This window comes from Metapseudomonas otitidis (assembly GCF_900111835.1).
Lineage (GTDB): Bacteria > Pseudomonadota > Gammaproteobacteria > Pseudomonadales > Pseudomonadaceae > Metapseudomonas > Metapseudomonas otitidis.
On the sequence record NZ_FOJP01000015.1, the window covers coordinates 1 to 110,286 of the forward strand.

The 110,286-nt window shown below is 66.6% G+C and carries 114 protein-coding genes and 2 tRNA genes (1 of these 116 only partly in view); 38 read left to right on the forward strand and 78 right to left on the reverse strand.

Translation table 11 applies throughout. The features are described from left to right. A partial coding sequence (locus BM198_RS19570) for an indolepyruvate ferredoxin oxidoreductase family protein (RefSeq protein ID WP_139233669.1) occupies nt 1-1,810 on the reverse strand: 1,810 nt, incomplete at its 3' end. A gap of 198 nt (nt 1,811-2,008) precedes the next feature. Here BM198_RS19570 and BM198_RS19575 point away from each other — a divergent pair. From BM198_RS19575 to BM198_RS19590, 4 genes are all read left to right on the forward strand, one after another. Continuing rightward, a complete protein-coding gene (locus BM198_RS19575; RefSeq protein WP_044411602.1) occupies nt 2,009-2,476 on the forward strand; it encodes an Lrp/AsnC family transcriptional regulator in 468 nt (155 codons plus the stop codon). Between the two features lie 204 nt (nt 2,477-2,680). Then, nucleotides 2,681-2,920 carry a hypothetical protein gene (locus BM198_RS19580; protein WP_074971828.1) on the forward strand — a complete coding sequence of 80 codons (240 nt, stop codon included), beginning with the start codon at nt 2,681-2,683 and terminating at the stop codon, nt 2,918-2,920. Nucleotides 2,921-2,930: 10 nt separating this feature from the next. After that, nucleotides 2,931-3,110 carry a hypothetical protein gene (locus tag BM198_RS19585; RefSeq protein ID WP_074971829.1) on the forward strand — a complete coding sequence of 60 codons (180 nt, stop codon included), beginning with the start codon at nt 2,931-2,933 and terminating at the stop codon, nt 3,108-3,110. Between the two features lie 16 nt (nt 3,111-3,126). Then, nucleotides 3,127-3,312: a PA3371 family protein gene (locus tag BM198_RS19590; RefSeq protein WP_074971830.1), complete on the forward strand. Its 186-nt coding sequence runs from the start codon at nt 3,127-3,129 to the stop codon at nt 3,310-3,312. Here the strand turns inward: BM198_RS19590 and phnN are convergent. Then, nucleotides 3,309-3,869 carry a phosphonate metabolism protein/1,5-bisphosphokinase (PRPP-forming) PhnN gene (gene phnN, locus BM198_RS19595; RefSeq protein ID WP_074971831.1) on the reverse strand — a complete coding sequence of 187 codons (561 nt, stop codon included), beginning with the start codon at nt 3,867-3,869 and terminating at the stop codon, nt 3,309-3,311. The genes BM198_RS19590 and phnN overlap by 4 nt on opposite strands. A gap of 451 nt (nt 3,870-4,320) precedes the next feature. Between phnN and BM198_RS19600 the strand changes: the two genes are divergently transcribed. Next, on the forward strand, nt 4,321-4,647 hold the full coding sequence (locus tag BM198_RS19600) for an Arc family DNA-binding protein (RefSeq protein ID WP_044411587.1): 327 nt from the start codon (nt 4,321-4,323) through the stop codon (nt 4,645-4,647). Between the two features lie 99 nt (nt 4,648-4,746). Here BM198_RS19600 and mgtE read toward each other — a convergent pair whose 3' ends face one another. After that, nucleotides 4,747-6,189, reverse strand: coding sequence for a magnesium transporter (gene mgtE, locus BM198_RS19605; protein WP_044411585.1), 1,443 nt, complete (start codon nt 6,187-6,189; stop codon nt 4,747-4,749). 315 nt (nt 6,190-6,504) lie between these two features. On the opposite strand from mgtE, the gene BM198_RS19610 reads away from it, so the two are divergent. Then, the gene (locus BM198_RS19610) at nt 6,505-7,011 is read left to right on the forward strand and encodes a DUF4124 domain-containing protein (RefSeq protein ID WP_074971832.1); all 507 of its coding nucleotides are present in this window, start codon (nt 6,505-6,507) and stop codon (nt 7,009-7,011) included. A gap of 107 nt (nt 7,012-7,118) precedes the next feature. Here BM198_RS19610 and BM198_RS19615 read toward each other — a convergent pair whose 3' ends face one another. The 23 genes from BM198_RS19615 to BM198_RS19710 all read right to left on the reverse strand — a co-directional run bounded on the left by BM198_RS19615 (nt 7,119) and on the right by BM198_RS19710 (nt 23,958). Beyond that, complete coding sequence (locus tag BM198_RS19615; protein ID WP_074971833.1) at nt 7,119-7,379, reverse strand: hypothetical protein; 261 nt, start codon at nt 7,377-7,379, stop codon at nt 7,119-7,121. Then, on the reverse strand, nt 7,376-7,756 hold the full coding sequence (locus BM198_RS19620) for a hypothetical protein (RefSeq protein WP_074971834.1): 381 nt from the start codon (nt 7,754-7,756) through the stop codon (nt 7,376-7,378). Before BM198_RS19620 ends, BM198_RS19615 begins: the two co-directional genes overlap by 4 nt. After that, the gene (locus BM198_RS19625) at nt 7,753-8,370 is read right to left on the reverse strand and encodes a glycoside hydrolase family 19 protein (RefSeq protein WP_074971835.1); all 618 of its coding nucleotides are present in this window, start codon (nt 8,368-8,370) and stop codon (nt 7,753-7,755) included. Before BM198_RS19625 ends, BM198_RS19620 begins: the two co-directional genes overlap by 4 nt. 79 nt (nt 8,371-8,449) lie before the next feature. Next, nucleotides 8,450-9,037: a DUF4376 domain-containing protein gene (locus tag BM198_RS19630; protein WP_083422428.1), complete on the reverse strand. Its 588-nt coding sequence runs from the start codon at nt 9,035-9,037 to the stop codon at nt 8,450-8,452. Between the two features lie 9 nt (nt 9,038-9,046). Beyond that, complete coding sequence (locus BM198_RS30315; protein ID WP_208610377.1) at nt 9,047-10,144, reverse strand: gp53-like domain-containing protein; 1,098 nt, start codon at nt 10,142-10,144, stop codon at nt 9,047-9,049. A 194-nt stretch (nt 10,145-10,338) separates the two neighbouring features. Then, nucleotides 10,339-10,875: a hypothetical protein gene (locus BM198_RS19635; protein ID WP_074971837.1), complete on the reverse strand. Its 537-nt coding sequence runs from the start codon at nt 10,873-10,875 to the stop codon at nt 10,339-10,341. Nucleotides 10,876-10,885: 10 nt separating this feature from the next. Further along, nucleotides 10,886-12,640 (reverse strand): hypothetical protein, encoded by a 1,755-nt coding sequence (locus BM198_RS29785; protein ID WP_139233670.1) that lies wholly within the window; start codon nt 12,638-12,640, stop codon nt 10,886-10,888. Further along, a complete protein-coding gene (locus BM198_RS19640; RefSeq protein WP_074971838.1) occupies nt 12,637-13,275 on the reverse strand; it encodes a baseplate wedge 1 family protein in 639 nt (212 codons plus the stop codon). The genes BM198_RS29785 and BM198_RS19640 overlap by 4 nt, the downstream gene beginning before the upstream one ends. Then, a complete protein-coding gene (locus BM198_RS19645) occupies nt 13,272-14,417 on the reverse strand; it encodes a baseplate J/gp47 family protein (protein WP_074971839.1) in 1,146 nt (381 codons plus the stop codon). The genes BM198_RS19640 and BM198_RS19645 overlap by 4 nt, the downstream gene beginning before the upstream one ends. A gap of 62 nt (nt 14,418-14,479) precedes the next feature. Beyond that, the gene (locus BM198_RS19650) at nt 14,480-14,833 is read right to left on the reverse strand and encodes a contractile injection system sheath initiator (protein WP_044411559.1); all 354 of its coding nucleotides are present in this window, start codon (nt 14,831-14,833) and stop codon (nt 14,480-14,482) included. Nucleotides 14,834-14,843: 10 nt separating this feature from the next. Further along, a complete protein-coding gene (locus tag BM198_RS19655; protein ID WP_052807641.1) occupies nt 14,844-15,485 on the reverse strand; it encodes a Gp138 family membrane-puncturing spike protein in 642 nt (213 codons plus the stop codon). Beyond that, nucleotides 15,478-16,335, reverse strand: a complete 858-nt coding sequence (locus tag BM198_RS19660; protein WP_074971840.1) for a phage protein — start codon at nt 16,333-16,335, stop codon at nt 15,478-15,480. The genes BM198_RS19655 and BM198_RS19660 overlap by 8 nt, the downstream gene beginning before the upstream one ends. Then, on the reverse strand, nt 16,332-16,649 hold the full coding sequence (locus BM198_RS19665; protein WP_044411556.1) for a phage baseplate plug family protein: 318 nt from the start codon (nt 16,647-16,649) through the stop codon (nt 16,332-16,334). Before BM198_RS19665 ends, BM198_RS19660 begins: the two co-directional genes overlap by 4 nt. Beyond that, the gene (locus BM198_RS19670; RefSeq protein ID WP_044411553.1) at nt 16,646-17,407 is read right to left on the reverse strand and encodes a phage baseplate protein; all 762 of its coding nucleotides are present in this window, start codon (nt 17,405-17,407) and stop codon (nt 16,646-16,648) included. The genes BM198_RS19665 and BM198_RS19670 overlap by 4 nt, the downstream gene beginning before the upstream one ends. A 9-nt stretch (nt 17,408-17,416) precedes the next feature. Next, complete coding sequence (locus tag BM198_RS19675) at nt 17,417-19,444, reverse strand: phage tail tape measure protein (RefSeq protein ID WP_074971841.1); 2,028 nt, start codon at nt 19,442-19,444, stop codon at nt 17,417-17,419. Beyond that, complete coding sequence (locus BM198_RS30215) at nt 19,434-19,598, reverse strand: hypothetical protein (protein ID WP_160158626.1); 165 nt, start codon at nt 19,596-19,598, stop codon at nt 19,434-19,436. The genes BM198_RS19675 and BM198_RS30215 overlap by 11 nt, the downstream gene beginning before the upstream one ends. Further along, on the reverse strand, nt 19,595-20,002 hold the full coding sequence (locus BM198_RS19680; RefSeq protein WP_074971842.1) for a phage tail assembly chaperone: 408 nt from the start codon (nt 20,000-20,002) through the stop codon (nt 19,595-19,597). Before BM198_RS19680 ends, BM198_RS30215 begins: the two co-directional genes overlap by 4 nt. Nucleotides 20,003-20,004: 2 nt before the next feature. After that, the gene (locus tag BM198_RS19685; RefSeq protein ID WP_044411548.1) at nt 20,005-20,436 is read right to left on the reverse strand and encodes a phage structural protein; all 432 of its coding nucleotides are present in this window, start codon (nt 20,434-20,436) and stop codon (nt 20,005-20,007) included. A gap of 62 nt (nt 20,437-20,498) precedes the next feature. Next, nucleotides 20,499-21,998, reverse strand: coding sequence for a DUF3383 domain-containing protein (locus BM198_RS19690; RefSeq protein WP_074971843.1), 1,500 nt, complete (start codon nt 21,996-21,998; stop codon nt 20,499-20,501). Nucleotide 21,999: 1 nt separating this feature from the next. After that, entirely contained in the window at nt 22,000-22,533 is a 534-nt protein-coding gene (locus tag BM198_RS19695; RefSeq protein WP_074971844.1) for a phage neck terminator protein, read from the reverse strand. Between the two features lie 90 nt (nt 22,534-22,623). After that, on the reverse strand, nt 22,624-22,899 hold the full coding sequence (locus tag BM198_RS19700) for a phage holin family protein (RefSeq protein ID WP_044411543.1): 276 nt from the start codon (nt 22,897-22,899) through the stop codon (nt 22,624-22,626). After that, the gene (locus BM198_RS19705) at nt 22,892-23,266 is read right to left on the reverse strand and encodes a putative holin (protein ID WP_044411540.1); all 375 of its coding nucleotides are present in this window, start codon (nt 23,264-23,266) and stop codon (nt 22,892-22,894) included. Before BM198_RS19705 ends, BM198_RS19700 begins: the two co-directional genes overlap by 8 nt. A gap of 161 nt (nt 23,267-23,427) precedes the next feature. Further along, on the reverse strand, nt 23,428-23,958 hold the full coding sequence (locus tag BM198_RS19710; RefSeq protein ID WP_044411537.1) for a hypothetical protein: 531 nt from the start codon (nt 23,956-23,958) through the stop codon (nt 23,428-23,430). A gap of 147 nt (nt 23,959-24,105) precedes the next feature. On the opposite strand from BM198_RS19710, the gene BM198_RS19715 reads away from it, so the two are divergent. Then, the gene (locus BM198_RS19715) at nt 24,106-24,816 is read left to right on the forward strand and encodes an XRE family transcriptional regulator (RefSeq protein WP_044411536.1); all 711 of its coding nucleotides are present in this window, start codon (nt 24,106-24,108) and stop codon (nt 24,814-24,816) included. A gap of 234 nt (nt 24,817-25,050) precedes the next feature. On the opposite strand, the gene BM198_RS19720 is transcribed toward BM198_RS19715, so the two are convergent. Continuing rightward, nucleotides 25,051-26,610, reverse strand: coding sequence for a sigma-54-dependent transcriptional regulator (locus BM198_RS19720; protein ID WP_074971845.1), 1,560 nt, complete (start codon nt 26,608-26,610; stop codon nt 25,051-25,053). A 356-nt stretch (nt 26,611-26,966) separates the two neighbouring features. On the opposite strand from BM198_RS19720, the gene phhA reads away from it, so the two are divergent. The 3 genes from phhA to BM198_RS19735 are packed head-to-tail and all read left to right on the forward strand — an operon-like array spanning nt 26,967 to nt 29,404. Further along, nucleotides 26,967-27,797 carry a phenylalanine 4-monooxygenase gene (gene phhA, locus BM198_RS19725; RefSeq protein WP_341865222.1) on the forward strand — a complete coding sequence of 277 codons (831 nt, stop codon included), beginning with the start codon at nt 26,967-26,969 and terminating at the stop codon, nt 27,795-27,797. Nucleotides 27,798-27,857: 60 nt separating this feature from the next. After that, the gene (locus tag BM198_RS19730) at nt 27,858-28,214 is read left to right on the forward strand and encodes a 4a-hydroxytetrahydrobiopterin dehydratase (RefSeq protein ID WP_074971847.1); all 357 of its coding nucleotides are present in this window, start codon (nt 27,858-27,860) and stop codon (nt 28,212-28,214) included. Then, a complete protein-coding gene (locus BM198_RS19735) occupies nt 28,211-29,404 on the forward strand; it encodes an amino acid aminotransferase (RefSeq protein ID WP_074971848.1) in 1,194 nt (397 codons plus the stop codon). The genes BM198_RS19730 and BM198_RS19735 overlap by 4 nt, the downstream gene beginning before the upstream one ends. Nucleotides 29,405-29,443: 39 nt before the next feature. On the opposite strand, the gene arfB is transcribed toward BM198_RS19735, so the two are convergent. Next, nucleotides 29,444-29,857, reverse strand: coding sequence for an alternative ribosome rescue aminoacyl-tRNA hydrolase ArfB (gene arfB, locus BM198_RS19740; RefSeq protein WP_074971849.1), 414 nt, complete (start codon nt 29,855-29,857; stop codon nt 29,444-29,446). 124 nt (nt 29,858-29,981) lie between these two features. On the opposite strand from arfB, the gene BM198_RS19745 reads away from it, so the two are divergent. Beyond that, nucleotides 29,982-31,589 (forward strand): methyl-accepting chemotaxis protein, encoded by a 1,608-nt coding sequence (locus BM198_RS19745; protein WP_074971850.1) that lies wholly within the window; start codon nt 29,982-29,984, stop codon nt 31,587-31,589. A gap of 80 nt (nt 31,590-31,669) precedes the next feature. On the opposite strand, the gene BM198_RS19750 is transcribed toward BM198_RS19745, so the two are convergent. The 15 genes from BM198_RS19750 to BM198_RS19820 all read right to left on the reverse strand — a co-directional run bounded on the left by BM198_RS19750 (nt 31,670) and on the right by BM198_RS19820 (nt 54,045). After that, nucleotides 31,670-32,773, reverse strand: coding sequence for a hypothetical protein (locus BM198_RS19750; protein WP_074971851.1), 1,104 nt, complete (start codon nt 32,771-32,773; stop codon nt 31,670-31,672). 132 nt (nt 32,774-32,905) lie between these two features. Beyond that, a complete protein-coding gene (locus BM198_RS19755; RefSeq protein WP_074971852.1) occupies nt 32,906-33,919 on the reverse strand; it encodes a hypothetical protein in 1,014 nt (337 codons plus the stop codon). Nucleotides 33,920-34,118: 199 nt separating this feature from the next. Beyond that, nucleotides 34,119-35,615, reverse strand: a complete 1,497-nt coding sequence (locus tag BM198_RS19760; RefSeq protein WP_074971969.1) for a TolC family protein — start codon at nt 35,613-35,615, stop codon at nt 34,119-34,121. A gap of 49 nt (nt 35,616-35,664) precedes the next feature. Further along, on the reverse strand, nt 35,665-43,953 hold the full coding sequence (locus BM198_RS19765) for an Ig-like domain-containing protein (RefSeq protein WP_279626044.1): 8,289 nt from the start codon (nt 43,951-43,953) through the stop codon (nt 35,665-35,667). A 41-nt stretch (nt 43,954-43,994) separates the two neighbouring features. Next, nucleotides 43,995-44,858, reverse strand: coding sequence for a sulfotransferase (locus BM198_RS19770; RefSeq protein ID WP_074971853.1), 864 nt, complete (start codon nt 44,856-44,858; stop codon nt 43,995-43,997). 80 nt (nt 44,859-44,938) lie between these two features. Further along, nucleotides 44,939-45,514, reverse strand: coding sequence for a phage tail protein (locus BM198_RS19775; RefSeq protein ID WP_240634142.1), 576 nt, complete (start codon nt 45,512-45,514; stop codon nt 44,939-44,941). Nucleotides 45,515-45,586: 72 nt separating this feature from the next. Further along, complete coding sequence (locus BM198_RS19780; protein WP_052807580.1) at nt 45,587-45,895, reverse strand: DUF6916 family protein; 309 nt, start codon at nt 45,893-45,895, stop codon at nt 45,587-45,589. Between the two features lie 11 nt (nt 45,896-45,906). Continuing rightward, nucleotides 45,907-46,404 carry a GNAT family N-acetyltransferase gene (locus BM198_RS19785; protein WP_244165718.1) on the reverse strand — a complete coding sequence of 166 codons (498 nt, stop codon included), beginning with the start codon at nt 46,402-46,404 and terminating at the stop codon, nt 45,907-45,909. 171 nt (nt 46,405-46,575) lie between these two features. After that, on the reverse strand, nt 46,576-47,544 hold the full coding sequence (locus tag BM198_RS19790) for a sulfotransferase (protein WP_139233671.1): 969 nt from the start codon (nt 47,542-47,544) through the stop codon (nt 46,576-46,578). Then, the gene (locus tag BM198_RS19795; protein ID WP_074971857.1) at nt 47,541-48,341 is read right to left on the reverse strand and encodes an aspartyl/asparaginyl beta-hydroxylase domain-containing protein; all 801 of its coding nucleotides are present in this window, start codon (nt 48,339-48,341) and stop codon (nt 47,541-47,543) included. The genes BM198_RS19790 and BM198_RS19795 overlap by 4 nt, the downstream gene beginning before the upstream one ends. 37 nt (nt 48,342-48,378) lie before the next feature. Continuing rightward, a complete protein-coding gene (locus BM198_RS19800) occupies nt 48,379-50,475 on the reverse strand; it encodes an efflux RND transporter periplasmic adaptor subunit (RefSeq protein WP_208275672.1) in 2,097 nt (698 codons plus the stop codon). Further along, nucleotides 50,472-51,791 (reverse strand): efflux RND transporter periplasmic adaptor subunit, encoded by a 1,320-nt coding sequence (locus tag BM198_RS19805; protein ID WP_074971859.1) that lies wholly within the window; start codon nt 51,789-51,791, stop codon nt 50,472-50,474. The genes BM198_RS19800 and BM198_RS19805 overlap by 4 nt, the downstream gene beginning before the upstream one ends. Next, on the reverse strand, nt 51,788-52,561 hold the full coding sequence (locus BM198_RS19810; RefSeq protein WP_394328348.1) for an efflux RND transporter periplasmic adaptor subunit: 774 nt from the start codon (nt 52,559-52,561) through the stop codon (nt 51,788-51,790). The genes BM198_RS19805 and BM198_RS19810 overlap by 4 nt, the downstream gene beginning before the upstream one ends. Nucleotides 52,562-52,670: 109 nt before the next feature. Beyond that, a complete protein-coding gene (locus tag BM198_RS19815) occupies nt 52,671-53,492 on the reverse strand; it encodes an aldo/keto reductase (protein ID WP_074971861.1) in 822 nt (273 codons plus the stop codon). Continuing rightward, entirely contained in the window at nt 53,485-54,045 is a 561-nt protein-coding gene (locus tag BM198_RS19820) for a cysteine hydrolase family protein (protein WP_074971862.1), read from the reverse strand. The genes BM198_RS19815 and BM198_RS19820 overlap by 8 nt, the downstream gene beginning before the upstream one ends. Before the next feature lie 161 nt (nt 54,046-54,206). Between BM198_RS19820 and BM198_RS19825 the strand changes: the two genes are divergently transcribed. After that, a complete protein-coding gene (locus BM198_RS19825) occupies nt 54,207-55,370 on the forward strand; it encodes an OpgC family protein (RefSeq protein WP_074971863.1) in 1,164 nt (387 codons plus the stop codon). On the opposite strand, the gene BM198_RS19830 is transcribed toward BM198_RS19825, so the two are convergent. Further along, the gene (locus BM198_RS19830) at nt 55,352-56,050 is read right to left on the reverse strand and encodes a class I SAM-dependent methyltransferase (protein ID WP_074971864.1); all 699 of its coding nucleotides are present in this window, start codon (nt 56,048-56,050) and stop codon (nt 55,352-55,354) included. The genes BM198_RS19825 and BM198_RS19830 overlap by 19 nt on opposite strands. A gap of 161 nt (nt 56,051-56,211) precedes the next feature. Here BM198_RS19830 and BM198_RS19835 point away from each other — a divergent pair, with 161 nt between their 5' ends. Then, nucleotides 56,212-59,316: a transglycosylase domain-containing protein gene (locus BM198_RS19835; RefSeq protein WP_074971865.1), complete on the forward strand. Its 3,105-nt coding sequence runs from the start codon at nt 56,212-56,214 to the stop codon at nt 59,314-59,316. A 513-nt stretch (nt 59,317-59,829) separates the two neighbouring features. Here the strand turns inward: BM198_RS19835 and rmuC are convergent. The 4 genes from rmuC to BM198_RS19860 all read right to left on the reverse strand — a co-directional run bounded on the left by rmuC (nt 59,830) and on the right by BM198_RS19860 (nt 63,310). Continuing rightward, nucleotides 59,830-61,317, reverse strand: a complete 1,488-nt coding sequence (gene rmuC, locus BM198_RS19845; protein ID WP_074971867.1) for a DNA recombination protein RmuC — start codon at nt 61,315-61,317, stop codon at nt 59,830-59,832. Between the two features lie 52 nt (nt 61,318-61,369). Continuing rightward, complete coding sequence (locus BM198_RS19850) at nt 61,370-61,783, reverse strand: tetratricopeptide repeat protein (protein WP_044405541.1); 414 nt, start codon at nt 61,781-61,783, stop codon at nt 61,370-61,372. A 387-nt stretch (nt 61,784-62,170) separates the two neighbouring features. Beyond that, nucleotides 62,171-62,920, reverse strand: coding sequence for an RES family NAD+ phosphorylase (locus BM198_RS19855; protein WP_044405542.1), 750 nt, complete (start codon nt 62,918-62,920; stop codon nt 62,171-62,173). An 18-nt stretch (nt 62,921-62,938) separates the two neighbouring features. After that, nucleotides 62,939-63,310, reverse strand: a complete 372-nt coding sequence (locus BM198_RS19860; protein ID WP_044405544.1) for an MbcA/ParS/Xre antitoxin family protein — start codon at nt 63,308-63,310, stop codon at nt 62,939-62,941. A gap of 132 nt (nt 63,311-63,442) precedes the next feature. On the opposite strand from BM198_RS19860, the gene BM198_RS19865 reads away from it, so the two are divergent. From BM198_RS19865 to BM198_RS30220, 3 genes are all read left to right on the forward strand, one after another. Further along, nucleotides 63,443-63,925 (forward strand): GreA/GreB family elongation factor, encoded by a 483-nt coding sequence (locus BM198_RS19865; RefSeq protein ID WP_044405545.1) that lies wholly within the window; start codon nt 63,443-63,445, stop codon nt 63,923-63,925. A 36-nt stretch (nt 63,926-63,961) separates the two neighbouring features. Then, nucleotides 63,962-64,357, forward strand: coding sequence for a hypothetical protein (locus BM198_RS19870; protein ID WP_044405547.1), 396 nt, complete (start codon nt 63,962-63,964; stop codon nt 64,355-64,357). 204 nt (nt 64,358-64,561) lie between these two features. Beyond that, nucleotides 64,562-64,735: a hypothetical protein gene (locus BM198_RS30220; RefSeq protein ID WP_167368480.1), complete on the forward strand. Its 174-nt coding sequence runs from the start codon at nt 64,562-64,564 to the stop codon at nt 64,733-64,735. 27 nt (nt 64,736-64,762) lie between these two features. Here BM198_RS30220 and BM198_RS19875 read toward each other — a convergent pair whose 3' ends face one another. The 3 genes from BM198_RS19875 to BM198_RS19885 all read right to left on the reverse strand — a co-directional run bounded on the left by BM198_RS19875 (nt 64,763) and on the right by BM198_RS19885 (nt 67,843). Beyond that, a complete protein-coding gene (locus BM198_RS19875; protein ID WP_074971868.1) occupies nt 64,763-65,188 on the reverse strand; it encodes a LexA family protein in 426 nt (141 codons plus the stop codon). A 109-nt stretch (nt 65,189-65,297) separates the two neighbouring features. After that, nucleotides 65,298-66,902: a M28 family metallopeptidase gene (locus BM198_RS19880; RefSeq protein ID WP_074971869.1), complete on the reverse strand. Its 1,605-nt coding sequence runs from the start codon at nt 66,900-66,902 to the stop codon at nt 65,298-65,300. Between the two features lie 275 nt (nt 66,903-67,177). Continuing rightward, complete coding sequence (locus BM198_RS19885) at nt 67,178-67,843, reverse strand: O-methyltransferase (protein WP_074971870.1); 666 nt, start codon at nt 67,841-67,843, stop codon at nt 67,178-67,180. Nucleotides 67,844-67,937: 94 nt separating this feature from the next. Between BM198_RS19885 and BM198_RS19890 the strand changes: the two genes are divergently transcribed. Beyond that, nucleotides 67,938-68,570 carry a TetR/AcrR family transcriptional regulator gene (locus BM198_RS19890; protein WP_074971871.1) on the forward strand — a complete coding sequence of 211 codons (633 nt, stop codon included), beginning with the start codon at nt 67,938-67,940 and terminating at the stop codon, nt 68,568-68,570. A 48-nt stretch (nt 68,571-68,618) separates the two neighbouring features. Here the strand turns inward: BM198_RS19890 and BM198_RS19895 are convergent, their stop codons facing one another. Then, nucleotides 68,619-69,212, reverse strand: a complete 594-nt coding sequence (locus tag BM198_RS19895; protein WP_044405555.1) for a TetR/AcrR family transcriptional regulator — start codon at nt 69,210-69,212, stop codon at nt 68,619-68,621. Between the two features lie 534 nt (nt 69,213-69,746). Here BM198_RS19895 and BM198_RS19900 point away from each other — a divergent pair. From BM198_RS19900 to BM198_RS19940, 9 genes are all read left to right on the forward strand, one after another. Next, complete coding sequence (locus BM198_RS19900; RefSeq protein ID WP_044405557.1) at nt 69,747-70,787, forward strand: SDR family oxidoreductase; 1,041 nt, start codon at nt 69,747-69,749, stop codon at nt 70,785-70,787. A 36-nt stretch (nt 70,788-70,823) separates the two neighbouring features. After that, the gene (locus tag BM198_RS19905) at nt 70,824-72,338 is read left to right on the forward strand and encodes a class I adenylate-forming enzyme family protein (protein WP_074971872.1); all 1,515 of its coding nucleotides are present in this window, start codon (nt 70,824-70,826) and stop codon (nt 72,336-72,338) included. Then, a complete protein-coding gene (locus BM198_RS19910) occupies nt 72,328-72,939 on the forward strand; it encodes an HAD-IB family hydrolase (RefSeq protein WP_044405561.1) in 612 nt (203 codons plus the stop codon). Before BM198_RS19905 ends, BM198_RS19910 begins: the two co-directional genes overlap by 11 nt. 3 nt (nt 72,940-72,942) lie before the next feature. Further along, nucleotides 72,943-74,709 carry an FAD-dependent monooxygenase gene (locus tag BM198_RS19915; RefSeq protein ID WP_074971873.1) on the forward strand — a complete coding sequence of 589 codons (1,767 nt, stop codon included), beginning with the start codon at nt 72,943-72,945 and terminating at the stop codon, nt 74,707-74,709. Nucleotides 74,710-74,808: 99 nt separating this feature from the next. Continuing rightward, on the forward strand, nt 74,809-75,861 hold the full coding sequence (locus BM198_RS19920; RefSeq protein ID WP_074971874.1) for an acyl carrier protein: 1,053 nt from the start codon (nt 74,809-74,811) through the stop codon (nt 75,859-75,861). Between the two features lie 29 nt (nt 75,862-75,890). After that, nucleotides 75,891-79,247 (forward strand): polyketide synthase family protein, encoded by a 3,357-nt coding sequence (locus BM198_RS19925; RefSeq protein WP_074971875.1) that lies wholly within the window; start codon nt 75,891-75,893, stop codon nt 79,245-79,247. A 31-nt stretch (nt 79,248-79,278) separates the two neighbouring features. Then, on the forward strand, nt 79,279-79,734 hold the full coding sequence (locus tag BM198_RS19930) for an SRPBCC family protein (protein ID WP_074971876.1): 456 nt from the start codon (nt 79,279-79,281) through the stop codon (nt 79,732-79,734). 33 nt (nt 79,735-79,767) lie between these two features. Beyond that, nucleotides 79,768-80,451: an outer membrane protein gene (locus BM198_RS19935; protein WP_074971877.1), complete on the forward strand. Its 684-nt coding sequence runs from the start codon at nt 79,768-79,770 to the stop codon at nt 80,449-80,451. Between the two features lie 446 nt (nt 80,452-80,897). Next, on the forward strand, nt 80,898-81,449 hold the full coding sequence (locus BM198_RS19940; RefSeq protein ID WP_167368481.1) for a GNAT family N-acetyltransferase: 552 nt from the start codon (nt 80,898-80,900) through the stop codon (nt 81,447-81,449). 153 nt (nt 81,450-81,602) lie between these two features. Here the strand turns inward: BM198_RS19940 and BM198_RS19945 are convergent, their stop codons facing one another. Beyond that, nucleotides 81,603-81,842, reverse strand: coding sequence for a DNA-binding protein (locus BM198_RS19945; protein WP_081672337.1), 240 nt, complete (start codon nt 81,840-81,842; stop codon nt 81,603-81,605). 171 nt (nt 81,843-82,013) lie between these two features. Then, nucleotides 82,014-82,289: a helix-turn-helix domain-containing protein gene (locus BM198_RS19950; RefSeq protein WP_074971879.1), complete on the reverse strand. Its 276-nt coding sequence runs from the start codon at nt 82,287-82,289 to the stop codon at nt 82,014-82,016. Nucleotides 82,290-82,415: 126 nt separating this feature from the next. On the opposite strand from BM198_RS19950, the gene BM198_RS30225 reads away from it, so the two are divergent. The 4 genes from BM198_RS30225 (at nt 82,416) to BM198_RS19965 (ending at nt 83,556) form a co-directional block, all read left to right on the forward strand. Then, nucleotides 82,416-82,586, forward strand: coding sequence for a hypothetical protein (locus BM198_RS30225; protein WP_160481535.1), 171 nt, complete (start codon nt 82,416-82,418; stop codon nt 82,584-82,586). Continuing rightward, the gene (locus BM198_RS19955) at nt 82,583-82,867 is read left to right on the forward strand and encodes a hypothetical protein (RefSeq protein ID WP_074971880.1); all 285 of its coding nucleotides are present in this window, start codon (nt 82,583-82,585) and stop codon (nt 82,865-82,867) included. The genes BM198_RS30225 and BM198_RS19955 overlap by 4 nt, the downstream gene beginning before the upstream one ends. A 132-nt stretch (nt 82,868-82,999) precedes the next feature. Further along, a complete protein-coding gene (locus BM198_RS19960) occupies nt 83,000-83,236 on the forward strand; it encodes a type II toxin-antitoxin system ParD family antitoxin (protein ID WP_074971881.1) in 237 nt (78 codons plus the stop codon). After that, nucleotides 83,233-83,556, forward strand: coding sequence for a type II toxin-antitoxin system RelE/ParE family toxin (locus BM198_RS19965; protein WP_074971882.1), 324 nt, complete (start codon nt 83,233-83,235; stop codon nt 83,554-83,556). Before BM198_RS19960 ends, BM198_RS19965 begins: the two co-directional genes overlap by 4 nt. A gap of 61 nt (nt 83,557-83,617) precedes the next feature. On the opposite strand, the gene BM198_RS19970 is transcribed toward BM198_RS19965, so the two are convergent. From BM198_RS19970 to dapA, 4 genes are all read right to left on the reverse strand, one after another. Further along, nucleotides 83,618-83,707 (reverse strand) — tRNA-Ser (locus BM198_RS19970). A 147-nt stretch (nt 83,708-83,854) separates the two neighbouring features. Beyond that, complete coding sequence (locus tag BM198_RS19975) at nt 83,855-84,724, reverse strand: phosphoribosylaminoimidazolesuccinocarboxamide synthase (protein WP_044414056.1); 870 nt, start codon at nt 84,722-84,724, stop codon at nt 83,855-83,857. Nucleotides 84,725-84,846: 122 nt separating this feature from the next. Further along, nucleotides 84,847-85,962: an outer membrane protein assembly factor BamC gene (gene bamC / locus BM198_RS19980; protein ID WP_044414059.1), complete on the reverse strand. Its 1,116-nt coding sequence runs from the start codon at nt 85,960-85,962 to the stop codon at nt 84,847-84,849. 18 nt (nt 85,963-85,980) lie between these two features. Next, nucleotides 85,981-86,859, reverse strand: coding sequence for a 4-hydroxy-tetrahydrodipicolinate synthase (gene dapA / locus BM198_RS19985; protein WP_074971883.1), 879 nt, complete (start codon nt 86,857-86,859; stop codon nt 85,981-85,983). A gap of 166 nt (nt 86,860-87,025) precedes the next feature. Between dapA and BM198_RS19990 the strand changes: the two genes are divergently transcribed. Further along, nucleotides 87,026-87,583 (forward strand): glycine cleavage system transcriptional repressor, encoded by a 558-nt coding sequence (locus tag BM198_RS19990; protein ID WP_044414064.1) that lies wholly within the window; start codon nt 87,026-87,028, stop codon nt 87,581-87,583. Between the two features lie 16 nt (nt 87,584-87,599). Beyond that, entirely contained in the window at nt 87,600-88,073 is a 474-nt protein-coding gene (locus tag BM198_RS19995) for a peroxiredoxin (RefSeq protein WP_069562186.1), read from the forward strand. Nucleotides 88,074-88,125: 52 nt separating this feature from the next. Here BM198_RS19995 and BM198_RS20000 read toward each other — a convergent pair whose 3' ends face one another. Both BM198_RS20000 and BM198_RS20005 read right to left on the reverse strand, forming a co-directional pair. Beyond that, nucleotides 88,126-89,205, reverse strand: a complete 1,080-nt coding sequence (locus tag BM198_RS20000; protein ID WP_074971884.1) for an AI-2E family transporter — start codon at nt 89,203-89,205, stop codon at nt 88,126-88,128. Between the two features lie 22 nt (nt 89,206-89,227). After that, a complete protein-coding gene (locus BM198_RS20005; RefSeq protein WP_044414073.1) occupies nt 89,228-89,467 on the reverse strand; it encodes a sulfurtransferase TusA family protein in 240 nt (79 codons plus the stop codon). Between the two features lie 106 nt (nt 89,468-89,573). Between BM198_RS20005 and BM198_RS20010 the strand changes: the two genes are divergently transcribed. Continuing rightward, entirely contained in the window at nt 89,574-91,007 is a 1,434-nt protein-coding gene (locus tag BM198_RS20010) for a M48 family metalloprotease (RefSeq protein ID WP_044414076.1), read from the forward strand. A gap of 61 nt (nt 91,008-91,068) precedes the next feature. Here BM198_RS20010 and nadA read toward each other — a convergent pair whose 3' ends face one another. The 16 genes from nadA to aspS form a co-directional block, all read right to left on the reverse strand. Next, the gene (gene nadA, locus BM198_RS20015) at nt 91,069-92,127 is read right to left on the reverse strand and encodes a quinolinate synthase NadA (protein ID WP_044414080.1); all 1,059 of its coding nucleotides are present in this window, start codon (nt 92,125-92,127) and stop codon (nt 91,069-91,071) included. Nucleotides 92,128-92,314: 187 nt separating this feature from the next. Further along, nucleotides 92,315-92,390: transfer RNA gene (locus BM198_RS20020), tRNA-Lys, on the reverse strand. A gap of 59 nt (nt 92,391-92,449) precedes the next feature. Continuing rightward, a complete protein-coding gene (gene queC / locus BM198_RS20025; protein WP_074971885.1) occupies nt 92,450-93,124 on the reverse strand; it encodes a 7-cyano-7-deazaguanine synthase QueC in 675 nt (224 codons plus the stop codon). Between the two features lies 1 nt (nt 93,125). Beyond that, nucleotides 93,126-93,773: a 7-carboxy-7-deazaguanine synthase QueE gene (gene queE, locus BM198_RS20030; protein ID WP_074971977.1), complete on the reverse strand. Its 648-nt coding sequence runs from the start codon at nt 93,771-93,773 to the stop codon at nt 93,126-93,128. Between the two features lie 118 nt (nt 93,774-93,891). Further along, a complete protein-coding gene (gene ybgF, locus BM198_RS20035) occupies nt 93,892-94,713 on the reverse strand; it encodes a tol-pal system protein YbgF (protein ID WP_074971886.1) in 822 nt (273 codons plus the stop codon). Between the two features lie 5 nt (nt 94,714-94,718). After that, nucleotides 94,719-95,216 (reverse strand): peptidoglycan-associated lipoprotein Pal, encoded by a 498-nt coding sequence (gene pal / locus BM198_RS20040; RefSeq protein ID WP_044414089.1) that lies wholly within the window; start codon nt 95,214-95,216, stop codon nt 94,719-94,721. Nucleotides 95,217-95,275: 59 nt separating this feature from the next. After that, nucleotides 95,276-96,580, reverse strand: a complete 1,305-nt coding sequence (gene tolB, locus BM198_RS20045) for a Tol-Pal system beta propeller repeat protein TolB (protein ID WP_074971887.1) — start codon at nt 96,578-96,580, stop codon at nt 95,276-95,278. Continuing rightward, nucleotides 96,577-97,599: a cell envelope integrity protein TolA gene (gene tolA / locus BM198_RS20050; protein WP_074971888.1), complete on the reverse strand. Its 1,023-nt coding sequence runs from the start codon at nt 97,597-97,599 to the stop codon at nt 96,577-96,579. Before tolA ends, tolB begins: the two co-directional genes overlap by 4 nt. Then, complete coding sequence (gene tolR, locus BM198_RS20055) at nt 97,599-98,057, reverse strand: protein TolR (protein WP_044414098.1); 459 nt, start codon at nt 98,055-98,057, stop codon at nt 97,599-97,601. The genes tolA and tolR overlap by 1 nt, the downstream gene beginning before the upstream one ends. 36 nt (nt 98,058-98,093) lie before the next feature. After that, on the reverse strand, nt 98,094-98,789 hold the full coding sequence (gene tolQ, locus BM198_RS20060; protein WP_044414101.1) for a protein TolQ: 696 nt from the start codon (nt 98,787-98,789) through the stop codon (nt 98,094-98,096). Between the two features lie 2 nt (nt 98,790-98,791). Further along, the gene (gene ybgC, locus BM198_RS20065; protein ID WP_044414103.1) at nt 98,792-99,238 is read right to left on the reverse strand and encodes a tol-pal system-associated acyl-CoA thioesterase; all 447 of its coding nucleotides are present in this window, start codon (nt 99,236-99,238) and stop codon (nt 98,792-98,794) included. Between the two features lie 86 nt (nt 99,239-99,324). After that, nucleotides 99,325-100,377 (reverse strand): Holliday junction branch migration DNA helicase RuvB, encoded by a 1,053-nt coding sequence (ruvB, locus tag BM198_RS20070; RefSeq protein ID WP_044414106.1) that lies wholly within the window; start codon nt 100,375-100,377, stop codon nt 99,325-99,327. Nucleotides 100,378-100,383: 6 nt separating this feature from the next. Further along, a complete protein-coding gene (ruvA, locus tag BM198_RS20075) occupies nt 100,384-100,989 on the reverse strand; it encodes a Holliday junction branch migration protein RuvA (RefSeq protein WP_044414109.1) in 606 nt (201 codons plus the stop codon). 21 nt (nt 100,990-101,010) lie between these two features. Beyond that, nucleotides 101,011-101,535, reverse strand: a complete 525-nt coding sequence (gene ruvC / locus BM198_RS20080) for a crossover junction endodeoxyribonuclease RuvC (protein WP_044414112.1) — start codon at nt 101,533-101,535, stop codon at nt 101,011-101,013. Between the two features lie 133 nt (nt 101,536-101,668). Then, the gene (locus BM198_RS20085) at nt 101,669-102,418 is read right to left on the reverse strand and encodes a YebC/PmpR family DNA-binding transcriptional regulator (protein ID WP_044414115.1); all 750 of its coding nucleotides are present in this window, start codon (nt 102,416-102,418) and stop codon (nt 101,669-101,671) included. Between the two features lie 62 nt (nt 102,419-102,480). After that, nucleotides 102,481-104,256 (reverse strand): aspartate--tRNA ligase, encoded by a 1,776-nt coding sequence (gene aspS / locus BM198_RS20090; RefSeq protein WP_044414118.1) that lies wholly within the window; start codon nt 104,254-104,256, stop codon nt 102,481-102,483. A 244-nt stretch (nt 104,257-104,500) separates the two neighbouring features. Between aspS and BM198_RS20095 the strand changes: the two genes are divergently transcribed. The 4 genes from BM198_RS20095 to BM198_RS30790 all read left to right on the forward strand — a co-directional run bounded on the left by BM198_RS20095 (nt 104,501) and on the right by BM198_RS30790 (nt 108,165). After that, nucleotides 104,501-105,610: an HD domain-containing phosphohydrolase gene (locus BM198_RS20095; RefSeq protein ID WP_074971889.1), complete on the forward strand. Its 1,110-nt coding sequence runs from the start codon at nt 104,501-104,503 to the stop codon at nt 105,608-105,610. 148 nt (nt 105,611-105,758) lie between these two features. Beyond that, complete coding sequence (locus BM198_RS20100; protein ID WP_044414123.1) at nt 105,759-106,229, forward strand: Dps family protein; 471 nt, start codon at nt 105,759-105,761, stop codon at nt 106,227-106,229. Nucleotides 106,230-106,336: 107 nt separating this feature from the next. Then, a complete protein-coding gene (locus BM198_RS20105; RefSeq protein ID WP_074971890.1) occupies nt 106,337-107,404 on the forward strand; it encodes a GGDEF domain-containing protein in 1,068 nt (355 codons plus the stop codon). A gap of 158 nt (nt 107,405-107,562) precedes the next feature. Further along, complete coding sequence (locus BM198_RS30790) at nt 107,563-108,165, forward strand: cold-shock protein (protein ID WP_074971979.1); 603 nt, start codon at nt 107,563-107,565, stop codon at nt 108,163-108,165. Nucleotides 108,166-108,239: 74 nt separating this feature from the next. On the opposite strand, the gene BM198_RS20115 is transcribed toward BM198_RS30790, so the two are convergent. Next, nucleotides 108,240-108,449: a SlyX family protein gene (locus tag BM198_RS20115; RefSeq protein WP_044414128.1), complete on the reverse strand. Its 210-nt coding sequence runs from the start codon at nt 108,447-108,449 to the stop codon at nt 108,240-108,242. Nucleotides 108,450-108,452: 3 nt separating this feature from the next. Continuing rightward, entirely contained in the window at nt 108,453-108,878 is a 426-nt protein-coding gene (locus tag BM198_RS20120; protein WP_074971981.1) for an HIT family protein, read from the reverse strand. Between the two features lie 613 nt (nt 108,879-109,491). Here BM198_RS20120 and BM198_RS20125 point away from each other — a divergent pair. After that, nucleotides 109,492-110,286, forward strand: the 5' portion of a protein-coding gene (locus tag BM198_RS20125) for an OprD family porin (RefSeq protein WP_074971891.1). The gene runs 546 nt beyond the window's last position; the window shows 795 of its 1,341 coding nt (coding positions 1-795); the start codon lies at nt 109,492-109,494; its stop codon lies beyond the right edge, outside the window.

Consider the following 110,286-nt stretch of genomic DNA (forward strand, 5'->3'; position numbering starts at 1 on the left):
CGTAGATGATCACCGAGACACCCTTGAACTCGCGCAGTTCGCGCTGCACGGCGTCCAGCTCGCGGCGATGGTGGAAGGTGACGATGGGCGCGAAGGTGGCGCGGGTGGGGTACTTCTCGGGTTCGTCGGTGACCAGGGCGATGCGTTTGACGCCTTCGGCGAAGACCTGCTGGCTGAGCTGGTCGACCCGCAGTTCGCCGTCGATGGGCTGGCCGCCGGTCATGGCGACGGCGTCGTTGTAGAGGATCTTGTAGGTGATGTTGACGCCGGCGGCGACGGCGGCGCGCAGGGCCAGCTGGCCGGAGTGGAAGTAGGTGCCGTCACCCAGGTTCTGGAAGATGTGCGGGGTGTCGGTGAAGGGGGCCTGGCCGATCCAGGTGGCGCCCTCCCCGCCCATCTGGGTGAAGGTGTCGGTGTTGCGGTCCATCCACTGGGTCATGTAGTGGCAGCCGATGCCGCCCTGGGCGCGGCTGCCTTCGGGCAGCTTGGTGGAGGTGTTGTGCGGGCAGCCGGAGCAGAAATGCGGGGTGCGCACGGTGGTGTGCTTGGGTGCGGCGAGGGCCTTCTCCTTGGCGGCGAGGAAGGCCAGGCGCGATTCGATCTGCTCGCTGGTGTAGATGGGGGCGAGGCGCTTGGCGATGACGCGGGCGATCATCGCCGGGGTCAGTTCGCTGAGGTTGGGCAGCAGGGAGTTGCCGTGCTCGTCGAATTCGCCGACGACGCGCGGGCGCTTGTCCACGGGCCAGTTGTAGAGCTGGCCGGTGAGCTGGTCCTCGATGATGCTGCGCTTCTCTTCCACCACGAGGATTTCGTCCAGGCCCTGGGCGAATTCGTGCACGGAGACCGGCTCCAGCGGCCAGCTCATGCCGACCTTGAGCACCCGCAGGCCGACCTGGGCGCAGAGCGCTTCGTCCATGCCGAGGTCGTTGAGGGCCTGGCGCACGTCGAGGTAGGACTTGCCGGTGGTGATGATGCCGAGGCGCGGGTTGGGCGAGTCGAGCTTGACCTGGTTGAGGTTGTTGGCCAGGGCGAAGGCGCGGGCTGCGTAGATCTTGTACATGTTCAGGCGCTTTTCCTGCGCCAGGGGCGGGTCGGGCCAGCGGATGTGCACGCCGTCCTCGGGCAGGACGAAGTCCTTGGGCACCTGGACCTGGACCCGCAGCGGGTCGACGTCCACCACGGCGGAGGAGTCGACGTTCTCGGCGATGGTCTTGAGGGCCACCCAGCAGCCGCTGTAGCGCGAGAGTTCCCAACCGATGATCCCGTAGTCGAGGATCTCCTGGACGTTGGCAGGGTTGAGCACGGGGATGGAGGCGGCGATGAAGGCGTGCTCGCTCTGGTTGGCGATGCTGGAGGACTTGCAGCCGTGGTCGTCGCCGGCCAGCAGCAGGACGCCGCCATGGGCGGACACGCCGGCGGAGTTGCCGTGCTTGAAGACGTCGCCGCAGCGGTCCACGCCCGGGCCCTTGCCGTACCACATGGCGAACACGCCGTCGTAGCGGGCGCCGGGGAACAGGCTGGTCTGCTGGCTGCCCCAGACGGCGGTGGCGGCCAGTTCTTCGTTGACGCCGGGCTGGAAGTGGATGTGGTTGTCCTTGAGGAAGGACTTGGCTTCCCAGAGGCTCTTGTCGAGGTTGCCGAGCGGCGAGCCCCGGTAGCCGGAGATGAAGCAGGCGGTGTTGAGGCCGTGGGCCTTGTCCCGCTGCTTCTGCAGCATGGGCAGGCGGGTAAGGGCTTGGGTGCCGGTCAGGTAGAGGTGACCGGTTTCGAGGCGGTATTTGTCATCCAGGCGGATCTCGGCCAGTGACATGCGGGCGCTCCTTTTATTTTTATGGCGACCAGGATGACCACGGTTGGGGCCATCGTCCCGTCCCTGGGCAGGATCGCTGCCCGGAACGCATGCCCAATAATCTGACCGAAGGGTTCTGCTTTTTTCTTTCTATTTTCGGGTGCCAAGGCCAGACTTGCGCATGATCCATCCAACAAGAACAAGATTACGGACTGATTCATGCACACCCTTCTCAGCCCCATCGATCGCAAGATCCTCCGCCTGTTGCAACACAACGCCGACCTCTCCGCCGCCGAAGTGGCGGAACGGGTGGAGCTGTCCCAGTCGCCCTGCTGGCGACGCATCCACCGCCTGCAGGAGGAAGGGCTGATCGAGCGCAAGGTCGCCCTGCTCAATCCCCAGCGCCTGGGGTTTTCCATCACGGTGTTCGTCAACGTGAAGCTGTCGGCCCACGGTCGCAACAACCTGACGGAGTTCGAGGAAGCCATCGTCGGCTACCCGGAGGTGCTGGAGTGCTACACCATGGCCGGCGGCTCGGACTACCTGTTGAAGGTGGTGGCCAAGGACATCGCAGGCTATGAACGCTTCCTGCGGGACCATCTGCTGCAGCGCCCTCACGTGCAGGAGGCGCATTCGAACATCGCCATGAGCGAAGTGAAGCGGACCACCGAACTGCCCCTCGATTGAGCCCGCGACAGGCCCGTTCCAGAGCGCCTGCGCGTCACCGTGCAATTTGCAATGCCGGGAATACCCCACCTTGCAAAGTGCACGGAACGGCCGTTTTGTTTTGTATTTAAGCATTTGATTTATATGGATTTTTTATAAAATCCAGCTTGGCACGACACCTGCTCTTATCCATGGCAAAAGGACCTATGGATGCAGGACCCTCCCATGAACAGCCTCTTCACCCTGTTCGTCGCCATCGCCGCCACCCTGCTCGTGGCTTCTGGTTTCGCTGCCCTGCACGGGCAGTACCAGCAGTACGCCACCCGCCAGGCGATCGCCGATATCCGCATCGCGCCGATGGAGTTCGTGCACGCACGGCAACCCGCTACCAGCCAGCCTGCAGCCAAGGCGCTGCGCATGACCGAGCAGCAGGTGCCCGCGCCGGTCGAGCGCCTGTCGTTCTGAGGGCGGTGCGATGCAGCTCGACTACGCCCTCTGGAGCCTGGCGCTCCCGGTCTCGGTCCTGGTGTTGGCCGGTTCGGCCTGCCTGGCGTTCTGGGTGATCGACTGCGTCACCTCACCGGACCAGCAGGCCAAGCAACGACGTGCCAAGCGCCCCGATGGGGATGACTCGGAATACGACCCTTTCTTTTGAGTGCAAGGAGCCCGAAATGTCGAAGTCGGCCTTGATCTGCCTGATGATGTGCGTGCTGTGCGCGTTCGGGCTGTGGCTGGAGCCGGGTGAAACCGGGTGGTTGGCGCAGGCCCTGAAGATCGGGCTGGCCACCAGCGGCGTGCTGCTGGTGCTGGCGCTGCTGGTGGGGAAGCGGGTCAAGTTCGACCCGGTGCTGCGTTAGTCCGCTGTAGCGAGGATCGTCAGCAGGCGTTCGAGGGTGGTTTGCAGGTCGCCGGAGTTGTCGAGTATCACCAACCCTTCACTTTCTTCGGCCAGCAGGGCCTGGGTGAAGGCGGCGTTGCGGGCCAGGCGGGCTTCGATCTCGTCTGCGGTCTCCCGCCCCCGGCGCAGCAGGCGCTGGCGCAGAACGTCCGGCGCCACGTCGAGCAGAATGGCCTGGAGCTGGGGATAGCGCCTACGCGCTTCGGGAAGATATCCGCGGGAACCATTCACCAGGACATTCAGTCCATTACCCAGCCAGTCATCGATTTCCCTGGGAATGCCGTAGGAAAGACCGTTGGCATGCCAGCTCATGGCGAAGGCGCCCTGGGCTTCCAGTTCATTGAAACGCTGGGGTGTAACTGGTTCGGCCGCCTCCCCCACCGCTTCGGCGGAGCGGGTGATGACCCGCCGGACCACCCGGCAACCGCGCTCGGCCAACTGCGGCCGGGCGGCGTCAAGCAGGCTGTCCTTGCCCGAGCCTGAAGGTCCGATGAGATAGAAGAGCCTGCCGTTCATGGGGTTCTCGCTCGCGCTACCGAGGGGCCTGGAAACGGCCGCCACGATACCGGGATCGGGCTTGTTTTGGCAGCCTCGGTCACCTGGAATCACCGAACGTCGAACAGTATCAAAACGCCAGCGCAGCGGCGTTATCATGGCAACCGTTCGGCAGCCTTACGGAACGATGCGGCTGTCTGACGGTCGATTCACCGGCAAGCGCTCTGCCCAGGGCTCCGAATTGCACAGTGACTCGCATTTCGGACAATTGGTGCTGGCAAAAAGCCTGCACCCAGACCAGAATTTACGACACAGTTTTGACGTCAAGGAAACGTTGCACTGACCCGCCGGGTCACTCCTGACGCCAAATGCGATGTCGGGCGGAACGCCTGATGCGAAGGATTGTCAAACCGGTGACAATCACGTAGCTCATTGCCAGCATCGCTCCCTGAACTAACCGGTTTATGAATGTATGCGCCCTATGAAACAGGCTATCTACTCCAGCCGTACCGCTGACAAGTTCGTCGTCCGTCTGCCCGAAGGCATGCGTGAACGCATCGCCGATGTGGCTCGCAACCACCACCGCAGCATGAACTCCGAAATCATCGCGCGACTGGAGCAGAGCATGCTCCAGGAAGGCGCGCTGGATGAAGGGTTGAGCATGCGGATCGACAGCCCGGAGCTTTCCCTTCATGAGCGCGAGCTGCTTCAGCGCTTCCGTCAACTCTCCCGCCGCCAGCAGAACGCCTTGGTCGCGCTGATCGCCCACGACGTGGAACTCGCCGCCGAAGAAGCGTGAGTCCGTTGCGACATTCAAGAGCCGCCCTTGAGGCGGCTTTTTATTGCCCGGGATTTTCAGACTTGAAGAAAAAGGCCCCGCTGGTGCGGGGCCTTGTGATCAGAGCAGGAAGATGGTCGCCAGCCCGAGGAAGATGAAGAAGCCGCCGCTGTCGGTCATGGCGGTGATCATCACGCTGGAGCCCATGGCCGGATCACGGCCGACGCGGGCGAGGGTCATGGGGATCAGCACGCCCATCAAGGCGGCGAGCAGCAGGTTGAGCGTCATCGCGGCGGTCATCACCACCCCCAGCGACCAGCTGCCGTAGAGGTAGAAGGCAACGACGCCGATCACCCCGCCCCACACCAGGCCATTCACCAGGCCCACGCCCAGTTCCTTGCGCAGCAGGCGCGAGGTGTTGCCGGGGCTCAGTTGATCCAGCGCCATGGCGCGCACGATCATGGTGATGGTCTGGTTGCCGGAGTTGCCGCCGATACCGGCGACGATGGGCATCAGTGCAGCCAGTGCCACCAGCTTCTCGATGGAGCCTTCGAACAGGCCGATCACCCGCGAGGCGACGAAGGCGGTGATGAGGTTGATGGCCAGCCAGGCCCAGCGGTTGCCGACGGACTTCCAGACCGAGGCGAAGATGTCTTCCTCTTCGCGCAGACCGGCCATGCTGAGGACTTCGCTTTCGCTCTCCTCACGGATCAGGTCGACGATCTCGTCAATGGTCAGACGGCCGATCAGCTTGCCGTTCTTGTCGACCACCGGTGCCGATACCAGGTCGTAGCGCTCGAACGCCTGGGCGGCGTCATTGGCGTCCTCATCCGGGTGGAAGCTCACCGGGTCGCTGGCCATCACTTCGGCCACCAGCTTGTCCGGGTCGTTCACCAGCAGACGCTTGATCTGCAGCACCCCCTTGAGGATGCCGTCGTAGTCGACCACGAACAGCTTGTCGGTGTGGCCCGGCAGCTCCTTCAGGCGACGCAGGTAGCGCAGGACCACTTCGAGGGTGACGTCTTCGCGGATGGTGACCATCTCGAAGTCCATCAGCGCACCGACCTGGTCCTCTTCATAGGACAGTGCCGAACGCACGCGCTCGCGCTGCTGGGCGTCGAGGGACTCCATCAGCTCGTGGATCACGTCGCGGGGCAGCTCGGGGGCCAGGTCCGCCAGTTCGTCCGCGTCCATCTCCTTGGCGGCGGCGAGCAGCTCGTGATCGTCCATGTCGGCGATCAGCGTCTCGCGGACGGCGTCGGAGACCTCCAGCAGGATGTCGCCATCGCGCTCGACCTTGACCAACTGCCAGACCGTCAGGCGGTCTTCGAGCGGCAGGGACTCAAGGATGTGGGCGATGTCGGCGGGGTGAAGTTCGTCGAGCTTGCGCTGGAGTTCGGCGAGGTTCTGACGGTGGACGAGATTTTCCACCAGGTCATGGTGCTGGCCTTCCTGACGGTGGGTCAGGTCTTCCACCAGCTTGTGGCGATGCAGCAGTTCGACTACCTGGGCCAGGCGATCCTGCAGGCTCTCTTGAGGCTTCTTTACTTCTACTTCGGTCATAGCGCGCTCCACCCCCAGTGGCGGCGCACGCCAAGGAGGGTCAATCAGTCAATACGCGATTGGCAAATCGAGATCTTGAGTAACTACTGGGTAAGTCCATGAGGGGTGTCCAAAAGCCTCGGCGAGGCTGACCGCGCAATGATAACACCGGTCAGTCATTTTGCGCGTTACAAAATCGTGGCCAGAACAATCGGTTGCAGCATAAAGCTGAGATTGCTTGCACCTTCCGTGGGACGCCGTCACGCCCTGGCGAGGCACCGTTGGGAAGCAAGTAAAGCAGATACCTTCGAGGCTCATCGTCATGGAGGACCGCTCATGCTTCGATACGTCGCCACCCTGGCCCTGCTGCTCGCCGCACCGCTGAACGCGCCCCAGGCCGCCACCATCTACCACTGCAAGGGCCCGGACGGGCGCATCACCTACTCGCAACTGGGTTGCCCCGACGACCAGCGCATCGCCAGCCAGGAAACCGCTCCTGCCCACGGCGAAGCGGAGTACCTGCTGCCGCCGGCCAAACCCGAACGGATCGTGCGCAGGAGTCGGAAGGAAGCGGCCGAGAATCGGCGCGAAATAACGGTGGTGGGGGAACGACAGGACGGCTGTGGCAATCGGATCACCGGCACCGAACGGCGCCAGGCGATGTTGCGCAAGCAGGTGCGCACCGGGATGACGCAACGGGACGTGGAAAGCATGCTCGGCAAACCGGACCGGATCACCCGCAGCAACGGGCTGACCCGTTACCACTACACGCCGAAGAAAGGAAAGGGACGCAGCCAGGTCGTCGCGTTCGACGAACAAGGCTGCGTCAAGGGAAGGCGCTGAAGCAGCGCCTGGAAGGCAGGGAATGGGAAGGGAACGGACGCCCGCCCCGGCAGGCCGTTGAACACCCGCAGCGTTGCCATAGCAGCGTTCAGGTGTTCAACAGCCCGCTAGCGGCAGGCGTCCAAAGCGGCCACGAGCTCTCGCTCGTAGCCCATGCGCTGCAGGCGTTCGGCCCGCAGCGCTTTCATCTGTTGATCGATCGGCGCATCCAGCGCCAGTGCCGATACGGCAAAAGCCGGAGCAGCCGGCAGCTCGACACGACACGGAACCGGCACCGGCACCGGCACGCGCACGTCCATGGGCGGCGGCACGGTTGGCGCGGCGCATCCGGCCAGCAAGCTCAGAGGCAATAACCACACCGCTTTCATGGCGCACGCTCGCGCCGCAGCTCCTCGGCAAACGCCCGCCTCGCCGCCTCGCAGGCATCCGCCGAAGGCGTGGGCTCCAGCATCACCTGGGCGGCGGCGTGGTAGTCACGGGCGGACCGGGACCGCGCCTCGGCAACAGCCGCCTCGGCGCGCTCGCTGCGCGCACGTCCCTGGCGCTCCAGTTCGGCCATCGCCTCGCCCTGCTTGAGAAACGCCAGGCGATTGGCCTGATTGGCCTGTTGCAACGCAACCAACTGCGCACGGGCCTCGTCCAACCGGGGCCGGTAGAACTGCCCCGCCATCCAGACGCCGAACCCGACCAGCCCGAGGGCACACAGCCCCCAGGCCAGCCAGCGGCTAGAAAGGAAGGCACTCATGCCAGTGCCTCCCGGAACTTCGCCCACAGCACCCGACGCTCAGCCAGGCCATTGAGCCCACCGTTGATGCGCCGGGTGATGGCCTCGAAGTCCCCGGCATCCGCCAGTTCGTTCAGCCCGTTCACCTGCCAGAACCAGGCGGCCGAGAGCACGGCCGGCTCCGGCTGGGCGAGCAGATCCGGTTGCTCCACCAGAGGCAGCCCCAGCGCCGCACCGCAACGCTGGTACTGAGCCCGACCGGTGATCTGCAACAGCCCCCTGCCCCGGTACCGCCACCCGTCTCCGGAAGCCTCGGGGCCGTTCCCCATGCGGTTGGCATACACCACATTGGCAATCGCCTCGGGCCGACGGTGCAGGCCGCGGGCCAGCGTATTGGGCTGCCCATCCGCACCCCGGAAACGAGCCGGCCAGGTAGCGGCCAGGCCGGTGGCGCTGTAGTTGAGGTTCTCGGTCAGCCGGGTGAAACCGGCGGACTCGTGGGCGGCTTGGGCGAGGAAGGCGGATTGGCGGGTGGGGGTGGTGAGGGAGAAGCGGGAGAAAACACTATCGAAGGTGGAAACGAAAACGCCCGCATTTAAACGGGCGTTGGTGGGTATAACATCAAACTCAGTCATTAATAGCCTCGCTAGGATTGGGCATATGTCCACCCATTTAGCCCTGACTAGTCATCAGCCAATTTCCAACTACATAGCTTCATGCCTCTTGGTCACCAAAGGCTTCAGGCCAACCGCCCGAAAAGTCATAGGTAGCAGGATCAGGTGCAACCTCCAATGCAGCACGATGCGATTCCGCGACCTCGAACAGCCTTGCATCAAGATCAACAGCAGCAGACACAGCATCGAAAGCTAACTGCACTGTCACCGCAATGAATGAGCCATCCATTGTCTTCCAATGCAACGGCTTTCCTAGGATGACAATTTCATCGTTTTCTGCTCCACCAGCGGCAAGCAAATCACGGGCCTGGTCTTTAAGAGCCAGATGTTGCATGCGACTTTCGGTATCGCTGTGGAGCCATTTATCTCCAATTTTTATCCCGTCTCCTTTACGCCTCTCACGTACAGCTTTAATTTTTTCCCACTGAGATGCCTTTACTGCGTCAACAGTCGGACTTGGCTTCATGGCGACGACGACTCGACCATTGACAACGTCGAACACTTCATCTGGATTTCGTGCCATAGCGACTTTAAAATCTTCTTCCGAAACATCAATCAGGTCACTCGGCAAGAGTGAGTATTGAATTTCATCAGGATAAAAACATCCAGTTGACTTACTGAATTTCATAACACCTCCTCAAAACCCAATCGCAAACCAGGTAAGCCACCAAGCGTCCGTCGTGCCGTAGTGATTGAAAATCTTAACAGTTACCCCTGTTTTAGATCGAGTATAAATCTGCTCTATAATTGCCGCCAATCCCGAACCAACATGAGTTCCATGAACACCAAGACAGGTGGTCGGAAATTCAATCGGGAATGTTATCTGATGCGTACCATCTTGCATTGAAGCACCCGCCCCCCATTGTAAAATCAATCCACTGGGAAATTTTTGGTATCCGCTAGCAGAGAGACTAGAACCAAATGAACTCGCGTACCTAAGAGCACCTACACCATACATGAGCCAACGATTACCACCGGCAGAAACAAAGGTAACGGAATCACCATCCCCAATGGCAGCACTAGTTAATGCTTGATTAGCCGAATTTGCAAATATACTATCCGACCCTTGAGACTTTACATAACAGCTCAGCGATACTGCACTGATATGAACAACACTTCCAGCCGGAACCGAGGCTGAAAGCGGGAGTGTTATATCCGTGCAACTGCCATATAGATTTATTGATGAATTAATACGATCACTACTAATTTTTTGCCCCGCCGTGCCATAAGAGAAAGTCCTTCCAAACCCTCCCATCGCACGCTGGACGAACTCTGTTGTCGCGATGCTGCTGTCATTATCAAACTGAGCCGGAGTCGGTGCAGTCGGATTGCCATAAAGCGCTGGCGACGAGATAGGCGCGAAGTTCTGCTCCTGGATCAACACCTTCAACGCATCACGCGTCAGCGCCGTCTCCACCCATTCGCTGGGATTGACCGACGGCTGTTTGCCCAGGCTTGCCACCTTAGCCTTCCAGACCTTGCCGCTCTCCTGCACGTGGGCGCTCACGGGGTAATCCTCGGTCGCCGACCACTCGGCGATGCCCCGCTGCAGGAGGTAGCGCAGGGCTTCGTCATTGCGCTTGAACAGCGCATTGAACCATTCCATCGGCGGGATGCCGTTGGTCTGGTCGAACGACACGCCCCAACCTCGGGCGATGTCGGGGAAATTCTCGACTTCTCCGGTTTTGGCGCCGGATGCAAAGACCGTCTCGTCAGGACGTTTGTATTGAGTCATGGGTAAAACCTCATTCGATTCGTGGCTAGAAAATCACCGGCGCAACGGCCGGCGATTGAGCGCGGCCCGCTCTGGAAGGGGGCTGGCGCTCGGGAACAAAGGAGGGGCAAACGCCCCGCCGATCACGAATCGATGCTCGCCATGGCTCAGGTTGAAACGCCCAGCCCGCGTGGGGCGGGCTGGTTTCTAAAAAACTAGCGGCCGGTGCTTTCGTCTCCTTTTGCGATGATCCTGATTGCGGCGATCGCCTCGGCGGCTACCGCCTTAGCATGTTCCGCGCCACCGGCCGCAATAGCAGCGCGGACCGACTCCTTAGCCTGCAGGCGCAGTTCACGAATCCGATACAGAACATCGGTGTAGGCAGCGGCCCGGAGAAGAATGCTCTCAGCGGCTTGGCGAGCGCTGCGCCCGTTGTTTACCCACGCGGACACACTGCGGGGCACAGAGTCGGACGGATACCCAGCCTCAGCAAAAGTCCGGGCGTCAGTTGCAGTCTTTTCGTACTCCAGGGCGCGTAACGGATCGACAACGAAGGAATTACGGGCGGCATCTGCAGCAGAGTCAATTGCTGCGATTAGGCCCAACTCGACGATATTGAGTGTTTCGAACGGCTCCGGCTCATTGCCATCAGCTAGCCAGTCCTCGTATTCCACCCACAATGGATGAGCACGTGGAATAAACACTCCGCTAAGTAGTTGAATCACATCAGGACTGTCGGTGAGCTTGTACATTTCGAACCCCTTATAGCTCGGCGTCTGCAGTCCAGTGGACCTGCAAATTTTGATTAACGGCACCGGAAGATGGCAGCATGAAATTCAGAGAGAAACAGGTTTGACCAATGTTCCCCAAAGATGTGGAAGAACAGTCCACGAAAGCAGATGTGTTGCGAATTTGCATATTAGAGATATCCGGGTTATATGCGGTAATTGCAGGGGCAACCCGTTTGCGAACGTTAAACCAGATATTGAATGAAGATCCGACTGCGCCACTCGCCTGACTTTGACAAAGAGCAGCTCCTGCACGTGTAAGAGTGCCCGGCGCATCACTGAGATCATAGCTCTTCTCGAAGTAGCGCTGGCAAAGCCCTAGTTCCTCTGCCAACGAACGGCGGTCGAACGAGGTAGCGGCCTGGCCTTCTTCTACTTGAACTTGAGCGAGGCTAAACGTGAGATTAGTTACAGGCCTAAAGAAAAGCAGTTCAAGGCAGTCATCTCCATTACTACCGAGAGCCTTATCTGATATTGATGGCAGGTCATAGATCAGTATGAACCTCTGCCAAGTCGCACTCAGGTTAATCGGATTTATTAAATCAACCCTCGCACTGGGACTGCCACCCGTACCAAAAAATTGGCTGAGATATACATCAATGCGTACATCACTGTTAGCTTTGGCATAAAAGCTGACAGCAACTTTTTTCCCCGCCAAAGTTTTTACGCTTTCTATGCGTTGGCGGAAATTTAAGTTACTGCCACCCGACGTAACGACTTGAGCAAAGTAAGTCGGCTCGCCTGCTACCTCTATCTGGTCGAGCTTAAATACTTGTCGTGTAACGGCCACAGATCCCACGGTGCCTGGATTCACCCGCCAACGGTCTGCTGTATACATGATGCCGTAGGGTGCGCTCGATGTGATGCTGGTTCCGCGCTGCCAAATGTTAAAGTCCCCGTTGATCAGTAGATTTTTTCGATGCACTTGGACAGGAAATTTCTGCTCTGGGTCGAATTTAATAAATTGTGAACCGCCGAGCACTTCACCGCGTTTCCCGACTGTGACTCGATTGAAACTCCCCACTGCAGCATCTGCTTTCCTCGCAACACACTCAAACACCAACCCAGAAGTGCCTAAGGCAAGAGTTTCATCAGTCGCTAACTGCCAAACCGAGTTGGCATTGACGGCGCCGTGCTCGACTGAAACGAACATTCCTGGCGTAACGTTAATGGCCGCATCTGCATCTGCATCACGAATCCAAGTATCAGAGGCGGCTATGTAGATGCCGTTCTGCAAAGCGATAATCTGATCCTTAACCAACACTCGATCACCAGCAAACGGCACTACGCCATCAATCATCTCCAACCCCTTGAGGCCAAGATTACCGGTCGTAGCAAGTCGCACACGGCTTTTGCCCAGTTGCTCCTGAATCAAGGCCTTCAACGCCTCACGGGTCAGCGCCGTCTCCACCCATTCGCCGGGGTTGACCGACGGCCGCTTGCCAAGGTTTGCCACCTTGGCCTTCCAGACCTTACCCCCCTCCTGAACGTGGGCGTCCACGGGGTAGTCCTCGGTGGCCGACCAGTCGGCGATGCCGCGTTGCAGCAGGTAGCGCAGGCCTTCGTCACCGCGCTTGAACAGCGCGTTGAACCACTCCATCGGCGGGATGCCGGCGGTCTGGTCGTAGGCCACGCCCCAGCCACGGGGAATGTCGGGGAAACCCTGGACCTCGCCCGGCTTGGCGCCGGATGCGAAGACCAGTTCGTCAGGACGGGAGTAATGCGTCATAGGAACCTCGCGAATTTTCCTTGGTTGAAGCCGAGTGCGCCGGCGGCGCCCCGGAAGCCGAAGGCCCGTTGGGGCACAGCGACGTAGAACTGGATACGGACACCCGCCGGTCGCGGCAGGATGTCCAGGGTGTTCAGCGCATAGCGCTTGAAGTCGCTGACCTGGTCGCTGCGGATGACCACGGTCAGGCTCATGTCGTACTGGTCGAAGACCAGGCTCTCGCTGTCGAAGATGAAGCGCAGGGCTGCGCTGATGTCGTCGACGGTGCCGAGTTGGTAGTTGCGGGCGATGCGGCAGCGGATGAGGAAGCGGTAGTCGTCGTCATCCAGCACCGCCGACTCTTCCAGCGGATCGCCCATGCGGTACCACTTGCCGGTGCCGAAACCACGGGCACCGGGGACTTCGTGGAAGCCGAACAGGCTGCGCGGGGCGAGCCCGTTGAGCACGCGGCTCTGGCCGACGTGCTTGCCCACCAGGTCGAGGTTGGCGCCCAGCGCGCGGTCGATGTCGAGCGCGTCGGGCAGGCTCGACAGGCCTTGCCAGGTGTCGCCGAACTGTCGCGAGAGCAGTTCGGCGGTGGCGGCGGCCCGGGACTTGCCCTGGTATTGCCAGATCAGCAGGCGGTCATAGCTCATAGCACCACCACCTCGATGTCGGACGGGGCGAACCGCGCCCGCTCACGCACACCGATGGCGATGTTATCCGCCGCCGGGGTGCCGCTGCGGCGGCTGATCTTCAGCTGCTCGACCCAGAAGCCCTGGACGGTGTTGATCGGGCTGTAGAGCCGCGACAGCTGCACGTCCTGGCCGATGCGGAAATCCAGCTGCGCCAGTTGCGACTTGATCGCCGCCACGTCGATGGCGGTGAACTCGGCGTCGCGCCGCAGCTGGACGAAGGCCTTGCAGTCCACCACCGCCGGGCGGTCGAAGCGGATCAGGCGCTTCATGCCCTGCCCGTCCACCACGGTGCGCGACTGCTGGCCCATGAGCCCGGTGCCCGCCGGCTTGCGCTGGAAGATCGCATGGGCGATGGCCTGCTCCTCGCCGCCATCGACGATCAGGTTGAGGCTGTGGCCCGGCACGCCGTCGGCGTCCGGGGTCGGGCCGGTGTTCTCCAGCCCCACCACCTGGCGCACGTCCGGCAGTTGCAGCAGCGCGGCCACCAGGCCATCGAGGCTGTTCTGCGCCGGGCGGGCGCGGCTGCGGAAGAAGCGCGCACGCAGCTCGGCGTCGGTCTCCTCCTCGGCGCCCACTTCGGCCGGGGCCTGGGTGGTGGCGGTGTCCCAGCCCAGCACCAGGGTCTCGAGGGTGAGGCTGCTGTTGGCCGGCAGGTTGTAGGCGCCGAGTTCTTCGCTGCGCAGGTCAGCGCGGGCGGAGCCGTCGACACCCAGGGTGACGTCGGCGGTGAGCAGCCAGCGCCCGCGGTTGGCGTCGCGCAGCACGGCGCCGGCGGGAATCTGGGTGCCGGCACGCCCGGTGAGGGCGGTGCCGCGCAGGTAGCTGTAGCGCGCCTGGCGCCGGGTCAGCCCGGCGTAGGCGACCCGCTGTTCGAGCCAGTCGCCACTGGCGTGGTCCGGATCGAGGGCGCGGTAGATGACCTCGCCCAGCTCCTCCAGGTCCGCACGGACCTGGGCGATGAGCCCGAGCATCTGCCCGTCGGGGCTGTCGGGCGCGAGGTCGATGTCGTTGCCATAGATGGCTCGGAACCCCTGGTCCAGCTCCGCAAGGATGCTGTCCAGGCGTACACCGACATAGCCCTTGTTGGTCAGTTGTCCCATGTTGGTTCTCCAAAGAAAAAGCCCCACGCGAGGTGGGGCTTCGGTTTGACGGCGGCGGCCGATCAGCGCTGGACGCGGGTGCTCAGGTCATTGCCGAGGTTGTCGCGCAGCGTGACGCCGATGGCCAGGCGCCGGTCGTCGGGGGTGACGTCCAGCTGGAAGTCGAGGATCTCGCTCACCCCCTCGGTGGTGAGGATGCAGCGCTTGATGTCCACCTCGATCTGCGCCAGGTCCGCCGGCCGCTCCATGCGGGGCAGCCAGGGCAGACCATGCTCCAGGTCGAGGAACCAGTCCCCCTGGAAGGAACGCAGGCGTGTGCACACACGCTGGGCCACGCATTCGCCGCCGTCGGCGTAGTTGTTGCGGCCCTGGCCGAAGGTCCAGTCGCCGTCCTTGTCTATTCGTCTCACTCTCATAGTCGTGTCCTCATTGCGGCACGCCGGTGACGGCCGGGCCGGCCATGACCTGGCCGTGCAGGTGGCGTTCCAGGCTGATGCCGCTGGACACCACGTCGCCCTTGCCGGTCATGCCGGCCTCGAACACCACCGGGCACTTGATCAGCACCTTGGCGCCGTCCAGCGTCAGGGTGCCGCCCTCGTCCAGGCGTACGTAGGCCGAACCGTCCAGCCGGCGCAGCTCCACCGCGTCGGTGGCGAAGGCCGGCACCACCTGGGGCAACGAGCTGATGCCCATCACCGCCACGGCGTCCGACAGGTCGTGCTGGCGGTAGTCCAGCGGTTCGCTGGAAGCACCGGAATGCCACCAGCCGTCGATGCAGCGCTCGTTGAACACCAGCAGGCACTCGTCGCCCGGCTTGACCGGGAAGGTCAGCACGAAGCCGCCGCCCCGGGGGAACTGCACCGGCACGTCGGGCAGCATCGGCAGGGGCTGGCGCGAGCCATCCATCAGCTGCTGCTCGATCATCGGCTGCACGCTGGCCACCTGGCGGGCGGCATCGAAGGCGACGATGCGCCCCGGCAGCGCGGTGTGCAGGCGCTTGATGCGGGTGTCGAGGGCGGTGCCCATGGCGACCTCGGTCGAGGGGGTCTGCCAGTCGTAGTTACCCATTGCTCTTGCCTCCGGATTTGCTCTTGGCGCCGCCGGCCGGCTGGAACTCGCCCTTGCTCACGGTGAGCACGCAGAACCAGTCCTTCTCCATGACGTCGCCCTTGCTGATGATCCTGACGATCTTGTAGTCGCCGTCGAAGCGCGGCTCGATGGACTTCACCCGCACCGTGCCACCGACCCGGGGTGCCGGGTCGATCAGGCAGGTCAGCTCCAGGCCGCCCTCCACTTCCTTGGGTGATCCGATCAGGCCGGTTTCCTGGGAGAGGAACACGGCCTGGTCGTCCAGCACGTTGCCGGCGGGCAACAGCAGCAGTTCGCCGTCCTGGATGGACCAGTCGGCGCCCTGCTCCGCCGCCACCTGGCTGAGCACGTCGCGGCTCAGCCCCACCAGCACCTTGCCGCGCGGCAGGGGCCGTTGCTTGGGCAGGGTGATCTGCCCCGGCGTGGTGGACTTCATCGACTGCACCGCTGCCTTGACGTGGTCGTCGGCGGTGCTGCCGGCGGCGAGGGAACGGCTGATGCGCGCCTCGCGGTAATCCACCGCGCCGGTGGCGCAGGTGAGCACGGTGATGTTGTCCAGGTCCTTGCGCTCCACCGCCGCCTCGGCGATGTCGCCGGCGTAGAGCAGGCGCAGCTCGCTGTAGCCGGCCCAGAGCCAGGCCTTGCGCAGGGTGCCATCCTGCAGTTGTTCGCGGTGCTCGGGGTTGAGGTTCCAGACGCGGATCGTCCCCGGGTTGGGCTTGTTGTCGATGCTCTTGGTGAAGTCGAAGGCCACCCGCAGGCTGTCGATCACCAGCCCTTCCTGGTCAGCACCGAGGATCAGGCGGTAACGCCGGCCGAACTGCCTCATGGCTGCACCTCCGCTTTCTCGCCGATGTGGAGCAGGCAGCGGCTGCCCATGTCATCGCCGCCGATGGGGTCGAGGCCGACGCCGCTGACATCCTCCAGCCAGAGGAAGAACGGCAGGGTGCTGCGCCAGAGCATCGGCACGCCGGTCACCAGCGTCAGGCCCTGGGCCAGCCAGGTGCCCTTGGCCTCGTCCAGCAGGTCGATGGCCCAGTGGTCGCCGATGCTGTTGTAGCGAAGGGTCAGGCGCAGGCGGTAGCCGGCGAACTCGAAGCTCTGCTCCTGCAGCGGGTCGCTGCTGATGGGGATCTGCTTCATGAGAACACCGTCCTGCCTACCGCATGCGCAAAGCTCTCATTGCGCTTCTTGGTCTTGGGCGTGGTCTTGCCCTTGGACTTCTTCTCCGCTGCCTGGCACTGGGAGCGGCCGGAGCGCTTGGTCCCGGCCGCCGGGGTGACCACGCCGTTGATGACGCGGGTGTCCACCACCAGGACTTCGCGCAGGGTCAGGTCCAGCTCGATGGCGCCATCGATGGCCTGCACGGCGGAAATCGTGGTGAGCAGCATGTTCTTGTACAGGTAGAAACCGGTCTGCACCTGCAGCAGCTCACCGGCCTTCTGGGTGTCCAGCAGGCATTGGTAGACCTGTTGCAGGCGCGACTGGCTGGGCGAGCTGTCGAAGCGCGACAGCGGCTGGTACTCCAGCATCCAGGGCGCCAGGGGCCGGGCCTTGGGCGTATCCACCTGGGGCTTGAGCCAGCTCTTGAGCTCGCGCTGGGCCCGATTGCGGGCCTGCCGGGTCAGGTTGGCCAGGATCCCCGGCTTCACCTCGTCGACGAAGTCGACACTGCTGCGCAGCCCCGGCGTGACCTCGGCGGCCAGGGCCGCCAGGGGGTCGTAATGCTCGACCACGATGCCCTTGATCTTCAATGTGCGGGGCTGCGCATAGGCGTGGTCGGCAATGTTGGCGCCGCTCTCCACCGGGTTTTCGGTGATCTTGAGTTCAGCGGTGTGGGTTTCGTTGATGACCGCATCGAGCCTCATCGTGCCGATGCGGCGGTTGATCAGCATGACCATCGATTCACCTCACTGTCTGATGTCACTCTGGTTGTTGTGGGTGGCCAGGCGCTGCTGGTTGGAGGCCACCTGCTCGGCGACCTCCCGTCCGATGGCTTGGGGGTTGTCTCCGCTCACGTGGACCGTGACCGACTGGTTGAAGCTGTTGTTGCTCACCGGCGCCACGAGGGCGGCGGCGCCGACGCCGGCGCCCAGCGCCGCGCGGCTCTGTGCATCCTGCACACCAGCCGTGAACTGGCTGGCGCCTTCCACCAGGCGAGGTGCCGTGGCGGCCTGGTCGTCGGTGCTGTTCCAGCCGAAGAGGTTGGCCACGCCGGAGAACATCCCCGGCGACTCCTTGGCCGCCTCGGGCGCGCCTTCCTTGTCGCCACCGAAGCCGAACATGCCGGCGACCTTCTTGAACCCGGCGCTGAGCACCTCGAACTGCGCTGCCACGCCTTCGAACCAGCCGTTGAAGGCCTGCTTGAGGCCGTCGAAGTCGCCAATGATGAGGGCGAAGATTCCTTTCAGCAGATTGAAGAGATTGCTGATGCTGGCGCCGATGACGACCATCAGGCCCTCGCCGAAGGCCATCACCGACTCGCTGCCCTCCGTCCAGAAGGCCATGAACTGCGCCTTCAGCCCATTCAGCACGGCCTCTACCGCAGCGATGCCATTGAGCAACGGCTCCCAGGAGAACAGGCTGCCGATCACTTCGAACTGCGTGGCCAGGCCTTCGAATATCCCGCCGAACGCCTCCTCGACGCCGTCGAAATCTCCTCTGAGCAAGGCGAAGAAGCCTTTGAACAGGTTGATGACGTTGCTGATGCCCGCGCCGATGAACACCACCAGGCCGTCGGCGAAGACCATCGCCGACTCGCTGATTTCCCCCCAGAGAGCCATGAACCGTGCCTTCAGCCCATTCAGCACGGCCTCTACCGCGGCGATGCCGTTGAGCAACGGCTCCCAGGAGAACAGGCTGCAGATCACTTCGAACTGCGTGGCCAAGCCTTCGAATATCCCGCCGAACGCCTCCTTGACGCCGTCGAAATCTCCTCTGAGCAAGGCGAAGAAGCCTTTGAACAGGTTGATGACGTTGCTGATGCCCGCGCCGATGAACATCATCAGGCCGTCGGCGAAGGCCATCACCGTCTCGCCGTTCTCCGCCCAGAAGGCGTCGAACTGCGCCTTCATGTCCGCCAGGATGGCGCCGACTTCCTTGAAGCCCTTCACCAGCGGCTCCCAGACGCCACCGAAGGCCGACTCGCCGCCGTCCAGGTAGGTCATGAAGTCGTCCACCAGGGCGATCACCACCACCAGGGCGGCGATGATCCACATGATGGGGTTGGTGGCGAAGGCCATCAGGCTGGCGCGGCCGACCCAGAGCAGGGCCGTGCCGAGCATCATCAGGGCGTTGTCCCAACCGACGGTTCCGCTGACCACGAAGTCCAGCGCGCGACCGAAGTTGTAGACCGCATCCAGGCCTTCGGCGACCAGCGTCATGGTCTTCTGCAGCCCCTCGGTGATCAGCTCCTTGTTGGCGTCCACCACCGCGAGGAAGCGGTCCGCCAGGAATGACAGTTGCGGGGCGAGGCCCAGGCCGACCCGCGTCTTGACCCCGTCCAGCACCTTGTCCAGTTTCTCCATGGACGTCTGGTAGTCCTTGGCCGACTGGGCCTGCTCGTCGGTGACGACGCCCAGGGCATCCGGCCCGGCCTTGAGGTCCTTCAGGCTGCCCAGGGAGGACTGCACGAAGTCGAAGAGTTTGGAGGACACCTGGGAAATGGCGCCGCCGATCCTGGAGGTACTGCCCTCGACCTGCGCCGCCTTGCCCTGAACCTGGTTGAGGGTCTCGATGTAGGTGTAGTGGGCCTTGTTGCTGGAGAGCAGGGTGTTGCGGGTGACCTCGACGTTCTGCCTGAGGTGGTTCACCACGCTGATCTCCTGCACCAGCGTGTTGCTGATGACGTTCAGCTCCTGCTTCAGGGTGTTGGTGATCTGCTGCAGGCCCAGCGCGAACTGCGTGCTGAGTTGTTGGATTCCAATTTCAATTGCCATTGGCCTGCCTCTCGTGGGCCTGACGCTGTGCGTCGTCCCATTCGGCTATCGCGTCATGGAAGTCGCACAGGTCGGCCAGTGTGTAGAGCGCGCGCAGCTCGTGCAGGGTGCAGAGCTGGCGCATGACAGGGGTGAACAGGAACCAGTCGGTCACTCCGCCTTGGCCGGTCCCGGCAGAATCGCCGACAGGGCTGGCGCGGCGGCGGCGAAAAAATCGGCGAACTGGTACTTCACCCCCTCCACCAGCAGCGGCACCAGGTGCCCGCGGTGTTGGTTGAAGTGCGCCTCGGCGCGGTCGGCGAGGCGGAATACCGCGCCGTCGGCCGGTTGCACGTTGGTCTGCTGGATCACCAGCGCTTCGATCTCCGCCACCACCGGATCGCCCAGGTTGGCCAGGATGGCGCCGATGGCCAGGCTGTCGCCGCCCTCGCCGCGCTTGATCTCCACGCCCTGCAGCAGGCGCGCGGCCTTCTTCAGGGCGTTCCAGGCCGGCATGGCGTTGGCCGGGCGCATGACGTAGTCGAAGCCGTCGAGGTTGATGCGATGTTCGGCGTTCATGGTCAGGCGACTCCTTGTTCCAGGTTCACGTTGGCGCGCTCGAAGACGATGGTCCAGGTGGTGTCGTTGGCCTCGCTGCCACGGGTCACCTCGGGACGCTTGGTGAAGTAGCCGCGGGTGGCGCTGATCAGGTCTTCGTTGAGCAGGTCGCGCATTTCCAGGGTCAGCGGGGTGAAGGCCTTGAGGTTGCCTTCCTGCAGCAGGCGCAGGCTGTTGAGGAACTTGTTGTCACGCGAGTGCTGCTTGAGCTTCAGGGTGAGGGTCGCGGACCGGTCGTTGTTGGCAACGAACACGCCGGTGCCGTTGCTGCCGATCTTCATGGAGCCGGATTCGGCGGTGAAAGCCAGCTTGAGGACATCGGCGCCGGCGCCCCAGTCGCTGATCTCGTAGCCGTTGATCAGGACGGACAGTTGTTTCTGGTCGTAGATAGCCATGGAAAATCTCCGGAAATAGAAAGGCCCCACGCGGGGGCCGGAAAACGTTGGGTGGGTCGGGATCAGCGGTCGAAGTTGACCAGCACGTCCACGGAGTGAACGGCGCCGGCCATCTTCAGGGCCACCTGGATCGGCGGCGCCTTGCGCTGCTCGCGGTCGGAGGTGGACAGGTTGTCGACGCTGTCGGCCCAGACGTAGTAGCCCTCGTCCAGGCGCTCGCCGCTGACCAGGTTGCCGAAGGGGTCGCCGTTCCACACACCGGGGGCGAAGGCACCGTTGTTCACGCCCTCGCGGCAGACCTTGCGCACGGCGGCCAGCAGGCGCGCCACACCGGCGTCGGTCAGCGGCACCTTGCTCGAAGAGCGGTAGAGGGTGGCGAAGACCTCCTTCTGCACCGCGTCGACGTACCAGTCGAGGATGTGCACTTCATCGAAGAAGCGGCCACCGATCACGGTGCCCTCGGCGACCATGGCCGACTCGTCGAAGTAGGTGTAGAAGTTTAGGCCCAGCTTCCGGCACTTGTCCGCTTCGGTGAGGGTCAGGTTGTCGGCGCTGATGCCCGGCAACTGCTTGAACTTCATGGTCAGGGTGGAGTTGTTGGCGGCGAAGTTCACCGACAGCGCGCGCGCCAGCCAGCTGGCCACGGCGTAGGGGTCGTTCTTGTCGTAGACCGCGACGGTGCGGTAGCTCTGGCGATCCTTCAGGCGCTTGAACGGGTTGCTCGGCACATTCTCCAGGTGGCTGGGGTTCTGGGTGGTGACGCCGAAGACCTTCTTGTCCGCAGCCAGTACCCAGGCGGCCGCCTGTTCGATCTCGTCATCGGTCAGGGACGCGGCGACGGTGGCGGCGTACCAGCCGGAGTTGACCTCCAGCAGCGCGGTGAAGGCCTCGGGCAGGGTCTGCGCAGCCAGCACCAGGGCATCGCGGCCGGCGACCTTCTGCGCCATGCCGTTCTCCAGGCGCAGCAGGCCACCCAGGTAGGTGCCGGTGGCGCCCAGGTCCTGGACGAAACCGACGGACTTGGCCTGGCCGGCGACGTCGGCTTCGAGGATGAAGCGGTTGGCCACGGCGTCATAGCGGCAGCTGACGGCCTGGGCGGTGAGCTTGGCGTCGATCAGCGCGGCGATGGCCGGCAGGTCGCTGGCGGCGCTGAAGTTCAGGCCAGTGACGTCCTGGCGGACGCCGTCCACGGTCACCGAGAACTGGCCGGCGCTGATGGCCTTGAGCTGGTCCAGGGTGGCCACCAGCGGCGTGCCGTTGAGGGCGGCCTTCACCGCCGGCACGTTGCGGGTGTTCTTCAGCCAGCGCGCCACCAGCAGTTGCTTGGGTCGCGGGCTCTGGGCGAAGAAGGCGCTGGCGGCCAGGGCGGTCTGGGAGGTGCTGCCGAAGGCGGCTTCCACCTCGGCCTGGCTGGCGCAGCTGATGTAGAGGGTGGCGGCGTCGGTGAAGACGTTGCCGGCCACGGGGGTGAACAGGGCGAGCTGGCCGAAGTCACGGCGCGGGCTGGCCACCGGTTGAACGTTGAGTTGTACGTTGACGATCTGCGAAAGCGGAAGGGACATATCAGGTCTCCGTTGGATTCACTGTAAGGGTGGCGGTGAGGCCCGTATCGGTGTGGGCGGTCACCACCGAGGAAGCGATGCGTTTCTGTTCCAGGACCACCTGGTGGCCGTGGGCGAGGACCAGTTCCAGACGGGCCTGCTCCTTGGCCACGCCCGCCTCGACGGCGGACAGGTTGTCGATGGGTTTCATGCGCGGCATGGCAACGCCCAGCCGGCGCAAGCTGTCCAGGGCCCGGCTGGACTGCAGGATCGAACGCGCGTCGTGCGCCAGATCCAGCGCCCCGGGGCCATGGGTGATGAGGTGGAAGGTGGTTTCACAGGCGGTGAAGACGGTTTCCCGCTCGCCATTGCCGTTGAACTCGCGGCGGGACACGCCCACCTCGGCGGACTGCTGCTCGCGCAGGCTGGCGTACAGGCCCGCCGGCGGCGCAGCGGCCTGGTCGGCGGCCACCAGCGCCCCGGCCGGCAGCTCCAGCAGGCTGCGCAGCGCTTCGCGCATGGCCGCCACATCCAGCCGCGTGGCAGTGATGCTCATGGTGTTCTCCTTTATATGCAGGGCACGACCCAGCGCGGGCGACCGGGGCCGCCCGGCCAGGCCGGGGATGGAACGGGTGGGCGCCGGGCGTCAGCCCAGGCGCAGGATGCGGGCGAGGTTGCCGCGGGCCCTAAAGACCAGGACCAGCAGGATCAGCAACACCCCCAGCATCCACGGAGACAGCTGCCCCACGGGGTAGCGGCCGACCGCGATGCTCAGGGCCTGGCTGCCGGTGCACAGCGCCATCAGGTAGGCGCAGAGCGAAACACCGGGGCGGAAGCGCGAACCGCGCCGCCGGTAAGTGATCAGCCGCAGGCAGATGGCCGAACAGACGAAGAGGGTCGCGGTGGCCAACGGGTCATCCATTGCGGCCTCCCGCGCCTCGGCGCAACAAGGTGCGCAGCCAGTTGGGCAACTGCCCGCCGCGCATCCATTCGAGCATCCCGATCCCCCCGGTGACGCAAAGGGTGGCGGCCACGAAGGCCACCACCCCGCTGGTCTGGGCCAGCCCGCGACTGACCGCCTCGACGGCGGCGTAGTAGCCCCCCACCCAGGACACCAGCAGGTAGCCGGCGCGGGTCAGGGGCTTGTAGTCACGGGCGAACACCACGAAGAAGATGGCACCGCCGAATCCTCCGATCAGCGCGTTGCCATCGATGCTGGGGATCAGGATCGCCAACCCCGCGCCGGTCATCCCCCCTGCCATTGCCGCAGCGACACTGGGCTCGGTCATGATGGGACTCCTTGAAAAGGGCCCGATGATCGACCGGGCCCGGAAACGAAAGAGCCCGCTGGTGGGCGGGCTCTTGATGGTCTGATTTCGATCTTGGAGCTAGGTTACCTTTATCGTCCCAACAGGTCAATATGGGAAAACCTGTTTTTTCAAAAATATTTTCAATGCGCCACGACAATCCCCGCACGGCTCATCGGCGCCTCCAGGCGCGCCAGGGCTTCACGCAGTTTCAGGGCCACGCGCGCGCGCCAATCCTGGTCCCAGCGGTGCAGGGTGCTCTTGGACAGGCCGGTCAGGCGCTCGATCTCGCGGATGCTGTGGGGCGGGCGGCGGAACATGCGCATCAGCAGTGCCAGGGCGGCACGCTGCTCGGCCGAATCGGCCTGCGGCTTGAGCCAGTCACGCAGGGCCGCCATGGCCAGCACGAAGTCGCGCCCGTGGGCGTATTCGGCCTGAACCACGGCCAATTCGAGGGGATGGTCGGCCAGCAGGCGCTGGGCGAAACGGATCGTCATGGTGGCCTGGGCCTGCCATTCGTGGGGGCTCAGGCCGCTGGGCAGGCGCTCGACGAACTGGGTGTCGAAACGCTCGCGCAGCACATCGATCGCCATCGCCGTGGACGACTTAGGCCCCACCCGGTGTTCAGCCATCCAATACGCTACGGCCAGGGCCTGTTCGGTGCTGTTAAACATGGGCTGTCTCCTTTTCCATGCCCCGTGGCGGGGCTAAACAAAAGCCCCGTCGACCGGTTCACGGCAACGGGGCAGCACAGGTTTATATAATAATACCTATATATAGGTGCTTGCAATGAAATAGGCGCACCGTTAATCTGCTGCCCCATGGAACTCAAAGACCGAATCCGGGCGGCGCGAAAGCACGCCAACCTCAGCCAGGTCCAGCTCGCCCAGGCGACTGGCATGACCCAGGCCTCCATCTCCGATCTGGAGCGTGGCAAGTCGCGCGCGACCAGTTTTGCCACGCAGATCGCCACCGTCTGCGGCGTCAGCCCACGCTGGCTCGCCGAAGGCCACGGCGGCATGCTCGACACCCGCATGCCGCCGTCCGGCGCGAACGCCAACTGGGCCGGCGCCGTGGAGTCCTGGGACGACGACACCCCGCTGGACCCCGACGAGGTCGAACTGCCCTTCTACAAGGAAGTGGAGCTTTCCGGCGGCAAGGGCAGCACCGTGGTGCTGCAGACCACCGGGCGCAAGCTGCGCTTCGGCAAGTACTCGCTGCGCAAGAAGAACATCGACGCGGCCAGCGCGGCCTGCGTGACGGTGAACGGCAACAGCATGGAACCGGTCCTGCCCGACGGCAGCACGGTGGGCGTGGACACCAGCTCGCGCACCATCAAGGACGGCGACATGTACGCCTTCGACCACGACGGGCAACTGCGGGTGAAGCTGCTCTACCGCCTCCCCGGCGGCGGGCTGCGCATCCGCAGCTTCAACAGCGACGAACACCCCGACGAACGCTACGAGGCCACCGAAGTGGCCGAGCACATCAACGTCATTGGCCGGGTGTTCTGGTATTCGGTGCTGCTCTAGGCAGCGCTGGCACCGCGCGACCTCCGGAACACAGGCAAAAAAATGGGCGACCATCTGGTCGCCCGCCCAATTCATTCCGGGATGGGAATGCTAGAAACGCTTGTGTCCGATCACGCAAGATTCAGACGCGTCCTTTGTACCCCCCGAGCGCCGGCCCAACCATTGCACCAAGGTCTAACAGGCCGTTGAACACGCCCTGTGCTGCCCCGCCTGGAACCCCAGCGGCCTGCCGGCTCAAGCCTCTTCCCGACCCAATCCGTACTGCCGCAGCTTGTTGGCGATGGTGGTGTGCGACACCCCCAGGCGCTTGCCCAGTTGCCGGCTGCTGGGGTGGTCGGCGAACAGCCGCTCCAGCACCGCCCGCTCGAAGCGCCCGACGATGACCTCCAGCCCGCCTTCCAGGGAGAAGTCCCCAAGGGGCTGCGGCGCGCCGTAGTCCGGCAGGCGGATGTGCTCGGCACGCACCTGGCCGCCTTCGCACAGGGAGACGGCCTGGAACAGCACGTTCTCCAGCTGCCGCACGTTGCCCGGCCAGTGGTAGCGCGACAGCCGCTCCAGGGCCTGGGGCGCCAGGGTCGGCAACGGGCAGCCGATCTGCCGGCTGGCCGAGTCGAGGAAGTGTTCCACCAGCGGCCCCAGCCCATCCAGGCATTCGCGCAGCGGCGGGATGTGCAGGGACAGCACGTTGAGGCGGTGGTAGAGGTCCTGGCGGAACTCGCCCCGCGCGCACAGCTCCGACAGGTCCACCTGGGTGGCGCAGATCACCCGCACGTCCAGGTACACCTCCTCGTCGCTGCCCACCCGGCGGAAGCAGCCGTCCTGCAGGAAGCGCAGCAGCTTGGCCTGCAGGCGGGGGCTCATCTCCCCCACCCCATCGAGAAACAGCGTGCCGCCGGCGGTCAGCTCCAGCAGCCCCAGCTTGCCCTCCGGCCGGGCGCCCTCGAAGGCCCCGGGGCCGTAGCCGAACAGCTCCGTCTCGGCCATGGATTCCGGCAGCCCGGCGCAATTCAGCGCCATGAACGGCGACTGCCCGCGCGGGCTCGCCAGGTGGCAGGCACGGGCCAGCAGCTCCTTGCCGGTGCCGGTCTCGCCCTCGATCAGCAGCGGCGCGTCCAGCGGTGCCATGCGCCGCGCCTCGCGCACCACCGCCGTCATCACCCGCGAACTCTGGAAGATGCTGTCGAAGCCGCGCAGCTCGTGCTTGCGCACGTTGTAGATGCGCTCCCCCACCCGGTCGGCGCGGTGCAGGGTCAGCACCGCGCCGGCCAGGGCCTCGCTCTCGTCGTGCTCGGATTGCAGCGGCGCGATGTCGGCCAGGAACACGTCGCCGCGCACCTTGATGCGCAAGCCGTTCACCCGCGCCTTGTTGGCCCGCACCACCTCCGGCAGGTCGAAATCCTCCACGTAGCGCGACAGCGGGATGCCCGGCACCTCGTCCACCCGCACGCCCAGCAACTGCGCCGCCGCGCGGTTGGCGGCGACGATGGAGCCGCCCATGTCCACCGACAGCACCGGGAACTCCAGCGCCCCCAGCAGGGCGTTCAGCTCCAGGTGACGGCGTTCGCTGGGCATCAGCCCCACGCGCTTCACGCCGAATACGCCGGGGATGGCCTCCAGCTTCGGCCGCAGGGATTGCAGTTGCAGGTTGATGAGGTTGGGGCACAGCAGATAAATGGCGTTGCCCTGGTCCCCGCCCACTTCGCCACGGTTGACGTTGATGCCGTAGTCGACGAGCAGGTTGAGGATGTCGCGCAGGATCCCTACGCGGTTCTGGCAATGGACTTTGATACGCATGCGGCACCCCGAAACGGGCTCTTGTCAGTGCACCTCCAAAAACTACCTGCGTTGTCATCGCTGCGTTAAAAACCGACTCAAAGTACTCATTTACACCACGTAAACTGCGCTTTTTCGCCTGTTTTTGCCTTGCGCTGACTGCCTCGCCTACGTTTTTAGAGGCGCACACCAGGGGCAGTGCCGGGAAAATCAGCGTCCTGCCCGATTTTTCCGTCAAGAATATGTGACGCTTCGACGCACCAGCAAGGCCGAAACACCGGCCACCGGCAAAATCGTAAAGAATTCGTTACGAAACACACCCCCGCCTCCCCATCCAGCCCGACCTCCTGCACCGCCCCAGCCCACCGAAACGCGGTATCCCTGGGTCAACACAACAACAACGTCGCGCCCTGGGAGGCCGAATGAAAACCACCCACTACGTGGCCCGCGAGCCGGACGACAGCGGCTTCATCCATTACCCGGACAGCGAGCACGCCGTCTGGAACACCCTCATCACCCGCCAGCTCAAGGTGATCGAAGGGCGCGCCTGCCAGGACTACCTGAACGGCATCGAACGCCTCGCCCTGCCCCACGACCGCATCCCCCAGCTCGACGAGATCAACCGCGTGCTCCAGGCCGCCACCGGCTGGCGCGTTGCCCGCGTCCCGGCGCTGATCCCCTTCCAGACGTTCTTCGAGCTGCTGGCCAGCCAGCAGTTCCCCGTGGCCACCTTCATCCGCACCCCGGAGGAGCTGGACTACCTGCAGGAGCCCGACATCTTCCACGAGATCTTCGGCCACTGCCCCCTGCTCACCAATCCCTGGTTCGCCGAGTTCACCCACACCTACGGCAAGCTCGGCCTCAAGGCCACCAAGGAAGAGCGCGTGTACCTCGCCCGCCTCTACTGGATGACCATCGAGTTCGGCCTGGTGGACACGCCCCAGGGCCGCCGCATCTATGGCGGCGGCATCCTCTCCTCGCCCAAGGAGACGGTCTATTCGCTGTCCAGCGAGCCCGAGCACCAGGCCTTCGACCCGCTGGAAGCGATGCGCACGCCGTACCGGATCGATATCCTGCAACCCCTGTACTTCGTGCTGCCGGAGCTGAAGCGCCTGTTCGAGCTGGCCCACGAGGACATCATGACCCTGGTCCACCAGGCCATGGCCCTCGGCCTGCACGCGCCGAAATTCCCGCCCAAGGCGGCCTGAACCGAACCAGACTCAAGGAGCCGGCGAGCCACGCCGGCCGAACGAACAACGGAGAACCCCATGACCGCCTTGTCCCAAGCCCACTGCGAAGCCTGCCGCGCCGGCGCCCCGCTGGTTTCCGAAGACGAACTGGCCACGCTGATCAAGGAGATCCCGGACTGGAACATCGAAGTCCGCGACGGAATCATGCAGCTGGAGAAGGTCTTCCTGTTCCGCACCTTCCGCCACGCCCTGGCCTTCACCAACGCCGTCGGCGCCGCCGCCGAGGAAGAAGGCCATCACCCGGGCCTGCTCACCGAGTGGGGCAAGGTCACCGTCACCTGGTGGAGCCACGAAGCCAAGGGCCTGCACCGCAACGACTTCATCATGGCCGCGCGCACCGACCGCATCGCCGAAACCGCCGAGGGCCGCAAATGAGCCACTTCGCCGCCGTGGGCCGGGTGCCGGGCGACCCCATCCTCGGGTTGATGGACGCCTTCCGCCAGGACACCCACCCCAACAAGCTCGACCTGGGCGTCGGCGTCTACAAGGACGCCCGCGGCCTCACCCCCATTCCCCACGCCGTGAAGCACGCCGAGCAGCGCCTGCTGGAGCTGGAAACCACCAAGACCTACGTCGGTGGCCACGGTGACGCCGCCTTCGGCCGCCTGCTGCAGGACCTGGTGCTGGGCATCGGCAACCCCGTACAGCGCGCCGGTCGCGCTGGCACCACCCAGGCCCCGGGCGGTACCGGCGCCCTGCGCCTGGCCGCCGAGTTCATCGCCCGCAACCTGCCGGGCCGTGGCGTCTGGCTGAGCGACCCGACCTGGCCGATCCACGAAACCATCTTCAACGCCGTCGGCGTCGCGATCAGCCACTACCCCTACGTGGACGCCGCCAACCGTCTCGATGTCGAAGGCCTGCTGGCGGCCTTCGAGCGCATTCCCGTCGGCGACGTGGTGCTGCTGCACGCCTGCTGCCACAACCCCACCGGCTTCGACCTGGCCCAGGCCGACTGGCAACGGGTGCTGGAGGTGGTTAAGCGCCGCGAACTGCTGCCACTGATCGACTTCGCCTACCAGGGCTTCGGAGATGGCCTGGACGACGACGCCTGGGCCGTGCGCCTGTTCGCCGAAAACCTGCCGGAGGTGCTGGTCACCAGCTCCTGCTCAAAGAACTTCGGCCTCTACCGCGAACGCACCGGCGCCCTCATCGTCTGCGCCGAAGATGCCGAGAAGCTCGCCGACGTCCGCAGCCAACTGGCCTTCCACGCGCGCAACCTGTGGTCCACCCCGCCCGCCCACGGCGCCGCCGTGGTCGCCACCATCCTCGAGGACGCCAAGCTGAAAGCCGAATGGATCACCGAGCTGGAGGGCATGCGCCGCCGCGTCGCCGACCTGCGCCGGGGCCTGGTGGAAGCCCTGCAGCCCTACGGCCTGGCCGAGCGCTTCGCCCACATCGGCGTGCAGCGCGGCATGTTCTCCTACACCGGCCTGTCGCCGGAGCAGGTGGCGCGACTGCGCAGCGAGTTCAGCATCTACATGGTGGGCACCGGCCGCGCCAACGTCGCCGGGCTGGACTTCAGCCGCATCGGCGACCTCGCCGCCGCCATCGCCAAGGTCTGCTGAGCGCACCGGGCGGCCCCTGCCCGGGGTCGCCCGGTCGGCTCAGTAATCCACCTTGCCGCGCCCGACCTTGATCGCCCCGCGCTTGCTCTTGCCGTCGAGGCGACGGGTCTTGGAGCCGAGGGTGGGGCGCGTCGGCCGGCGCTTCTTCTGCACCACCGCCGCCTCGCGGATCAGCGTCGCCAGGCGCTCCAGCGCATCGGCACGGTTCTGCTCCTGGGTCCGGTATTGCTGGGCCTTGATCACCACCACCCCATCGGCCGTGATGCGCGCATCCCGCAGCGCCAGCAGGCGTTCCTTGTAGAACGGCGGCAACGACGAGGCCTGGCTGTCGAAGCGCAGGTGCACCGCACTGGAGACCTTGTTGACGTTCTGCCCACCGGCGCCCTGGGCGCGGATGGCGGTCAGTTCGATCTCGTCGTCGGGGATCTGGACGTTGGAGGAAATCTGCAGCATGACGACGACCCGCGAAAAAGGGCGCCCAGAATACGCCGCGCAAAGGCCCTGGTGCGAGCACGCTGGCCCGCCAACACTGAACTACGCTTAGCCAACGATCCGCTTCGCAAGGGAGGCCAAGGGGATGAACATCCGTCAGAAACTGGTGGCATCGGGCGTCATCAGCGTGCTCGCCGCCGCACTGCTGGGGGGCATCGGCCTGCTCGGGCAGAACCGCCTCGCCGATGCACTGGCCGAGAACCAGCTGAGCGTCACGGCCCTGCGCAACCACATGGAAGGCGACATGATGCACGACGCCCTGCGCGCCGACGTGCTCGCCGCCTTCGTCGCCGCCCCGGGCGACAACGCCGCCGCCAGCCAGGTGCGCAACGACTTCAGCGAGCATAGCCAGTGGTTCCGCAAGGTCATGGACGAGAACGCCAAGCTGCCGCTGAGTCCCGAGCTCAGCCAGTCCATCCGCGACCTGCGCCCGCTGATCGACACCTACATCGCAGCAGCCGGCAAGCTGGTGGACGACGCCCTGCGCGATCCCCAGGCGAGCCGCGCGCAGCTGAGCGACTTCCAGCGCATTTTCAGCGAGCTGGAGGAGCGCAACGAGAAGCTCAGCACCCTGATCGAAACCCGCGCCGACGAGGCCCGCCAGACTGCCAGCGACGCCGTACACAGCGCCGCCTGGTGGCTGTTGGGCGGGCTGGTTCTGGTCTGCGTCGTGCTCTGCCTCGCCACCGCACAGTTGATGAGCGCCATCATGCGCCCGTTGAAGAAGACCATCGACGTGGCCCGTGCCATCGCCCAGGGCAACCTGCGCAACAGCATCCAGGTGGAAAGCCGCGACGAAGCCGGCCAACTGATGGAAGCCCTGGCCCAGATGCAGAACAGCCTGCGCGAGATGATCGCCAGCATCCGCCTGGAGAGCGAAGAGCTGCGCGGCACCGCCACCACCCTCAGCGACACCTCACGGGGCATCGTCGACGGCGCCAACCAGCAGGCCGAGAGCGCCGCCAGCATGGCCGCCGCCATGGAGCAGATGATCACCAACATCGCCCAGATCGCCGACCACGCGCGCAACGCCCAAGGCATTTCCGCCCATTCCGAAGGCCTCGCCAGCAGTGGCGGGCAGGTCATCCTAGGCGTGGTGGACGGCATGAACCGCATCGCCGAGGCCGTGAACAGCTCCTCCAACACCATCACCGCCCTGGGCCGTTCGTCCGAAGAGATCCACTCCATCATCCAGGTGATCAAGAGCATCGCCGAGCAGACCAACCTGCTGGCCCTCAACGCCGCCATCGAAGCGGCCCGGGCCGGCGAGGCCGGGCGTGGCTTCGCCGTGGTGGCCGACGAGGTGCGCAACCTCGCGGCGCGCACCGCCCAGTCCACCCAGGAGATCACCGGCATGATCGCGCGCATCCGCGAAAGCACCGACCAGGCGGTGAACAGCATGCAGACCGGCGTCACCCGCGTGCAGGACGGCGTCACCCTCGCCACCCAGGCCGGCAGCTCCATCAGCGAGATCCGCGAGGGCGCCCACAAGGCCGCCGAAGTGGTGGACGAGATCTCCCACACCATCGGCGAGCAGTCCAAGGCCAGCAGCGAAGTGGCCCAGCGGGTCGAACTCATCGCCCACATGTCCCGCAGCAACACCGAGGCCATGCACGAACTGGCCGCAGCCGCCCAGCGGCTGGACCAGGTGGCCGCCGCCATGCAGTCCTCGGTATCGCGTTTCCAGGTCTAGCCCGCCCCTCCTGCCCGCCCACAAAAAAGCCGCCTTGCCCATCAGGGCAAGGCGGCTTCGTGGTGCGGCCAAGCCAGCGGTCAGGCTGCCAGGCGAACGGCCTCCAGCAACGCCGGCAGCGGCAGCGCATGGGCGCCGCCGATGCTCAGGGTCACCTGCTGGCCGGCGGCCCCGGCATAACGCTGCAGGGCTTCCGGTGTCAGCTGTGCGCCGTTGAACGCGGCGTCGAAGCGCTTCTGGTCGCCCGCCACCTCGAAGGCAGCCAGCAGGCTGGGCTCGGCCACCTCCTGGGCCGTGTTCACCGCCACGGTGGTGCTCACCCCGGCTGCCTCCAGCGCCAGGGCCAGGTTCACCTCGGCCTGCAGGGCGCCGTTGAATTCCACCGAGAGCTGCCGGGTGTTGCCGGTGGCACCGATGCAGGCCAGCAGGCTGGCGCTGTCCAGGGACTCGGCAGTGTTCACCCGCACCAGGGTGTTGGTGCCGGCGCCAGCCACCACGCTCGCCAGGTCGGTCTCGCCGGCCTGCCCGCCGTTGAACACCAGGCTCAGGTGGCGGCCGTTGCCTGCGGCGCCCAGCGTGTCGCGCAGCTCATCCGCCGTCAGGGCCTGGGCGCCACCGATGACGATGCCGGTGCTCGCCCCGGCCGCCTCGACCGCCTGTAGCAGGTGCGCGGCCGGTTGCGTGCCGCTGAGTTCCACGGCGAGGTTGCGCCCGTCACCGGCCGCTTCCAGGGCCGCCAGCAGCGCTTCCGGGGCCAGTGACTGGGCGGCACCGATGCCGATGTCGACCCGCTCACCCGCCACGCCCAGCGCGGCCAGTAGAGCTTCGGCATTGGCGCGGCCGCCGGTGAAGGTGGCACGCACCTGGCGACCATCACCGGCCGCCGCCAGGGTCGAGCGCAGTGCAGCGGGGTTAACCGCCTGGGCGGCGTTGATCTCCACCGCCGTGTGCGGGCCGGCGAAGCTCACCGCCTGCTGGAGGTTGCGCGTCTCGGCGCGGGCCCCGTCGAAACCGAGCACCAGGCGGCGGTCGCTGCCGGCGGCGCTCACCACCGACAGCAGCGCCCCCGCATCCAGGCCGTGGGCGGCCCCGTAGTGCACGGTGGTGTTTTCACCAGCGGCCAGGAGCACCTGGCGCAGGGTATTGATCGCGACAGAACCGTCGAAGTGCAGAACGAGTTTCATGACTGACTCCCGAAAATTCCAACGCCTCAGGGCAGCGGCTACCCTCCCAGAGCTGGCTGCAACGGGCAATCGGGACCCAGTGACGGGTGCGGGCGAAAGGTCGGAAAGCCCGGTCCGAAAGGGGCCCCGGGGCTATTCGAGGACCATCCAGTCGATGACACCCACCTCGTCGTTGGCCGGCATCTTCAGCACCTGGCCGTCGCTGCGCCGCTGCAGGATCGAGCGACCGGCGCCCTGCTTCAGGCCATCTGCCTCGCGGACCGCCACGGCCCGGTCGGTGGGGCTGAACAGCGACAGGCCATCCCCCTCGTGACGCACGCGGGTGCCCACCGGGTAGTGCCAGCCACCCAGCACCAGCGGCCGGGCCAGCTCGCCCTCCCAGAGCACCGGCTCGCGCCGGGCATCCAGCTCCAGCACCAGGGACAGCCAGTGCAGGCCATCGAACGGCAGGTCGGCGGGGCCGTCGTTGCGCAGCACCCAGTGCTCGCCCAGCTGCCGCAGCGTCGTGCCGGTCGGCCAGTCGATACCCTGCACGGAGTGGCCGGGGGTCAGCGGGCAGCTCTCGAAGTGCCAGCCGGCGGGCTTCAGGCGGTCCTCCTGGGTGCGACGGAACTCCACCCACTCCCCGGCGGCGCAGGGCCACCCGTCCACCTGGCCTTCGCGGGCCAGGCGCACGCGGCTGGAGTCATAGCCGGTCGGCAGGTCCAGGGCGTCCACCTGCAAGCCGAGCAGTGCCATGGGCGCGGGCAGCTCGGCCTCCTTCAGGCTCTCCAGCCCGTGGGGCTGGGGCTGGTCCTGCCAGTCCAGCGGATCGAGGGTTTCCAGCTTGACCTGGCTGCCCGCCGGGAAGGTCAGGTCGCCCAGGGTCAGCGGCTGCTCCAGGCGCGGGTTGAGCGCCGCCTCGCGGGCGGCGAATTCCGCCGCGAACTCGCGCTCCTGCAGCCACAAAGCGCCCATCAGTCCCACCGGCACCAGCATCACCAGCGTCAGCAAGCCGTAGCGCCACGGGCGTGCCAGCACATGCCGACGCGAGCGCGGCCAGCACAGGGAGGCCGTCAGGGCCAGCAGCACGGGCACGGCCAGCACGCCGAGCAGGTAGATCAACCCGATGATCAGGAACACGGTGGGGTTGGGAACGGGGATCATCGGCGCACCTCGGCAATAGCAGGCGCCCATGCTCGCAGAAAGCCCGGGAAGGCGGACAGGCGCAGGTGGCCATCCGCGAGGCCGATCACACTCGTGGATTCACAAGACGGACGCAGGATCGTCAGGAAGAGGAAGGAAGGCATGCGGGCCCACCCGGCGGATCGCAGGGGCACGATCCACCGGGCAGGCTCGCCGGCGCTTACTTGGCCGGGCTGATGTCGCCCTGTTCGAGGCGCGCCTGGCTGCTGGCCAGGGCGTTGGCGAGGGTGCTCAGGCGGGTGTCCGGCAGGGAGCCGGGCAGCGGGTCGACACCGGCGCTGACGAACACCTGGTTGTAGGCGTTGCGCAGGTCGGCGTAGGCCAGGTCGCGCTTGAGCTGGGCCTGCAGGGTGTTCAGCTCGCCCTGGATCAGCTCCAGCTCGCCGATGCTCTGGGTGCTGTAGCGGTTGCGCAACTGCTCGGCGATCTGCCCGTCCAGGTCGGCCAATTGCTGGCTGGTCTGGAACTGCCGGCGGGCCTCCGCGTAGTTGGCACTGGCCACATAGAGCTGCGCGAGGATGGCCATGGACATGGCCTGGCGGCGGGCCACGGTGACGTCCTGGCCGGCCTTGGCCACGTCGATGGCCGCCGGGGCGGAGAGCACGTTGAACAGGTTCCAGGTGACCTTCACGCCGTAGTCGGCCCAGCTCTGGTTCACCAGGAAGCTGTTGCTGTCGTAGTGGCCGCCGGCGGAGAACTCCAGGCCGGGCAGCAGGCGCAGCATGGCCTTGCGGGTCTCGGCGGCGCTGATGCGCGCCTGGTAGTCCTGCTCGCGCAGTTCCGGGCGGCTGGCCAGGGCCTGCTGCTCCAGCTGGGCGAAGTTCACCTTCAGCTCGGGCACCGTGTAGTCGTTGCTGGCGGCCAGCTGGAAGTCGGTGTTCAGCGGCAGGTTGATCAGCGCGGCCAGCTCGGTCTTGGCCAGGGACAGCGCGCGGCGCTGCTCTTCCAGCTGGCGGGTGGCCTCGATCAGCGCGCGCTGGTAGCTCAGCGCCTGCACCGGATCGCCGATGCGCTGGGTGCTGAGGTTGCGGCTGTCATCGCGGGCCTTGTCGACGCGGGCCATGAGGCTGTCGATCTGCTTGAGCAGGCGCTCGGCGGCCACGGCCCGCCAGTAGGCGGAGCGCACGTCCTGGGTGATGGTGTGGACGACCTTGCGGCGGCGCTCCTCGACGATCAGGCGCTGGTCGGCCTGCTGCTTGGCGCTCATGTAGCTGACGCCGAAGTCGAGCACGTTCCACACCATGGTCAGGTCCGCCACGCCACGGTCGCGGTCCTGGGAGGTGGACGGTTCCAGGGACTGGGAACCGGTCTCGATGCTGCGGCTGCTGGAGGCGCTGACGTTGTTGCGCCCGGCGTAGCCAGCGGACAGCGCCATACGCGGCAGCATGTCGAAGGTGGCCAGGTCCAGCTGACGCTCGGCCAGGGCGTGCTCCATCACCTTGAGGCGCGCCTCGAGGTTGTACTTGATGGCGCGGGCCATGGCCTCGTTCAGGGTCAGGGGCCCGCTGAGGGGCTCTTGGTCCTTGAACATGCTGGAGAGGTCCGCCCGCGCGCGGGCCTCGCTCTCGCTGCGGTCGATGGGCTGGGTGGTCACGGCGCACCCGCTGATGGCCAAGGCCAATAGGCTGGCAGTGAAGAGCTTGTAGGTCTGGTTCATGCTGGCGGCCGCCCCCTGGTACGGCACGGTGATTCCCTTTCTTGTCATGTCAGCCACGGGTGGTGGTCCCCGCCACCTGCCCGAGGGCCTGGGCCAACTCGCGCACCGAGCGCAGGTCGGCTTCCTTCATGGCGTGCAGTTGCTGGCCGAGGGTGGGCGCGCCGGTCAGGCCCCGCCCACTCTTGCCGGTGTCGCCACCGCGCCACTGCTTGCCGTCGAATACCTTCAGTTGCATGTCCTGCTGCGGCACATCCTTGCCGAACATGCTGGAGAAGCTGCTGCTGCCGAACACGCCGCCGTCGCCCCCGCCGAAGCCGAGGAAGCCGTTGGCGCCGCCGTCACTGGCGGAGCTGTCGCTGCTGGCGAAGACCTGGGCGATGTAGCTGGGCGCCAGGGCGTTCGGGTTGATGAAGATGTTGCCCACGGTGGGCACCCCGCTGCCCAGGGTCGGCTGCTCGAACAGCGGCGGCGGCAGCAACGGCGAGGTGGTGCTGGAGGGCGGCACGCTGGGCACGTTGGGCTGGGTCGGCGTGGTCGGCGTGGTCGGTACGCTGGGCGACGGGTTGACGCGGAACTCGGGGTCGCCCTCGACCCCGCCGAGCACGTAGCCCACGGTGGCGAAGTTGTTCGCCATGGCATTGCCAACGGTGTCTGTGATGCCGCTGCCGGCGGCCGCGAGGGACAGCCCGAGGGTGCCCTGGCCGGTGACGCCGCTGACGGTAACGCGGTAGGTACGCGCATCCACCTGCACCAGCGACAGCAGGGTGCCGCTGGCGCTGCCGCTGGTGGCCAGGGCGAAGTCGGCCAGGTCGACGCCGCTGACGTCCTCGCTGAAGGTCACGGTGAAGCTGAGGGTGGTGTCGCGGGTCGGCGAGGTGCCATCGATGGCGATGTTGGTGACCTGCGGCGCAGCAGTATCCACCAGCACGCCGGCGGTGGAGCCCACGTTGTTGAGCACGGTCTGTGCGTTGTTGCCGGCGGCATCGCGCAGGGTCGCGCCGTTGGCATCGAGGCTGGCGCCAACGGCGATGCCGTTGCTGTCCTGCTGGCCGCTGGCGACGGTGAGGCGGAACACCAGGGCGGTGCCGCCCGAACCGCTGACATAGTTGGCGTAGACGGTACCGCCGGTGTCCAGGGTGATCGCCAGGCGCGGCGTGCCGCCGGTGGTGTCGACGGTCACGGCCTCATCGAAGTTCACCGTGAAGTCGAGGGTGTTGCCGGCCACGTAGGTACCGTTGGCCGGCACGCTGACGGAGGTGACGGCCGGGGCACGGCTGTCGATGGCGTAGTTGTTGGAGTCGGTGGTGCCGGTGCCGGTGTTGCCGGCGGCGTCGGTGTAGCCGGTGTTGTCCAGGGTGATCAGGTTGGTCGGGTCGGTGACGTTGGCACTGGGCGTCAGGGTCGCCGTCCAGGTGATGCCGCCGTCGGCGGAGCTGAGCCCGCTCAGGCTGCCGTTGGCCACGCTGAAGTCCGCCGTGGTCAGCCCGCTCACCGCCTCGCTGAAGGTGATGGTGACGGTGGTGCCCTGCCCGGCCTTCAGTGCCGTGTCGGTGACCACGATGGTGGCCGTCGGGCGCTGGGTGTCGATGGCGTAGTTGTTGGAGTCGGTGGTGCCGCTGCCGGCGTTGCCGGCGACATCGGTGTAGCCGGTGTTGTCCAGGGTGATCAGGTTGGTGGTGTCGGTGAGGTTGTTGCTGGGCGTCAGGGTCGCCGTCCAGGTGATGCCGCCGTCGTTGGAGCTGAGCCCGCTCAGGGTGCCGTTGGCGACGCTGAAGTCCGCCGTGGTCAGCCCGGTCACGGCCTCGTTGAAGGTGATGGTGACGGTGGTGGTCTGCCCGGCCTTCAGCGCAGTATCGGTGACCACGATGGTGGCCGTCGGGCGCTGGGTGTCGATGGCGTAGTTGACCGAATCGGTGGTGCCGGTTCCGGTGTTGCCGGCAGCGTCGATGTAACCCGAGTTGTCCAGGGTGATGACGTTGGTGGCATCGCTGACATTGGCACTCGGCGTGAAGGTCGCCGTCCAGGTCAGGCCGCCATCGCTGGTACTGAGCCCGCTCAGGCTGCCGTTGGCCACGCTGAAGTCGGCAATGTCCAGGCCTGTCACGGCCCGGTTGAAGCTGATGGTCACCGTGGTGGTTTCACCGATGGACAAAGCCGTATCAGCCACCGTGATCGTGGCCGTCGGACGCACGCTGTCAATGGCGTAGTTGTTGGAGTCGGTGGTGCCGGTGCCGGTGTTGCCGGCGGCGTCGGTGTAGCCGGTGTTGTCCAGGGTGATCAGGTTGGTCGGGTCGGTGACGTTGGCGCTGGGCGTCAGGGTCGCCGTCCAGGTGATGCCGCCGTCGGCGGAGCTGAGGCCGCTCAGGGTGCCGTTGGCGACGCTGAAGTCCCCAATGCCAAGCCCGGTCACCGCCTCGCTGAAGGTGATGGTGACGGTGGTGCCCTGCCCGGCCTTCAGCGCGGTGTCGGTGACCACGATGGTGGCGGTCGGGCGCTGGGTGTCGATGGCGTAGTTGGTGGAGTCGGTGGTGCCGCTGCCGGCGTTGCCGGCGACATCGGTGTAGCCGGTGTTGTCCAGGGTGATCAGGTTGGTGGGGTCGGTGATGTTGTTGCTGGGCGTCAGGGTCGCCGTCCAGGTGACGCCACCGTCGTTGGAGCTGAGGCCGCTCAGGGTGCCGTTGGCGACGCTGAAGTCCGCCGTGGTCAGCCCGGTCACCGCCTCGTTGAAGGTGATGGTGACCGTGGTGGTCTGCCCGGCTTTCAGCACGGTGTCGGTGACCACGATGGTGGCCGTCGGACGCTGGGTGTCGATGGCGTAGTTGACCGAATCGGTGGTGCCACTGCCGATGTTGCCCACCTGGTCCATCACCCCGGTGTTGTCGAGGGTGATGACATTGGTGGCGTCGGCGATGTTGGCGCTGGGGGTGAAGGTCGCCGTCCAGGTCAGGCCGCCATCGCTGCTGCTGAGCCCACTCAGGCTGCCGTTGGCCACGCTGAAGTCGGCAATGTCCAGGCCGGTGACCCGCTCGTTGAAGGTCACGGTGACGGTGGCGGTCTCGCCGATGCGCAGGGCCGTGTCGCTGAGGGTGATGCTGGTGGCCGCCGGGCGCACGCCGTCCACCACCAGGGCCTTGTTGGCGCCCAGGGAGCCGGCGGCGCCGGGGGTCGGCAGGGTGAGGATGGCGTTCTGGTTGGCGCCATCCTTGATGGTGCCGCCGTTCAGGCTCAGCGCCGAGCTGGAGGCGTAGTCGAGGTCGGCGGAGCTGTCGCCGGCCTGCACGGTATAGCTGAAGGTCAGGGTGTCGGTGCCCGAGCCGGACACGAAGTTGAGCACCCGGTCGGTGACACCGGTCTCCAGGGTCAGGGTCGGGGTGCCGGTCACGTTCACCGCGCTGTCGAACTGCACGGTGACGGTGATGACGTCGCCGATCTTGTAGGTGCCGTTGGCAGTGCTGGACGACACGCTGGTGACGGTCGGGGCGATGGGCGCGGTCAGGGTCAGGTCGTTGCCGCTGCCGCCGATGTAGCTGGTGGTCAGCTCGGTGCCGTTGCCCGACGCGTTGATCTTGGTGCCCTCGGTGACGCCGCTGAAGGTGCCAGTCACGGCATCGGCGGCGTCGTTGACGATCACGGTGTAGCTGTCACCGCTGCCGGCTGCGTAGCCATGGGTCACCGCCAGGGTGGAACCGGACACATCGACGGCGCCGTTCACCACCACCCGGTCGTAACCGGTGCCAGCGGTGGTGCCGTTGATGTCCAGGGCCAGGGTGCTGCCCGAGGCCAGGGTCAGGTTGCCGTTGACGGTCAGGGTGGCAACGCCCGCGCCGCCCGGGGACAGGGTCCCGCCACTCTGCACAGTGACGTCGCCGCCCAGGGTGCCGCTGCCGGCCAGGGTCGCACCGCTGGCCACGGTGGTGGCGCTGTTGGTGCTGCCGTCGACCACCAGGGTGCCCGCCGACACAGTAGTGGTGCCGCTGTTGGTGTTGCTGCCGGAGAGGGTCAGGTTGCTGGCGCCGGTCTTGGTCAGGCTGCCGGTGCCGCTGATGGTGCCGGACAGGGTGGCGGCCGCGCCGGCATTGACGGTGACCAGGCCGGTAAGCGCCAGGGCGTTGTCGATGGTGGTGTTGCCGGTGATCTGCAGGGTGGTGCCGTTGGCCAGGTTGAGCGCACCGGCGCCCAGGTTGGCGTCGCTGGCGACGCTCAGGGTGCCGGCGTTGACGCTGGTGCTGCCGGTGAAGGTGTTGCTGCCGGTCAGCGTGAGGGTGCTGGCACCGGACTTGGTCAGGCTGTTGCTGCCGCTGATCACCCCGGACAGGGTAGTGTCGGCGCCGGTGTTGACCGTGGCGCTGCCGCTGAGGGCGATGGCGTTGTCGATGGTGGTGGCGCTGGTCACCGCCAGGGTCGAGCCGGAGGCCAGGGTAACGGTGCCGTTGCCCAGGTTGCTGTCGCTGGCGACGCTGAGGGTGCCGGCGCTCACGGTGGTGGCACCGTAGGTGTTGCTGCCGGACAGGGTCAGGGTGTTGACTCCCGACTTGGTCAGGGTGAAGGCACCGCTGATCACCCCGGACAGGGTGGCGTTGGCCGCTGCGCTGACCGTGGCATTGCCGCCGAGAACGATGGCGTTGTCGATGGTGGTGGCGCTGGACACCAACAGGGTGCTGCCGGCGGCCAGGTTCACCGCCCCCGAGCCCAGGTTGCCGTCGCTGCTCACGCTCAGGGTGCCGGCGCTCACGGTGGTGGCGCCGTAGCTATTGCTGCCGGACAGGGTCAGGGTGCCGCTGCCGGTCTTCGTCAGGTCGTAGGCACCGCTGATGGCACCACTGAGGGTGACGGCGTTGCTGTTGCCGATGCTGCTGTTGCCGGTCAGGACGATGGCGTTGTTGATGGTGGTGGCGCCGGAGACGTCGAGCACGGTTCCACCCGCCAGGATGACCGTGTCGCCGCCCAGGTTGCCGTCACCGGAGATCGACAGGGTGCCGCCGGAGACGGTGGTGGTGCCACCGTAGGTATTGCTGCCGGACAGGGTCAGGGTGCCGCTGCCTTGCTTGACCAGCGAGCCGGTGCCGGAAATCACCCCGAGCACCGAGGTGGTGGTGTTGTCGCCCCCGGCAGTGAGCGTGTAGCTGCCCAGCTGGATGCTGGCATTGGCGTTGTTGCTCGCCAGGCTGCCGATGGTCTGGTTCGAGAGCAGCGTCAGGACGCTGTTGCCGTTGACCCGCACGACGTTGTTGTCGGCCATGGAGGCGTCGCCATTGAGCTTCAGCCAGGCGTAGTTGGCCAGCAGGGTGGCGCCGGTGTAGGTGTTGGTGCCGGAAAGCGTGGTCGAGTAGGTGGCGGAACCGCTCTGACTGAAAACCACTCCACCGGTGCCGCTGATGGAGCCGGAGAAGGTGGTGTCCGCCGTCTGGGTGCTGGTGAGACTGAAACTGCCGAGCGTCACCGAGCCGGCGCCGGAGAGGTTGCCGATCGCCTCGTTGCCAGCCAGGGCCAGGGTGGCGCCTGCGGCGACGGACACGCTGCTGTTGGAGGAGATCGCATCCCCGCCACTGGCCGTCAGGGTGCCGGCGCTGATGGTGGTGGCACCGGAGAAGGTATTGGCGGCGCCGGAGAGGGTCAGGTTGCCGGCCCCGGCCTTGGTCACGGCGCCGCTGCCGGAAATGAGGCTGGCGATGGTCGCCGTGTCGCCGGCACCGTGGGTGAAGGTCTGGGTGGTGCCCGCGCCCAGGGTAATGGTGCCGCCGGTGAGGATCAGGCCGCTGGCCTGGTCCATGTCGAGGGTCAGGCTTTCGTTGATCGACACGGCGTTGAGGTTCAGCGCCTGGCCGGCCAGGTTGCTGGCGAAAATGATGGTCTGGGTGCCGGTGCTGTCGGCCGCGGCGATGGCCACGGCCTCGCTGAAGCTGGTGCCGTTGCTGGGGTCGATGGTCGCGGTGTCGGTAGCGTTGGTGACGTAGATGAAGTCGCTGGCCACGGTGACGTTTGCGGTGGCACTGCCGCCGGCACCGTCATTGACGGTGACCTTGACGTTGGCATCGCCGGCCGGCGTGTCGCTGCGGTAGGTGATGCGCTGCGCCACGTCGTTGACCAGCGCCGTGGTGGCGGTGGTAGCGCTGCTGGTGAAGGTGATGGTCAGCACGCCGCCGGTGTTGGTGAAGGTGGCGAAGGTCAGCCCGCCCGATTGCAGGTTGCTGCCGCTGACGGTGAACAGCGCACCGGAGGTGTCGAAGCCCAGCACATCGCTGCTCACCGCCGTGCCGTTGCGCTGGATCACCAGGCTGGCCCCGGACCAGTTGCCGTTGCCGCTGTTCAACGCGCCCAGCTCGGCATCGGCCAGGCTGGCGTTGCTGCCCACATCGAGGCGCACGGTATTGCCCACGCCGCCCCAGGCGACGCTGTCACCGTTGAGGTTGCCGATAGTGGGCGCGGCGTTGGGGTTGTAGTTGGTATCGGTGATGCCGCCATTGGTGGTGGAGATGGTCGAGGTGGACTCACCGTCGGCGCCGTTGACGTTCGTGCCGCCGGCCGCCTTGCCACCCAGGCCACCTGCACCGATGTTGCCGTTGGTCAGGGTATTGAAGCTGGTGTTGTCCATGCGCACGGTGCCGCCGGCGTTCCAGATGGCACCGACCCCGGCACCGCCCGCTCCACCATTGCCGACCCTGTTGCCAGGCCCCGTGGCCGCGTCGTTGGAAACACCGCCACCGCCGCCACCACCAGCCCCCAGGTTGTTGGTCAGGCTGCTGTTGACGATGGTCAGGATGCCGCTGCTGGTGTTGTAGATACCCCCCGCAGCGGCGCCCCCCTTGCCGCCGACGGCGGCAACACCGCCGCCGCCGCCGCCACCGCCAATGCTGGTGGTGCCGTTGTTGGCCGACCCACCTCCGCCCCCTGCGGTGTAACCGGTGGTGCTGTTGCCGTCACCGCTGTAGCTGCCCCCAGCGCCGCCGGCCGCACCGCCGCCACGCCCCCCGAAGCTACTGGTACCGCCCGCGCCATTGCCGCCGCTGATGCCGGAAGCGGGCGTGGCCGAGACCCCGGCGCCAGCACTGCTGCCGCCGGAGCCGCCGGGAGTCGTTCCAAAGCCACCGCCTCCACCGCCGCCACCGCCGTAGTAGCCACCGGAGTCGCCACCCCCGCCGCCGCCGCCAGACGCCTTGTTACCGGTAATGGTGCTGTTGGTGATGGTCAGTACGCCGGCGTTGTAGATACCGGCACCCACGCTATCGGGTGCGGCCGAGTTCTCGTTGCCACCGTTGCCGACGATCAGGCCATTGCGGATGGTGATGTTGTCCAGCGCGACCTTGGAGTTGGCGCCGCTGGTGTTCACGTCCAGTATCCGAGCCTTGTTGGCCCCGTCGATGGCGAAGCCACCGCCGACGATCTGCAGGGTGTGGCCGTCGGTGACATGGATGGAAATGGTGTCGTTGAAGCCGGTGAAGGTGATGTTGCCGGTGAGGGTGATGACATCGTCGACGTTGTCGGCAACACCCGTGGTGATGGCGCTCTTCAACTGGGCCAGGGTGCTCACCGAGGTGGTCACCAGCAGGTGGTCGTAACTGCCCAGGCGCGACAGGTTCAGGGCATTGCTGGCGGCGATCTGGCCGGTGGTGACCTCCAGGTCCCAGTCACCGCCCTTGGCGTTGCCGCCGGTGTTGTCGTCGGATGCGGCGATGTCCGCACCGGTCATGTCCGCCAGCTTGGAGACGAAGGCATGGCCCTCGCTGCCCGCCCCTACTTCGCAGCCGTAAAGGAGGATGTCGCCCTCGGCGGTCAGCGCCTTGCCGATGGTGGAGAGCTGGGACGCGTACTGCGCGAGGTTGCCCTCGAACAACGGGCCGTTGCCCAGCAGCAGCACCCCGGAATCGCCGTGGGAAATGATGTGGATGGCATCGATGCCGGTGCGCCCGGCCAGGGCGTCGGCGATCTGCTGCACGCCGTCCTTGTTGGTGGACAGCAGCACCACCTCGGCATTGGGCGAGACGGCCTTGAGCAGCTCCTGGTAGTTCGGCGCGCGGGTGTCGACGAAGACGATTTCCTTGCGCACGCCGCTCTGACCATCGGTCACCGGACTGGCCTGCAGGTCCTGGGTGCCATGGTTGTTGTCGGGGGTGCTCGCGTGGCTGCTGTCGCGGGCGCCGGTGTCATGGGCCGCATCGGCCGTGGGAGCGGCTGTCGCCGTCGCGGCGGCGGTATCGGCGACGGTGGCCGCCACTGCGCCGTCGAACATCATGCGCGGCTCCAGCGCACTGATCAGCGGCAGCGGGCATGCCAGCGGCGCAGCCTCCGCACCCTTGGCCTTGCCGTTGCGACCTGCCTTCTTCGAAAGACCCCAGCCCATGACTTCTACCTCCTCATTCCGACGCCCGCCTTGGCAGGTGCTCAGTTGCGTTCTTGTTCCAGGGCCCGGGCGTCCCGGGAGGTCCTGATCACATGGGCCTCGCTGTTGCGCGAGTCCTTCCAGAAATCCAGTTGTGCGTATTGCTCGAACAGGTCCGGCGGCAGCAGGGTGCGCCGCGCCGCCACTTCAACCTTGGGCCGCACCTTGTGCAGACCGCGCAGGCCCAGGGCCTGGTCGAACTCCGGGGCGTCGTACTCAACGTGCTCGAAGTCGTGCGGGTACCAGGGCTCATCGAGGAATTCGTAGACCAGTTGCAGCACCCGCTCGGGTGTGGCCACCAGCAGGTCGTAGTCCACCAGCAGCAGGGAGCGGGCGTGCTCGCCGTAATAGGCATCCTTCAGCGCCGACCAGGCCAGGCCCACCAGGCGGTTGCGCTGGGCCAGGGTCTCGACCCGGCTGTAGACGGTGTTGCGTTCGCTGTCGTCGTTGAACAGCTTGGTGATCTCGTACGGGTTGGCGCGGTAGAGCCGCTCGATGCTGTCCATCACCCAGGCAACGTTGCGCACGCAGGCGATCACCTTGGCCTGGGGGAACAGGTCCAGCAGGGCCGGCAGACGCGCGCACCACAGGCGGTTGGTGTCGAAGATCACCTCATGCCCGCTCTGGTCCGCGTAGTAACTGCTGAACAGGCCGGCCAGCAGGCGCTTGCGCTGCTCCTGGGTCACCACCGGGCCGAACTCGCTGTCGGCGCCGAACTGCTTGAGCAGGCCCGAGAAGAAGCTGCCCACCGGGCTGGTCATGCCGGCGTGAAAGCGCGGGTTCTGCCGCAGCAGTGCCGCCAGCAGCGTGGACCCCGAGCGTGGCAGCCCCGAGATGAAGTGATAGGTGGGTGATGGATGGGCCATGGTCTGCGTGTACGTCTGCCTGTCAGTGATACGGGGCCGGAGAGCCACCGGTGCCGCAAGGCACCGGCGGGTCGAGTGCCTCAGTTGCGCGAGGGGAAGATGCCGTCCAGCGCGATGATGAAGTTGATCCCGATGTAGGGGTTGCGGATGGCCACCGGCTGGCTGCCGCCGGCGATCTGCACCGTCACGTTCACGGTGCTGGGGTTGGTCAGCGGGACCGGGTTCGACATCGCGCTCGACCAGATCGCCGCTGCCGAAGCCGAGCCGCCCGCGGAGCCACCCAGGACGGAGTTGGTCGCACTCGGAACCAGTGCCGGGTTGGTCGGTGTGCCAGCGGCAGAGATCGTGCTGGTGCCGGACGCGAGGTGGGTGTGCATGGGCATCTGGGTCTGCAGCAGGGTCACGTTCTCAACCCCACCAAGCTCACCCAGATCGATGAGCGACAGGCCGGGCCCCTGGGACTGGCCGACCGGCGAGCGGCCACGCAGGTCCGGCAGGCCGTAGGTGGTCTGGCCATTACCGCCGTAGGTGGTGCCCAGCAGGGAAAACAGTGCGGTGTTCTGCGCAATCGCCATGCTCTGCCCCATGCAGAACGCATAGCCACGGGGTGCGAAGTTGCCACCGAACATCTTGATCTCACCGATGAAAGGATCCACGTGTTGACTCTCCTCTGGCTCTGGTTTCGCGCAACCGGAATCCCGGTCGCACATGCATGCTCGTTGTTGTAGTTATGCCGGCCGATCCGTATGGAACACGGCCTGGAGTACATGGCGCCCATCCTCGACGGGCTGGCCGGGGGTCAGCAGCAGCGCCCAGCCCTCCTCGCCGGGCGGCCCCAGGCGGTACACGTCCTGGGGCAGGCTGCACTGCGGCGGCAGTACGAAGTGAGCGTGGTAGCAGTGGTGGCGAGGGGTCATGGCGATGCCCTCCTCGACACCGAGCAGCTCGACGGGCAACACCTGTTCCGGCGAAAGCCAGAGGTGGAAGGACTGGCCGACGGCCTCGGAGAGCAGCGCGTAGGACGGCATGGGGTACATGGACAGGCTCCTCAGGACGGCATGGCCGGGCGCAGCGCCGGTTCGGCGGCGGCCTGATGGCCGCGCGGGTGGCGGCGCAATTTCAGGTACACACCGTTCTCCCCCACCACCTCGAAGCCATGGCGGAAGTAGAGGCGCTGGGCCGGGTTGTAGGACTCGACATGCAGCCCCGCACTGAGGCCCTCGCGGTCGGCCCGTTCGAGGAAGCGGCCCAGCAGCTCACCGCCAATGCCTCGGCCACAGGCCTCGGGCAACAGCGCCAGGTCGATGATTTGCAGGTGGGTGTCGGTCCACAGCAGGTAGGCGCGGCCGATGGGCTGGCCAGCCTGCTCGATGACGTATTGCTCGGCGTCGGCGTAGTGCGCCTGGTAGTAGCTGCGCTGGGCCTGGAACTGCTGGTCGACGAAACGCTCGCGAGCGGCCTGGTCCCAGGGGGTGTGCTCCAGTTCGTGGGCACGGGTGGTGCCGTAGAGCGCCCGCAGGAAGGTGCGGTCTGCTTCGGTTGCCAAGCGGAGGTTCAAGGTGTGGAGAGACATACGGCGTGCATCCCTGCCGGCCCCGGGAGCAAGGCCTACAACGGTGGTTACAATTTCCCTGCAGGGAGCATAGACGAGGATTTCAGTTGGCCACCATCGAAAAACCGCCGTTCGGCGGTTTCTGCAATGAATGTGAAGTGGCATTCACAACTGGCGGGGTGAAAGCGCATCCAGCGCGTCGAAAGGCGCCCTCGCCCACCGCTCGACGGCCGCCCGGGTGGCGTCGTCCGCCTCGCTGCGCTTGGCCTCGCCGTCGGCGCTGAAAGCCATCGCCGGGCGCTTCGCATCGTGCCCGGCAACGGCCTGCAGGTGCGGCACGGCGGCCGGGTCGATGCCCAGCAGCGGGCCCAGGCGGCCCCAGAGGGCGCCGGGCAGCTCGCGGTAGTTCAGGGGCACCGCCTCGCCGGCCACACACTGTTCGAGCCCGGCCTGCAGCAGCTGCCCGACCATCCAGGCGAGGTAGTCGCCGAGCGCCAGCGCCTCCCGCCCCGGCAGGCCGTCGAGCCCGGACGGGCCGAGCAGTCCGGGAACCGCATGCAACCCGGGCTGGCGCTGGTGGGACACCACCACCTCCAGCGGGTCGCGGTAGAGGAACAGGCACGGCACCTCGGGGTAGAGCCGGCGCAGCAGCTGCGCCTCGAACAGGTTCCAGGCGTCCAGCTTCACCACCAGCCGGGTCTCGTCGCCACGGCGGCGCTGGCCATAGGCCGAGCACAGCGCGCGCACCGTCTCCGCCTGCCAGGCAGAAGCGCCGGGGTCGCGGTAATGCGCGCGCAGCACGGCATCCAGTGGCGGCGGCTCGGACAGCACCACGTGCCCGGGCAGGGCTCGCAGCAACTGCGCCAGCAGGGTGGAGCCGCAACGGGAGGTGTGGAACACCAGCAGCGAAGGTTCAAGCCCGGGGCTGCGGGCCTGCCAGTCGAGCAGCGCGTCCAGGCCGGTCTGGCGGCGCAGAGCCAGGTTGAACGGCAGGCGCAGCGCTTCGTCCACGTCGTCACTGAAGAAGGGCCGGGCCAGGGGCGTGGTGCCGAACCAGGCCCAGTCCAGCTGCCAGTTGCCGGCCTGTTCGAAGGCGCGGATCGGCAGCCATTCAGTGAAATCCAGGGCCGTCATCGCATGCTCCATTGGCGGCTCCAGGCCTGCCGTGCCTGGCGCATGACCATGCGCACATCCGCCTCGCTGAACACCAGCCCGAGGGTCTGGCCGGCGGCCACCGCATCGCGGCAGAAATCGGTGGGGTCAGTGATCAGTTGCAGGGCATGGGCCAGTTCCGGCCGCTGCTGCACCTGCTCGTTGAAGGCGGCGAAGGCGCGCATGCCCCGGCTCGGTTGCAGCGCGGGCGTGGTCGCGAGGCCCTCGGCGATGGCCTGGCGCAGCCGTGGGTTCACCATGCAATCCAGCACCAGGTGGATGCGCGGCCCCGGGCCGGGGTTGTCCACCCGGTGCGGGCGGGACAGGTCGATGAACCAGCACTCCCCCGGTGCCATCGGCACCTGCCGGCCGTCCACCAGGAACTCCACATCCGGCGGGCTGAGCAGCGGCACGTGCAGGCGCAGCGGCCCTTCCGGGCTGCCCAGGTCGGGGTCGCAATGCTCGCGGATGCTGGCACCGGCGCCCAGGCGCAGCAGGCGGGCGCTGCGCAGGTCCTCGCCGAACCATTCGATGGCCGCCAGCCAGGCCGGTTCGGCCGTGCACAGGGCACTGCGGGCCACCGGGCCAAAACCCGGCGCCAGGGGGATCGGCGCATCCACCGCGGCCACCAGGTCGATCCCGCTCCAGTCGCCCTGGTAATAGCCGGTGTTGAAATGCGCCACCCAGGCCGTCGGGGCGATTCGTTCCAGGGCCGCCAGCAGCGGCGCCAGATCGAAGCGCCAGGGCAGGCGGGAGCAGATCGGCAAGGCTTCGTCCATGGAACCCTCCTGGCAGACTGTCCGTTCGATTGATGGGCTAGAAACCGCTTTCCCTCACCCCCAACGCCGCCATGCGGCGCCAGGCGAAGCCCAGCAGCGATTGCCGGCTGCCCTCCAGCACCACCACGCCGCGCAGCGGCTGGTCGGGGGGCGGCAGGTCCTGCAGCAGGCTGAGGCGCACGCCATACTGCGCCTGCACCGGCTCGGCGCGTTGCTGGGCATTGCGTCGCACGGCCACCTGGCCGTGGTGGTCGGAGGCCAGCGCCTCCAGTTCGAGGAAGGCGACGCCGGTGGTGTCCACCTCATCCAGGCGCACCGGCAGGGCCGGCCGCGCCGGGTCGTCGGCGATGAAACGGCCCTCGGTGCCCGGCGCCACCCGCCAGAGGTTCTCCTCGGCCAGGTAGCCACGCAGGCGCAACCCGGGGGCGATCACCCGCGCCAGGGTCTCGCCGCTGTGCAGCCAGCGGCCCACCACCAGGTCCGGCGGCAGGTCGCGCACCACGCCGGCCAGGGGCGCGCGCAACTGCAGGCGCTCACGCTGGGCGGCCAGGCCGCGGTACTCGGCCACGGCCTCGGCCAGCTGCTGCTCGATCACCCCGGTCTCGGCGGCGGTCTCGCTGCGCCCGGCCTGGCGTCGCAACTGCAGCTGGAGGATGTCGATCTCGCGGCGGACGATGCCCTGGCGCGCGTCCAGGTCCGGGGATTCCAGCTCCACCAGCAGGGCGCCCTGCTCCACCGTGTCGCCGTCCTTCACCCGCACCGCCTTGACCCGTGCACCGATAGGCGCGTGCAGGGTGCCGGTGCGCGAAGCCTCCAGCATGGCCGGCACGTCCACCGCATTGCGCCAGGGCACCAGCAGCGCCAGCAGCACCAGCCCCAGGGCCGAGCCGGTGAGCAGCACCTTGCGCGGGTCGGCCTGGTCGCGCCGCTGCCACCATTCGCCGAACTCCTTCCAGATCGGCAGGCCGATGAACCACACCAGCTCCACCAGCATCAGGAAGATGCCCAGCACCTTGAAGAACAGGTGGTACACCGTCAGCGCGATGCCGAAGAACAGCGCCGCACGCCAGATCCAGGCCCCGTAGCCCCACACCAGCAGGCGCCGGCGCATGGCCTCGGGCCAGGGCTCGGGGGCCGGCTCGCCGTAGCCGAACAGCGCCTCGCGCAGGCGCCAGCGGCACAAGGCGAAGGCGCGGTTCTGCAGGTTCTCCACCTCCCACAGGTCACTGAGCAGGAAGTAGCCGTCGAAACGCATGAAGGGGTTGAGGTTGATCGCCAGGGTGGTGATCCAGGTGGCGCTGGAGAGCATGAAGGCCGCGGTGCGCGCCGGCCCGTCCGGCAGCAGCGACCACGCCAGCAGCGCCAGCACCGCCAGCACCAGTTCGGCCAGCACCCCGCCGGCGCCGATCAGCAGGCGCGAGCGGCGGTCCTGCACCCGCCAGGCATCGCTGACGTCGGTGTAGAACATCGGCAACAGCACCATGAAGGCCAGCCCCATGCTCTGCACCCGGCAGCCGGCGCGCTTGGCCATGAAGGCGTGGCCGAACTCGTGACAGAGCTTGGCGAAGGTCAGCGCGATGCCGAAGGCCAGGGCACCGCCCAGGCTGAACAGGTGCGGGAAGGTGGCCAGGTAGCGTTCCCAGTCCCGCGCCACCAGGAACAGCCCGAGCAGCAGAATCACCGGCAGCCCGCGCCGCAGCAGCCAGGGACCGTTGCGCTCCAGCACCGGCCAGGCGCGGTTGAGGAAGCGGTCCGGCCGCCACAGCGGGATGCGGAAGAACAGGTACTGGTGCAGCACCTGCTGCCACAGGCTGTGGCGCGTGCTGGCGCGCTTGAGGCTGTAGCTGGCGCGCTGCTCCGGGTCGAGGGCGGCGATCAGGTCGTGCCCGCGCAGAAAGCGCAGCATCTGCTCCAGCTCACCGGCCCCGAGGGGCGCGCCCGGCTCGGCGTTGGCCGCCGCCAGCACCGCGCGGGGGTCGCCCAGGGACCAGTGGCGCAGCAAGCGCACGGCCGCCGCACCGAGCTTGAAATAGCGGCCGCGCAGCGGGTCGGCCAGGGTCCATTGCGGCGCGCCCTCGCGGGTTGGCGCAGCGGCGGACAGCTGCAGGTCGGAACGCAGGGCCGGCAGCATCACAACCCCAGGTTCTGGCGCAGCGCCGCCAGGGGCCGGCGCAGCAGGTAATAGGCCAGCGGCGCGCGGGCGCCGAACAGCTTGGCGGTGCCGCGCAGGCCGATGCGCGGCGGGGTATCGGCGAAGGCCGCGTCGAGGCGGTAGGCCAGTTGCCCGGCGGCGGTGGCCTGGGCCTCGTAGGCGGCACGCTCCAGGCGCGCGTCGTGGCGGTTGAGCGGGTCGCTGTCGAGGAACAGCGCCACCTCGGCGCCGGGCTCCAGGGCGATGGCGTCGCCCACCGGCAGCTCGATGCGCAGTTCGGCCTGGGCCGGGTCGGCGATCTGCATCAGCCGCTCGCCGGTCTGCACCGGCTTGCCGGTGAGGCGCTCGGCATCGGCGAACACGGCGATGCCGGCGCGCTCGGCGCGGACTTCGCTGCGGGCCAGCAGCTGCCTGGCGTAGTCGCGCTCGGCGCGCTTCTGCTCCACGCGGGCAGCCAGCAGGTCGATGCGCGCGCTGGATTCGGCGTCGGCGAAGGCGCGCTGGCTGTTGGCCTTCAGCTCCGCCTCGGCCACTCCCAGGGCGCGCTCGGCGACGTCGGCCTGGGCCTTGAGGGTGGTGGCGTCGAAGCGCACCAGCAGGTCACCGGCGGCGACGCTCTGGTTGGGCTTGACAAGGAATTCGGCGATCACCCCGTCCAGCGGCGCGGCCACCACGCGGCCGCCCAGGGGCACCACTTCGGCGGGCGCCAGCACCGACTGGCGCACCGGCACCAGCAGCACCAGGGCCAGCGCGGCGGCCAGGGCCAGGAGCTTCTTCTTCGGCCAGCGCAGGCGCCAGGGCTTGCGCGGCTGCAGGGCCAGCCAGGCGTGGCCGTAGGTGCCGCCCAGCTGCACCAGCAGGGCCTGCTCGGCCTCGCTCCAGGGGGTGTCGCGGGCGATCCACAGGCCGCCGAACACGGCGCCCTGGCGATCCTTCAGCGGCAGCCAGAAGGCATGGGGCGCGGACAGTGCCTGCCAGTCGTCACGGCTGCTCTCGTCCAGGCTGGCGGGGTCGACCACGCCAGGCTCGCCCAGCAGGCCGGCGGCCAGGCGCTGGGATGCCGCCCGTTCGACGAAGGCAACGAAGGGGGCGTTGGGTTCCACCACGCTGATGCCGGTGAGGGCGCTGACCTTGCCAGCGACCAGCAGCGCGGCGTGGCGGTAGCCGAACAGGCCCTGGCCATCGTTGACCATGGCGAAGGCCAGTTGCTCGGTCGTGGCGGCCTGCCGGGCCTGGGCCTGGAGGCCGAGAAACACCGCGAAGACGCGCTCGGCGAAACCGGGCACCGGTGCGTTCATCGCGCCTCCGGGAAGCGCGCGCTGCCGCTCATGCCGGCCACCAGGCCCGGCGCATCCTCGGGCAGGCCGCCGATCAGCAGCAGCGTCTGGCTGCCTTCGTCGATGCGCGCGCCCAGGCGCTTGACCACGGCCTTGAGCGGCTTGCCGGTCTCGTCGGGGATGAATTCGAAGGGCTGGCCCGGCTTGAGGGCGCCGATCCAGCGCGAGGGCACCAGCAGGTGGATCTCCAGGGTGCGGTTGTCCACCACCTCCAGCAGCGGCGCGCCGCCGGGCACGCTTTCATGGGGCTGCACGCGGCGGTTGACCACCTGGCCGTCGTAGGGGGCCTTCACCTGGCAGCGCTGCACCTGCACCTGGTAGACCTGCGCCTCGGCCTGGGCCTGGGCCTGGCGGGCCTCGGCCAGGGCCACTTCGAAGCGCCCGACGGAGTTGAGGGCGGCCAGCTGCTGCTTGTTCTTCAGCTCCTCGCGGGCGGCGCGGGTGGCGGCGTTGGAGGCGGTGAGCTGGGCCTGGTAGGCGCTGCAGTCGAAACGCACCAGCACGTCACCGGCCTTGAACGACTGCCCTTCGGCGAAGGGCATCTCGACGATGCGCCCGGCCAGCTCGCTGGACAGCACCGCCTGGTTGCGGGCCCGCAGCACGCCCCGTGGCGAGGGGGCCGACGCGGCGGCGGTGGAGGGTGCAGGGGCATCCAGCAACGGATCGTGGGCGGGGGGCTCGTCAGCCCAGGCGGCGGTTGCCAACGCCAGCGAACCCGCCAGCCCGTACATCAGGTGCTTCATAGGTCTGTCCCTAGATTCCAAGTGGAGCAGAGTCTAGGAGAGCGCTCGGACAATAGGAATCGGGTGTCGGAAAGATTCCTCCGCCGAGGACGAAGCGTCACACCATCGCCAGGGACCGCTTGCGGGTGGGGGCCGGCCAGGCGCGGTCGATCCGTGCCAGGTCCTCCGCGTCCAGGCGCAGGGCGTGGGCGGCGGCGTTCTGCTCGATGTGCTTGGCCTCCACCGCCTTGGGGATCACCATCACCCCGTCCTGGCGGAGGGCCCAGGCCAGGGCCACCTGGGCGGGGCTGGCGCCGTGGCGCCGGGCCACCTCCAGCAGCGCCGCATCCCGCAGCAGCGCCCCACCCTGCCCCACGGGGCAGTAGGCCATGAGCGGCAGGCCCTCGGCCTGCTGGCGCGGCAGCAGGTCGAACTCGATGCCCCGCGCCTCGGGGTTGTAGAGCACCTGGTTGGCGGCGCAGCCGGGGGGCAGCGCGTCGAGGTCGGCAACGTCGAAGTTGGACACGCCCCAGCGGCGGATCAGCCCGCGCTCGCGCAACTGCTCGAAGGCGTCCACCGTCTCCTCCAGCGGGTGCTCGCCGGGCCAGTGCAGCAGGTACAGGTCAAGGTGGTCGGTGCCCAGGCGCCGCAGGCTGTGTTCGCAGGCCTGGGGGATGCCCCGGCGGCTGGCGTTCCAGGGGTAGACCTTGCTGACCAGGAACACCTGGTCGCGACGCCCGGCGATGGCTTCGCCCACCACCGTTTCGGCGCCGCCTTCGGCGTACATCTCGGCGGTGTCGATCAGGCTCAGGCCCAGCTCCAGGCCCTGGCGCAGGGCGGCCACTTCACGGGGGCGCTGGTCGGCGCGCTCGCCCATGTGCCAGGTGCCCTGGCCGATGGCCGGCACGCGGGTGCCGTCGGGGAAGGTGATCTCACGCATGGGGCGCCTCCTCGGGTTCGAAGCGGATGGAGTCGGCCGGCGCCAGGCGCAGCGGATGGCGCGGCTGGATGAACTGGGCCCAGACCCAGTTGTGGTGCTCGACGATGGCCTCGGCGCGCTGGTGCGGGCGGTCCTTGGTGGTGTGGCCGTCGCTGACCAGGGTGACGCTGAAGCCCTCGCTGGTGGCGCGGCGGACGGAGGTGTCGACGCAGAACTCGGTGGCGTAGCCCACCACCACCAGCTCGGTGACGCCCAGGGCCTGCAGGGTGGCCTTGAGCGGGGTCTCGAAGAAGGCGTCGCAGGCCGTCTTGCGCACCACCGGGTCGAGGGGCGCGCGCTCCAGGCCCGGGTGCAGCTGCCAGCCGATGCAGCCGGGTTCCAGCTCGCTGCCCGCCTCACCGTCGTGCTGCACGTAGAGCACCGGGGCGCCGGCGGTGCGGGCGCGGTCGGCCAGGCGGTTGATGGTGGCGATCAACTCGGCGGCGCGCCACGGCTCCGGGTCGGCGAAGAACAGCCCCGCCTGCACGTCCACCACCAGCAATGCCTTGCTCATCGTCGTTCCTTGGGAGGGAGGGTGTGGCTGGCGATAGTGCCGGCTGGCGCCGCCCCGGTAAAGACGACCGCTGGTCTGCGCGGCGGAAACTCCACCCCCTGCCCCGGTCACAGCTTCAGGACCCCTTTCCGGCCTCTTGCCGCCCGCCCGAGTACGCCGCCATGCAGACAGGACGCGACCTCCGCATCGACTTCTTCCGTGGACTGGCCCTGGTGTTCATCTTCTGGGACCACATCCCCCACAACCCCCTGGGCGCGGTGACGCCGCGCAACGTGGGGCTCAGCGACGCGGCGGAGATCTTCGTCTTCCTGGCCGGCTACGCGGCGCTGCTGGCCTACGGCAAGCTGCTGCAGCGCGACGGCTATGGCGTGGCCTGCCTGCGCATCCTGCGTCGCGCCTGGGTGCTGTACATCGCCCACATCTTCCTGCTGGCGGTGCTGATGGGGATGGTGTTCTTCGCCAACGCCCAGGTGGGCGGGCGCGACTTCATCGACGAGATGGGCCTGGACTACTTCCTGGCCAACCCGCAGCAGGCGCTGATCGACGAACTGCTGCTGCGCTTCAAGCCCAACCTGATGGACCCGCTGCCGCTGTACATCGTGCTGCTGGCCGGCTGGCCACTGGTGCTGCCGCTGCTGCTGCGCCACCCGCGCACCACGGTGGCGCTGTCGGCGCTGGCGTACCTGGGCGCGCCCTACTGGAACCTGACGGCGCACCCGGGCGGCGAATGGTTCTTCAACCCGCTGGCCTGGCAGTTCCTCTTCGTCCTCGGCGGCGCGGCGGCCCTGCACGCCCAGCGCCACCCGGTCCCGAACCTGGCCCCGGCCTGGCGCGGCACGCTGCTGGCCGGCTGCCTGCTGTACCTGGCGGCCAGCGCGGCGCTGGCGCTGAGCTGGAAGGTGCCGGGCCTGCACGATGCCTGGATGCCGGACGCGGTGGCGCGGGTGATCTACCCCCTGGACAAGACCGACCTCTCGCCCCTGCGCCTGCTGCACTTCCTCGCCCTCGCCTACTGCACCGCGTGCCTGCTGCCGGGCGGCACCTGGCTGCAGCGCTGGCCGGCACGGGAGGTGGTGCGCATGGGGCGGCACTCGCTGGAGGTGTTCTGCCTGAGCGTGCTGCTGGCGCCGCTGGCCGATGCCCTGGCCACCCTCTACCGGATGGGGGCCGTGGGCCAGGTGGCCCTGGCCTGCGCCGGTGTGCTGCTGATGGTGGCCCTGGCCGGCTGGCTGGACCTGATCGACCGGCTCGGCCAGCGGCAGCCGCCGAAGCCGGCGCTGGCCGCCCGTGGCTACGGCGCCACGCCCTACGCGGCGGCGTCCTGAACCCGCAGCTCCATCAGCAGCGACAGCGGCATGCCGGTTTCCGGGTGGCACGGCTCACTGAGCCGCTCCAGCCGGAAGCCGGCGTCGGTGACCAGGTTGAACCAGCCATGGACGGTGCGGAAATACCAGGGCATCGGCTCGCGGAAGCCCTCGCCCATGCTGGCGAAGGTCTCCAGGCGCCAGCCGTCCCGGTAGCCTTCCGGCCCGCAGGCGGTCATCGGGTGGACGGTCTGGATCACCACCCGCCCCCGGGGCTCGAGCAGGCGTATCAGGGTAGCGAGGATCGGCCTCAGGTCCTCCTCCAGCAGGGAGAAGTTGCAGACGATGAGGTCGTACTGGCCGTAGACCTTGTAGTCCATCTCCACGACCCGGTAATCGTCCGCCACGAACTGGCCGATGCCCTGGTTGCCATGGGCCTGCCGGGCGGCCTCGATCAGTTCATAGGACGCGTCCACCCCGACGAAATCGATCCCCCGGTAGAGCAACTCGCGGCACAGCCAGCCTTCGCCGCAGCCCAGGTCGAGCACCCGGCGCGGCCGGGGCGTGAGCACCGCATCCAGCACTGCCTGGTCGGTGACCAGGCGGCGGCTCTCGATGCGGCCACTGCGCACGGCGTCGACCCAGGCCTGGGCATTGGCCCGCCAGCTGTCACGGATACGTTGGCTCGTCGAATCGGTCATGGCGCTCGCTCGCGGGAAAACGCGCGAATGAAAGCACAGCGCGCCCCACCCTGCCCATGGCCGGCGGCCGATGATCGGCGCACCGGCCCCATTGCCCGCCAGGTGCGCCGCGACGGACTACGCTTGCAGCGAGAGCAGTCACCTGAGGCGGGTTCTCGATCATGGGCGTTGCCTGGCAGTCCCACGCGTCATCGACCCGGTTGTCTTCGCACAGCCTGGACCCGGTGATCGCGCGCCGCCGGGCCCGCCGACGCCGTCACCGCCTCGCCGTGTGGCTGTTCCTGCTGCTGGTGGCGGTGATCCTGGCGCTGCTGGCCCGCGAGGAAATGCGCCACGCCTGGCTGCAATCCCGCGAGATCAGCCGCTACGCCGCCACCCTGGACTACCGCCTCGGCGACGGGCCCAGCCCGGCCATCCTCTTCCCCCACGACGGCCCCTTCGACAAGCGCCTGGGCTACGCCCACCTGCCGGCCATGCTGCAGCGCCTGGAACAGCGCGGCTACGAGATCCGCCAGCAGGTGCGCTTCTCCCCGGCGCTGCTGGAATACACCCAGCACGGGCTGTTCCCGCCCTACCGGGAGAAGGTCCAGGCCGGGCTGGACATCCGCGACTGCCGCAACGAACCGCTGTACAGCTTCCGCTATCCGCAACAGCTCTACGGCGCCTTCGACGAGATCCCGCCGCTGCTGGTGAGCAGCCTGCTGTTCATCGAGAACCGCCACCTGCTGGACGCCTCGCCCCTGGCCAACCCGGCGGTGGACTGGCCGCGCTTCGCCAAGGCCGCCCTGACCCAGGCCGGCAAGGTGCTGGACGTGCCCGGCCAGAGCGCCGGCGGCAGCACCCTGGCGACCCAACTGGAGAAGTACCGCCACTCCCCCGCCGGGCTGACCCTCTCGGCCCGCGACAAGCTGCTGCAGATGGCCTCGGCCAGCGTGCGCGCCTACCAGGGCGGGCCGGAGACGCTGCCGGCGCGGCGCCGCATCGTGCAGGACTACCTCAACAGCGTGCCGCTCTCCGCCGCCCCCGGCCACGGCGAGGTGCACGGCCTGGCCGACGGGCTGCGGGTGTGGTTCGGCGCCGACTTCGAGCGCAGCAACCGCCTGCTGGGCCAGCCCCAGGACGAGCCCGGCGGCCTGGCCGAACGGGGCCTGGCCCTGCGCGAGGCGGTGGCGCTGATGATCGCCCAGCGGCGCCCGTCCCATTACCTCGGGCGCGGCCGCGACGAGCTGGAGGCCCTCACCGACAGCCACCTGCGCCTGCTGGCCGGCGCCGGGGTGCTGCAGCCCGCCCTGCGGGACGCCGCCCTCGGCGCACGGCTGGCCTTCCGCGATCTGGAACAGGACCCGGCGCTGGCACGGGTGGACGGCAACAAGGGCATCAGCCTGGCCCGCACCCGGCTGTCGAGCCTGTTGCAGATGCCGCTGTACGACCTCGACCGCCTCGACCTAGGCGCCCGCACCAGCCTCCAGGGCGAGCTGCAGCAGGCCGTCACCACCTACCTGCACGACCTTGCCGAACCCGCCTTCGCCCAACAGGCCGGGCTGCTCGGCGAGCGCATGCTGACGGCGGAGAAGACCCGCGACGTGCGCTACAGCTTCACCCTCTTCGAGCGCACCCCGGCGGGCAACCAGGTGCGGGTGCAGACCGACAACACCGACCAGCCCTTCGACATCAACGAAGGCAGCAAGCTGGAGCTGGGCTCCACCGCCAAGCTGCGGGTGCTGGCTACCTACCTGGACTTCGTCGCCCGCCTGCACCAGCGCTACGCCGGGCTCGACACCAAGGCCCTGCGCGCGGTCGACGTGGACCCGCAGGACGTGCTCAGCCGCTGGGCGCTGGACTACCTGGCCAGCCACCCGGACGTGCGCCTGGCGCCGATGCTCGATGCCGCGCTGGAGCGCACCTACTCCGCCAGCCCGGCGGAGAGCTTCTTCACCGGCGGCGGCATGCACACCTTCGGCAACTTCCGTCGCGAGGACAACGGCCGCACCCCGACCCTGCGCGAGGCCCTGCGCGAATCCATCAACCTGCCCTTCGTGCGCTTGCTGCGCGATCTGGTGCGCCACGCCATCTACCGCCCCGACGGCGACAAGGCCGCCCTGCTGCGGGACGACCGCGACCCGCGCCGGCAGGGCTACCTGGACCTGTTCGTGTCCCGCGAGAGCCAGACCTACCTGCTGCGCTTCTGGAACAAGTACAAGGGTAAGGACGCCGACGCCCGCATGGCCACCTTCCTCGACGGGCTGAACCCCTGGCCCGCCCGGCTGGCGGCGATCCACCGCTACCTGCAGCCCCAGGCCGACCGCGCCACCTTCGCCGCCTTCATGCGCGCGCGGCTGCCCGGCGAAGCCCTAGGCGACAAGCGCCTGGCGGAGCTGTACGACCGCTACGGGCCGGGCGCCTTCGACCTCAACGACCAGGGCTACATCGCCCGCGTGCACCCGCTTGAGCTGTGGCTGCTGGCCTACCTGCAGGGCCACCCGCAGGCGAGCTTCCGCGAGGCGGTGGAGGCCAGTGGCGAGGTACGCCGCGAGGTCTACGGCTGGCTGTTCAAGTCCCAGCGCAAGAACGCCCGGGACTCGCGCATCCGCACCATGCTGGAGGTGGAGGCCTTCCTCGACATCCACCAGCACTGGCGTCAGCTCGGCTACCCGTTCGACCACCTGGTGCCGTCGCTGGCCACCGCGCTGGGCAGCTCCGGCGACCGCCCGGCGGCCCTGGCGGAGCTGATGGGGATCATCGTCAACGACGGCGTGCGCCTGCCGACGGTGCGCCTGGACGACCTGCACTTCGCCGCCGACACCCCCTACGAAACCCGGGTGCTGCACGAAACCGGCGGCGGCAGGCGGGTGATGCCCTCCGAGGTGGCCGCCGCCCTGCGCGGCGCCCTCGCCCAGGTGGTGGAAGGCGGCACGGCGCGACGCCTGCAGGGTGCCTTCCGCCAGCCCGATGGCCAGCCGCTGGTGATGGGCGGCAAGACCGGCACCGGCGACAACCGCCTGCAGACCTTCGGCCGGGGCGGCCAGGTGCTCGCCTCGCGGGCGCTGAACCGCACCGCGACCTTCGTGTTCTACCTGGGCCCACGCCACTTCGGCACGCTGACCGCGTACGTGGCCGGCGACGAAGCCTCGGGGTTCCGCTTCACCTCGGCGTTGCCGGTACAGGTGATGAAAGGCATGGCGCCGTTGCTGCAGCCCTACCTGGAGCCTGGGCGTGCCACCTTGTGCCAGGGGCCGCAGACGGCGTTGGGGGTGAGGCAGTTGTAGCGATGAAGGCCGCGTTGCCGGCCTGTGGACGGCAGGGCGGAGGAGTTGGAAAGCCCGAGGGCAAGCGGGTTGACGCGTTCTGTGGATATCACCTGTTTCGCCTTGCCGGGCGAGCACCTGGTCTCTGAAGCAGACGCCCCGCCAGACGGTGAGCAAATCTGAAGCGCACGGTGAGATCCTGCCTGGCTCAGAGGGTAAGGCGGGGAACCTGCCCCTTCAGGAGGCCGAGCGCAGTCGTTGCGCAGGGGGACGAGCGGCATGGATGCCGCGAGAGGCGCGCCAGGCCATGGATGGCCCATCGCGCCGGCCCCCGAAGCAGCGACGGAGCGAGGGAAGTCCCGCGAAGCGGGACCCGGATGCAGGGGCGAGCCCTTTTGGTTACTTTTCTGGGCGAATGAGAAAAGTGACTCGCCTGGGAAGGCGAAACAAAAAACATCCGCAGAACTCGATAACGGGCTTGGCCATTACCGCCTCAGCCCCCACCCGCTGTAGCCCCTATGAAACCTAACCCACCTATTCCCGTACCTCGTCTTCATCCCCCCACGCCGCTGCCTGCTCCAGCAGGTCGGGGGCGAGGCTCTTGCTGGCGCGGGCGCCCAGCAGCTTGAGGTTCTCGGCGCGGGAGATGAGGTTGCCGCGCCCGTCCACCAGCTTGTTGCGGGCGGCGGCGTAGGCCTTGTCCAGCTGCTGCAGGCGGCTGCCCATCTCGTCCAGGTCCTGGATGAAGGCAACGAACTTGTCGTACAGCGCCCCGGCACGCTCGGCGATCTCGCGGGCGTTCTGGGTCTGCCGCTCCTGGCGCCAGAGGCTGTCGATCACCCGCAGGGTGGCCAGCAGGGTGGTGGGGCTGACGATGACGATGTGCTGGTCGAAGGCTTCCTGGAACAGGCCGGGGTCGGCCTGCACGGCAGCGGCGAAGGCGGCTTCGATGGGCACGAAGAGCAGCACGAAGTCCAGGCTGTGGAGCCCTTCCAGGCGCTGGTAGTCCTTCACCGAGAGGCCCTTGAGGTGACCCCGCAGGGAGCCGACGTGGGCCTTGAGGGCCTGGAGGCGGGCGTTCTCGTCCTCGGCGGCGAGGTAGCTCTGGTAGGCGGTGAGGCTGACCTTGGCGTCCACCACCACCTGCTTGTCGCCGGGCAGCTGGATCAGCACGTCTGGCTGGTAGCGCTGGCCGTCGGGGCTGTTGAGGCTGACCTGGGTGCGGTACTCACGGCCCTTCTCCAGGCCGGCGTGCTCCAGCACCCGCTCCAGCACCAGTTCGCCCCAGTTGCCCTGGGTCTTCTGGCCCTTGAGAGCGCGGGTGAGGTTGGTGGCTTCGTCGCCCAGGCGCTGGTTGAGCTGTTGCAGGCGCTCCAGTTCGCGGCCGAGGGAGAAACGCTCGCGCGCCTCTTGTTGATAACTCTCCTCGACGCGCTTCTCGAAGGCCTGGATGCGCTCCTTGAGCGGGTCGAGCAACTGGCCGAGGCGCTGCTGGCTGGTTTCGGCGAAGCGCTGCTCGCGCTCGTCGAAGATGCGCCCGGCCAGTTCGGCGAACTGGGCACGCAGGTCGTCACGGGCGGCCTGCAGGTCGGCCAGGCGCTGGGCGTGGGCCTCCTGCTGCTCGCGCAGTTCGGCGGCCAGGGCGGCGCGCTCGCTGTCGAGGCGGCGCAGCTCGGCGTCCTTGCTGGCGCGTTCGTCGTTCCAGCCGGCGACGGCTTCACGGGCGGCGCGGCGCTCCACGGCCAGCAGTTCGGACTCGCGGCGCAGAGCGGCCAGCTCGGCCTGCTGGTCGGCGTTGAACTGGTTCAGTTCGCGCACTTCCGCCCGGCAGTCCTCCAACTGGGCGGCGAGGCCGTCCTGGGCCAGTTGGGCAGTGGCCAGGCGCTCGTCCAGCACCAGGCGCTCGGCCTCCAGAACGGTGACCCGGCGTTGCTGGCGCCAGGCCAGGCCGAGCAACGGCGCGGCGGCCAGCAGCAGGCCAAGCAGCAGGCCAAGCAGCAGGTTGGGCAGATCGAGTGGCATGGAGGGCTCCGCGGCAGGGTGCCGGGCAGTATACCCAGCGCCCTGGGGGCGGTCAGGCCTGGGGCAGGCGGGTCAGCAGGCGGCTGGCCTCGTGGGAACCCTGGGCGGCGGCCTGTTCCAGCCAGTGGCGGGCCTGCTGCAGTTCCTGGGTACGCGGCTGGGTATAAAGACGCCCCAGTTCGAGCTGGGCGCGGCGGTCGCCGGCACGGGCGGCCTGGCGCAGCAGGTCGAGGCCGATGCGGCGGTCGCGGGTATTGCCACAGTCCCGGCAGAGCATCTGCCCAAGGCGGCTCTGGGCGGCGACCACGCCCTGGCGGGCGGGCTGCTTGAGCAGGCGGCCGGCGATGCGCTTGACGCTGTCGGCCTGGCTCAGGCGCGGGCTGTCCAGCAGCCACAGGGCGACGCGCAACGGCAGGCGTTGGTCATCGGTGCGGGAAGGGTCGATGGCGGGGGTGCGAAACTTCATTGAAAGGCAGGGGAAGCCGAGAAGGCGCGCCACTCTACTCCTTTTTTTCCACAGGTAAAGACTTGCCAATATCCACAGGCGGCGTTCTAGAGGGCCGCCTTGGGACAATCCACAGAAGCTGTGGATAACTTTGTGAAAAACGTGCTCACACTTCTCCCGGGGCCCGATGGAACGGGCCTTACAGACAGATTGGCGATTTTTTCACCAGTGGAAAAAGTCCTTATTTTTCATCGTTTTAGATTGACAAGACGAAGAATCAAATGGTTACGCGCGTTTGTGACTGCGAAATGACAGGGTGCTTCGCGAGTGTGCACAACTGCGTTCACGCCCCCGCGCGAACGCCCTGTTTCAGGGCGTTTGGCGGGAGGTGACAGGGCCCGTTCCGGGTCACGCCGGCTGGGGGATGACGCCGTCCACCAGGAAGGCTTCGCGGCGGAACAGACGGGGCTGGTCCGGCGCCTGGGCGTGCTTGTAGGCGACGTAGTCGGCGGTGGTTTCGCAGAACCAGGGGGTGAGGTTGCGCGGGCGCCGTTCGGTGAAGGCGTCGGGGGTGAACAGGGCGATGTTCAGCCCCTGCTGCGGGCAGCGGGCGGAGCGGTATTCGAAGGCTTCGACCCCGGCGGCACGCATGGCCGCCCCCAGGGCCTGGGTGGCACGGTAGTCGCGGCGATCGAGCAGCGCCGGGTAGGCATCGAACGGCGGGTTCTGCAGGCTCACGCCGCGCTCCACCTGGAAGCGCGCCTCGAAGGAGGCGTGCTCCGAGAGGATGCGTCCGCTGGGCGGTGGGGTGGCCATGCCGCTCCACAGCACGAAGCGGTAGAAAGCGCCTTCGGCCATGGCCGTCTCCAGGCGCGCGGCGGCGTAGAACAGGCTGGGCTCGTGCACCGTGCCGAAGCGCGAGCCCCAGCGCAGCGGCGGGTAGCGGAACGGGGTCTTGAGCAGGTAGTGCAGCGGCTCGGCGCTGCGCGGCAGGGGCGGTTTGCTGGTCTCGATGAGTTCTTCCAACAGGGCCTGTTCGGCGAGGTTGTCCACCAGTTGCAGGGTCGCCACCTGTTCCTGGCTCTCCACCAGGCGCACCACGCGCCCGCGCAGGGGGGCGATGTGGCGTTCGCCGTCGCATGCGCTCCAGATGTCCATTTCCATGCGCTCGAACCCTCAGACCTTGCCGCGAATGGCGTCGAGGTACTCCACCACCCGCACCAGCCCCTGCACCTGCCCCATCAGCTCCAGGGGCACGCCGCCGAGGTGACGGTTCTCGGTGCGCAGGAAGTGACGCATGTCCTCGAGGTTGCCGCCGAACAGCGCGAACAGCGCGCGGTAGATGCGGATCACCAGCAGCGCCAGTTCACCGGTCTTGCTCTGCGGGCGGATGCTGCCGGCGTCGGCCCAGCGGGTGACGACGGTGCGGTGGACGCCGACGATGTCGGCCAGTTGCTGGCGGGTCAGCCCCAGTTGCTCGCGGGTGTTGAGCAGGGCCTTGGCCAGGACGGCGTCGGGATCGAGGTGGGGGCGGGTCAGCGCGCTCATGGTCTTCCTCCGTGCGTTGGCATCAATATATATCATCAATGCTGCTTTATCACACACGGAGACTCCCTGCGGGCGCATCGACAGCCACGCGCCAGGACGTAGAATGGCCCACCCACGCGAACCGGACCGACCATGGACAAAGCCCACCTGCTCCGCCTCATCCTCGACCGCCTGGCCGACGACCTGCAGCTGCTGCAGCGGGCGGCACAGACCGCCTACGAGACGGCGACCCACGAGGAGAACATCGCCGAGAACAAGTACGACACCCTCGGCCTGGAGGCGTCCTACCTGGCCACCGGGCAGGCCCGCCGCGCTGCGGAGATCCGCCAGGCGGTAGGCCTGTACGAGGCGCTGGTGCTGCGGCCCTACGACCCGGAGCGCGGCATCGCCCTGGGTGCGCTGGTGTGCCTGGGTGATGAACAGGGCGGCGAGCGCTGGCTGTTCCTCGGCCCGGAGGCGGCCGGCCTGCTGGTCCAGGCCGAGGGTGCCGAGGTGACGGTGATCACCCCGCGCGCGCCCCTGGGCCAGGCCCTGCTGGGCAAGCGCGAGGGTGACGAAGTGGTGGTCGCCCCTGCGGGCGTGCCCCAGGTGTACGAGGTGCTGCAGGTGGCCTGAGCGGCTAGCCTTGCCCCCATCCAGAAGGAGACCGACATGACCCGCCGTACCCGCCCGCCCCTGCGTATCGCCTATTCCCCGCTGCAACTGGTGCTGTGCATCGCCCTGGGCATCTGGCTTGGCGCGGTCGCCGTGGTGGCCACTGCGTGGCTCGGCTACCAGGCGGTGGTGGCCCAGGCCTGGAGCCAGGCGTCGGGGCGTGCCGCCCTCCCCTCCATCCCGCCAGCCGATGCACCGGCGCCGCAGGTGGACAAGGGCAGCGAGATGTTCCAGCACTACCAGGAGCGGCTGGACGCCGCCCAGCAGCGCGACAACGAACGGGCGGAGGCCCGCGATCGCGCACAAAGCCCGCAATGCCAGTTCTGGCGCGAGCAGCAGCGCAACGCGCCGACGGAGAAGGCCCGGCAGAACGTCGAGCGCTTCTGCCAGTAAGCACCGTTGGGCCGGCACCGGCCCGACCAAGCGACCTGCACTTTCCGCCCACCGGGTTGCCCAACCCAGCATGGGGTGGCCTGGCGCCATCCGACGAATGCCCTGTCGCCTGCCGACCGGAGGTCATGCCCTGACACACCCGGCGAAGCGGCGCGGACTAGACTTTCCAGCAGGCATCCACACGCGGGTGCCAAGGCGGTTGTTATGAGTCCTGAAGGCTTTATCGTGCTGTTGGTCGTGGGCTGGCTGCTGGTGGCAGTGGCCATGTTGTGGGGCATGTTGCGCATCGCCCATCACCACCACCATCCCACCACCCGAGCGCCACGCCAGGCGCCCCACCCGCGCAAGCCCGGCAAGTCGCGCCAACTCCTCCACTGACCCCGAACGGCCCTGGGCATCCCTGCCTCAGGGCCGGCGGAAGCTGTGGGTCACCACGCCCCGGACGCGCCACGCTTCGCCCGGTGCGAGCGTTACCGGCGGGTAGCCCTCGCTGGCGGCGCGGAGCACCTTATGGCCGTTCTCCAGGCACAGCCGGCGGATGCAGAAGTCGCCCTCGATGCGGACGACCACCAGGCTGCCATCGCCAGGCTCCAGGGCCCGATCGGCCATGAGGATGTCCCCGGCGTACAGGCCGATGGCGCTCATGCTGTCGTCCTCCAGGCGCAGGCTGAAGGTCTGCGGGATGTCGACGCCGAGCAGGTCGTCCAGCGGCGCGCTGCCCGCCAGGTGCAGGCGGACCGGCTGCCGGGGGGCCTGGTCGAGGGCGAGGGTGTAGAGCGGCAGGGTGGCGTACGAGGGGCCGAGGCGGCCGATGATGCGGACAGTCCCCATGGCGGATTCTCCGAATACTGTTCATACATACAGTATTTCGAGAAAGGAAACGCCGTCAACGGGGAGAAGCCCTTGCGCCGGGACCACCGGTGCAAGGGAACAGCGGGGATCAGCGCACGTAGTCCGGACCCCAGCGGTCGCTCTGGCGAACGCTCTGGGAACGCAGCAGGCCCTTGCCGCCGGCTGCCTTGGCAGCGGCGATCTCGTCGTCGATCACCTTGGTGGAGATGGACAGCCAGCTGGTGACGAAGGCCATGGCATCGGCGTGCAGCTCCAGGGCTTCCAGGCTGATGTTGGCCGTGCTGTCGCAGGCGTTGTGGTAGCACGGGTCGAACGGCTTGCCGGCAGCACCGCCGTACTTCTGCGCCTGTTCGGGGGTCTTGATGTCCTCGGCGCCGGTGAACAGGCCACCGAAGGCGATGCCGTCCTCGAAGAACTGCGCGTAGTCGGAGCGGAAGTCGATCTCGGTGCCTTCGCTGGCCTGGTTGCGCAGCTTGAAGTAGGCCTCGAACAGGTGCTCGATGGCGCCGGAGCCGGGCGGGCCCTGCAGACCGAAGGACGAGCCGTCACCGTCGTAGATCTGGTTGGCGTAGTTGGGCGAACCGATCATGTCGAAGTTCAGGTAGGCCTTGATCTTCTTCTTCTCCTCGGCGGTGAGGTTCTTCACGTAGTAGGTCGAGCCCACCAGCCCGGCCTCCTCCGCGCCCCACCAGGCGAAACGCAGCTTGTTCAGCGGGTAGGCCTTGCGCAGCAGCACGGCCATCTCCAGCAGGGCGGCGCTGCCGGAGCCGTTGTCGTTGATGCCCGGGCCTTCGAACACCGAGTCCAGGTGGGCGCCGGCCATCACCACGTTGTTCGGGTTGCCGTAGCGGGTCTCGGCGACCACGTTGTAGGTCTGGGTCTTCTCGCGGACCACGTCCACCACCATGCGCAGCTGCAGGCCGGGGGTCTGCGACCAGGCCACGCCGTTGTCGTAGGTGGCGAACATCACCGGTACGCCGCCTTCGTAGCCGTCGCCGAGGGTGACGTTCTCCAGGCCCTTGCGGTCGTCGGTGTTGCCCTGGTTGAAGATGATCACCCCCGCCGCACCGGCGGCCGCGGCGTTCTCCGCCTTGACCTCGAAGCTGCAGGTGCCGCGCTGGACCAGGGCGATGGCGCCGCTGGGGAAGTTGGCGAAGTCCTCCGCTTCGCAGCCGCTGCTGCTGGTGTTGCCGGCCCCCAGGGCCAGGTCCACCGGCACCACCGGGGCGCTGATGTCACCGGCCTCGGTCTGGGAGAGGTAGTTGAAGTCGGTCTCCCACACGTAGTTGCCCGGAGTGGGCGACACGGCGCTGAGGGTGCCCGGCCCCTTCGGGTAGAAGGCGGTGAAGGGGAACGGCTGCACCGTGACCTTGTAGCCGGCCTTCTCCAGGGTGCGCTTCACGTAGTCGATGGAGGCCTGGTAGCCCGGCCGGCCGGCGGCGCGGTTGCCCTCGTTGAGGCTGGCGATGTCTTCCAGGGCCTGCAGCCGCGCGAACACGTTGCGCGCCTGCATGCAACGCGGCAGCCCCAGGGGTGTGCCCACCAGAAGGGGTGAATTGCAGATGGCGGCGTTGGGTTTGCCGGGGCTCCAGTATTCCTTGAACTGCTCGGCGTCCGAGGTGGGCCCCGCCAGGGCGGCGGTGGAGAGGGCGAATGCGATGGAACCGGCAACACGTTTGACGTTGTTCTTCATGTTGACTCCAATCCATTTGAAGTGGCTTTAGGCAGGCCTGGGAATGGCGCAATGCCATTGTCCGTACGGCATCCTTCGGACGGCCTCGAACCTAGACTGGACGGTGTAGCCGGGGTTCTCCCGGGGAGTCGCCGGTTTCGTGAAACTTGTCGCTTTTTTGATACAAAAAGGCGCAAAGGGCCGCAAACGGCGACGAAACGCCAGGTATTTGCCATCAAGAAGCCAGCAATTTCACACCTGGATTCCGCACCACGGCCCGGCGCCTGTGCCCCGCCTCAGCCCAGCCGCATGGACAGCTCCACATCACCGCCGAAGGGCACCGACAGGTAGCCACCCGCAGGCGCGCGGACGTGGGCGAGGTACTCCGGGCTGTGGTCGGCGTTGTCGGCGATCACCAGCGCGCCCGCCCGCAGGTGCGGCTCCACCAGCGCCAGCACCTCGGGGTACAGCGCCTTGGCACCGTCCAACAGGAGCAGGTCGACCGACTCGGGCAGGTCCGTGCGCAGGGTCTGCAGGGCATCGCCCCGGCGGATCTCCACCAGGTCCAGCAGGCCGCCGACCTCCAGGTTGCCCCGCGCCCGCGCCACCTTGCCGGGCTCGAACTCGCAGGTGATCAGCCGGCCGCCACCGTTGTCACGCAAGGCGGCCGCCAGGTGCAGGGTGGAGATGCCGAACGAGGTGCCGAACTCGACGATGTGCCGGGCGCCGCTGCTGCGGGCCAGCATGTACAGCAGGCGCCCGGTCTCCCGCGAGACCGGCAGCGGCAGGTCGCGCAACTGGGCATACAGCTCCAGGTAGTCGGTCTTGCTGTGCATGAGCCGGGTCAGGGCCGCATCGTCCAGCCCGGCCAGGGCGGGATGGTCGTCGACGGACAGGGCGTCGGCCTGCTGGAACAGGCTGTCCAGCAGGGAAGCAAGGGGGGCGGAAGTGAGGGTGGTCATGGCGACTCCGTGGGTCAGGTTGAGCGCTACGTTGCGCCTGAATAGAATGCGACGATTTCGTCACATTCACCCATTCGCATTCCGCCGAGCCCCCATGCCCGAACGCCGAAACCCGCGCATCGCCACGCGCAAGGAGCCCCAGCAGGCCCGTTCCACCGAACTGGTGGCGAGCATCCTCGACGCCGCTATTCAGGTTTTGCAGAAGGAGGGCGCGGCGCGCTTCACCACCGCCCGGGTCGCCGAACGCGCCGGGGTGAGCATCGGCTCGCTGTACCAGTACTTCCCCAACAAGGCGGCCATCCTGTTCCGCCTGCAGAGTGACGAGTGGCAGCGCACCACCGACCTGCTGCGACAGATCCTCGAAGACCGTGAGCAGCCTCCGCTGGCCCGCCTGCGCCACCTGGTGCAGGCCTTCGTCCACTCGGAATGCGAAGAGGCGGACATGCGCACCGCCCTCAACGACGCCGCCCCGCTCTACCGCGACGCCCCGGAAGCCAGGGAGGCCAAGGCCTACGCCAAACGGCTGTTCCTCACCTTCGTCGAAGAAGCCCTGCCGGCCGCCACCGACGAGCAACGCGCCCTCGCCTGCCAGTTGCTCACCACCACCCTCGGCGCCGTGGGCAAGAACTTCTCCGAACAGCCCCGCACGGCCGAAGCCATCCATGCCTTCTCCGAAGCGCTGGCGGACATGCTCTGTGCGTACCTGCGGGGGTTGGGGGCGGAGTGATCGGCAAGCCGTGATCCGGCCGCTACACCTCGGGCGGGCTGCCGCCCTTCAGCGACTGGCGGGCAACCCCGGCGCCTTCTCGATCAGCGCCTCCAGCACCAGGCGGATCTGCTCCGCCGGATCGTCCCGGCCCTGCAGCATCAGCCCCTCGGAGAGGGCGGTGAAGGTCATGGCCAGCAGCTCCCGGCTCATCGGTGCCTGCTTGCCACGGTGGTGGAAGATCAGCTCGATCAGCGTGCCCAGCGCCTCGCTGTTGGCCTGGTGCAGGTCGTGGTAGTGCTGGGCGAAATCCGCGTCGCGGGCGGCGATCAGTTGCAGCTCCACATCGAGGATCACGCACGGCTTGTTGTTCTTCAGGTTGTCGATGTACATCAGCAACCCCTGGCTCAACTCCGCCGTGGACGCCCCGCTGGCCAGGGCCTGGCCAAGGCGCTCGATCTCCACGCCCTTGAAGCGCTGTGTGAGGGCAACCAGCAGGTCGGCCTTGCTGGCGAAGTTGGAAAAGAATGCCCCCTTGGAGTAGCCGGCCTGCTCGGCGATATCACTCACACTGGCGGCGTGATATCCCTTGCTCACCATAAGTTCCGTCGCCGCTTCGAATAATTGCTCGCGGGTATGAAGTTGCTTCTCTTCGCGGCCCATTCTGGTTTTGGTCAATGTGCTAACTCCAGACCTCGATTCTGAAAAGATGCCGGTCGGCCCTGCATCCCCCCGACTGCAATACCAGGCTTTCACCGCCTTTTGACCCGGCGCAGCATAACGCATCGTTCTCCGGCACGGACGTACCCGGTATCAAAACCAACTCGCCGGTGATAACGCGTTATCACCGGTTGCCGAAGCGCTCGCACAGCGCCCGGCCATTCCCTCGCCGGCGCCAGGCGCGGGTCATCAATTCGCCAGCATCCGGCGCGATGACACAAAAAATTAACCTGCAAACGCACTGATCCGACGAGCGGCGCCCATGCCGAACTCGAACAACATAGCCATTAAAATCAACAGGTTATGTACATAAAACCCCTACATGAACAGGGGTTTTGACACATTCGGATACCGCTTGATTTTTGAATACCGACTGGTATTCAATCTGCGCCGCCAGCGTCCTGGGACAAATCTGACAGACCGCTGGCAAGCGAAAGGAAGCCCTTCACCCACGTGTTCAAACAAGGTGTTTTTTCAATGGAATGTGCATTCGTAACCGGCGCAACGGGACTCTTGGGCAACAACACCGTACATGCACTTTTACAACGCAATATCAAAGTAAGAGCGCTGGTTCGTTCCATCGATAAAGCGAGAAAACAATTTGGTGACCTGCCCGTCGAACTGGTTCAGGGCGACCTGCAGGAAGTTGATAAGTTTCGCGCTCACTTGAAAGGCTGCGATGCACTCATACATACCGCCGCTTACTTCCGCGACAGTTACAAGGGCGGCAAACATTGGCAGGTGCTCTACGACACCAATGTGATCGCCACCGAGAACCTGCTGGCCGCTGCCTACGAGGCCGGCATCCGTCGAGGCGTGCATGTCTCCTCCATCGCCGTGCTCAAGGGCGAGCCGGGCCAGTTGATCGACGAGACCATGTCGCGCCCCGAGGCCGGTGCCGACGACTACTACCGCAGCAAGATCCTCTCCGAACTCGTGGTGCGCAAATTCCTCCACAGCCACCCCGACATGCGCATGGCCATGGTGCTGCCGGGCTGGATGTTCGGCCCCGGCGACATCGGCCCCACCTCCTCCGGCCAGTTCCTCATCGACTTCATGCACGGCAAGCTGCCCGGCGTGCTCCCCGGCACCTTCTCGGTGGTGGATGCCCGCGACGTCGCCCAGCACGTACTGGCCGCGCTGGAGCGGGGGCGCAGCGGCGAGCGCTACCTGGCGGCCGGCGTGCACATGGACATGGGCAGCATCTTCAAGGCCCTGTCCCAGGTCAGCGGCCTGCCTGCACCGGAGCGCAAGGTTCCCCTGGCGGTGCTGCGGGTGATCGCCGCCCTCTATGAACTGCAACACCTGATCACCGGCAAGCCGGTGCTGATCAGCAACTCCACCATCAAGCTGATGGCCGGCGAACGCGACCGGACCCACTTCAGCCACGAAAAAAGCGCAAAAGAACTGGGCTGCCGCTTCCGTCCCGTGGAACAGACGCTGGCGGACACCCTGAACTGGTACCGGGCGAACGGCTACCTGCCGGAAACCGGGAACCCCCTTCCTACTGCCGAATGAGCCTTCCCCTCGATACCGGACGGAGTTCCCCTTGCCATGAGCCCCACCTCCCACCCTCCCGGCTTCCTGCACCGCTTCCTCGACATCGCCCGGGCGCACCCGGACCACTGCGCCATCCGTGACCTGGACAGCCCCGGCAGCGACTTCACCTACGCCCAGCTCCACGCCCATGCCTGCCTGCGCAACGGCGCCCTCGCGGCGCTGGGGCTGGAGCCCGGCGAGCGGGTCGCCCTGGCGTTGCCCAACGGCGCCGAGTTCATCGCCTTCTACCTCGCCCTGCTGGGCCGGGGCGCCGTGCCGGTGATCCTCAACTACAAGCTCACGCCTCATGAAATGGGCGCGGTGATGGACGCTGCCCAGCCGGTGGCCCTCATCACCCTCGCCGAACTGGCCGAGGAGCACGCCGCCACCTTCGCCCGCGCCGGCATCCGCCACTGCCTGCTGGTGGACGGCCCCGCCAGCCAGGCAGCGCTGCCGGCCAACGCCGTGCGCCTCGACGGGCTCACCCATGCCCCGGCCCCGCTGGCGCTGCCGGAGGGCAACCCGATCGCCTCGCTGCAGTACACCTACCGTGGCCTCGGCCGGCCGCTGGGCGTGCCCCACCGCTACCTGGACCTGACCCTGTCCAGCGATGGCCTGCACGAGCACTTCCACCCCCAGGGCCTGGGCTCGGTGCACCTGGTGACGCTGCCGCTGTACGCCATCTTCGGGCTGTCGGTGATGCTGGTGTTCCCGCTGAGCATCGGCGCCACCCTGCTGATGACCAACACCCTGCTCAACCGCGACCTGGCCGAGGTGCTGGCCGAGCACCAGGTCAGCTTCGCCTGCCTGGTGCCGGACGTGATCCGCTACTTCAACCTGCGCCTGGCCAAGCGCAAGACCCCGCCGCCGCCGCTGCACCCGGAACTGATGCTTTATTCGGGCGGCAGCCACCTGCCCGCCGACGAAGGCCAGAAGCTCGGCGAGCTGCTGGGCTGCCGCCCGGTGCTGCAGGGCTACGGCCTGACCGAGAGCATGCCGATGCTGGTGCAGAGTTCCCTGCAACCGACTTCGCGCGGCGCCATGGGCCTGCCCATCCGCCATGTGCAGGTGCGGGTGGTGAACAGCCGGGGCGAGGACGTGCGCGCCGGGCAGATCGGCGAGCTGCTGATCAAGGGCCCCATGGTGATCGAGGCCTACGACGGTGAACCGGAGGTCAGTGCGCGGTTCATCCGCGACGGCTGGCTGCACACCGGCGACCTGGTCTGGCAGGACGACAGCGGCCACCTGTTCTTCTATTGCCAGCGCCTGCGCATCTCCAAGATCAAGGCGCAGATGATCGACTTCGCCGAGATCGAGGCGGTCGCCCTGCGCCACCCCGCCGTCACCGCCGCCCGCGCCTACGTGGTGCCCGATGCCAAGGCCATCAACGTCCTGCACCTGGCCGTGCAATGCACGGACGAGGTCGCCCAGGGCGAGCTGAACACCCTGCTCGCCCGCCACCTGTCCGGCTTCAAGCTGCCCCGCGTCTTCGAAATCCTCACGCTCAAGGAGAGAGCCCATGCAAGCTGAAACCCACCGACCGGTCCTCGCCGTCTTCGACTTCGACGGCACCCTGACCGACCGCCACACCTTCTGGCGCTACATGCGCTTCATCCACGGCCCGGCGCGCTTCTGGCTGGCCATGGTCCCGCTGCTGCCGAAGATGGCCGGCGTGCTGCTCGGCCTGGTGCCGCTGATGACGGCGCGGCAGGCCTTCATCGAGCGCTACCTCAAGGGGCTGACCGTGGAGCAGGAGCGCGAGCACGCGCGCTTCTTCATCACCGAGCACCTGTCCCGCTGGCTGCGCCCCGAGGCCCTGCGCCGGCTCAAGTGGCACCAGGCCCAAGGGCACGTCACCGCGCTGGTGAGCAACTCCCCGGAGAACTACCTGCTGCCCTGGGGCAACCTGGTGGGCTTCGACCACGTCTGCGGCACCCGCCTGGCCACCGACAAACGTGGCCTCAACGGCGCCATCGACGGACGCAACTGCGTGGAGCGCGAGAAGGTCACCCGCCTGCGTGCCTGCGTCGGCGACCTGGCCCAGTACGACATCTATGCCTACGGCGACTCCTCCGGTGACCGCGACCTGCTGGACGTGGCGACCTTCCCCTTCTACCGCAACTGGTACTGACCGATGAGCCGCCAACCCTTCGCCACCGAGACCCCCACCCGGCCCACCGGCGCGCCCACCGTCCTGATCGTCGGCGCCGGCCCCATCGGCATGACCCTGGCCATCCTCCTCGCCCAGCAGGGCATCCCCCTGCGCATCATCGAGAAGAACGCCGGCCCCTCCACCGCCACCAAGGCCATCGCCATCCACTCGCGCACCCTGGAGATATTCCGCGCCATGGGTGTGGCCGAGCAGGCCGTGGCCCAGGGCTTCGCCATCAACCAGTTCTCCGTGCAGTCCGACGGCAGCCGCATCCTCAACTACGACTTCGCCCAGTTGCAGGCGCCCTACCCCATGCTGCTGAGCCTGCCGCAGCCGCAGACCGAGGCCATCCTGCTGGAGCGCCTGGGCACGCTGGGCATCACGGTGGAGTGGAACACCGAGCTGACCGACCTGCAGGTGGACGGCGACCAGGCCACCGTGACGCTGCAACCGGCCGAAGGCCCGCAGCAGATACTCCGGCCACGCTGGGTGGCCGCCGCCGACGGCGCGCGCAGCCCGATCCGCAAGCACCTGGGGCTGACCTTCGAAGGCGAGTTCTACGACCGCTTCTTCATGCTCGCCGACGCCGACATCCAGTGGGACGGCAGCCAGGACGAAGGCGCCTTCTTCCTCGGCGACACCCAGGGCTACGTGGCGGTCGCGCCGATCAATGCGCAGTCGCGCTACCGCCTGTTCATCGAGATGCCCTACGACCTGCCGGCCGACGAAGCCGACCGCCCGCCGCTGACCCTGGAGAACTTCCAGCGCCTGTGCGAAGGGCGCGGGCAGAAGATGACCCTGTCCAACCTCAGCTCCACCACCATCGCCTCCTTCCAGCACCGCCGCGTGCAGCAGATGCAGAAGGGCCCGGTGTTCCTGGTGGGCGACAGTGCCCACATCGGCAGCCCCATCGGCGGGCAGTGGATGAACCTGGGCGTGTCCGAGGCGTACAACCTGGCCTGGAAGCTCGCCTTCGTGCACCAGGGCCTGGCCGATGCCTCGCTGCTCGACAGCTACCACGAGGAGCGCTACCCCGTGGCCCTGGAGGTGGAGAACACCGCCCACCGCCTGACCACCCTGATCACCGTGCAGAAGCGCCCGCTGGTGTGGCTGCGGGACCACCTGCTGCCGCTCATCACCCGCCGCCACGCGGTGCAGCGCGTGCTGCCCTCGATGATTTCCGGGCACCAGTACCACTACCGCCCCAGCGAGCACATCCAGCAGTCGCTGGAGCCCAGACAGCGCAACCGCTGGGCGCGCAAGGGTCACGCCAGCGAGTACCAAGGCCGCGCCCCGCTGGCCGGGCACCTGGCCCCGGACGTGACGCTCTGGCAACCCAACCCGGGGGCACCGGAGCAGCACCTGATCGACCTGTTCGACAAGGGCTTCACCCTGCTGGTGTTCACCGGCGAGGACCAGTTCTCCCCGCTGCTGCCCGGCTACCGTGACCTGGCCGCGCGCATCGAACGGGACTACCCCGCCGTGCAGGCCTTCTGCGTGGTGGACGCCCTCGACACCCGCGACTTCCCGGCCCACCCGCGAACCCTGCTCGACCCGGACTGGCGGCTGCACAAGCGCTACCACGCCCCGGCCGGCAGCCTGATGCTGGTGCGCCCGGACGGCTACATCGCCTTCCAGGGCCTGCAACCCATGGCGCTGGAGAGCTACCTGCAGCTGCGCTCGGGCCTGGTGCGCCAGCCGCTGCCGGTCAGCCGGACGCTGCATGCCCCGGAGCCGGCCACGGCCTGACGCCCGCACCCACCCACACCCTTATTCCCTGACGGAGAGCCGCCCCAGCGTGGCGGCTCGCCCGTGGATCAATGTCGCGCCCTTTTTGAGGTCAACCCCATGAACTTGGCACTGGATAACGTGGTTCAGGATTTCATCGTCTCCAACGGCAAGATCGCCCAGAGCTACTTCGATCTGTCCGGCAAGATCATCGACTCCCTGTGCGAGTCCCACAGCGCCCGCGAAGCGGTGCTGCTGCGCCTGATCGAACAGGCCCAGCGGGTCACCTCGCAGTACCTGGAAGCCCACCAGCAGGTGGTGCAGAGCCTCTACCTCAATCACCAGGACCTGGCCGCCGAACGCCGCGAAGCCCCGCCGCTGTCGGTGACCCCGCTGCGGGTGGTGCCGGCCGCTCCGCTGCCGGAAGCCCCCGCCGAAGCCCCAGGCTACGAGGCCTGGTTGCGCGAGGAGATCAGCGCCATGAACGGCCTGCCCGCCACCGACATCGACCTGCAGCAGCGCTTCGACGAGATGGGCCTGGATTCCCTCAGCCGGGTGAACCTGTTCGATGCCCTCGGCCAGGCCTTCCCCGAGACCCGCGCCCACGCCGAGCACTTCTTCGACCTGCAGAGCCCGGCCGAGGTGCTCGCCCAGCTCGCCAGCGCCCCGGCGGCCGAGCCCGTGGACGTGGCCGGCCAAGTGCTGGCGCTGCTGGCCGAGATCACCGGGTTCGACGCCGCCGAACTGGACCCGCGCCAACCCTACGAGGAGCAGGGGCTGGATTCGCTGATCCGCCTGGACTTCCTCGACCTGGTCACCCGCCAGTGGCCGGCCCTGAAGCCCCACGAAAGCGAACTGAGCGAAGCGGTCTGTGCCCAGCAGACCATCGCCCAGGTCACCCGCCTGCTGGCCGACGGCCCCCGTGCCGAGGCCGCCGACGCGGCCCCCATCGCCCCCGATGAACGCCTGCGCGAGGCCGTGGCACCGCTGCTGGCGGAACAGGGCGCCGACGCCAGCCGCCCCTTTACCGAACTGGGCCTGACCGGCTTCGACCGCGCCGCCCTGTGCGAACGCATGGCCAGCACCTGCAGCACCAGCGCCTTCGCCGGTGAGGCGCTGATGTCCCGGCGCAGCCCCGAGGATGCCGCCGCCCTGCTCGGACGCATGGGCTGACCCGCGTGCCCCACGACAAGGAGAACGTCATGACGGCCCCCTCCCCTGCCCCGCTGTGCTTCAGCGCCATGGCCGGCACCTTCCCCGGAGCCCCCAGCATCGACGCACTGTGGAAGCTGCTCCGCCAGGGCCAGCGCGCCCCGCAGCAGGACCTGCTGCAACGCTGGCGCATGGCCCGCGAGGCGATCCACCACCCCCGCCCCGGCGAGAAGGACCGGGTCTACCTGCACCAGGTCCACGGCCTGGGTGGCGACGAACCGGAGCAGCTGAGCGACGGTCGCCAGCTGGCCATCGGCTGCGCGGTGCTGGAGGAGTTGCTGGAACCGCTCGCCACGCTGCCGCGTGCCCGCACGGCGCTGATCGTCGCCACCTCCTGGAGCGACGAGAGCTACTTCCTCGCCAGTGCCGACCCGGCCAACGCCCCCCGCCCGGGGCTGACGCCCGCCGACCAGGTGGCGCGGCTGGCCGACGCCTGCGGCCTGGGCGGCCCGGCCCTGACGGTGGACACCGCCTGCAGTTCGTTCATCTATGCCGTGGACCTGGCCCAGGGGCTGATGGACAGCGGCCAGGCGGAGCAGGTGGTGGTCATGGCCCTCAACACCCTGATGCCGCCGCCGCTGTACCTGGGCTTCTCCCAGCTCACCGCGTTCTCGCCCCGGGCGCAGTTGCAGGCCTTCGGCGCGGAGGCGGACGGCATCGTCCCCGGCGAATGCGCCGTGGCCTTCCTGCTGGAGCCGCTGCAACAGGCGCTGGAGGGCGCCCGCAAGCCCCTGGGCCTGATGCGCGCCCTGGGGCTCTCCGCCGATGGCGCCGAAGGCTCGGTCTTCACCCCCGGCAAGCAGGCCCAGTACACCGCCTACCAGCGCGCCTGGGCCGGGCTGGACCCGGCCAGCGTGGGCTACATCGAAAGCCACGGCACCGGCACGCCCCTGGGGGATGCCACCGAGATCGGCTCGCTGCAGCGCTTCTTCGGCCCCCACGTCGCCGGGCCCATTCCCCTCGGCTCGATCAAGGCCAACATCGGCCACACCCTTGCCGCCGCCGGCGGTCCGTCTCTGGCCAAGGCCCTGCTGATGCTGCGGCACGGCACGCTGCCACCCCAGGTGGCCTACGCCGGCAGCGGCAAACTGGCCGACACCTGCCTGCGCCTGGTGGAGGGGCAACCCCAGGCCCTGGCGGCGGGGGAGCAGCCCTTGCGCATCGGCCTCTCCAGCTTCGGCTTCGGCGGCGCCAATGCGCACATGGTGGTCGAGGCCTACCGGCCCGCTGCGGCACCGGTGCCCGCGCCGGCCCGCTCCGAGGGGCCGATCCGCCTCGACCTGATGGTGGTGGAGGCCGAGGCCGCCCTGGCCGGTGGCGGCTCCCTGGCCGAGTTCGGCCAGGCACTGCGCCAGGGCCCGCAGGCGCCGCGGCCCTTTCCCCAGGGCCGCTTCGGCGCCCAGGCCCCGCAGGTGGCCGTGCGGGCCGGGCAGTTCCTGGCGCGGGACCGGGTGATCGACATCGACGGCTACGGCATGGGCCCCCGCCCCCTCGCCCATGTGGACCCGTTCAAGCTGCTGGTGACCGACCGCGTCGGCCAGTTGCTCAAGCGCCTGCCGGGCACCGCCGCCTCGGACCGCACCGCCATGGTCATGTGCTGCAACCTGGGCGGCGAACGCTTCACCAACGCCTACAGCGAGGCGGAGCGTCACTACCGCGAAGGCCAGGGGCCGGCGCCGGGCATCGAGGTGGCGGACGTGGCCAGCATGCTGCCCAGCCTGCTCTCCGGCTATCCCGCCAAGTTCTTCGACCTGCGCGGCTTCCACCAGACCCTGGCCGGCGGCCCGGGGCTGTTCTGGCACACCTTGCTGGCGGCGCCGCACTGGTTCGAGCGGGGCATCGACACCCTGCTGCTGGGCGCGGGCCGCTTCATCAGCGGCGCCAGCGAGCTGCTCGCGCTGGCCGACACGCCGGCGCTCCAGGGCGAGGGCCTGGGCGTGCTGGCCCTGCAGCGCTACCGGGCCGACGGCCCCCAGGCGCCCTTGCTGCGGCTCGTCGCAGCACTGCCGGGCAGTGCCGCCACCGACCGCCAGCAGGCGGCCGAGCGCCTGGGTATCGCCCCGGACGCCCGCCTGCTCACCTGCCAGGTGCAGGCGGGCCCGGCAGACGACCCGCTGCAGGCACTCACCGGCTACCTGGCCGAAGCCTCGGGCATCGCCACCCTGCTCCAGGCCCTGCTGGGCGAACCCGGCGAGCGGCTGGTGGAGGTGCGCGACGGCGAGCGGGTGCTCTGCTGGCTGCAGGCCGAATGCCTGGCCACCTGGCAGGCACCGCCAGCCCCGGCCACGCCACGGGCGGCCTTCACCCTGCGTTTCGCCAAGCCCCACACGGCCCCTGCGGTGCTCGCGCCGGCGGCGCAACTGCTCCCCGCCGAACCGGGCCTGGAGGACGGCGTCGACCTGATCGGCCTCGGTGACACCCTCACCCGTACCCTGCTCAGCAGCCTGCACCTGCGCAGCCGTGCCCTGCGCGAGCTGCTGGCCATCCGCCCCGACCCGCTGGTGCGCGCGCCCGGCGAAAGCTGGCGCCGCAGCGAGCGCAACACGGTGATCACCCATGTGCTGCGGCGCAGCCCGCAGAGCCTGAACGCCACCCTGCGGGTCGACGAGGGTCACCCGTACTTCTTCGACCACCCGCTGGACCACGTACCCGGCATCCTGCTGATCGAGGGCGTGTTGCAACTGATGGAGCACGCGGTGCCGGCCCTGCGCGGCGACGCGGTGTTCATCCGCGGGCTGAACGTGCGCTTCCAGCGCTACGTGATGAAGGAACGCCTGGTGGACATCGAACTGCAGCAGAACGGCCTCCACGGCTACACCGCACGGGTGATGCAGGACGAGCAGCTGATGTGCACCTGCACCTTGATGCTGGGCCCCGGCCAGGTGCCGCCCTCCGGGGCCGTGCTCGCACCGGTACGCCCCTGCCAGCGACAGGACTGGCTGCACAAGGCCCGTGCGGAGAACGTGCTGGTCGGCGACATCGACCCGCAGGCGCGGGTGCTGGCATGTCCCATCCCGCCGGGGCAGTTCTTCGAAGACGGCCACCCCCGGCAGCACTCCATGGTGTATTTCCTGGAGATCGCCCGGCAGGCCTACATGCAGATCGCCCACGGCGCGCTGCGCATCCCGCTGAAAACGCCCATGAACCTGCTGGTGCTCGACTTCACCCTGGCCCGCCCCATCGGCCGCCGGCAGGCGCTGGCCCTGGCACCGCAGAGTGCGCTGCCGGCCAACGCCCAGGCCTTCAAGACCAACCGCATCGTCATCGAGCTGGAGGCCGACGGCCAACCGCTCGGCGCCGCCACCGTGACCGCCCAAGTGCTCAGCCGGCAGGCGCACCCGGCCTGAGGCCGGCCCATCGACCCGAGGAGAACAGACCATGAGTGACGTGAGAGTGGAACTGCGCATGAACGCCCCCGCCAGCACCATCTGGCAACTGTGGGAGGACGTGGTCAACGCGCCGCAATGGGACACCGACGTGCGCCAATGCACCCTGGACCGCCCCTTCCGCGTGGGCACCCAGGGGCTCTGCGTGCTGAAGAACGGACTGAAGATGCCGCTGCAGATCACCCAGGTGACGCCCCTGCGCAGCTACACCAACACCGCCCGCCTGCTGGGCATGCGCCTGACCTTCAGCCACTACCTGACGCCCATCGGCACCGAGACCCATGTGGTCCATGCCGCGCGCATCGAGGGGCGGCTGAGCATCCTTTACCGCCCGCTGGTGCGCCGCCTGCTGCAGGCCGCCATGGGCCAGGCCCTGCGCAACCTGCGAAGCCTGGCCGAAGCCCGAGCGGTGCAGGACACCCGCGAGCCGCTGCGCGCTACACGCTGAACCGACCCCTTCCCACCCCGAACCGAGACCACCATGACGCTATCGCTTCGACGCCTTGCTCCCCTCCCCCTGCTGCTGGGCCTGTGCACCCCGGCCCTCGCCGATGACAGCGGCCTGTACGTCAGCCTGCTGGGCGGCGCCAACTGGGTGGCCCACCAGAACCTGCGGCAGAACTCGCTGGACTTCGTGCAGATGGACTACGAACAGCCGCTGTCTTCCGGCTATGCCGTGGACCTGGCCGTGGGCTGGCGCTCCCCCATCGGCCTGCGCCCGGAGTTGGCGCTGGCCTACCGGCGCAACAGCCTGGACCAGTTCGCCGACCGCGTGTACGAAGGCGGCGGCAAGATCGACGGCAAGGGCCAGGAGGCCGGCAGCAGCCTGATGGCCAACCTCTGGTACGACCTGCCGTTGCCCGAGGGCTTCACCCGCATCAAGCCGTACATCGGCGGCGGTGTGGGCTACACCCGCCTGACCATCCGCGACCTGGAGGCCAACGGCGTGTCCTTCGGCGCCACCCACCGCGACGACGTCGGCACCTGGCAACTGGGCGCCGGCGTCGCCTACCAGTGGGATGCGCACTGGTCCGTCTCCATGGACTACCGCTACCTGCAAACCCGCACCGCGCACTTCGGCGACATCGAAGGCCTGCCACCGGGCGACGTCAGCACCCAGTACAACGCCCAGTCGCTGATGCTCGGCGTGCAATACGGGCTGTAGCCCAACGGCGCCCAGGCCCCAGCCCGGGCATGGTGGATCGATGAAGCGCGATCCACCCACGCACACCCTCCCCCACACCCCGCAGGATGCGCTGAGCTACGCGATGCGCATCTCCCCCACGCCGACGCTCGCCCGTAGCCCGGGCTTCAGCCCGGGAACGGTGGATCGATGAAGCACGCCCCACCCACACACAACCTCCTCCACGCCCGTAGGATGCGCTGAGCTCCGCGATGCGCATCTCCCCCACGCCGACGCTCGCCCATAGCCCGAGCTTCAGCCCGGGAACGGTGGATCGATGAAGCACGCCCCACCCTACGCATAGCGCCCTCCACGCCCGTAGGATGCGCTGAGCTCCGCGATGCGCATCGATTCACAACACCCGATACGAATGCTTTGCGTGCTGCATTACCATGCTCGGCCGCCCCTCGACTGCCAGCAGGAAGCCCATGAGCAGCCCCCCGGACATCACCCTTCACACCTCCCCGATAGCCGATTCGGAGCTGGACTTCGTTTTCACCTTCGAGCGGCGGCAAGTGGTGGATCGGGTCATTCGCTTGCAGGCGGGACGCGCGGTGGAGAGCGCCGATCCCTTCATCGACGACTGGTCCCCGGCCGAACGCCAAGAGGTGAAGGACACGCTGCGGGCCGCATTGGCCAACGGCGGCATGGTCTGCCTGGCGACCTGTAAGGGGCGGGTCGTCGGCTTCGCCTGTGTGGACGGCGCGCCTGTCGATCCCGGCGGGCGCTACCACCCCCTGAAGGAGTTTCACGTCGAGGCCAGCGAGCGTGGTCGGGGCATCGGGCGCCGGCTGTTTGCCCGCTGCCTTGAAGAGGCCCGTCGCAAGGGCTTCAAGCGCCTATATGTCTCTTCCCACTCGGCACGGGAGACGGTGCTGTTCTACCAGCGTCAGGGTTGCGTGGATGCGCAGTGGTTGTGGCCGGAGCAGGTGGAGCGGGAGCCGTTCGACTATCCGATGGAGTACGAGGTGGGGCGATGAGCAACGCAAGGGTGGGCAGGCCTGCCCTGTAGTCCTGCGAAGCGAAGGGCATGGCATCCGCTATTCAGGGATGCACTGGCGTTCGTCCGGTCTCAACTGCAGAGGCAAAAGCCATGCAGCGCTGGGCGGAAAGCTGCGGGACACAGCCCGTGATCACTCAGCACTGGAGGGCGATAAATCTGGATGGGTGTCGTCATAGGCCGGGCTTGTCTGCCCGATCTCAGGTGCAATCTGCCCGCAAGCCAGCCAGAACGCGTATTGGGGGTAGGCCTTCACAAGCACGTCGATCTCTTCCGTACTGACTCTTACCGCGCCTTTGCTGACGCTTCGCCAGCGGTCATGGTTGCCTCCCCCCAGCTCGCTGGCCTTTTTCGGTCCCAGCCGCTTGATCAACGCTCGTGCTCTATCGCCTGCGGTCTGCATAAAACGTCTTCAACGTTGCCGTCTCAAAACTTGATGCCAAGAGAGATTGTGTCTTCGCAGGTCGCCTTGTAGCCCGCTTTAGATAGCTCTTGCAGCACATCAGGCGCCCGGAAAGCGCGCGCGTGCATTCAGCGCCCATTGCTACTCAGCGCTGGACGACGGCACCTCTGAATGGGCTTCGTCATAGGCCGGGCTCGTTTGCCCGATCTCGGGCATGACCTCACCAGTCAGCAACCACCACCGGTACTGCGGGAACAACTCGGCGATAGCGAGGATCTCGCTCTCTTTGATTTCCCTGTTTCGGGAGGGGTTCTTGAGGTTGTTCCAGGTGTAGCGATTGATGCCCGTACGCTCCTCCAACTCAGGGAGGCGCATCTCTGAGGTTTTCAATATTTCAATGACACGCGATTTGATCATGATTTTTAGATCTAAAAATGATCTATCCATTTCGGATTTAATGTGACATTATCCAAATGACATCTATCCAATTTGGATTTATGCGTGATGGATAATTTCGTAACCGCGAATAGTGATGGAATGAGCATGGAACTGGAAGACCTTGCCCAGGCCACCTTGGCCACCCCTCAGCAGAATCTTGAAGCTGCAGCCCGCACTGATGTTGTCCGCAGCACCATTCATAACCGAACGGATCGCAGAGGCATTCCCTCCGACACACTGCGCGTACTAGCGCGCCATCGGGAGTGGAAAGCATGAGCGGGCAACCTGTGGACACCAGAACGGCCCTGGCAAACCTGGGACAGACGGTGGTGATGGAGTTGCACTGGGAAGAAGTGCCGCATCCGCTGTTCTGCTGCTACCACATCGTGGGTGTGGTGGTGCCGGTGGAAGGGGTTTGCGAGGAGGGCTACTTCCTGGTGAAGGACGCGCTGGCGCCGGGGCCGTTTCCGGATGAGCTGTTCTGGTCGGACATCCGCCGGATGAAGGTGCTGGTGCAGCGCCCCCTGCCAGCGCCAGGAGCGCGCGGGTATGCCTGAAAGCACGAAGCGGCCAGGGGCCTTGCTGGGCATGGGGCCGGGTTGCCGACGACTGACCCAGGGCTCTGCGACACTGGCCTGTGGTATCCGGTGCTAAGATTCTTTGGCAATTTTTGCCAAAGGGTGAACACGATGAGCACCATGAACATTTCCCTGCCCGACAGCCTCAAGAGCTTCGTCGACGAACAGGTCAGCCAGCGCGGCTACGGCACCAGCAGTGAGTACGTGCGCGAGCTGATCCGCAGGGACCAGGATCGTCAGCGCCTGCGCAGCCTGCTCCTGGAGGGCGCCTCGTCATCCCCTGCCACTCCGGCTGACGACACCTACTTCGAAGCACTGCGCAACCGGGTCCGGAATGCCAAGGCATGAAGGCCAAGCCCATCATCCCCCGGGTACGGGCCAACCAGGATATCGACGACACCATCAGCTACTACCTCAGCGAAGGCGCCGAGCAGGCAGCACTCGGCTTCATCGACGCGCTGGAGAGAACGTACAAGCGCATCGGTCGCCATCCCGAGGCGGGCTCATCGCGGTACGCCCATGAATTCGACCTGCCGGGGCTGCGCTCATGGGCGCTGGGGCGCTATCCCTATCTGGTGTTCTATCTGGAGCGCGAGGACCACATCGATGTGTGGCGCGTCCTGCACAACCAGCGGGATCTACCAGCCTGGATGCAGTCGGGCGACTGAAAGCACGGGCGCGGAAAGCACAAAGCCCCTGGCTCTCTCGAACCAGGGGCTTTGCTGTGTATGGCGGGAAGATAGGGATTTGAACCCTAGGTGCCATTGCTGACACAACGGATTTCGAATCCGTCCCGTTCGGCCACTCCGGCATCTTCCCGAACGGCGCGCATCATACCAGCTCATCCGCCGATGGCGAAGCCCATGAGGCGATTTTTTCGCGTGGTTTCAGATGCTTGCAGCAGGTCGGGCTTCCAGCCGCCGCCGCTCCGTTATCGGGGCGGCAGGCGGTGGGCGTACCCTCGGCTCAGGCAGTGAGCTTGGTGAGGGCTTCGCGGTACTTGTCGGCGGTCTTCTGGGCGACGTCGGCCGGTACGGCGGGGGCCGGCGGCTCCTTGTTCCAGCCGGTGGACTCGAGCCAGTCGCGGACGAACTGCTTGTCGAAGCTGGGCGGGTTCTTGCCTTCGACGTAGCTCTCGACGGGCCAGAAGCGGCTGGAGTCGGGGGTGAGCACTTCGTCCATGAGGGTCAGGGTGCCGTCTTCGTCGATGCCGAATTCGAACTTGGTGTCGGCGATGATGATGCCGCGGGTGGCGGCGTATTCGACGGCGGTGCTGTACAGGGCGATGGCGGTGTCACGGACCTTGGCGGCCAGTTCCTTGCCGATGATGGCTTCGCACTGCTCGAAGGAGATGTTCTCGTCGTGGTCGCCGACGGCGGCCTTGGTGGAGGGGGTGAAGATCGGCTGGGGCAGCTTGGAGGCTTCCTTGAGGCCGGCCGGCAGCTGGATGCCGCAGACGGTGCCGCTCTTCTGGTACTCCTTCCAGCCGGAACCGACGATGTAGCCACGGACGATGGCTTCGACGGCGACGGGCTTGAGGCGCTTGGCGACGACGGCGCGGCCTTCGACGAGGGGCAGCTCGGCGGCGGGGACGACGTCTTCGACGCGGTCACCGGTGAAGTGGTTGGGGACGATGCCGCTGAGCTTGTCGAACCAGAAGTTGGAGATGGCGGTGAGGATCTTGCCTTTCTCGGGGATGGGCTGGTCGAGGATGACGTCGAACGCGGAGAGCCGGTCGGTGGCAACCATGAGCATGCGCTTGTCGTCGATCTCGTACAGGTCGCGGACCTTGCCCGAATAGATCTTCTTCAGGCTCAGGGTGCTGGGAGTGGTCATGTCGTTTTCCGCCTCTATCAAACGAAACAGGCGAAACCGGGGTTTCGCCTATCGGGTTCCGCAGCCTGCACGGGGCCGGCCATTGGATGCCGGGCGGCGTGAGGGCCGCCCGGTTTCGGCTGTCAGCCGAGGTTTTCCTGGATCAGGGTCAGCACGCGGCGCGCCACGTCGGCGGGGGCGACGGTGTTGAGGTCCTTCTCGACGGTGACCTGGACGCTCTCGCCGACGCGGGTCAGGCGGACCTGGTAGCGCTCGGCACGGGCTTCGATCTCTTCCTTGCTCGGCGCGCTGCCGAACAGGCGACTGAAGAAGCCGGGCTCCTTGTCCTTCTCGGCACCCTCGGCGAGGTTGATGTAGTAGACGCCGAGGCTGCGGTTGATGTCGTCGACGCGGACGTCGCCCATTTCCAGGGCACGGCCGACGCTGGACCAGCCGCGGTCGAAGTCGGCACCGAGGTTGAGCACGGGGTTGCCGCTGCCGTCCTGGGTGAGGGTGACGCGGCTGGGGGCGTCGAAGTCGCGGGCGGCGAGCAGGGAGACGGAGCCGCCCTGTTCGGCGCTGCGGGCCAGGGTGGCGAGCATTTCGTCCATCAGCGCGGCTTCCAGGCCCGGGCTGTCGGAACGGCTCGGCCAGCCGGTGTCGGCGCTGCTGCCAGCCGGGCGGCTGGTGGTGAGGATGAAGATCTCGGAGGTGTTGCGCTGCACACCGGGCTCGATGCGCACGCGGGCACGCACTTCGCTGTCGGGCTCCAGGCCGCTCACGCGGCTGCCGAGGCGGCGGGCCAGGGGGGCGGAGAGCTGGTCGAGGCGCTGCCAGGCGGTGCTGAATTCACCGGTCTGCGGGCGCTCGTCGGCGATGCGGAAACCGCCGTCCTCGAAGAACTGGCGGGCCACCGGCCAGACTTCGGCCGGTACGCGCTGGGCGACGACCCAGCGGGAGTCGCCGCTCTTCTGCAGGCTGTACTCGCTGACTTCGCCACGCACCTGCAGGGGCTGCGGGCGCGGGACTTCGTAGTCGGGGTCGGTGCGGTTGTCGGCGACGTTGGCCGGGATCGGCAGCAGCGGGTCGAGCCGCTTGCTGTCGGCGTCCGCCGGCAGCTGCATGGGCGCGGCCTGGCGCGCTTCCTGGTAGTCGTTGCCGCGGTCGCGGAAGTAGCCTTTTTCGCCCCAGAGCCAGCCGCAACCGCTGGTACTGGAGATCATCAGGGCGAGCGCGGAGAGTCCGGCCAGTCGCTTCATGCGTTGTTGCTCCAAGGGTTAGGCAAGCACGCCGGACTGGCGCAGGGCCTGGCGCAGGGGTTCGTGGCAGCGGGGGCTGAGCCAGGTGAGCGGCAGGCGGATGCCGTCGGGGATCAGGCCCATTTCGTGAAGCGCCCACTTGACCGGGATCGGGTTGGACTCGATGAACAGGGCCTTGTGCAGCGGCATCAGCTTGTCGTTCAGGCCACGCGCGGTGGCGGTATCGCCGGCCATGGCGGCGGCGCAGAGCTGGGCCATCTCGCGGGGGGCGACGTTGGCGGTGACGGAGATGTTGCCCTTGCCGCCCATGAGCATCAGCTCGACGGCGGTGGCGTCGTCACCGGAGTAGACGAGGAAGTCCTTGCTGACGCGATCCAGTACTTCCTGGCCGCGCTTGAGGTCGCCGGTGGCTTCCTTGATGCCGATGATGTTGCCGATCTTGGCCAGGCGCTCGACGGTCTCGGGCAGCATGTCGCAGACGGTGCGGCCGGGGACGTTGTAGAGGATCTGGGGGATCGCGACGGATTCGGCGATGTGGCGGAAGTGCTGGTACAGGCCTTCCTGGGTCGGCTTGTTGTAGTAGGGGGTCACCAGCAGGCAGGCATCGGCGCCTACGTCCTTGGCGGCGGCGGTCAGTTCGACCGACTCACGGGTGGAGTTGCCGCCGGTGCCGGCGATGACCGGGATACGGCCGTTGACCTGATCCACCACGCGGCGGATGACTTCGACGTGCTCGGTGACATCCAGGGTGGCCGATTCGCCCGTGGTGCCGACCGCGACTATGGCGTTGGTGCCTTCCTGGAGGTGGAAATCCACCAGCTTGGCCAGGCTCGCCCAGTCCAGTTGACCCTGCGCGTCCATGGGCGTGACAAGCGCCACCATACTGCCCGCAATCATGCAACCGCTCCTGCCGGAAAAAGAGAGCGGTAATGGTACTGGCGGCCTGGGTCCAGCACAAGGTGACACGGGGCCTGCCAGCATTCCCCTTGGCGGCGCTTTTCGCTACCCTTCCCGCTTTGATAGACGCGGCCTCGCCGCCCTCCCCTCGCTTTAGGAACGCTGCATGTCCACCACCCCGCCCCGCGAACAATTCCTCGTGATCAGTGCCCTTGGCCGGAACCCGATGGACCTGACCACCGTGCTCTGCCGCGCCAGCCAGGAAAACCGCTGTGCCGTGGTCAGCAGCCGCATGACCCGCCACGGCGAGTACTGCGCCCTGGTGCTGCAGGTTTCCGGCAGCTGGGATGCGCTGGCGCGCCTGGAGTCCGGTGTACCGGCCCTGGCCAAGCGCCACGACTTCACCACCCACATGGTGCGCAGCGGCCTGCTGGAGCCGCGTCCGAACTCGATGCCGTACGTCGCCTATGTGAGCGCGGTGTACCGCCCGGACATCCTCAGCGAGCTGTGCCAGTTCTTCCTCGACCACCGTGTGGAGATCGAGAACCTGACCTGCGACACCTACCAGGCGCCGCAGACCATGGGCACGATGCTCAACGCGACCATCACCGTGACGCTGCCGGCCGGCACCCAGATCAGCTGGCTGCGCGATCAGTTCCTGGACTTCGCCGATGCGTTGAACCTGGACGCGCTGATCGAACCGTGGCGTCCGCAACACCCCTGAACAGAGGAGCTTTCCCATGGCCGTGAGCCTCGACCAGCCTGTCGCCGATTTCACCGCTGCCGCCACCAGTGGCGTGGAAGTGAAGCTGTCTGACCTGCGTGGCAAGCAGGTGGTGATCTACTTCTACCCGAAGGACAGCACCCCGGGGTGCACCACCGAGGGCCAGGACTTCCGTGATCGCCACGGCGCGTTCGAAGCCGCCAACACGGTGATCTTCGGCGTCTCCCGCGATGGCCTGAAGTCCCACGAGAACTTCAAGTGCAAGCAGGCCTTCCCCTTCGAGCTGATCTCGGACAAGGACGAAGCGCTGTGCCAGCTGTTCGACGTGATCCGCCAGAAGAAGCTCTACGGCAAGGAGTACCTGGGCGTCGACCGCAGCACCTTCCTGATCGACAAGGACGGCGTGCTGCGCCAGGAATGGCGCGGTGTGAAGGTGCCGGGCCATGCCGACGAGGTGCTGGCAGCCGCGCAGGCGCTGAACAAGGCCTGAGTCCCCGCCGCAATGAAAAATGCCGCGAATCTTCGCGGCATTTTTTTGCCCGTCACATGATGGGCGCAGGCCCGGCCGGCTCCGCAGAAGTACGTGGCCAGGCATCCAGCACCGCCTTGAACAGGGTGGCCAGGGGGATGGCGAAGAAGATGCCCCAGAAGCCCCACAGCCCGCCGAACAGCAGCACGGCGCAGATGATGGCCACCGGGTGCAGGTTGACCGCCTCGGAGAACAGCAGCGGCACCAGCACGTTGCCATCCAGGGCCTGGATGATGCCGTGGAGGACCATCAGGTAGATGAACTGATCGCCCCAGCCCCACTGGAACAGGCCGATCAACGCCACCGGCACGGTGACCACCACGGCGCCGATGTAGGGCACCACCACCGACAGGCCCACCAGCAGCGCCAGCAGGGCGGCGTAGTTGAGCCCGAGGGAAACGAAGGCGACGTAGGTGACGCCGCCGCAGATGACGATCTCGATGACCTTGCCACGGATGTAGTTGGCGATCTGCTGGTGCAGCTCCTTCCACACGCGGGTCATCAACTGCCGCTCGCGGGGCAGGTAGCCGCTCAGCCAGCGCAGGATCAGCTCGCGGTCCTTGAGGAAGAAGAACACCAGGATCGGCACCAGCACCAGGTAGATCATCAGGTTGACCAGCAGCGGCAGGCTGGAGAGGGAGAAGGTCAGCGCCCACTGGCCGAACTTGCCGATCTCGCTGCGGGTGACCTCGATGGCATTGAGCACCTGCTCGTCGGTCACCAGGTGCGGATAGCGCTCCGGCAGCAGCAACAGCAGCGACTGCCACTCGCCGAGCATGCGCGGCAACTCGTTGAAGAGGTTGCTCAGCTGCTGCCAGAGCAGCGGCAGCAGCACCACGAGGAACAGCGCCAGCAGGCCGATGAACAGGGTGAATACCACCCAGACGGCCGCCGGGCCCGGCATCCGCAGACGCTCCAGCTGGTTGACCAGCCCCTGCATCAGGAAGGCGAGCACCAAGCCGGCCAGCACCGGGGCGAGCATGTTGCCGAGGGTGAGCACCAGGGTGAAGCCCAGCACGAGGAAGACGGCCAGCACCACGGCCTCTTCATCGGAGAAGTAGCGCTGCACCCAGTCACGAAGCACCTTGAACATCGGAATCCCTCGAACGCGGCGCTCAGGCCTTGCGCAACCAGTAGCGGAACACGCCGTCGGCGGCGTCCTCGTGCAGCAGCTCGTGCCCCGCCAGGCGGGCGAAGGCACGGAAATCGCGTTGCGAACCGGCGTCGGTGGCGGTGACCTTGAGGACTTGGCCGCTGGCGAGGCGGTTGAGTTCGAGCTTGGCCTTGAGCAACGGCAGGGGGCAGTTGAGCCCGCTGGCATCCAGCTCGGCGTCGAAGGGGACGGCGTCGGTCATGGGGCATCTCCAGAAGGGCGCCTAGGATACAGAAGCGTTCTCTGCGCTGGCCAGCCGAGCGGAATGAAAGCTACATTTACGCCTTTGCCGCTACGAGCCACCGTGCATGAACCCGTTGCGCCCTACCCTGCTAGCGCTTGCCTGTCTCCTCGCCACGCCGGCCATGGCCGATGACCTGCCCTCGCTGGGGGATGCCAGCTCCTCCATCGTTTCGCCCGACCAGGAACACAAGCTGGGCCGTGCCTGGCTGGGCCTGCTGCGCGCACAGGTGGAGCAACTGCCCGACCCGCAGCTCAAGGAATACGTGGAAAGCAGCGTCTACCGGCTGGCCGAGTCCAGCCAGTTGCAGGACCGCCGCCTGGAATTCGTGCTGCTGAAAAGCCCGCAACTGAACGCCTTCGCCGCACCCGGCGGGATCATCGGCGTCAACGGCGGCCTGTTCCTCTATGCGCCCAACGAAGCCGAGTACGCCTCGGTCATGGCCCACGAACTCGCGCACCTGTCCCAGCGCCACTTCGCACGCGGGGTGGAAGCCCAGCAGCGCATGCAGATCCCGGTGATGGCAGCGATGCTCGCCGGCATCGTCGCGGCAGCGGCCGGCGCCGGTGACGCGGGCATGGCGGCGATCATGTCGACCCAGGCAGCGGCCATCCAGGAGCAGCGGCGCTTCTCCCGCCAGAACGAGCAGGAGGCCGACCGCATCGGCCTGCTCAACCTGGAAAAGGCCGGCTATGACCCACGCGCCATGCCGAACATGTTCGAGCGACTGATGCGCCAGTACCGCTACGACTCCAAGCCGCCGGAATTCCTGCTGACCCACCCGGTGACCGAATCCCGTATCGCCGACACCCGCAACCGCGCCGAGCAGCTGCCTGCTGGCGGTGTGGAGAACAGCCTGCGCTACCAGCTGATGCGTGCGCGGGTGCAGCTGATGTTCGAGGAAACCCCGGGCATCTCCGCCAAGCGCTTCCGCGCCATGCTGGACAGCGATCCCAAGCTGGACGCGGCGCGCTACGGCCTGGCCATCGCCCAGATCAAGGCCGGACAGTTGAACGAGGCCCGCGAGGCGCTGACGCAGTTGCTGGCCAAGGCGCCCAACGAGGTGGCCTACAACCTGGCCCAGGTGGACCTGGACATCACCGCCAACCGCCTGCCGGACGCGCAGAAGCGGGTGGACCGGCTGCTCGGCCTCTACCCTGCCAGCTACCCGCTGAAGCAGGCCCGGGTGGACCTGCTGCTGAAGCAGAACAAGCCCCAGGACGCCGAGAAGGTACTGGACGACCTGGCCCGCACCCGCGCCAACGACCCGGACATCTGGTACCAGGTGGCGGAAGTGCGCGGCCTGGCCGGCAACACCATCGGCCTGCACCAGGCCCGTGCCGAATACTTCGCCCTGGTGGGGGATTTCGACCAGGCGATCGAGCAACTGGACTTCGCCAAGCGCCGGGCCAGCAGCAACTTCCCGCTGGCAGCCCGCATCGACGCGCGCCAGCAGGAGCTGATCGAGCAGCAGAAGGCGGTGAAGCAGATGATGCGCTGAGCCTGCGCCGAAACGAAAAAGCCCGGACATCGATCCGGGCTTTTTCTTGTGCGCTGTGGGCTCAGGCGTTGCCGCTGAGCTTCATGCGGGCGGCCTGGGTGAAATCGAGCATGCGCTTGAGCGGCTTGACGGCACGAGGGATCAGCGCGGCGTCGACGAAGATCTCGTTGCTGCCTTCACGCAGGCACTGCAGGGTGCGCTCCAGGGTGTTCATGGCCATCCACGGGCAATGGGCGCAGCTGCGGCAGGCGGCACCGTTGCCGGCGGTGGGGGCTTCGATGAACTGCTTGTCCGGGCAGAGCTGCTGCATCTTGTAGAAGATGCCGCGGTCGGTGGCGACGATGAAGGTCTTGTTCGGCAGCGTCTGGGCGGCCTTGATCAACTGGCTGGTGGAGCCGATGGCATCGGCCAGCTCGATGACCGACTCGGGCGACTCCGGGTGCACCAGGATGGCGGCGTCCGGGTAGAGCGCCTTCATGTCTTCGAGCTGCTTGGCCTTGAACTCCTCGTGGACGATGCAGGCACCGTCCCACAGCAGCATGTCGGCGCCGGTCTCACGCTGGATGTAGCGGCCCAGGTGCTGGTCGGGTGCCCAGAGGATCTTCTCGCCGTTGTCCATCAGGCTCTCGACGATCTCCAAAGCACAGCTGGAGGTGACGACCCAGTCCGCCCTCGCCTTCACGGCTGCAGAGGTGTTGGCATAGACGACGACCGTGCGCTCGGGGTGCTGGTCGCAGAAGGCGGAGAACTCATCCACCGGGCAGCCCAGGTCGAGGGAGCACGTGGCCTCGAGGGTCGGCATCAGCACGCGTTTCTCGGGGTTGAGGATCTTGGCGGTCTCGCCCATGAAGCGCACGCCAGCGACCACGACGGTCTGGGCAGCGTGCTGGTTGCCGAAGCGCGCCATCTCCAGGGAGTCGGAGACGCAGCCACCGGTCTCTTCCGCCAGCGCCTGGATGACCGGGTCGCAATAGTAGTGGGCCACCAGGACGGCGTTCTGCGCCTTGAGCTCGGCCGCGATCGCCTGGCGCAGCTGGGTCTCTTCTTCGGGCGTCAGTTGCCGGGGTTGCTTGGCCGCCAGGTGGGCCTGGACGAGGAAACGTTCGGAGAGCTGGGACATGTCTGCGGACCTGCGGGACGCCTGAGCGTGGAAGCCATGTAGAACCACGGGCCGGACGACGGTCAGGCACGCGGGCGGCGGATGATAGCGCAGATCAATGACGGGGTGGATGGCTGCGGCGCCACAACGAAAAAGCGGGAAGACCTTTCGATCTTCCCGCTTCTGTTGGCCTCTTCGAGGCCTTGTATGGTGGGTCGTGTAGGATTCGAACCTACGACCAATTGGTTAAAAGCCAACTGCTCTACCGACTGAGCTAACGACCCAATGCGAGGCGTATAATACTGATTTTATTCAGGAATTCAACACCCCTCGGAAAAATTTTTCAGAAATAGGGTGTCGGATCTTCCACGCCGGCCGCCGCAAAGCCTGCGGCGCGCAGCCGGCAGCTGTCGCACTTGCCGCATGCGCGCCCCTGGTCGTCGGCCTGGTAGCAGGAAACGGTCAGGCCGTAGTCCACCCCCTGGGCGATACCGGCCCGGATGATCTCGGCCTTGGAGAGGTTCTGCAACGGCGCCTGGATGCGGAACCCCTGCCCTTCCACACCCGCCTTGGTGGCGAGGTTGGCCATGCGCTCGAAGGCATCGACGAACTCGGGGCGGCAGTCCGGGTAGCCGGAGTAATCCACGGCATTCACACCAATGAAGATGTCGCGCGCACCCAGCACCTCGGCCCAGCCCAGCGCCAGGGAGAGGAACACGGTGTTGCGTGCTGGCACATAGGTGACGGGGATGCCCTCGGTGGGGCTCTCCGGCACGGCGATGCTGTCGTCGGTCAGCGCCGAACCGCCGATGCCGTTGAGGTTGAGGCCGATGACCTTGTGCTCCACGACACCCAGCTGGCGAGCCACGCGCTCGGCTGCCTGCAGCTCGGCCCGGTGCCGCTGGCCATAGTCGAAGCTCATGGTGTAGCAGACGTAGCCGTCGGCACGGGCCAGGGCTACGACGGTGGCGGAATCCAGGCCGCCGGAAAGAAGGATGACCGCTTTCTTGTCGCTCATGTCAATGTCCCGGTTCGTCGTTCCAGAGAATCTTGTGCAGCTGCAGTTGCAGGCGGACGGGCAGGTTGTCCGCCACGATCCAGTCGGCCAGTTGGCGCGCGTCCACCTGGTGGTGGCTAGGGGAGAACAGCACCTCGCCGGCCCGCTGTTCAAGGCGGTACTCGATGAGCTTGGAGACCGCCCAGTCGTAGTCCTCACGGGAGCAGATGACGAACTTCACCTGGTCGTTAGGGGTGAGCTGGGCAATGTTCTCGTAGCGATTGCGCGCGACTTCGGCGGAGCCGGGCGTCTTGAAGTCAAGCACGCGGCTCACGCGGGTGTCGACGGCGGCGATGTCGAGGGCGCCGCTGGTCTCCAGGGACACCTCGTAGCCGGCATCGCACAGGCGCGCCAGCAGCGGGATGCAGTTGGGCTGGGCCAGCGGCTCACCTCCGGTGACGCAGACATGGCGCGGCCGGTAGGCGGCCACCTGCTCGAGGATGTCGTCGAGGGACTGGAGTTGCCCGCCATTGAAGGCATAGGCGGTGTCGCAGTACTGGCAGCGCAGGGGACAGCCGGTCAGGCGCACGAATACCGTCGGCAAGCCGGCGGTACGCGTCTCCCCCTGCAACGAGTAGAAGATCTCGGTGATTCGCAGGGTCTGTTGCATAAGGGCCACGGGCGTGACGGCGAAACAGGCCATCCGCCTCCGTTGCGGGTAAGAAGGGCGGCGATTCTAAACGAAAAAACCCGCGACGGGCGCGGGTTTCTCGATGGACGCGAGGGACTCAGCGAAGACGCTGCAGGTCGCGCTGGGCCAGTTGGGCAGCCGAAGTGCCCGGGTACTGGGAAATCACCTGGCGGAGGATGCCCTTGGCCTTGTCGGCGTTACCCAGGCGCTGCTCAACATCGGCGAGCTTGTAGAGCGAGTCGGGCACCTTGGCGTGCTGCGGGTAGGTCTGGCTGACACGGGCAAAGGCCTGGCCAGCACCTTGCAGGTCGCCTTTGGCCAGGTTCACTTCACCGAGCCAATACTGGGCATTACCGGCGTACTGGCTGTTGGGGTATTTGCGCAGGAAAGCGGTGAAGGCCTGGCTGGCCTTGTCGAAGTCCTTGGCCTTGATGAGGTCGAAGGCGGCTTCGTAGTAGAGCTTTTCCTTGGCGGGGTCGGCAGGCTCGTTGCTCGCAGCAGGTTGCTGGGCGGGAGCGGCGGGGGCACCGGCGGCGTTGATGGCGCCATCGGCGGGAGCATTCTGTTGGGACGGAGCCGGGGCACCTGCGGCGCCAGAGCTCAGCCGGCTGTCCAGGTCCTGGTAGCGTTCCAGGCTCTGTTGCTTCAGCTGTTGGATCTCGTTCTGCTGTTCTTCGACCATGCCGCGCAGGCGACCGATCTCTTCCTGCATCTGCTGCAGTTGCATGAACAGCTCGCCTTGCGCGGAAACCGGGGCTTGCGCCCCGGTTCCGGCATAGGCGCCGTTCGTACCATAACCAGCGGGCGGATAAGCGCCGTAACCGGCGTTGTTTCCGTCCACCACGGGAACCTCGGCAAACGCTGCGAAGGGCAGGCTACCCAGGGCCAATACAGTCAAAGCACGACGGCACTTGCGCATAGCTATTACTTACGCAGCTCTACGCGACGGTTCTGAGCCCAGGACTGCTCGTCGTTGCCGGTGGCAACCGGACGCTCTTCACCGTAGGAAACCAGTTCCAGCTGAGCCGGGGAAACGCCCTGCAGAACCAGGTAGCGCTGAACGGCCTTGGCACGACGCTCACCCAGAGCCATGTTGTACTCGCGGGTGCCGCGCTCGTCGGTGTGGCCTTCCAGAACAACGCGGTTGCCGTTGGCTTTCAGGTCCTTGGCGTGTACGTCCAGAGCGCGCATGGCTTCCGGCTTCAGGTCGGAGCTGTCGTACTCGAAGTAGAAGGTGGTGATGGCGCGCAGAGCGGCTTCTTCGCTCAGGCTGGAATCCAGACCACTGTTGTTGGCGTTGTAGCCAGCGTTCGGATCTACGGCGCCTTCGCCGGAGTTTTCGCCGCCCTTGGAGGAGCAACCTACTGCTACGGCCATGGCCAGAGCCAGTGCTGCGAATTTACCGAACTTGATCATTTCCATCGTTGTAACTCCTAATGAGCCCCAGTGTGTTTAGCAAAAAGCAAATAGTCAGCACCGCGTCAGTTCAGGTACGGCGACCAGGACGGTTCGCGGATATCGCCTTGAACGGTTGGAATTGGAAGCCGCACGCGCCCATTGGTGGACACGAGCATCAGGACTCCCTGGCCCTGCTGGCGGGTGGCGTAGATTAGCATGGTGCCGTTGGGCGCAACAGTGGGCGAATCGTCCAGCGAGGTGTTGGAAAGGATGCGCGGAGCGGCCCCGGCACGGGTCAGATCGAGGGCGGCCACCTTGAAGTTGGTGAAGCCATCCTGGCGGTGGATCATCACCAGGGTCTTCTCGTCAGCGGAGAGTTTCGGGTTGGCGTTGTAGTTGCCCACGAAGGTCACGCGCTGCGGTTCCCCACCGTTGATGTTGGCCTTGTAGATCTGCGGCTTGCCGGCACGGTCGGAGGTGAAGTACAGGGTCTGGCCGTCGGCGCCCCAGAAGGGTTCGGTGTCGATGGCCATGTGGTTGGTGACGCGGCGCAGCTGACGGCTGCCCAGGTCCATCACGTAGATCTCCGGGTTGCCGTCCTTGGACAGGACGAATGCCAGGCGATTGCCTTCCGGCGACCAGGCCGGCGCACCGTTGAGGCCTTCGAAGTTGGTGATCTGCTCGCGGCGACCGGTATCGATGTGCTGGATGAAGATGCGCGGACGCTTCTGCTCGAACGAGACATAGGCGATGCGACGACCATCCGGCGCATAGCGCGGCGAGAGGATCGGCTCGCGGGATTGCAGCAGGGTCACGGCGCGGGCGCCGTCATAGTCGGAGCGCTGCAGGGTGTAGCGGGTGTTGTTCACCGAGAAGCGCTCTGCGGTGACATACAGCATGCGGGTGGAGAAAGCGCCCTTCACACCGGTGAGCTTCTCGAAGGCCTGGTCGGAGACGTAGTGGGCCATGTCACGCAACTGGTCGGTGGAACCGCTGACGGTTCCGGCGAACACCTGCTGCTCGGTCGCGACGTTGAACAGGGCGAACTGCACCTGCAGGCGACCTGCAGCCGGCACGATGCTGCCGACGAGCACGTACTGGGCGCCCAGCGCCTTCCAGTCGCGGTAGATCACTTCGGCTGCCTGGGTCGGCAGGCTGATCATGTTCTGACGCGGGATGGGCTCGAAGTAGCCGGAGTTGCGCAGGTCGTTGCCGATGATCTCGGACATGTCTTCCGGCAGCACGGTGCCGCCCTGCCAGCCGAACGGGACGACGGCGATGGGCGTGGCGCTGTTGGCACCACCGGTAATCAGTAGCGGGTCAGCGGCCTGAACGGTACCGACCAGCATGGTCAGACCGAGCAGGACGATACGAATCAGTGTGTTCACAGACCTAAATCCTCCGGTTTGAAGATGACGCGGCGCTGCCTGTAGAGCTTATCGAAGGTAGCGCGATCCAATTGTTGCATTTCGGGGATACGACCCACGTTGCGCACCGCCGCCACGGCGGAGCTGTCGAAAGGCGCATCACCGCTGGAGCGGGTCACGCTGGCGTTGGTGACGGTGCCATCCGGAAGCATCTGGATCAGCAATTCGACACTCATGCCCTTGCGCGTGGTAGGCGGCTTCTGCCAGTTCTCGCTGATCAGCTTGATGATCAGGTCATCCAGGCTACCCGCCACCTGATCGCCTACCTCATCGGCAAGCGCCTGCTGGTTCTCGGCCTTGTCGGACAGGAGGTCTGCCAACGCAGCCGCCTTCTGGTCACGGGCCGCCTTGCGCTTGGCTTCTTCCGCCGCTTTCTTCTTGGCCTCTTCGGCTGCCTTTTTCTTGGCATCCTCGGCGGCTTTCTTCTTCGCTTCCTCGGCCGCCTTCTTCTTGGCGTCCTCAGCCGCTTTCTTCTTCGCCTCTTCGGCGGCCTTCTTCTTGGCCTCCTCTTCGGCTTTTTTCTTGGCTTCTTCCTCGGCCTTCTTCTTGGCGATGTCGGCCTGCTGCTTCTTGGCCGCTTCCTCGGCCGCCTTCTTGGCGTCCTCGGCCTTCTTCGCCTCTTCGGCTTTCTTGGCTTCTGCCGCCTTTCGAACTTCCTCGGCTTTCTTTTGTTCCGCGGCCTTGGCGGCAGCCACTTTCTGCTCTTCCGCCTTCTTCATTTCCAGCTGCTCGGCTTCATACATCGGAGCCGCGGTCTTCTTGGCCTCGCCGGCGATCTTCTGGTTGGTCTGGGTGGTCGCCTGGCTCTGGGACTTCAGCTGGTAAAGCGTGGCCTGGACGATGGGGCGCGCCGGCGGCAGCTCCGGGGTGAAGGCGAAGCTGACGAAGAGCATGCCGAAGATGAGCACATGCAGCCCGACAGCCCATACGACGGGCCAGAAGTAGCTTTCAGAGGGGGAGCGTTCGCTCTGCTGATGCATCAGGGCGCCTCGGTGATCAGCCCGACATTGCCGACGCCGGCCTGCTGCAGGCCACCCATGACCGCCATGACGGAGCCATAGTCGACCGCCTTGTCACCCCGGACGAAGACCTGGACCTTCTTACCCTGGCTGGCGTTCTGGCTCATGATCGCGGTCACGGTGCGCACCAGGTCCGGCAGCGCCGTGGCGGTTTCGCTGCCCTTGCCCTGGTCCGGGTCGACTTCCTCGCCCATGTTCCAGTAGTAGGTCTTGTCGGCCTTGATGGAGATGGTGAGCACGCGGGAGTTGTTGTCCTGCGGCAGCACCTCGCTGGAGACCTTAGGCAGGTCGACCTTGACGCCCTGGTTGAGCATGGGCGCCGTCACCATGAAGATGACCAGCAGCACCAGCATCACGTCGATGTAGGGCACCACGTTCATCTCGGCGACCGGCTTGCGTTTATGGCGGTTTCTGGCCATGGCTTGGAACCTGTCCTTTCGTTGAACCTGCGTCTATCACTCGTCGCTGGTGTGCACCTTACGGTGCAGGATGGCCTGGAACTCGTCGGCGAAGGTGTAGTAGCGACCGATCAGGGTTTCGCCACGGGCCGAGAAGCGGTTGTAGGCGATGACCGCCGGGATCGCCGCGAACAGGCCGATGGCGGTGGCGATCAGGGCCTCGGCGATACCGGGAGCAACGGTCGCCAGGGTGGCCTGCTGGACCTGAGCCAGGCCACGGAAGGAGTTCATGATCCCCCAGACGGTGCCGAACAGGCCGATATAGGGGCTGGTGGAGCCAACGGTGGCGAGGAACGGCAGGCTCTGCTCGAGCTTTTCCTCTTCACGGGAAATGGCCACGCGCATGGCACGGGCCACGCCCTCCATCACCGCGTCCGGGTCGACGCCGGGCTGCTGGCGCAGGCGGGAGAACTCCTTGAAACCGGCACGGAAGATCTGCTCCACGCCGCAGTCCGGATCCGGGTTGCTGCCGGCCTGGCGGTACAGCTTGGACAGGTCGATGCCCGACCAGAAGCGCTCCTCGAAGGCCTCCAGGGACTTCTTGGCCGCACGCAGCAGGTTGCTGCGCTGGAAAATCATGATCCACGAGGTGACCGAGGCGGCCACCAGGGTGAGCATGACCAGTTGCACCACGAGGCTGGCGTTGCTGATCAGGCTCCACATGGAGGTATGGTCGACGACGTTGGCTTCCACGCTTAGTCTCCTGCAGGGGATTGGCCCGGTACGGCGGCGAAGGCTTCACGCAGCGCTTCGGGGATCGCCCGGGGTTTCAAACTGTCGGCGCGCACACAGGCCACCAGGAACTGCCCTTCGCAGAGCAGCGCATCATCCGTAACCCGCCTCACCTGTTGACGAAACTTCAGGCTCGCACGGTTCAATTCGATCACTTCGGCGCTGATGGCCAGTTCATCGTCCAGGCGGGCCGGCTTGTGGTAACGCGCTTCGGCCGAATGCACGACGAACAACAGGTTCTCCCCGACCAGCTCGGACTGGGCAAAACCCAGGCTCCGCAGGTACTCGGTTCGAGCCCGCTCCATGAACTTGAGGTAGTTGACGTAATAGACGATGCCGCCGGCATCGGTGTCCTCGTAATAGACGCGGCTCCGATGCACGAAGGGTGGGGCCTCATTTTGCGCGCGCATACTCTAGTGCTTACTCCAAGGGTTGCCAATCCGGCCCGACAACTGTTTTTGCGCCGTTCCGACGCACGCTTCGACCGCGGGGATGTTCATTCGTCACCCGGGGTGAACAAATCCCCCGAGGGCTCCTCCAGCAGCCGCCCCGGCAGCTTCAGGCCGAAGTGCAGGTAGGCATGCCGGGTGACCACCCGTCCGCGCGGGGTGCGCATGATGTAGCCCTGCTGGATCAGGTAGGGCTCCAGCACATCCTCGATGGTGTGCCGCTCTTCGCTGATGGCAGCGGCGAGGCTGTCGACGCCGACCGGGCCCCCGTCGAACTTGTCGATCATCGCCAGCAGTAGACGCCGGTCCTGGTGGTCGAAGCCACGTTCATCCACATCCAGCAGGTTGAGCGCCTGGTCAGCGATGACGCGGGTGATCTGCCCCTGGGCCCGGACTTCGGCAAAATCCCGCACGCGGCGCAGCAGGCGGTTGGCGATACGCGGCGTGCCACGGGCGCGGCGGGCGATCTCGAAGGCGCCCTCCGGCTCGATGTGCAGCCCGAGGATGCCGGCGGAGCGCGCCACGATGGTGGAGAGGTCCTGGGTGTTGTAGAACTCCAGGCGCTGGACGATGCCGAAGCGATCCCGCAGCGGGTTGGTCAGCATCCCGGCGCGGGTGGTGGCTCCTACCAGGGTAAAGGGCGGCAGGTCGAGCTTGATGGAGCGGGCCGCCGGGCCTTCGCCGATCATGATGTCCAGCTGGAAGTCTTCCATCGCCGGGTAGAGCACTTCCTCGACCACGGGCGAGAGGCGGTGGATTTCGTCGACGAACAGCACGTCGCCCGCTTCGAGGTTGGTCAGCAGCGCCGCCAGGTCGCCTGGTCGCTCCAGCACCGGGCCGGAGGTGCTCTTGAGGGAGACGCCCATCTCGTGGGCGATGATGTTGGCCAGGGTGGTCTTGCCCAGGCCGGGCGGACCGAAGATCAGGGTATGGTCCAGGGCCTCCCCCCGCCCCTTGGCGGCCTTGATGAACAGCTCCATCTGCTCGCGCACCACCGGCTGGCCGATGTAGTCGGCCAGGCTCAGCGGGCGAATGGCACGGTCCAGCTGTTCGTCGCGGTCACGGCTGCTGGCAGTGATCAGGCGGTCGGCTTCGATCATCGGGGCTTACACCATTCCTTTCAGGGCGCGGCGGATCATTTCCTCGCTGGACAACCCTTCTTCCTTGATCGCAGCGACGGCGCGACTGGCTTCCTGCGGCTTGAAGCCGAGGGCGATGAGGGCGCTGAGGGCGTCGCTTTCGGCGCTGGAAACACCGGCACCGGCCACAGGCTCGACAATGAGCGGGGCGATGGTGGGCATGTTCTCCCAGGCTTTGAAACGGTCCTTGAGCTCCACCAGCAGGCGCTCGGCGGTCTTCTTGCCGACGCCAGGGATCTTCACCAGCGTGGACGTGTCCTGGGCCTGCACGCAGCGAACCAGTTCATCCACTTCCAGCCCGGACATGAGCGCCAGGGCCAGCTTGGGGCCGACGCCGTTGAGGCGGATCAGCTCGCGAAACAGCTCCCGGTCACGGCGCTCGTAGAAGCCATAGAGCAGATGCGCGTCCTCCCGCACCACCAGGTGGGTGTGCAGGGTGACGGGCTCGCCGACACTGGGCAGGCGGTAGAGGGTGGTCATGGGCACTTCCAGTTCGTAGCCGACGCCATTGACGTCGAGGATCAGGTGCGGCGGCTGTTTCTCCGCCAAGGTGCCACGCAAACGTCCGATCACGAAGAGCGTCCTTAAATGAGGTTACAAACGCAGGCGGCCACTGCGCCGCTTGGCGGTGGCCAGCCCATGGGGAATCAGGCTCTGCCGATGGTGGGCGTGGCAGAGGGCGATGGCCAGGGCGTCGGAGGCGTCGATCTGCGGCTTCTGCACCAGCTTGAGCAGGTGCATGACCATCATCTGCACCTGCTGCTTGTCGGCGCCGCCAGTGCCAGCAATGGCCTGCTTCACCTGGCTGGCGGTGTACTCGGCCACCTCCAGCCCCTCCTCCACCGCCGCCACGATGGCAGCCCCGCGGGCCTGCCCGAGCTTGAGGGCGGAGTCGGCATTGCGCGCCATGAACACCTGTTCGATGCCCATGGTGACGGGGCCGTGGGTCTGGATCACTTCACGCACGCCACGGAAGACGATCTGCAGGCGCTCCTGCAGCGGGCCCGCCCCTGTGCGTATGCAGCCGGAAGCGACGTACTCGCACCCTCGCCCGGTGTCACGCACCACACCGTAGCCGGTGATGCGCGAACCCGGGTCGATACCAAGAATCAGGGTCATGCCGCCCGTCTCTCCACGTGCCGGCGAACCAGCACACTGTCTATTTATCCAGCCGCGAGTATACGGACCGGCCCTCCAACAAAAAAGCCGGAAGCGCACGAGGCGACTTCCGGCTTCAGGCGCAGGCTGGAACTCAGTCCAGCTGCTCCATGATCTCGTCGGGGATCTCGGCGTTGTGATAGACGTTCTGCACGTCGTCGAGGTCTTCGAGCATGTCGATCAGCTTCAGCACCTTCTGGGCGGTCTCCAGGTCGGCAATGGGAGCGCTGATGGACGGGATCATGGCGATCTCGGCTTCCTCACCCTTGAACCCGGCGGCCTGCAGGGCCTCGTTCACGGCATGGAAGTCGGGGAAGCTGGTGGACACCAGGGCGGAACCGTCCTCGCCCATTTCCACATCCTCGGCACCGGCCTCCAGGGCTGCTTCCATCAGCGCATCTTCGTCGACGCCAGGGGCGAAGCTGATCTGGCCCTTGCGGTCGAACATGTAGGCGACGGAACCGTCGGTCCCCAGGTTGCCCCCGCACTTGGTGAAGGCGTGGCGCACTTCCGCAGCGGTGCGGTTACGGTTGTCGGTCATGGCCTCGATGATGATGGCCACGCCACTGGGCGCGTAACCCTCGTAGGTCAGCTCGGCCATGTTGTCGGCATCGTTGTTGCCGGCACCACGGGCGATGGCGCGATCGATGGTGTCGCGCGGCATGTTGGCGGTCAGCGCCTTGTCCACGGCCAGGCGCAGACGCGGGTTGTCCGCCGGGTTCGGGCCGCCGTGCTTGGCCGACACGGTCAGCTCACGGATCAGTTTGGTGAAGATCTTGCCCCGCTTGGCGTCCTGCCGACCCTTGCGGTGCTTGATGTTGGCCCACTTGGAATGACCAGCCATAACGCACTCCGTACTCTGCTTTGACGGACGGCGCCCTGGGGCGCCGTCGCGGTTGGTTCTACTTACTCAGCCTTGGGCTGCTCGCGCAGCCGGATGTTCAGCTCACGCAGGGCCTTGGCATCCACGACACCCGGCGCCTGGGTCATGACGCAGGCGGCACTCTGGGTTTTCGGGAAGGCGATCACTTCGCGGATCGACGAGGCGCCGGTCATCAGCATCACCAGGCGGTCCAGGCCGAAGGCCAGGCCGCCGTGCGGCGGAGCACCGAACTTCAGGGCGTCCAGCAGGAAGCCGAACTTCTCCTGCTGCTCGTCTTCGCTGATGCCCAGCACGCGGAACACCGCCTGCTGCATCGCCTTGTCGTGGATACGGATCGAACCGCCACCCAGCTCGGTGCCGTTGAGCACCATGTCGTAAGCGCGGGACAGCGCGGCGGCCGGGTTGGCCTCCAGCTCTTCCGGGCTGCACTTGGGCGAGGTGAAGGGGTGGTGCATGGCGGTGAGACTGCCGTCGTCGTTCTCTTCGAACATCGGGAAGTCGACCACCCACAGCGGGGCCCACTCGCAGGTCAGCAGGTTCAGGTCGTGGCCCAGGCGGATGCGCAGAGCACCCAGGGCGTCGCAGACGACCTTGGCCTTGTCGGCACCGAAGAACACGATGTCACCATCGACTGCACCTACGCGATCGAGGATCACGTTCAGGTTCGGCTCGGCGATGTTCTTGACGATGGGCGACTGCAGGCCCTCGACGCCCTTGGCGCGCTCGTTGACCTTGATGTAGGCCAGGCCCTTGGCACCGTAGTTGCCGACGAACTTGGTGTACTCGTCGATCTTGCTGCGCGGCATGCTCGCACCGCCCGGTACGCGCAGGGCGGCGACACGGCCTTTCGGGTCGTTGGCCGGGCCGGAGAAGACCTTGAAGTCGACATCCTTCAGTTGGTCAGCCACGTCCACCAGCTCCAGCGGGATGCGCAGGTCCGGCTTGTCGGAGCCGTAGCGGCGCATGGCTTCGGCCAGGGTCATGTGGGGGAATTCACCGAACTCCAGATCCAGCACTTCCTTGAACAGGTTGCGGATCATGGTCTCGGTGATGCCCATGATGTCGTTCTCATCGAGGAAGCTGGTCTCGATGTCGATCTGGGTGAATTCCGGCTGACGATCGGCACGCAGGTCCTCGTCGCGGAAGCACTTGGCGATCTGGTAGTAGCGGTCGAAGCCGGCCACCATCAGCAGCTGCTTGAAGAGCTGGGGCGACTGCGGCAGGGCGAAGAAGCTGCCGGGATGGGTGCGGCTGGGCACCAGGTAGTCGCGGGCGCCTTCCGGAGTGGCGCGGGTGAGGATCGGGGTCTCGACGTCGAGGAAGCCGTTCTCGTCCAGGTAGCGGCGGATGCTGCTGGTGATGCGCGAGCGCAGCTTCAGCTTGGCGGCCATTTCCGGGCGACGCAGGTCGATGAAGCGGTAGCGCAGGCGGGTTTCCTCGCCCACGTCGGAGTACTCGTCCAGCGGGAAGGGCGGGGTTTCGGCCTGGTTCAGGACTTCCAGCTCATAGCCCAGCACCTCGATGGCACCGGACGCCATGTTGGCGTTGCGCGCACCCTCGGGGCGCAGGCGCACCTTGCCGGTGATCTTGACCACGTACTCGCTGCGCACGCGGTCGGCCTTGGCGAAGGTGTCGGCACGATCCGGGTCGAAGACCACCTGGGCCAAGCCTTCACGATCGCGGATATCAAGGAAGATGACCCCGCCATGGTCGCGACGGCGGTGAACCCAGCCGCAAAGGGTGATTTCCTGGCCGTCCAGGCTCTCGTTCAGTTGGCCGCAATAATGGCTGCGCATCATGGTCGTGTTTCGCTTCTCTGAGTCGTGAATTCGTCGGGCCGCTGGGCACGAGGGGAAATATCGTCCATCGGCGCCAGACCGGCCGACAAGGCGACCGGAGGCGCATCGCCCCGGTGCTTCGGCAGGCCGAGCACAGGCCCGCAACCGTGGCAAAGGGCCGGATTATATATGGTTAATCGATACCGCGCAGCCGCCCGCCCACAGGCTTTCTATACTCAAATCCCCGAGCACGCGGAGCCTCACCATGGCCACCCAACGCCCAGCCGACTTCAATCAGGACCTCCTTGATGATTTCCGCCAGGAAGCCTACGAGGGCTTCAATCGCTGCGAGCAACTACTGATCGATCTGGAGCGCACGCCAACCGATCCGGAGCGACTGCGCCAGCTCTTCCGCCAGGTCCACAGTTTCAAGGGCAACCTGGGCTACGTCGGCCTCGAACGCCTCAACACCCTGCCTCAGGCCCTGGAGGATGTCCTCGACCAGCTGCGCGAGGGACGGCTGACCTTCGACAGCCTGCTGGGCGACATCATGCTGCTGATACTGGATCGCCTGCGCGATCTGGTCAGGGGCGCACTGGCCGGTGAGCCTGGGCTGCCCCCCGACACCCTGCCACTGGCCAAGGCGCTGTCGTCGCTGGCCCAGGCGCCCGAGCAACGGCAGACGGAAATGCGCCAGGCCTTGCTGTTCCGCCTGGACCCGAACACGCGATTGATCACGCCACAGGCCGACCCCGTAACAGCCACCGACGCCCTGACACGCCACGGGCTATCGGATGACCCCGACCTGGCGTTCTTCCTCGACCTCATGCAAGCCGCCGAGCGGCGCTCGCACTATTGGCTCGGTCGGGGTGAGCGCCAGTTGGAGGTGGCACTGGCGATGAACCGCCGCGCCGGCCACCCCGTCGACCCGCGTCAACTCGCCACGGCCGTATGCCTTCATGACCTGGGCATGGCGCTGATGCCCCTCCCACTCCTGCACAAGGCCGAACGCCTGACTCGGGAGGAGCGCCGTCTGATGCAAGCGCATCCTCGGATGGGCGCCGACCTGCTGCGACGCCTGCCCCAGTGGGACGAAGCGGCCGAGATCATCCTTCAACATCAGGAGCACGCGGACGGAAGCGGCTACCCCAAAGGGCTGCGCGAGGCGGAGATCGTCCCCGGCGCGCTGATCCTGAACATCGTCGACACCTTCGACGCCCGTACCCACGAACGCGCCCACCAGACGCTCAGCAAGCGCCCCGTCCTGCGTGCGATCCTGGAGATCAATGGCCTGGCCGGCAGCCAGTTCAGCGCCCACTGGGTCGAGGTATTCAATGCCTGCCTCGGCGAAGAGCCCCACCTGACCCGGCTGTAACGCCTGCCGCGCAGCTGCTCCCCGGTGCGCGACGATAGGCACAAGGCATCGCAATCATTGATTTTTACCGGCATCGAAGCGCCATTTCCCTGTGCTAGTCTCTGCCGATCACGGGCCCTAGCCGGCCCGCACCACTGAGGAGAGACGTATGGAAATCAACATCGGAATCGCCGAACAGGACCGCGCAGCCATTGCCGAAGGCCTCTCCCGCCTGCTGGCGGATACCTACACCCTTTACCTGAAGACCCATAACTTCCACTGGAACGTGACCGGTCCGATGTTCAACACCCTTCACCTGATGTTCGAGGCCCAGTACACCGAACTGGCCCTGGCCGTCGACGCCATCGCCGAGCGCATCCGCGCCCTGGGCTTCCCGGCTCCCGGCACCTACGCGGCCTACGCCCGCCTGTCCTCTATCAAGGAAGAAGAAGGCGTCCCGGCTGCAGAAGACATGATCAAGCAACTGGTCCAGGGCCAGGAGGCCGTGGTTCGTACCGCACGCGGCATTTTCCCGCTGCTGGACAAGGTGAGCGACGAACCGACCGCTGACCTGCTGACCCAACGCATGCAGGTCCATGAAAAGACCGCGTGGATGCTGCGCAGCCTGCTGGCTGCCTGACCCTCCATGCCTTCCAAGAGGCCCGGTTCGCCGGGCCTTTTTGCTGGGCGACAGCACCCCGCCTGAACTATGCTTCGCACAATCTCCCTCCTTGTCAGTACCCGTTGATGAGCCAGCCCTCTAAATCCCCCCTGCTGCTCGAACTCTATCCGGAGGAGACCCGCGAGGCAGCGGAATTGCTCAAGCAGGCCGTCCCGCTCATGGTTCGCCATGACATTCCGCCAAACCCCATCCACTACGCCCTCTGGTACACCTACAGCCAGGGCAAGCAGCCCGACCTCAACCGCCGCCTGGACAAGATCGTCAAGGACTTCGACGCTTTCCCGCCTGATTCGGCAGTGAAGCTGTTCCGCGACTTCATCATCCGAGGCGAACTGGAAGAAGCCCGCGCGGGGCAGCAGCAAGTCATCGAACTGGTGGACGACATCGAGACGGATGTCAGCCGGAGCGTCGTGGGGAGCACGGTCTACCAGCAAAGCCTGGAAGCGGGCCTGGCCGCCCTGCATGACCCGATCATCGACGACCTGCCCAGCGTGCTGAACGACCTGCACCAGAGCACCCAGCTGATGCATGACCAGCAGGAGCAGTTCCTCTACCGCCTGCGCGCCGCCCAGGCCGAAATCCACACCCTGCGCCTGCAACTGGAACGAGCCCAGATGGCCGCCACGCTGGACAGCCTGACCCAGGTGTTCAACCGGCACGCCTTCACCCGGCTGCTGGAACAGGCCCTGGCAGAAAACACAGCCGGCCTGGCCCTGATCATGCTGGATATCGACCACTTCAAGCAGTTCAACGACCACTTCGGCCACCCCCTGGGTGATCGCGTGCTGCAGCATGTCGGCCAGTTGCTCAAGGACCTGCTGCCCCCGCGTGCCCTGGCAGCCCGCTACGGTGGCGAGGAGTTCTGTTTCGTCTTGCGCGACTGCCATGAACTGGCCAGTGCCCGCGCCTTCGCCGAGATGCTGCGATTGAAGTTCCAATCCCTGCGCGTCAAGGTCCGCCGCACCGACCAGGTGCTGGACACCATCACTGCCAGCTTTGGCATCGCCCTGGCCGAACCGGGCGACAACCTGGAAAGCCTGCTCACCCGAGCCGACGATGCCCTCTACCAGGCCAAGCGCAACGGCCGCAACCAGGTCCATCCCGGCGCGCCGGAAGCCGCGCTAACTGCTTGATTTGAGTAGCCCTAGTCTTTCCTGTTAAATAGCGCCCGGTGCCTGCAACCCGCCACACAGCAGGGTTACAGGCATAGGCTGGCGCGACCTCTTTACCGGATTACCGGCGCGCCCGCTCTTTCCGTTGTGCGTTTCCTATCAAGGTGAGTCCATTGAACATGTTGAAAATCGTCCATCTGCTGACGGGCGCTGCTGCGCTCCTGTTGTCCTTCATTCCCAGCCTGCGCGGTGATGCCCTGCCATACCTGCAGCAACCTGACGCCCTCTACCTCGCTCTGATCGGGCTGCTCAACCTGCTGATGGCGCCCGTCGTTCCGGTCTGGGCACGTGGCACCCGCAGCCAGCTCCAGGCGTCTGTCTCCGCCCTGCTGGTGCTCGCGGTGATCCTGCAAATCGCCGTGCTGCTGGCACCGATCCCGGAAATCGGCGGCAAGCCCGCCATCCTGCTGAGCCTGCTGGCGAGCTTCCTCGCCGTCGCTCTGCACCTGCTGCTGAACCTGCGCAAGGTCACCCAGGCCACCCCGATCCTGCAGGACATGAGCAACCGTGAAACCGGCACGGTGAAGTGGTTCAACACCTCCAAGGGCTTCGGCTTCATTTCCCGGGACTCGGGCGACGACATCTTCGTCCACTTCCGCGCCATCCGTGGCGAAGGGCATCGCGTCCTTGTGGAAGGCCAGCGCGTCGAGTTCACCGTGATGCAGCGGGACAAGGGCCTGCAGGCGGAAGACGTCATCGCCGCCCTGCCCGGCCGCCGCTGAGCAATACCAAGCCAATGAAAAAGCCCGCCATCACGGCGGGCTTCTTCTTTATATAGAGGCGAAACAGTCACAGCTCAGTAATGGGGCGGCGGCGCCTCATCGCCGTCGGAAGCACCGAACTGGCTCAGCAGCTCTTCCTGCCGACGTGCCAGCGCCGCGACCTGCATCTGCAAGCGCTCGACGATCCGCTGCTGTGCCACGATCTCATCATTGAGGGCCTGGATCGTGTCGTCCTGGAAAGCCAGGCGAGTCTCAAGCTCCATCACGCGCATTTCCAGACTCATGCCTCACTCCTCCGCGAATCGGAAATCATCCGTCAGGACCAGGCGCAGACGTGTCAGCAGGTCCGCGATCTGCCCTTCGGTGTAGGGAATGGCAGGAGCACGCCCCCACACGGGAGCCGGCCAGGCAGCGTCACTCTTGCGCCGGGCGATCACGTGCACGTGAAGCTGGCTGACAACGTTACCCAGCGTGGCAACGTTCATCTTGTCCGCACCGAAACTGTCCTTCAGCACCTCGGCCAGCAACACCGCCTCCTTCCAGAGCTGCTGCTGATCGGCAGCGTCCAGCTGGAACAGCTCGCTCACCTCTTCCCGCCTAGGAACCAGAATGAACCAGGGATACTGCGAGTCGTTCATCAGCAACAGGCGGGAAAGGGGGTAGTCCCCGATCACCCGGCAATCCTGCTGAAGCCTTGGGTCCAGATTGAACATGGCGATCTTCACCTCAGTCATGCAAAACGCCCATCAAACGGGGCAAGAAATGGCTGCGAAGAATACCCAACCGTCACCGACCGGGACAGCCAAACCCGGCAGGGTTACCGTCATGCACCAGAATCGACCACACGCACCACCGTGAGGCGTTACCTCGTAACACCTCAGGCAGCCGCTTCGGTCGCATCGAGAACGAATGACCAATACCCAGCTATCATTTCTGCCCAACACCTGCACGCCCGGCGGAAAACTCACAGCAGCAAGAGCAGGCTGTATGGTTTGTGCACGGATGTTGCTTTATGCAACGCCATGGTCGACCGGGTCATCTCGGTACGCCTGTTCCGGACGCGAACGTCGCGCCAGGCCTAGTTGCACTAAGTGCCTGTAACGACCGCAGAAAAACAAGAACCAAGGGATTGAAGCAAGAACTACGAATATGCGACACGCGCCCACCCGAATTGCGACATGGCCGTGAAGTTTTCGTAAGGAGCGGAGCCCAGCTATCGCCATCTTGAGACGTCGTGCTATAAGTTAGCGCCGACACAAAAAGAAAGAACCGCCTTCAATAAATAAGAAAGCGGCGAGAATCTTCAAAACCAAAGGAGCAATCACAATGCAAGTGATGAAGTGGAGCGCACTGGCCCTGGCCGTGACCGCCGGTACCACCCAGTTGGCGTTCGCCAGCGCCCAGGACGAGTCCAAGGGCTTCGTCGAAGACAGCAAGCTGTCTGTGCTGAACAAGAACTACGCCTTCTACCGTGACTTCCGTAACAACGCTTCTGACCGCCAGAACTACCGTAATGAGTGGGCTCACGGCATCATGGCCACCTACGAGTCCGGATACACCCAAGGTACCGTCGGCTTCGGCGTTGATGCTCACGGCATGCTTGGTATCAAACTGAATAGCGGCAAGGGCACCTCCGGCACCGGACTGTTCCCCACCGGCTCCGACGGTCGTTCTCAAGATGATTACTCCTACGCTGGCGGTGCGGTTAAAGTTCGCGTCTCCAACACCGAGTTCAAATACGGCAACTTGATTCCGGTTGCGCCTGTGTTCGCTACCGGCACTGCTCGCCTGTTCCCCGGCAGCGCTGAAGGCTTCCAGATCCTGAGCAAAGAGATCGAAGGCCTGTCGATTGATGCTGGCCACTTCACCTCTATCCGTGACGGCAGCGCCTCCACTAACCGCGACGGTGACATCACTCTCGCCTACGGTGGCGCAATTGACGCTAAAAACGCCGACTACGTTGGTGGCACCTACACCATCAATGATCAACTGTCGGTGAGCCTCTACGGTGCAGAACTGGAAGATATCTACCGCCAGTACTACAGCAACGTAAACTACACCCTGCCGTTGGCTGATGATCAAGCTCTGGGCTTTGACTTCAACATCTACCGCACCAATGAT

Bases quoted from the DNA above. Each gene is read 5' to 3' on its own strand.
- BM198_RS19850 (WP_044405541.1), bottom strand. From the start codon at position 61,783: ATGAAGTTTCGCACCCCCGCCATCGACCCTTCCCGCACCGATGACCAA.
- BM198_RS19995 (WP_069562186.1), top strand. From the start codon at position 87,600: ATGGCCGTGAGCCTCGACCAGCCTGTCGCCGATTTCACCGCTGCCGCC.
- nadA (WP_044414080.1), bottom strand. From the start codon at position 92,127: ATGTCCCAGCTCTCCGAACGTTTCCTCGTCCAGGCCCACCTGGCGGCC.
- ybgC (WP_044414103.1), bottom strand. From the start codon at position 99,238: ATGCGCGCGCAAAATGAGGCCCCACCCTTCGTGCATCGGAGCCGCGTC.
- BM198_RS19965 (WP_074971882.1), top strand. From the start codon at position 83,233: ATGAAGGCCAAGCCCATCATCCCCCGGGTACGGGCCAACCAGGATATC.
- BM198_RS19615 (WP_074971833.1), bottom strand. From the start codon at position 7,379: ATGAAAGCGGTGTGGTTATTGCCTCTGAGCTTGCTGGCCGGATGCGCC.
- BM198_RS19655 (WP_052807641.1), bottom strand. From the start codon at position 15,485: ATGGGTAACTACGACTGGCAGACCCCCTCGACCGAGGTCGCCATGGGC.
- BM198_RS20095 (WP_074971889.1), top strand. From the start codon at position 104,501: ATGGCCACCCAACGCCCAGCCGACTTCAATCAGGACCTCCTTGATGAT.
- BM198_RS19695 (WP_074971844.1), bottom strand. From the start codon at position 22,533: ATGAGCATCACTGCCACGCGGCTGGATGTGGCGGCCATGCGCGAAGCG.
- BM198_RS19795 (WP_074971857.1), bottom strand. From the start codon at position 48,341: ATGGACGAAGCCTTGCCGATCTGCTCCCGCCTGCCCTGGCGCTTCGAT.
- BM198_RS19805 (WP_074971859.1), bottom strand. From the start codon at position 51,791: ATGAACGCACCGGTGCCCGGTTTCGCCGAGCGCGTCTTCGCGGTGTTT.
- BM198_RS30790 (WP_074971979.1), top strand. From the start codon at position 107,563: ATGTTGAAAATCGTCCATCTGCTGACGGGCGCTGCTGCGCTCCTGTTG.
- BM198_RS19915 (WP_074971873.1), top strand. From the start codon at position 72,943: ATGAGCCGCCAACCCTTCGCCACCGAGACCCCCACCCGGCCCACCGGC.
- arfB (WP_074971849.1), bottom strand. From the start codon at position 29,857: ATGCTGCAGATTTCCTCCAACGTCCAGATCCCCGACGACGAGATCGAA.
- BM198_RS19955 (WP_074971880.1), top strand. From the start codon at position 82,583: ATGAGCGGGCAACCTGTGGACACCAGAACGGCCCTGGCAAACCTGGGA.
- BM198_RS19735 (WP_074971848.1), top strand. From the start codon at position 28,211: ATGAGCCACTTCGCCGCCGTGGGCCGGGTGCCGGGCGACCCCATCCTC.
- BM198_RS19910 (WP_044405561.1), top strand. From the start codon at position 72,328: ATGCAAGCTGAAACCCACCGACCGGTCCTCGCCGTCTTCGACTTCGAC.
- ybgF (WP_074971886.1), bottom strand. From the start codon at position 94,713: ATGCGCAAGTGCCGTCGTGCTTTGACTGTATTGGCCCTGGGTAGCCTG.
- BM198_RS19730 (WP_074971847.1), top strand. From the start codon at position 27,858: ATGACCGCCTTGTCCCAAGCCCACTGCGAAGCCTGCCGCGCCGGCGCC.
- BM198_RS19580 (WP_074971828.1), top strand. From the start codon at position 2,681: ATGAACAGCCTCTTCACCCTGTTCGTCGCCATCGCCGCCACCCTGCTC.
- BM198_RS19680 (WP_074971842.1), bottom strand. From the start codon at position 20,002: ATGAACGCCGAACATCGCATCAACCTCGACGGCTTCGACTACGTCATG.
- BM198_RS19900 (WP_044405557.1), top strand. From the start codon at position 69,747: ATGGAATGTGCATTCGTAACCGGCGCAACGGGACTCTTGGGCAACAAC.
- BM198_RS19710 (WP_044411537.1), bottom strand. From the start codon at position 23,958: ATGTTTAACAGCACCGAACAGGCCCTGGCCGTAGCGTATTGGATGGCT.
- BM198_RS20115 (WP_044414128.1), bottom strand. From the start codon at position 108,449: ATGAGTCTGGAAATGCGCGTGATGGAGCTTGAGACTCGCCTGGCTTTC.
- BM198_RS29785 (WP_139233670.1), bottom strand. From the start codon at position 12,640: ATGACGCATTACTCCCGTCCTGACGAACTGGTCTTCGCATCCGGCGCC.
- BM198_RS19810 (WP_394328348.1), bottom strand. From the start codon at position 52,561: ATGTACGGGCTGGCGGGTTCGCTGGCGTTGGCAACCGCCGCCTGGGCT.
- BM198_RS19585 (WP_074971829.1), top strand. From the start codon at position 2,931: ATGCAGCTCGACTACGCCCTCTGGAGCCTGGCGCTCCCGGTCTCGGTC.
- BM198_RS19880 (WP_074971869.1), bottom strand. From the start codon at position 66,902: ATGAAGAACAACGTCAAACGTGTTGCCGGTTCCATCGCATTCGCCCTC.
- rmuC (WP_074971867.1), bottom strand. From the start codon at position 61,317: ATGCCACTCGATCTGCCCAACCTGCTGCTTGGCCTGCTGCTTGGCCTG.
- BM198_RS19825 (WP_074971863.1), top strand. From the start codon at position 54,207: ATGCAGACAGGACGCGACCTCCGCATCGACTTCTTCCGTGGACTGGCC.
- BM198_RS19990 (WP_044414064.1), top strand. From the start codon at position 87,026: ATGTCCACCACCCCGCCCCGCGAACAATTCCTCGTGATCAGTGCCCTT.
- ruvB (WP_044414106.1), bottom strand. From the start codon at position 100,377: ATGATCGAAGCCGACCGCCTGATCACTGCCAGCAGCCGTGACCGCGAC.
- bamC (WP_044414059.1), bottom strand. From the start codon at position 85,962: ATGAAGCGACTGGCCGGACTCTCCGCGCTCGCCCTGATGATCTCCAGT.
- BM198_RS19950 (WP_074971879.1), bottom strand. From the start codon at position 82,289: ATGATCAAATCGCGTGTCATTGAAATATTGAAAACCTCAGAGATGCGC.
- BM198_RS20120 (WP_074971981.1), bottom strand. From the start codon at position 108,878: ATGTTCAATCTGGACCCAAGGCTTCAGCAGGATTGCCGGGTGATCGGG.
- BM198_RS19685 (WP_044411548.1), bottom strand. From the start codon at position 20,436: ATGGCTATCTACGACCAGAAACAACTGTCCGTCCTGATCAACGGCTAC.
- BM198_RS19790 (WP_139233671.1), bottom strand. From the start codon at position 47,544: ATGACGGCCCTGGATTTCACTGAATGGCTGCCGATCCGCGCCTTCGAA.
- BM198_RS19905 (WP_074971872.1), top strand. From the start codon at position 70,824: ATGAGCCCCACCTCCCACCCTCCCGGCTTCCTGCACCGCTTCCTCGAC.
- BM198_RS19640 (WP_074971838.1), bottom strand. From the start codon at position 13,275: ATGAGCTATGACCGCCTGCTGATCTGGCAATACCAGGGCAAGTCCCGG.
- BM198_RS19765 (WP_279626044.1), bottom strand. From the start codon at position 43,953: ATGGGCTGGGGTCTTTCGAAGAAGGCAGGTCGCAACGGCAAGGCCAAG.
- BM198_RS19855 (WP_044405542.1), bottom strand. From the start codon at position 62,920: ATGGACATCTGGAGCGCATGCGACGGCGAACGCCACATCGCCCCCCTG.
- aspS (WP_044414118.1), bottom strand. From the start codon at position 104,256: ATGATGCGCAGCCATTATTGCGGCCAACTGAACGAGAGCCTGGACGGC.
- BM198_RS19860 (WP_044405544.1), bottom strand. From the start codon at position 63,310: ATGAGCGCGCTGACCCGCCCCCACCTCGATCCCGACGCCGTCCTGGCC.
- BM198_RS19820 (WP_074971862.1), bottom strand. From the start codon at position 54,045: ATGAGCAAGGCATTGCTGGTGGTGGACGTGCAGGCGGGGCTGTTCTTC.
- BM198_RS20000 (WP_074971884.1), bottom strand. From the start codon at position 89,205: ATGTTCAAGGTGCTTCGTGACTGGGTGCAGCGCTACTTCTCCGATGAA.
- BM198_RS19870 (WP_044405547.1), top strand. From the start codon at position 63,962: ATGACCCGCCGTACCCGCCCGCCCCTGCGTATCGCCTATTCCCCGCTG.
- BM198_RS19705 (WP_044411540.1), bottom strand. From the start codon at position 23,266: ATGACCGAGCCCAGTGTCGCTGCGGCAATGGCAGGGGGGATGACCGGC.
- BM198_RS20010 (WP_044414076.1), top strand. From the start codon at position 89,574: ATGAACCCGTTGCGCCCTACCCTGCTAGCGCTTGCCTGTCTCCTCGCC.
- pal (WP_044414089.1), bottom strand. From the start codon at position 95,216: ATGGAAATGATCAAGTTCGGTAAATTCGCAGCACTGGCTCTGGCCATG.
- BM198_RS19625 (WP_074971835.1), bottom strand. From the start codon at position 8,370: ATGACTGAGTTTGATGTTATACCCACCAACGCCCGTTTAAATGCGGGC.
- BM198_RS30220 (WP_167368480.1), top strand. From the start codon at position 64,562: ATGAGTCCTGAAGGCTTTATCGTGCTGTTGGTCGTGGGCTGGCTGCTG.
- BM198_RS19590 (WP_074971830.1), top strand. From the start codon at position 3,127: ATGTCGAAGTCGGCCTTGATCTGCCTGATGATGTGCGTGCTGTGCGCG.
- BM198_RS19715 (WP_044411536.1), top strand. From the start codon at position 24,106: ATGGAACTCAAAGACCGAATCCGGGCGGCGCGAAAGCACGCCAACCTC.
- tolA (WP_074971888.1), bottom strand. From the start codon at position 97,599: ATGCATCAGCAGAGCGAACGCTCCCCCTCTGAAAGCTACTTCTGGCCC.
- BM198_RS19750 (WP_074971851.1), bottom strand. From the start codon at position 32,773: ATGAAACTCGTTCTGCACTTCGACGGTTCTGTCGCGATCAATACCCTG.
- BM198_RS19760 (WP_074971969.1), bottom strand. From the start codon at position 35,615: ATGAACCAGACCTACAAGCTCTTCACTGCCAGCCTATTGGCCTTGGCC.
- BM198_RS19890 (WP_074971871.1), top strand. From the start codon at position 67,938: ATGCCCGAACGCCGAAACCCGCGCATCGCCACGCGCAAGGAGCCCCAG.
- BM198_RS19635 (WP_074971837.1), bottom strand. From the start codon at position 10,875: ATGTACAAGCTCACCGACAGTCCTGATGTGATTCAACTACTTAGCGGA.
- BM198_RS19895 (WP_044405555.1), bottom strand. From the start codon at position 69,212: ATGGGCCGCGAAGAGAAGCAACTTCATACCCGCGAGCAATTATTCGAA.
- BM198_RS20100 (WP_044414123.1), top strand. From the start codon at position 105,759: ATGGAAATCAACATCGGAATCGCCGAACAGGACCGCGCAGCCATTGCC.
- BM198_RS19780 (WP_052807580.1), bottom strand. From the start codon at position 45,895: ATGTACCCCATGCCGTCCTACGCGCTGCTCTCCGAGGCCGTCGGCCAG.
- tolR (WP_044414098.1), bottom strand. From the start codon at position 98,057: ATGGCCAGAAACCGCCATAAACGCAAGCCGGTCGCCGAGATGAACGTG.
- BM198_RS19630 (WP_083422428.1), bottom strand. From the start codon at position 9,037: ATGAAATTCAGTAAGTCAACTGGATGTTTTTATCCTGATGAAATTCAA.
- BM198_RS19885 (WP_074971870.1), bottom strand. From the start codon at position 67,843: ATGACCACCCTCACTTCCGCCCCCCTTGCTTCCCTGCTGGACAGCCTG.
- BM198_RS19665 (WP_044411556.1), bottom strand. From the start codon at position 16,649: ATGAAGCAGATCCCCATCAGCAGCGACCCGCTGCAGGAGCAGAGCTTC.
- ruvC (WP_044414112.1), bottom strand. From the start codon at position 101,535: ATGACCCTGATTCTTGGTATCGACCCGGGTTCGCGCATCACCGGCTAC.
- BM198_RS19610 (WP_074971832.1), top strand. From the start codon at position 6,505: ATGCTTCGATACGTCGCCACCCTGGCCCTGCTGCTCGCCGCACCGCTG.
- BM198_RS30315 (WP_208610377.1), bottom strand. From the start codon at position 10,144: ATGACTCAATACAAACGTCCTGACGAGACGGTCTTTGCATCCGGCGCC.
- BM198_RS19690 (WP_074971843.1), bottom strand. From the start codon at position 21,998: ATGTCCCTTCCGCTTTCGCAGATCGTCAACGTACAACTCAACGTTCAA.
- BM198_RS19575 (WP_044411602.1), top strand. From the start codon at position 2,009: ATGCACACCCTTCTCAGCCCCATCGATCGCAAGATCCTCCGCCTGTTG.
- phnN (WP_074971831.1), bottom strand. From the start codon at position 3,869: ATGAACGGCAGGCTCTTCTATCTCATCGGACCTTCAGGCTCGGGCAAG.
- BM198_RS19600 (WP_044411587.1), top strand. From the start codon at position 4,321: ATGCGCCCTATGAAACAGGCTATCTACTCCAGCCGTACCGCTGACAAG.
- queC (WP_074971885.1), bottom strand. From the start codon at position 93,124: ATGAGCGACAAGAAAGCGGTCATCCTTCTTTCCGGCGGCCTGGATTCC.
- BM198_RS20005 (WP_044414073.1), bottom strand. From the start codon at position 89,467: ATGACCGACGCCGTCCCCTTCGACGCCGAGCTGGATGCCAGCGGGCTC.
- BM198_RS19675 (WP_074971841.1), bottom strand. From the start codon at position 19,444: ATGGCAATTGAAATTGGAATCCAACAACTCAGCACGCAGTTCGCGCTG.
- BM198_RS19755 (WP_074971852.1), bottom strand. From the start codon at position 33,919: ATGATCCCCGTTCCCAACCCCACCGTGTTCCTGATCATCGGGTTGATC.
- BM198_RS19745 (WP_074971850.1), top strand. From the start codon at position 29,982: ATGAACATCCGTCAGAAACTGGTGGCATCGGGCGTCATCAGCGTGCTC.
- queE (WP_074971977.1), bottom strand. From the start codon at position 93,773: ATGCAACAGACCCTGCGAATCACCGAGATCTTCTACTCGTTGCAGGGG.
- BM198_RS19935 (WP_074971877.1), top strand. From the start codon at position 79,768: ATGACGCTATCGCTTCGACGCCTTGCTCCCCTCCCCCTGCTGCTGGGC.
- BM198_RS19815 (WP_074971861.1), bottom strand. From the start codon at position 53,492: ATGCGTGAGATCACCTTCCCCGACGGCACCCGCGTGCCGGCCATCGGC.
- BM198_RS19875 (WP_074971868.1), bottom strand. From the start codon at position 65,188: ATGGGGACTGTCCGCATCATCGGCCGCCTCGGCCCCTCGTACGCCACC.
- BM198_RS19940 (WP_167368481.1), top strand. From the start codon at position 80,898: ATGAGCAGCCCCCCGGACATCACCCTTCACACCTCCCCGATAGCCGAT.
- BM198_RS19925 (WP_074971875.1), top strand. From the start codon at position 75,891: ATGACGGCCCCCTCCCCTGCCCCGCTGTGCTTCAGCGCCATGGCCGGC.
- BM198_RS19645 (WP_074971839.1), bottom strand. From the start codon at position 14,417: ATGGGACAACTGACCAACAAGGGCTATGTCGGTGTACGCCTGGACAGC.
- BM198_RS20085 (WP_044414115.1), bottom strand. From the start codon at position 102,418: ATGGCTGGTCATTCCAAGTGGGCCAACATCAAGCACCGCAAGGGTCGG.
- BM198_RS20105 (WP_074971890.1), top strand. From the start codon at position 106,337: ATGAGCCAGCCCTCTAAATCCCCCCTGCTGCTCGAACTCTATCCGGAG.
- BM198_RS19920 (WP_074971874.1), top strand. From the start codon at position 74,809: ATGAACTTGGCACTGGATAACGTGGTTCAGGATTTCATCGTCTCCAAC.
- BM198_RS19770 (WP_074971853.1), bottom strand. From the start codon at position 44,858: ATGGCCCATCCATCACCCACCTATCACTTCATCTCGGGGCTGCCACGC.
- BM198_RS19700 (WP_044411543.1), bottom strand. From the start codon at position 22,899: ATGGATGACCCGTTGGCCACCGCGACCCTCTTCGTCTGTTCGGCCATC.
- BM198_RS19660 (WP_074971840.1), bottom strand. From the start codon at position 16,335: ATGAGGCAGTTCGGCCGGCGTTACCGCCTGATCCTCGGTGCTGACCAG.
- BM198_RS19975 (WP_044414056.1), bottom strand. From the start codon at position 84,724: ATGACCACTCCCAGCACCCTGAGCCTGAAGAAGATCTATTCGGGCAAG.
- BM198_RS19960 (WP_074971881.1), top strand. From the start codon at position 83,000: ATGAGCACCATGAACATTTCCCTGCCCGACAGCCTCAAGAGCTTCGTC.
- BM198_RS19620 (WP_074971834.1), bottom strand. From the start codon at position 7,756: ATGAGTGCCTTCCTTTCTAGCCGCTGGCTGGCCTGGGGGCTGTGTGCC.
- BM198_RS19650 (WP_044411559.1), bottom strand. From the start codon at position 14,833: ATGAGAGTGAGACGAATAGACAAGGACGGCGACTGGACCTTCGGCCAG.
- mgtE (WP_044411585.1), bottom strand. From the start codon at position 6,189: ATGACCGAAGTAGAAGTAAAGAAGCCTCAAGAGAGCCTGCAGGATCGC.
- BM198_RS19835 (WP_074971865.1), top strand. From the start codon at position 56,212: ATGGGCGTTGCCTGGCAGTCCCACGCGTCATCGACCCGGTTGTCTTCG.
- dapA (WP_074971883.1), bottom strand. From the start codon at position 86,859: ATGATTGCGGGCAGTATGGTGGCGCTTGTCACGCCCATGGACGCGCAG.
- BM198_RS19720 (WP_074971845.1), bottom strand. From the start codon at position 26,610: ATGCGTATCAAAGTCCATTGCCAGAACCGCGTAGGGATCCTGCGCGAC.
- BM198_RS19830 (WP_074971864.1), bottom strand. From the start codon at position 56,050: ATGACCGATTCGACGAGCCAACGTATCCGTGACAGCTGGCGGGCCAAT.
- BM198_RS19865 (WP_044405545.1), top strand. From the start codon at position 63,443: ATGGACAAAGCCCACCTGCTCCGCCTCATCCTCGACCGCCTGGCCGAC.
- BM198_RS30225 (WP_160481535.1), top strand. From the start codon at position 82,416: ATGGAACTGGAAGACCTTGCCCAGGCCACCTTGGCCACCCCTCAGCAG.
- BM198_RS19670 (WP_044411553.1), bottom strand. From the start codon at position 17,407: ATGGTCATGCTGATCAACCGCCGCATCGGCACGATGAGGCTCGATGCG.
- BM198_RS19930 (WP_074971876.1), top strand. From the start codon at position 79,279: ATGAGTGACGTGAGAGTGGAACTGCGCATGAACGCCCCCGCCAGCACC.